This window comes from Vogesella sp. LIG4, from assembly GCF_900090205.1.
In the GTDB taxonomy this organism is placed as follows: Bacteria; Pseudomonadota; Gammaproteobacteria; order Burkholderiales; family Chromobacteriaceae; genus Vogesella.
The window spans coordinates 3,619,379-3,731,606 of sequence record NZ_LT607802.1; the positions used below are offsets into that span (position 1 = coordinate 3,619,379).

The window sequence follows — 112,228 nt, forward strand, 5'->3', positions numbered from 1 at the left end:
TCTTGCTGGCACTGCCATCGGCCTTCTGGAACACACCCTGGTTGGCCCAGTCGTGACGGTATTCCATCTTCACGGTTACCTGATCGGTCGGGTAGAACAGCAGATCCAGCGCGATGTCCTGACGGTTGGCGCCCTTGCAGTCAAAGCCGCTGTTGGCACTGTTGGCCAGGCAGGTCGGGTCGATACCAAAGCCGTTGTAACCATCCATGCCGCTGGTGGAATCAAGCACGATGCCGCCACCGCCGCCACCATTCTTGCTGTTGTTCAGGTAGTCGTAACGCGCGGTCACGCCCATGCGGCCGAACAGCTCGGTGGAGAACTTGCGGTGCGCCAGCAGCGACAGGCCGTACCAGCGCGCATCGCCACCATTCCACGCGGCCTTCTTCTGCACGCCATAATCCAGCTCGGCGTTGTACTGCGTGTCGGCCAGGGTGTAGGTGGCATCCACTTCGGTGAAGTAGTAGTTGCTGTACGGCGAGCTGGCCGTACATTGCGCGCCAAAGCCGGTGTTGCCGGATGCACAGTTAGGTTTGCCGGTGGAAGAGTCGGTCGGGGTCAGCAGGGTCTGGCGGCCGGCGTTGACGGACCAGCCCAGATCCAGCGCGCTGGACCAGGTGTAGTCGGCACGGGCGGTGATGGTCGGGGTCTTGTTGCTGTGCTGGACATCGTTGCTGTCGGTCACGCTGGCACCCTTGGTACGGTACTGTTCGTTACCGACGAAGAAGCGCCAGGCCCAGTTGCCGGTGCTGTAGTTGGCGCCGGCGCCCACGTAGCTGCCCGGGTCGCTGAAGTCGTACAGCAGGTTGTGGGTCAGCGTCAGCATCTGGTTGGATTGCTGGTATTCGTAACCGCCGAAGCTCGGAATCAGACCAGCCACGAAGGTGGTGGATTCGTTCAGCGGCAGGTTGATCTGCGCGGTGTTGATCGGATTGTTGCCGATACTGCCGCCATCGTTGCTCAGCAGGGTGTTGCCGTTGCCGCGGTTGGGCAGCAGGCTGAACTCGATGCTCGGGGCCATCGGGCCGACGCCGAAGGTTTTCTTGATGTCCAGGTACACGTCGCCGAACGAGCTGTTGTCGTAGGCATAGGTGGAGCTGTGGTTGACGAAGTTGAACGACGAGCTGCCGGCGTTGCGGTTGTACATGTACACCGGGTCCAGGTAGCCGGTAATGCTCAGGCCGGCCAGCGGGCCTTCGTCGGACGCCTGCGACAGGGCGTCGACTTTCATCTTGGTGTTGGCCTGGCTCTGCTTCATTTCCTGCAGCTCGCCCTGGGTCAGTCTGGCCGGTGCATTGTCATCGTCTTCGCCAGCGTTGGCGGCCGGGGCCGCTTTGGCCTGTTCCAGCTCGGTGACCTTCTGTTGCAGGGCCTTCAGCTGTTCCTGCAGCAGCTTGATCTGGTCGGCGGTGCTATCCGCAAACGCCGCGGCGGGCAGGCTGGCGATGATGGCCGCGATTAGTGCCTTCTTCATGGTTACTCCCCTGGTTGTCCAAGACTTCTTGGGCGGGGGCGGCAATGGCCGCTCCCAACTTGGTACACCTATCAACCAAAGGTTGGCCGCCTTGCTGTTTGCATTGCACCGCCCTTCCGCGAGGCGCAAGGGCGGTGCAACAGGTTCAGCCTGGCCGCATGCGGCCAACCTTTGACGGTCCTGCTTGTGTTTATTCCTGCACGAACGCCAGGCGCATTTCTTCGGCGCGGCGGCGTTCCTGGGCGCGCATGAACTGGTTGGCCAGCACCACGCCCACCGTCACTACGGTGATGAACAGGGTGGCCAGGGCGTTCATTTCCGGGTTCAGACCCAGACGTACCCGCGAGAAGATCACCATCGGCAGCGTGGTGGAGCCCGGGCCGGACAGGAAGGCCGAGGTCACCAGGTCGTCCAGCGACAGGGTGAACGACAGCAGCCAGCCGGAGACCAGCGCCTGCGAGATCAGCGGCAGGGTGATCACGAAGAAGATCTTCAGCGGGGTGGCGCCCAGGTCCATCGCCGCTTCTTCCAGCGACATGTTCAGCTCGCGTACCCGCGACTGCACCACGATGGCCACGTAGGACACGCACAGCACGGTGTGACCGATCCAGATGGTGGTCAGCCCGCGGCCTTCCGGCCAGCCGAACAGCTGCTCCATGTTGACGAACAGCAGCAGGATGGAGATGCCGATGATCACTTCCGGCATCACCAGCGGCGCGTTGATCATGCCGGCGAACAGGGTGAACAGGCGGAAGCGGCCGAAGCGCGCCAGCACGTAGCCGGCCACGGTGCCGATCACCACCGAGGAGCAGGCGGTGAGGATGGCCACTTTCAGGCTCAGCCAGGCGGCGCTCAGCAGTTCGTCGTCATTGAGCAGCGCGGCGTACCACTTGGTGGAGAAGCCGGACCACACGGTGACCAGTTTCGATTCGTTGAACGAGTACAGCACCAGCAGGACGATGGGCAGATACAGGAATGCGTAGCCCAGCCCGAGCACGGTGTAGGACAGCGGTTTGCTCGGCTTGATCATTGGTGATCCCCTTCCATTTCTTTCACCTGGTAGTGCTGGAACAGTGCCATCGGCAGCAACAGCAGCAGCACCATCGCGCAGGTCACGGCGGACGCCATCGGCCAGTCGACGTTATTGAAGAACTCTTCCCACATCACGCGGCCGATCATCAGCGTGTCGGAGCCGCCCAGCAGTTCCGGAATCACGTACTCACCCACCGACGGGATGAACACCAGCAGGCTGCCGGCGATGATGCCGTTCTTGGACAGCGGCAGGGTTACCTGCAGGAAGGCCTTCCACGGCTTGGCGCCCAGGTCGTAGGCCGCTTCCAGCAGGCGCAGGTCCATTTTCACCAGGTGGGCGTACAGCGGCATGATCATGAACGGCAGGTAGGAGAACACCATGCCGATATACACACCCCAGTTGGTGTGATAGATGCGCAGCGGCTCGTGGATCACCCCCAGCCACATCAGGAACTGGTTGAGGAAGCCGTCGTTCTTCAGGATGCCGATCCAGGCGTAGACGCGGATCAGGTAGGAGGTCCAGAACGGCAGCATCACCATCATCATCAGCGTGTTGCGGTTGGATTCCGAGGCGCGGGCGATGTAGTACGCCATCGGGTAGCCGATCAGCAGGCACAGCAGGGTGGAGACGACGGCCATCTTCACCGACGACAGATAGGTGGCCANGTACAGGTCGTCATGCAGCATGAACAGGTAGTGATCCAGGCTCAGCGTGATCTTGACGATGTTGTCCTGGATGTCCAGCAGGCTGGTATACGGCGGTACCCCCAGGCGCAGCTGGGCAAAGCTGATGGTCAGCACCAGCAGGAACGGCACCAGGAAGAAGATCAGCAGGAAGACAAAGGGGAACGCAACCACCCCCGTGCGGCCCGAAGGCAGCCAGCGTTTGAGCAACTTGTTCATTTTGTCAGCACCACGGAACTGGATTCGGCCCAGCTAACGAACACTTCGTCGCCGTAGGACGGGGCATCGTCGCGCAGCAGCGCCAGGCTAGGCATATTGGCCATCACCACCTTGCCGTTTGCCAGGGTGACGTGGAACAGGGTGTAGCTGCCCATGTAGGCCAGGTTGCTCACCACGCCCTGCGCCCAGTTGTACGGGGTGTCCGGCTTGCTGCGGGCCACCTGGATGCGTTCCGGGCGTACCGACACGCTCACTTCCATGCCCTGCGGGCCGGTGATGCCGTGGTTGATGTACAGGCGGTTGGGCATGTCATCGGTTTCCACGTACACGTGGTCGCGCTCGTCTTCCACCACGCGGCCCTTGAACAGGTTGGTGGAGCCGATGAATTCGGCGGAGAAGCGGCAGTTCGGGTATTCGTACACTTCGTGCGGGGTGCCGATCTGGATGATCTTGCCCTCGTTCATCACCGCCAGGCGGCTGGCCATGGTCATGGCTTCTTCCTGGTCGTGGGTCACCATCACACAGGTCACGTCCACTTGCTCGATGATGTTCACCAGTTCCATCTGGGTGGCCTGGCGGATTTTTTTGTCCAGTGCCGACATCGGTTCGTCCAGCAGCAGCAGCTTGGGACGCTTCACCAGGCTGCGCGCCAGCGCCACGCGCTGTTGCTGGCCGCCGGACAGCTGGTGCGGCTTGCGTTTGGCGAACTTGCGCATCTGCACCAGTTCCAGCGCGTTGTCGACGCGTTCCTGGATTTCGTTCTTCGGTACGCCTTCCTGTTTCAGGCCGAACGCGACGTTGCTTTCCACGCTCATGTGCGGGAACAGCGCGTAGGACTGGAACATCATGTTGACCGGGCGCTTGTAGGGCGGGATCTTGGCCAGATCGTCGCCATCGATCAGCACGCGGCCGGAGGTGGCGGTTTCGAAGCCGGCGAGGATGCGCAGCAGGGTGGATTTACCGCACCCCGAGCTCCCCAGCAGAGCGAACAGCTCGTTCTTGGCCACGCTCAGGCTCACATGATTGACGGCAGTCGCGTCGCCGAACTTCTTAACCACATCGATGACTTCGATAAAACCGGTCTTGGCGCCACGGATGGCATCCTGCTCCAAACGACTCATGGCTTTGCTCATGATTTTCTCTTCCCTACCTCTTTGTATAGAAATAAAGGTACAGCCCTCCCCTTTACGCTTGTCTGAAACAGGCGCAGGGACTGTTGAAATTAGATATTGCAAAAACGACTTGGTGGCCTGTTTTCCAGGCTCAAGATATCGGCTGCTTTCCACCTGATGAGAAGCAGCATCTTCTTCGCCGAAAACTTCCGGAGAAAAAAATCCCTGCATCTGTCACAGTGCAGGGCCAAAGGAGAAATACCGCCTACGGATCAGAATGAATAAATAAAGGAGCTGCCAATCACGTCGTTACTTTTGCTCCAGGATCCATCGCTCTTTTGGAAAACCGGCAAATCTGCCCAGTCGTGCCTGTATTCAAACTTCACGGTAACGTTGGACGTCGGATAAAGCATGAAATCAAGCGCGATGTCCTGGCGCCTGGCGCCACGGCATTCCAGCCCGTTGTTGGGGGAAGACGCCAGACAACTCGGGGCGATGCCAAAGCCGTTCACGCCATCAGTGCCAGCGGACGCCTGCATCCCGTCCAGAGCGCTACCCCCCGTAAACGTGGTGCCTGCGCCGCCACCGTTCCGGCTTGTATCGAGATAGTCAAACCTCAGGGAGCTACCAATGAGGCCGAGCGGCTCGAACCGCCACTTGCGCAAAGCCAGCAGCGAGAAACCCCACCAATCCGCATCTCCACCATTCCACGCGGCTGATTTTTGCCGGCCCAAGTCCAGTTCGGCATTGAACGTAAAATCAGCCGCGACGTAGCTCGCATCGAACTCTGTGTACATATATGGCGTGAACGGGCTATTGCTGAGGCAGTTCAGGCCGAAACTGCCCTCCTGGCAACTGTTCTGCGCATTGCCGGTATAAACTGACTGTTTGCCAACTGCCGCCGACCACCCCCAATCCCACAGACCTTTCACCTTATCGATTCTCCAGGCCAGGGTCGGATTACGGTTGCTATGGGAGCCGCCGTTAGCGTCCAGCACGGAGTTAGGATGAGTGCGGTTCTGCTCGTTTCCAAGCAAAACCTTCCACGAGTAATCTCCGCTAGCGGTCGAGCCGTTATATCCGACGCCAGCAAAATACCCTGGCGCGCTGAAATCGTAGAGCAGGTTATGTGTCAAGGTGGGAAACTGGTTGGATGACTGGTATTCGTAGCCGGAAAGACCAGGCATCAAACCCGCCACAAACTGGTTCGTTTCATCCAGAGGAAATGTAACCTGTGCGGTATTGAATATGCCTCCTCCCGCTGCGCCATCCAGGGTGACGTTCCCTGCACCCCGGTTCGGCTCCAGCTGTATGTCGACGAAAGGTGCCGTCGGCCCGGTGCCAAACGTTTTCTTGATATCCAGGAACACGTCCCCGATGGAGCTGTTGAAGTACGTGTAGTTGTTGGCATGGTTCATGAAGGAGAAACCGCTAGTCTTTGCATTGCGGTTATAGATATAAACCGGATCTATATACCCTGTTACCGACAACCCTGCGATTGGCCCCGTATTGGCGGCGTCGGTCAGCGATTGCACCAGCAGCTCCTGCTTATTCAACCTCTGTTTGATATCCTCAGTCTCGTCATCGCGCGACTGCTGATCGGATGTTGTAATGCCGGTGTTTTTAAGCGCGCTCTCCAACGCGTCTATTTTTCGCTGCATGGCATCCAGTCGTGCCGCCATTTCGTTATCCGTAGCCGCTGCATCTGCTGATGCTATCTGTGGCAGCGCCGCAATAACTGCAATGCTGATCAGTCTTTTCATCTTTTCATCCTTTGTCATTTTCAGGATTTAAGGACGCACGATCCCCACACCCGTTGCACGAAGGCATCGGGCATTTATTTCAGGAAATATCAGGGATTCCGGCTGTTATCGGCCGGCTTTGAATTCGGAGAATTCCCGATTGATCTGGCGGGTGATCGCCGCAGGAACGTCCTGTTCGAGCGTCAGACGGCGGCGGTCCGCGTCGGTGGGGTAAATCATCGAGTCATTGGCAATATCGGGCGAGACCAGGCTACGGGCAGCCTTCACTGCACTCGGGAATTTGATCTCGGAGGTGATTTCTGCCGCGATTTCCGGGCGTAGCAGGAAGTTGATGAACTTCAGTGCATTTTCCATATGCGGCGCATCAGCCGGAATGGCCATCAGGGTCATCCACAAGGGGGCGCCTTCCTTCGGAATCACGAACTTCAGATCGACCGGATGCCCGGCTTCCTTCGACCGCAGTTTCGCGGTCAACACATCACCCGAGAATGCGGTGGAAACGCACAGGCCGCCGCTGGCCATTTCATCGATGTATGTCGTTGCATTGAATTGGGTGACGTACGGGCGAATCTTTTTCAGCTGGGCAAAGGCCGCGTTATAGTCGGCGGGCGATTTGGAGTTGGGGTTCAAGCGGAGCTTGAGCATGACATCGGTTGCGGCCTCGGAGCCACTATCGACCATGGAAACACCACAGCCCTTGAGCTTGCTCACCCACTTGGGATCGAAAATCAGATCCCAGCTGTCGATCGGAGCCTCATTGCCAAGCCGTTTCCTGATTTCCGTGGCGTTGTACGCCACGCCGGTCACGCCGTAGATATACGGCACTTGGTAGGCGCCCTTGGCATCAAGGTTCATCAGCGCAAGAATCTGAGGATCGATATTTTTGGCATTGGGAAGCTTCTTCGGGTCGAGCTTGGCAAATAGTCCGGCCCCCATCTCCTTGAGGAAGTAACTGCTGCTGGGGAAGACCACATCATAATTCGAGTGGCCAACCATCAGCTTGGTCAGCAGCGTATCGTCGGAGTCGTAAATGTCGTAGCGGACCTTGATTCCGGTTTCCTTCTCGAATTTTCGTACAGTGTCGTGGCCGATATTCATCGAGAAGTTGTAGACGTTCAGCGTATTATCGTCCCCGGCACTGGCGCTACCGCTTATGGCGAGAAGAGAAGACAGCATGCTGGTGCAAATCCAGCGGGAGGTAAGGCGTGTTGCGGATTGCTTCATTTGAATTGTCCTTGCTGAGGTGGGTCAAGACAAAACCGCGTATCAGGATTTAGCCGGCAATCAGTTCCGGCTGGCTGGGGCTACCATGGCGTGGAAGAGGCTTGATGAAATCGGCGGCCGGTTTGTAGTCCACGTCGTATCCGAATGCTCCTGGACCGACAACTTCCAGCGCTTGCGGAGTACACAGGAGCGGCGAGGCAGGCAGCACGATGACCGATACCCGGAGGCCAAAGCGGATTTCCTCAGTCGCTATCGGTTGGCCGGATTCGGAATCCAGCACACAGATGAGGTCGGGAACGGTGGCCACGGTTTTGCCGTTGATGCGGGCAATCAGGTTCTCGTTCTGGAAGTCGATTTCCATGCCCAGACCTGCCTGACACTCCAGCCCGTCCAGTTCCACCCGGCCGCGAGCAAAACCACCGCTGGTAGTACGGCTTACATCCGAAATCTTGCCTTTGAAGAGCAGTCGGCCGTTGTTTTCGGCGAGTAGCGCACGGATCGGGTCTTCCTTGTTTGCGCGCGCATCGCTGATCTGTTTACCCAAACGCCAGGCCTGGCTGATGGTGTGATGGACGCCGTGGTGTTTGACTTCGAGCCCGGTTATCGGTGCAAGCGCGAACCCGGCCGAGCAGCCCATTGCCGTTGTGTTGGCACGCGCCAGTTTTTCCAGCCAGTTGAACGAAATGACATTGTGGAATACCACCACATTGCCTTTGTCGTCAGCCAGTGCGAAAGGGGCAACCGGGCAGCCGGCGATTGCCAGGGTGCTCATCTGCATTTCCGGGAAAGCCCGCCCCATTCCATCGGCATCAACCACTGGCAGTCCGGTGAGCGCGGCAACAATCATCGGCTCGAAGCAATTCGACCCGCCGATTTCATCGGTCATCAAGGCCCGGGCCCGGATCTCCGACTCCTTCTCCACTGCCCGGAAGGCACGCAGACATTCCTGCCCTTCCTCGATTTTCTCGAAACCCACCGTCGGCGCCCCAATACCGGCGACACAGATGATGGCATCGTCGTCATTCAACGCTGCCGGCGACATCACCGCTATGGTCCGGCCGGCACGCAGTTGTTCACGTGCACGCAATTTGCCGAGGTAGGAGTTGCCACCGCCGCCAGTGCCCAGGACTGCCGCTCCCAGTGCGATGTAATCCAGGTCTTGTTCGTTCAGAATCCAGTTTTTCATGCCAGCAAGTCTCCGATGGCTTTCACACGAATACGCGTCGCGTTGTTCGGCAGATAGGCCAGGGGCGTCTCATCCACCTCCACAATTTCGACCGTGTCGGGATTGGCTCCAGCCGTAATGGCTTTCCGTTTGGCCTCGCTCTTGGCGGCTTCCAGCGCCAGGTCGCGATGTTCGCGCTCCAGCGCGTAGACCTTGTCGACCTCGCCAGAAACCTGGGCTATGGCAGCACCAACCGCATTAGCTGCAGCGTAATGTGGTGGACGGATTACCCGGCATTCGCCGATCCGCTCACCCTTGACCAGGACCGAGCCTCCGCCAGTAAGGATGATTGGGATCTCCTGCTTGCTTGGCTTCATTCTTTCCACGCCCGACGAGAGCATCTCCTGCATCTTGTCTACGGCACGGCTGACGAACGACTGCTCGAGATCGGCCAGCGCGCTTACATCACCCAACTTGAACAGGCCGTGAGAAACGGCAATATCGGTTGCCGTAAGCGTATCCCCGCCGAATATCCGGGACTTTTTCTTCAGCCGATAACCGACCGAAACAGGGCCAATGACCGGGGTTTCTCCGACCTTATCCACGATTGAGCCGCCGCCCAGACCGATGGAAAAGACATCCGGCATTTTGAAATTTGTCCGGATGCCGGCAACTTCCGCCCCTTGTGTGCTTTCCCTGGGGAAGCCGTCGACCAGGAGGCCGATGTCTGATGTCGTCCCGCCAATATCGATCACGATCGCGTTCTTCAATCCGGACAGGAAGGCCGCCCCACGCATGGAATTGGTCGGGCCGGATGCCATCGTGAAAATAGGAAATTGCGCGGCGTAGGATGCACTCATCAATGTCCCGTCATTCTGGGTCAGAAAGAGCGGGCAGTTCAGCTTGAGCTCCGAGAAGGCACTTTCGAACGCCGAGAAGGTTTTCTTGCCAAGGTTCTGCAGGCAGGCATTGAGAATGCAGGCACTTTCCCGTGCCAATAAACCGAGACGGCCGACCTCGTGCGACATGGTGACCCTTGCGCCGGGGATCTCGGACAGGACGATCTCCTTCGCCAATATCTCATCGTCCGCTTTCACCGGCGCAAATACGGAGCTGATTGCGACGCTGTCCAGGCCGAGCCTTTTTATCTCCTGGCATGCTTCCCGCAAGAGACCAACGTCCAAAGCCGTAATGGGCGACCCGTCATATTCCGCGCCACCAGGCAAGGTGCACACGTAGCCGGATACTGCACCTTTCAACACAGGTGGCCAGTCAACCATTGGTTGCAACGACATTGTGGAATTTCCACAAAGACGAAGCACCGCAACCTTATTGAGGTTGCTCCCTTCTACCAGGGCATTGAGAAAATGCGTGGTGCCAATCATGACGGCCGAAACACTGTCCGCCGACACGTTTGCCTTTCCCATCACAAATTCAAGAGCGGAAGTGACCCCCGTTATGACATCTTCTGTCGTTGAGAGCTTTGCGCTCTCGACAACTCGCTGTCCATCGAGAATGACGGCATCTGTGTTCGTGCCGCCCACGTCGATCCCGATTCTGTACATTTATTCTCCTCCAGTGGTATCGAGTGATGCGACTCGGCTTATTTCTCTTCCCGCAATTTCGCCCTCAGCTTTTCAGCTGACTTCGTCGTCCAGCCGAATGTCTTCAGGATCGAAAGCAGGATGACCACGTTTGTTGCACGCACACCGGGTATTCTCCCGATGACGGTATCAACGAATTCAATCAATTCGAGATTGGTTTTGGCCGACATTGCCAATGCGATGGAATACCCACCGGATGTAATGGCCACATAGTTAATGCATTCATAGTCAACCAAACGGTCAGCTACTTCCGACACCTTTCCTGGTTCAACGTCAACTACCACGTCAGCGAGCACGTTTGAATCAAGTGCGGAGGGATCCGACATCGCTCCGACGTAAATCAGCTTGTTCTCGATCAGGGCGGCAAGACGCGTACGTACGGTCCGCTCGGAAATATCCCCGATCTTCAATGCGATCTCTGAAGGCGAGAGTCTGCCGTTGTCGCCAAGCGCATCTACGATGGCCAGATCCATTTCATCGAGTTTGTATTCTTCTGCCACTTCAGTTTCCCTCTTTCTGTTTCAGGTTGCCGGCAAGCCGGCCATGCCACACATGGGACCATCTGAGGCCAGAGTACATCTGCACCGTTTATCCGTCAAAGAAATATTTCCGAAAACGGAATTTGTGTTGCCAATATGTTCCGAATGCGGAAATTTTTAGAGGGCTCCGTGGCATGCCTTGAGCATGCCACATGCGATTGCAGCAGTGGCAATGGCGATCACGGACGGAAGGAAAGGCGAGGCTTGAGCAGTGAAACTGACTTGGAATCAGCTCTGGCGGGAATGGTGGTACCGCGGGCGATCAAAGATGGGGATTCTTGAAGGGGGATAGCGGCATTGGGCATCTGGCAGATGCAAATGTCCGATCTGTGGCCATGAGTGGACTCTCCCTGCTGAAGGTCCGAAGCTCGGCCTCGGCCGACCAGCAGCCGACCGAGGAGGGTCAGTGGCAGATCGTCGGCATAAGCAGCCATTTTGCCTTAGACGAACAATGACTGCTTCGCACCTGAAAGCAGCCATAGATGCATCTAGCAAACCAGGAGCGACTCACCTGCCACGCCACCCCTTACTGCCGGGCAGCCAGCTGGCCGGCCCAGCTGCGAATCTGGTCGATAGATGCAGTGGCACCGCCACATACCACTACCAGAAGCCGGTGGTAATTCGCCAGCGCCGGATGCCGCTCGTAGACAACGGACAGCGCTGCGCCGCATGCCGGCTCCACCAGCAAACGATGGTCCGCCAGAAAGCGCTCGCAGGCGGCCAGCGCACTGTAATCGGACACCACCAGGCTCTGTATCGGATGCGTATTGGCGCAATGCATGGCCTGCTCGCATACCTGCTTCGCCCCCAGCGAGGTGGCAATGCTGTTGATGCGCTCCAGCTCCACGGTATGCCCGGCCTGCAAGGCTGCATGGAACGAAGCCGCGCCCTCGGTTTCCACCGCCACCACCGGCACATCATGCCAGTGATTGCGCTGCAGGCCGGCCACCACGCCGGAAAGCAAGCCGCCGCCGCCCACTGCCAGCACTACGGCATCCGGCTTGCATTGCGCCTGGGCGATCTCATCGACAAGCGTGGCGTGGCCCTGCCATAGCAGCGGGTTGTCGAACGGATGCAAAAAGGCATCCGTGGCGCCCAGCAGGGTTTGCGCGTGCTGGTTGGCCTCCTGCCAGGAGCTGCCGTGCACGATGACCTCGGCCCCTTCCAGCTGCAGCAGCTCCCTGGCACGCTCGGTAGTCGTTTCCGGCACCACCACCGTTACCGGAATGCCCAGGCAGCGCCCGGCATAGGCAACAGCCAGCCCGGCATTGCCGCCGGAGGAGGAAACAAAGCGCCGCGCGCCCTGCTGCTGGTAGACGCTGCAGGCGTGCCCGATGCCGCGGATCTTGAACGAGCCGGCTGGCTGCAGCGCATCGAGCTTGAGCCAGACGGACTGGCCGGTCAGCACGCTCAGCGGGCGGGATTCCAGCAGCGGGGTGTTGAAGTGCAGATTCATGGCAATGACTTTCTGGGTGGCGACATCAGACCGGGGAGCATGGACATTCATTCACGGCGTGGCAGTGACAGCATCCGGAACAGGGGCCAGCGCCTGCACCTCGATCTCGACATCCAGATCGAATGCCAACCTGGCGCTGACCACCGAACGCACCGGGAAGCCGGCGGGAAAATAAGTGACATAGGCTTGGTTGAACTCGGCAAAGTGCCGCATATCGGACAGCCACACCGTCACCTTCACCACGGCACTCAATTCGGCGCCGCAGGACTGCAAGGTACGCTCGATGGCCGCCATGATGTTGCGGGTCTGGGTGGTGATATCGCCCCGCAGCGGCTCCGCCTGCTCCGACATCGACACCTGGCCGGACAGGAACAGGAAGCCGCCGGCCTGCACGGCACGGGAGAACGGAAAAGGCAGGCTGCTGCTGAAGCGGGTGATGGTCTGGCTCATGTTGCGGGCTCCTTGTCGCTAGGCGCGCTGTGGCTGGTTCCGGAAATATAGACGCTGGCTTGCGCCGGCCCCATCAGCCAGCTGGCGGGGCCATGGCACGGGCTATGCAGCCAGTCGCCGCGCATGCGCCAGCAAGTTGTCGATATCCGCCGCCCGAGTAGCGAAAGAGGTAACGAAGCGCACCACGCCCGGCGCCCAGCGGTCGTGATAGAACACGAAGCCGGCGGCAAGCAGCCCGGCGGTAAGTGCGGCCGGCAGGCGGCAGAACACAATATTGGCCTGGATATCGCCCAGGATTTCCACGCCGGGAATGCGCTGCAGCCCCTGCACCAGCCGTTGCGCCATACCGTTTGCCTGCTGCGCATTGCGCAGCCACAGGTCCTGCTGCAAATAGGCTTCCATCTGCGCCGCAAGAAAGCGCATTTTCGAGAACAGATGGCCGGCACGCTTGCGACGAAAACCCATGCTGGCGCTCAGCTGCCTGTCGAACAGCACGATGGCCTCCACCCCCAGCGCGCCATTCTTGGTAGCACCCAGCGACAGCGCCTGTACCCCCGCTTTCCAGCTCATCTCCGCTGGCGAGCAGCCCAGCGTCACCAGCGCGTTGGCAAAGCGCGAACCATCCATGTGCAGGCCGACCCTGGCCGAGCGACATACCTCGCCAATGGCGCCCAGTTCGTCCAGCGAATAGATGCTGCCCACTTCGGTGGACTGGGTGATGCTGACGCAGGCCGGCTGGGTGGCATGCACGTCACCCACTTTCACGCGAACCGCCCTGGCAAGCTGCTCGACATCGATCTTGGATGAGGGGCCATCCACGGTGACGACCTTGGCGCCATGGCTGAAAAACTCCGGCGCGCCACATTCGTCATTGTTGATATGGCTGCCCGGGTGACAGAACACGCTGCCCCATGGTGGCGACATCGTGCTGAGGCACAGGGCGTTGGCCGCAGTCCCGGTGGGCACCAGGAATACGTCCAGCTCGTGCTCGAACAGCTCGCACAGCTGCTGCCGCACCCGCTGCGTGCCATCGTCACCGCCATAGGGGTTGGCCTGGCCGGCGTTGCAGCCGGCAATGGCCGCAATGATTTCCGGCGCGGCGCCGGCAATGTTGTCGCTGGAAAAACCCAGCTCCGGCCGGGCATCGAAAAGCGCTTGCTGAACGTCCATACACCACTCCTGATCGCAAGGGGACAACACATCCCGCACTGAGGCGCATCCTAGAGAGTGGCAAAAACACTGACTTGTAAAAAATTGACCTGCCCGGCCAGGCAACGAGGCCGCCTGCTCAGTAGCCGGACGGCGCCACACCGAATGCCTGGCGGAAGGCGCGATTGAAATGGCTCTGGTCGTAGAAGCCCACGCCTTGCGCCACATCGGCAATGCTCAGCCTGCCGCGCGCCAGCAAGCCGCAGGCCTGTTCCAGCCGCAGGCGCAGCAACCAGGCATAGGGCGTCATGCCCACGGTGAGTTTGAACTGGCGCAGGAAGTGAAAGCGGCCCAGCCCGCAGAGGGCGGCCAGTTCATCCAGGGTGATTTTTTCGGCCAGGTGGCCGAGACAGTAATCCCTGACCCGTCGCCACTGCAGGGCAGACAGCGCGCCCTTGACCGCCAGAGGCCGGATGGCGCGCGAGCGGGCAAGCAGGAAATACAGCAGCGACAGCCATTCAGACTGCAGCGCCAGGGAGGAAGCATCAGTGCTCAGTTGCAGCGCATCGTGCAGGCGCAGCAGGTGGCCGGCCAGCGCCGGGTCTTCCAGCAGCATGCCGGCCAGCTCCGGCTCGCCATCGGCATCGGTGAGTTCGCCCACCACGCTGTGCAGCAGCTCCCGCGACAGGCGGAAGGTTTTCAGCGTGTAGGCATCACCGCCCTCGCCCACGCCATCATGAATCTCACCAGGCGGCATCAGGGAAATACACCCCGGCCCGAGCAGCACGGTTTTGCCGTTGAAACACTGGCGCTGCACCCCGGCAGTGACCAGCCCGACATGGTAATCAAGGTGGTAATGCCGATCGAAACTGAACGCTTCGAAGTGGCCGACACTCAGCACCAGCCCGGGCAGGTCGGCCAGTCGCTTGTACGCTACGCCATCGCTCATTGCAGATTCTGGTTGCTGGAAATATTGGAACAGGGACAGCTCATCTGGCTTCAGGCAGCCAGAAGCACCCGCCCCCGCTTGGCCCGTCAAGTATATGCCGGCGCCAATGGGGCCGACATCCCTTACACGCTGGTACTTTTCAGTGCCTCAAGGTAGTTGCCGAGAATCAGATTGCCATCGATTTGCGGCTTGGTGATGGCAACATATTCCACCGTAAAACAAAATTCATTCGGCAATATTCTGCGCATGGTGTTTTGCGAAATCCATTGTTCTGCATAGTGCGTCGGCAAAAAACCAATATAGCAGCCTGTCATGATCAAGAAAGCCGTTCCTTCCCTATCGCTGGCCACGGCAGTCGACTTGAACCTGGAAAATTGCTCCTTGATGTCATCCGGCTGGGCATAGGCTGTCGAAATGGCATCTTCACATAAAACCATTTCAGGGCTCATATCCTGGTCCGCAATGGAAAACAGGCTGTGCTCTTCGCCACAGTACAAGCCCCATTGTTCATCGTACATCGGGTGGTAATCCAGGCCGACGCATGTCCGGAACTTGGGCACCATGCCAACGTGAAATACGCCATTAAGCACACCCTTCTCGATTTCATTCGGTGGCAGCATCCGGATATTTATCGTGACATCAGGTGCCTGGCGCTTCAGTGCCTGCAAGGAATGCACAATGCGCATCCGCCGCATGGTGATCAGATTATCGGTAATACCGATTCTAAACTCACCCTTGAGAAGAGAGTGAATGGCATTGATTTGATTCTTGAAAGCATCCAGTGACGACAAAAGTTCAAGCGTGGTTTCATATGTCTGCTTGCCTGCCTCAGTCAGGGAAAAACCCGAGCGCCCTCGATTGCAGAGCTTGAATCCCAAGCGTCTTTCCAGGTCCGACATGCTCTGGCTGATGGCAGAGCCAGTCACATTCAACTCGGCCTCCGCCGCAGCAAAGCCACCGGACTCCACAACTGTCTTGAAGACCCGCAGGTGGCGCAGATCGAGATCGCTTAGCTGACCGGTAAAGTGCATCCGGGAAGTTGCCATACCTTAGAGCTTCCTTAAGTAAATAACACGAAGTTTGTATTTAACTGTGACCATCGGAATCGCAGACTGCAGCTACAGAAGGCCCAGCCCTCACCCTTCATCTGTAGGAGATACCGATGTCTGCACGATATGTCAAACCCCTGAGTACCGATGGTGTGCTTGCCGGCGTGGCCGGTGGTACGCCGCAAGAGATCCTGCTGTCCGGCTCCGGCAGCACCGTGACCTGGCCTTTCCTTAGCGCAGCTAACGGAAGTGTCAGCTGTGGCATCTGGGAGTCGGCCCCCTTCAGCAAATTCAAGACCCACCCCGACGAGATGGAGTTTTGTTATGTCATCGAGGGTACGGTCAAGCTGACTGACAAGGCAGGTAACTGCAGCACTTTCCAGGCCGGTGATGCGTTCATCGTGGAGCCTGGTTTCGATGGCATTTGGGAATCGGTCACTGCGGTCCGCAAATACTTTGTCATCGCCAAATGCGAGCCTGCTGCATAGCTTGCGGCAAACATGTGTTCAAAGGAAATGTCATGAAAATGTACCGGGATACCAGTTTCTGGTTCAGCACAATGGCAGACGAACCTCAACCACGAGCCGCATTGCCCGGCCCGGTTGATGTGGATGTTGCAATTGTAGGGGCTGGTTATACCGGTCTGTGGACCGCGTATTATCTCAAGAAGCTGTCTCCACAACTGAATGTGGCGGTACTGGAAGCGGATATTGCCGGCTATGGTGCATCAGGCCGTAATGGTGGCTGGGTGGCCGGGTATATCACCGGGCTGGAAAAATACATGGCCCCGCTGCCGATGGCAGAGCGCAGGAAATGCTGCAAGCTGCTGTTTGAAAACGTCGACAAAATCGGAGAGACGCTGCAGAAAGAAGGAATTGATGCCGACTTCCATAAAGGTGGCGTGATTTATGCGGCAGCACGTTTTCCCGAGCAGGAATGCATGCAGCGCAACTTGCTGCAGCAGCTTTATGCTGCCGGCCATACCGAAGATGACTGCTGGTGGCTGGATGCCAAAAAACTGGATGAAAAAATCCGCCTGCGCAATGGCTACGGTGCCGTTTTCAAAAAGCACTGTGCAACAGTAAACCCCGCCAAAATGGTAAGGGGCATCGCCGCGACGGTGGAGAAACTCGGCGTAAAAATCTATGAGCAGACCCGGGTAACGTCAATTGCTCCGGGCGTTATTGAAACCGAGCATGGCCGTGTCAAGGCAAACATTGTCGTGCCAGCGCTGGAGGGCTACTCCAGCACTGTGGGCGATTACGGGAGATACATTATCCCGGTGCAGAGCCTGATCATTGCCACCGAGCCATTATCAGACGCCAAATGGCGTGAAATCGGCCTGGATGACAAGCCGGCATTCTGCGACGGCGGACGGATGATCAGCTATGGCCAGAGGTCCAGCGACAACCGCATGATTTTTGGCGCGCGCGGCGGCTATGTCTATGGCGCAAAACCACGGAGTGATTTCCAGCTCAGCGACCCGGAATTCCGCATTCGGGAACAACTGATGTACGACTTATTCCCGATGTTGAAGGGCGTGAGAATCACCCATGGCTGGGGCGGCTCGCTCGGCATGCCGCGCCAGTTTGCACCGCATGCCGTTTTCAACGAGCAAACCGGCATCGCCACCGCCGGCGGCTACGGCGGCCAGGGCGTTGGCCCTTCCCACCTGTTTGGCAGAACGCTTGCCGACCTGATTCTGAAACGGGACACCCCACTTACCCGGATGCCGTGGGTTTTCAACAATCAATCCATCGATACGGCACTGAAATCGTGGGAGCCCGAGCCTTTCAAATGGCTGGCGTCCAGAGCCATTCTCTCCGCGTTTTCCTGGGAAGAAAGCCTCTATCAAAGCCCAAGCTCTTCAGGGGTAAGCCGGTTCCTTGCGGCCAACCTTAGCAAGTCACTGGCGCTGTTGATGCGCTAGGTTTTCTGGACGTTCTACCCATAACAACAACCGGGTCAACCACTTGAGAGGAGAAACTCATGACTACCCAACATCACCTCATCGATAACCAGCTGCAAGATGGCGGCACGCGTAAAACTGCCGTCTTCAACCCCGCAACCGGTGCCGTGATTAAAGAGATCACGCTGGCCGATCGCGCAACCGTGCGCGCCGCCATCGAATCGGCACAACAAGCCTTTCCGGCCTGGCGCAACACCCCGCCGGCCAAGCGCGCGCAGGTAATGTTCCGCTTCAAGCAACTGCTGGAGCAGAACAAGGAACGCATCGTCCAGCTCATCAGCCAGGAGCACGGCAAGACCATCGAAGATGCCGCCGGCGAGCTGCAGCGCGGTATCGAGAACGTGGAATACGCCTGCGGCACACCGGAAATCCTCAAGGGCGAATACAACCGCAACGTCGGCCCCAATATCGATGCCTGGAGCGACTTCCAGCCGCTGGGCGTGGTGGCCGGCATCACCCCGTTCAACTTCCCGGCCATGGTGCCGCTGTGGATGTACCCGCTGGCCATCGCCTGCGGCAACTGCTTCATCCTCAAGCCGTCCGAGCGCGACCCCAGCTCCACCCTGCTGATCGCCCAACTGCTGCATGAAGCCGGCCTGCCCAAGGGCGTGCTGAACGTCATCCAGGGCGACAAGGAAGCGGTGGACGCGCTGATCGAGGCGCCGGAAGTGAAGGCGCTGAGCTTTGTCGGCTCCACCCCGATTGCCGAGTACATCTATGCCGAAGGTACCAAGCGCGGCAAGCGCGTGCAGGCACTGGGCGGCGCCAAGAACCACGCCGTGCTGATGCCGGACGCCGACCTGGACAACGCGGTGAACGCACTGATGGGCGCCGCCTACGGCTCCTGCGGCGAACGCTGCATGGCCATTTCGGTAGCGGTGTGCGTGGGCGACCAGGTGGCCGATGCGCTGATCGCCAAGCTGGAACCGCAAATCCAGGCGCTGAAGATCGGCGCCGGCACCAGCTGCGGCCTGGACATGGGCCCGCTGGTTACCGCCGCCGCCCGCGACAAGGTGGTGGGCTACATCGACGACGGCGTGGCCGCCGGTGCCAGGCTGGTGGTGGATGGCCGCGGCTACCGCGTGGCCGGCCACGACAATGGCTACTTCGTGGGCGGCACCCTGTTCGACCGCGTTACCCCGGACATGCGCATCTACAAGGAAGAGATCTTCGGCCCGGTGCTGTGCGTGGTACGCGTGAACAGCCTGGAAGACGCCATCGCGCTGATCAACGCCCACGAATACGGCAACGGCACCTGCATCTTCACCCGCGACGGTGAATCCGCGCGCCTGTTCGCCGACGAGATCGAAGTGGGCATGGTGGGCATCAACGTGCCGCTACCGGTGCCGGTGGCCTACCACAGCTTTGGCGGCTGGAAGCGTTCGCTGTTCGGCGACCTGCATGCCTACGGCCCGGACGGCGTGCGCTTCTACACCCGCCGCAAGGCCATCACCCAACGTTGGCCGCGGCGCGCCAGCCACGAAGCTTCACAGTTTGCCTTCCCGAGTCTTTGACAGGTCGAAATCGGGTACGGGAGGGTAAAGCACCACCCGCTCGTACCTGCGCAATCTGCCAGCCAGCGCCGCCCGATGCGCTGGCCGGGCAGAAATCATTGGCGGCCCCCTGTGTGCCAATGACCATATCTACAAAGGAGAGAGATGATGGTTCGCAATCGTCAATATGGATCGAAGTTTGCCGTTGCCGTGGCGGTGGGGATGCTGCCGCTGATGAGTTTCGCCGCCGGCGAACTCGATGTGAAGATCGGACTCACCGGGCCGCTGACCGGCTCGCAGGCGGCCATCGGCAAGGACCACGAAAACGGCGTGAAACTGGCGCTGGATCGACTGAATGCACAAGGCATCACCGTCGGCGGCAAGAAGCTGCGCTTTGAACTGCTGTCGGAAGACGATGCGGCAGACCCGCGCACCGGCATGACCGTGGCGCAGCGCCTCATCGACGCCAACGTGAAAGCCGTGCTGGGCCCCTACAACTCCGGCGTGGCGATTCCTACCTCCAAGCTGCTCAACGACGCCGGCATCGTGATGACCACGGTGGCCTCCAACCCCCGGGTAACCATGAATGGCTACCCTTACATCTTCCGCATTGGCGCCAGCGATACCCAGCTGGGCACCCGGATGGGCACTTTTGCCGCACTCAAGCTGAAAGCCAAGACCTTCGCCGTTATCGATGACCGCACGGCCTACGGCCAGGGGGTGGCAGACGAATTCATCAAGGCCGCCCGGGAGAACGGCATTCAGCTGGTCGCCCGCGAGTTCACCAACGACAAGGCCACCGACTTCTCTGCCATTCTGACCAAGATCAAGGCCAGCAAGCCCGACGGGATATTCTACGGTGGCTACTACTCGCAAGGCGGGCCGTTGCGCCGGCAAATGAAAATGCTGGGACTGAAGGGCTATCTGCTGGGCGGCGATGCCATTTGCAACGAGGAATTGGCCAAGCTGGGGGGCGATACGGTAGACGGTAATGTCTATTGCCCGCAGGGCGGCCCTGTGCTTGAGCAGACGGCGGAAGGAAAGCAGTTTGTTACCGACTACAAGCGGCGTTATGGCATTGAACCGCTGACTTATGCGGCCTCGTTTTTCGACGGCATGAACATCATCGCCAAAGCCATGCAGAAGGCCAATTCGGTGGACCCGAAACAGTACCGTGCCGCCCTGGCGGCACTGAACCAGCCGGGTGTGGCCGGCACTTACCAGTTTGATGAAAAACGCGACCTCAAGAACTCTCCGATTACGGTGTATACCTTCAAATCCGGGCAGCCCGTAGCCATCTCCGAGAGCAAATAAGCGTTCGGCTTTTTATCCTGACGGAGCCTGGTAGCTGCGCTGCCAGGCTCCTTTGCTTTCTGTCGTGCAGGCTTTCTGCCCGCTTCCGCTCCAGCCCGGCATGACGCCCCTGGCCTGGCGGCAATCAAGACCGCTTTGCCGCGCAAGCGCAGCCAAGGCAAAGGTAATGTGCATGCCGCTGCCGGTAGCCTGTGGCAGGCCGGCCGATAAGGCGGCAGGTGGCGGCCGGCCGCCGCGTAGCCGATAGTCAATCCAGCAGCAGCCAGCCGCACTTGCACGGCCCGCGCCGCGGAACGACATGAACAGGCGATCGCACCATGCCCGCTAACAAGTTGCCACCCTGGTGGCTGACGCCGCCTGCCGAGCATGCGGCCAACCTTGATGCCGCCAATGGCAGCATGGCCAACGGTCTGTCGGGCAATGAGGCTGCGGCCCGGCTTGCCCGCTTCGGCCCCAACCTGCTGCGGGAGCACCGCAGGCATTCCCTGCTGCGGCAGTACCTATCCCGCTTCAAGAACCCGCTGGTGCTGATCCTGCTGGCCGCCAGCGCCGTCTCCGCCTTCAGCGGCGATGTCACCAATTTTTTCATCATCAGCTGCATCGTGCTGATGAGCGTCACCCTGGATTTCGTTCAGGAATACCGCGCCAATGCGGCCGCCGAGAAGCTGCGCCAGTCGGTGGCGGTAAGGACCACCGTGCTGCGGGATGGCAAGCCGCAACAGGTAGCGATCAGCCAGGTGGTGCCCGGCGACATCGTGCTGCTGTCGGCGGGCGACCTGATTCCGGCCGATGGCCTGGTGCTGGAAGCGCGCGACTTCTTCGTCAAGCAGGCGCTGCTCACCGGCGAGTCGTTTCCGGTGGAGAAGAAACCGGGCGCGCTGCCGGACAGCGCCAGCGACATCCAGGACGCCAGCAACGCGGTGTTCATGGGTACCTCGGTGATCAGCGGCAGCGCGCGGGTAGGCGTTGTCGGCACCGGCGCGAATACGGCGCTGGGAGAAATCGCCGACAGCGTTGCCCGCCCTGCCGAGCCCACCTCTTTCGATATCGGCGCCCGCCACTTTGGCCTGCTGATCATGCGGCTGACCATGCTGATGGTGATGTTCGTGCTGCTGGTGAACGCCTTCTTTCACAAGCCGTGGCTGGAATCCTTCCTGTTCGCGGTCGCTCTTGCCGTGGGGCTGACGCCCGAGCTGCTGCCCATGGTGATCTCGGTCACGCTATCGCGCGGCGCACTGCGCATGGCCAGGCAGCAGATGGTGGTCAAGCGCCTGTCCGCCATCCAGGACCTGGGCTCCATGGATACGCTGTGCACCGACAAGACCGGCACGCTGACCGAGGCGAAGATCCGTCTGGAACAGCATGTGGACGCCGCCGGCCAGCCCAGCGAGCGGGTGCTGCAGCTCGCCTATTGCAACAGCTATTTCGAAACCGGCCTGAAAAGCCCGCTGGACGAGGCGATTCTGGAGCACAGCCACATCGACGTGAGCAGCTGGAACAAGATCGACGAGGTGCCGTTCGACTTCGAGCGCCGCCGGGTCTCGGTGCTCATCGACAATGGCAGCGAACGCTGGCTGGTGGTGAAAGGCTCCCCGGATGAAATCGTGGCGCTGTGCCGCCATTACGAAACCGGCGCCACGCAGCAGCCGCTTGCGGAGGCGGCGACCGTGGCCGGCATCCGCCAGCAGTATCACGGCCTGGAAGAAAACGGCTTCCGGGTGCTGGGCATAGCCTGGCGGCAGGTGCCCCGCGAGCACAACCACGCGGTAGTCAGCGATGAAACCGAGCTGGTGCTGGCCGGCTTCGCCGCCTTTCTCGACCCACCCAAGGCCAGTGCCGCCGCCGCCCTGGCGGCGCTGGCCGATGCCGGCGTCGGCATCAAGATCGTCACCGGCGATAGCGACCTGGTGACGCGGCATGTCTGCGCCCGGCTGGGCACCACCGTCACCGGCGTCATGACCGGCCGGGAAATCGCCGAGCTGGACGACCACGCGCTGCAGGCGCGCGTGGATGCGGCCAACCTTTTCTGCCGGGTGAACCCGGCGCAGAAGGAGCGCGTGATTCGCGCACTCAGGGCCCGCGGCCACGTGGTGGGTTACCTGGGCGACGGCATCAACGATGCGCCATCGCTGCATGCGGCGGATGTCGGCCTGTCGGTAGACTCCGCCGTGGACGTTGCCAAGGAGGCAGCCGACATGGTGCTGCTGCAGCACGATCTGCACGTGCTGCATATTGGCGTGCGCGAGGGGCGCCGCACCTTCGGCAACATCATGAAATACATCATGATGGGAACCAGCTCCAACTTCGGCAATATGTTCAGCATGGCGGGCGCCTCGCTGTTCCTGCCCTTCCTGCCGATGCTGCCCACCCAGATCTTGCTGAACAACATTCTCTACGACATCTCGGAGATTCCGATTCCGTTCGATATGGTGGATGCCGAGGAAACCCGCCACCCGCGCGTGCTCGACATGGCCTTCATCCGCAACTTCATGCTGGTGATCGGGCCGATCAGCTCGGTATTCGACTTCCTGACCTTCTACCTCATGCTGGTGGTGCTGAAGGCCAATGAGCAGCTGTTTCAAACCGGCTGGTTTGTCGAATCGCTGTGCACCCAGATCCTGGTGATCTTCATCATCCGCACCCGCGGCAACCCGCTGCGAAGCCGTGCGCATGCGCTGCTGGCAAGCACCTCGCTGGCCATTGTCGGCATCGCCCTGCTGCTGCCGCTCAGCGCGCTCGGCCAGCACTTCGGCTTTGTGCCGCCACCGGGCAGGTTCTATTTCTTCCTCGGCCTGATGGTGCTTGCCTACCTGCTCATCGTGGAATGGGTAAAACAGGGCTTTTACCGCTGGTACGCGGCAAGAAAACGCTAGCACCGGGCGCACGCTGCGGACCACCGGGAAGCCGCCATCTGCTATTGTCCTATCTATGCAGCCCATCATTTCCATCTCGAATCTCTCCAAGTCCTACGCCTCTGGTTTCCAGGCCCTGAAACAGGTCAACCTGGATATCCAGCGCGGGGAAATTTTCGCCTTGCTGGGCCCGAACGGCGCCGGCAAAACCACGCTGATCAGCACCATCTGCGGCATCGTCAACCCTAGCGGCGGCCGGGTGCTGGTCGATGGCCACGATATCGTGACCGACTACCGCGCCGCCCGTGCCATGATCGGCCTGGTGCCGCAGGAGCTGACCACCGATTCCTTCGAATCGGTGTGGGCCACGGTGTCGTTCAGCCGCGGCCTGTTCGGCAAACCGAAAAACCCGGCCTACGTCGAAGAGATACTGCGGGCGCTGTCGCTGTGGGACAAAAAGGACAACCGCATCATGACGCTGTCCGGCGGCATGAAGCGGCGGGTGCTGATTGCCAAGGCGCTGTCGCACGAGCCGTCCATCCTGTTCCTCGACGAGCCCACTGCCGGGGTGGACGTGGAACTGCGCCGCGACATGTGGCGGCTGGTACGCTCGCTGCAGGCGCGCGGCGTCACCATCATCCTCACCACCCACTACATCGACGAAGCCGAGGAAATGGCCGACCGCATCGGGGTGATCAGCAAGGGCGAGATCATCCTGGTGGAGGAGAAGACCGAGCTGATGCGCAAGCTTGGCAAGAAGCAGCTGACGCTGCAGCTGGAAGCGCCGCTGGCGCAGATTCCGCCCGCGCTTGGCGGCTACGCGCTGGAGCTGGCGACGAGCGGCAGTGAGCTGGTCTACACCTACGACGCGCACGGCGAGCGCTCCGGCATCCTCGCCTTGCTGCAGGCACTGAATGAGGCAGGCATCCGCTTCAAGGATCTGCACACCACGCAAAGCTCGCTGGAAGACATCTTCGTCAGTCTGGTGCGGGGAAAGAAATGAACTTGTACGCGATTCGCGCGATTTACCGCTTCGAAATGGCCCGCACCGGGCGCACGCTGATGCAGAGCATCATCTCGCCGGTGATTTCCACCTCGCTCTACTTTGTGGTGTTCGGCGCCGCCATCGGCTCGCGCATCCCCCAGACCCACGGCATCAGCTACGGCGCCTTCCTGGTGCCTGGGCTGATCATGCTGTCGCTGCTGACACAGAGCATCTCCAATGCCTCGTTCGGCATCTACTTCCCCAGGTTCACCGGCACCATCTACGAGCTGCTATCGGCACCGGTTTCCTACCTGGAGCTGGTAGTGAGCTATGTCGGCGCGGCGGCCACCAAATCGGTGGTGCTTGGCCTGATCATCCTGGCCACTGCCGGGCTGTTCGTGCCGCTGCAGGTAGCCCACCCGCTGTGGATGCTGCTGTTCCTGGTGCTGACAGCCATTACCTTCAGCCTGTTCGGCTTCATCATCGGCATCTGGGCGGACGGCTTCGAAAAACTGCAGGTGATCCCGCTGCTGATCATCACCCCGCTGACCTTCCTGGGCGGCAGCTTTTACTCCATCGATATCCTGCCGCCGTTCTGGCAGACCGTTGCGCTGTTCAACCCGGTGGTCTACCTGATCAGCGGCTTCCGCTGGAGCTTCTACGGCATTGCCGACGTCAGCGTCGGCATCAGCCTTGCCATGACGGTCGGCTTTCTGGCGCTGTTCACCGCCATCGTGGCGTGGATCTTCAAGACCGGCTACCGCATCAAGGCCTAGCAGTTCCCCCTCCCTCTGAAGGCAGCACGCTGCGTGTGCTGCCTTCAGCAGCAACGCCCAACTCCCCTGTCGCCTCCCATGTTGGCCGCACGCCGCTGCGGCCAACATGAAAATCCTGTTTTCTGGAATTTAATTCCTGTATATTGGAAACATGAACCTGGACGACCTTCTCGCCAAACGCATCCGCTCGCTACGCAAGCGCCGCGGCCATGCGCTGGAAAAACTTGCCGAACTCAGTGGCGTCAGCCGCTCGATGATTTCCCTGATCGAGCGCGCGGAAACCAGTGCCACCGCGGCCGTGCTCAACAAGCTTGCCGATGCGCTGGGCGTGAGCCTGGCCTCGCTGTTTTCCGAAGAGGCAGAGCCTGCGGTCACGCCGCTGGCGCGCTTCGAGGAACAGCATGTGTGGCAGGACCCGGCTTCCGGCTACCTGCGCCGCCAGCTGTCGCCGCCCGGCTACGGCTCGCCGCTGGAGCTGGCCGAGGTGATCTTTCTGGCCGGGCAGACGGTGACTTTCGACAATGCAATGCGCAGCATCGTTACCCACCAGCAGATCTGGATGCTGGCTGGCGAAATGGAGATCACGGTCGAGGGGCAGAGCTGGCATCTGTTGCCTGGCGACTGCCTGGCCATGACGCTTGGCCAGCAGATCGTGTTCCACAACCCTACTTCTAGTTCGGCACGTTATCTCATCGCGCTGACCGCACAACCACCCTCGACAGGGAGATAGCAATGAGTGAGCACAAGCTGGTTAATTGCAGTTTTGACCGCCATGCCGCGGCCATCCTGGATATCTTCAATGAAGCCATCCTCAACTCGACCGCGCTGTACGACTACAAGCCGCGCCCGCCCGAAAGCATGGTGACCTGGTTTGACACCAAGCAAAAAGGCGGCTTCCCTGTCATCGGCGTTGAAGACAGCAACGGTACCTTGCTGGCCTTCGGCAGCTACGGCACCTTCCGCGCCTGGCCGGCATTCAAGTACTCGGTGGAGCACTCCATCTACGTACACAAGGATCATCGCGGCAAGGGTCTGGGCAACACGGTGATGCAGGCGCTGATCGCCGCCGCGCGGCAAAACGATGTGCACGCCATGATAGGCGGCATCGATGCCAGCAACACCGGCAGCATCGCCCTGCACGAGCGGCTGGGCTTCAAGCACGTGGCCACCCTGCCCGAGGTGGGCTACAAGTTCGGCCGCTGGCTGGATCTGTCCTTCTACCAGATGCTGCTGGATACGCCGCTGGCCCCGGTGGATGGCTGATAGCCGGCAGCGGGCACAATGAGCAGAGCATGAACGCTTATCTGGTATTCCCCATGTTGGCCGCAGCCGGGGTGGCGCTGGTTATCCAGAACCTGCTGATGGTGCGGATAACCGAGTCGGTCTCCACCGTGATCATTACCCTGGTCATCAACTCCGCCATGGGGCTGGCACTGCTGCTGGCCGCCCTGCTCAGCCGCAACGGGCTGGCGGGCATCAGCGAAACCCTGCTGGCGATCCGCCCCTGGGCAGTGCTGCCCGGCCTGCTGGGTTCGTTCTTCGTGTTTGCCGGGATCATGGGCTACCAGTCGGTGGGGGCGCCGGCCACCATTGCCGTGCTGGTCGCCAGCCAGCTCACCGCCGGCTTGCTGGCGAACGCCTACAAGACCCAGGCGCCGCCCAGTGCACTGTCGCTGCTGGGGGCGGTGCTGCTGATCGCTGGCGCCATCCTGATCCTGCGGGGGCGGGCCTAGTACGCCAGCAGCAGGAACAGGTCATGCATGGCTGCGGCTGACGCTACACCCAGGGCCCACCCGGCCCAGGCGCCAGCCGCAGCAGCATGAAGTGCCTTACATCATGCCGGGCAGCACATAGACCGGGCGCTGCGGAATCGGGGTCGGGGTAAAGCGCGGCGCCTGGATTTCCGGCCACTGGAATGGCTCTACCGGAATGGCCCGCTCTTCGTCGGACGGCTCCTCCGCCTCTGCCACAAACACCACAACATTGTTGCGCATTTTGCAGGAAATTTTCACACTCCGACTATTGTCCCCACAGTCTTTCACCCGCGTTATTTTACCGTTTTCGTACCAGACATCTGCCCATTCATTTTCATTGAAAAATATGGACCCCCAACCTTCCATAACAACCTTAAAATTACCAGACCTTTCAAAATAAAACTCGCCTTTAGCGTCTAACCCGGTCGTCACACCCTCAATTTTAAAATGACCAATCTTCCGCTGCTCCCCAACATAATACTCACCATTTTCGCAATCAGTCGGGCCAGAAAAACTTCTACACACCAGAACCAACTTATCCTTTTGCGGGTCAAATTTTTTATCAAATTCAAGTTGCCTGTAAAGTTTTGCTTTAGTAAAGGCATATTTACCATTACGCAACTCGGCTGAACCGTACCAGTAACCAGAGAAACCAATCCCCATAATTTGGTTATCCCCCTTACAGAGTGACAAGTCCTGGTTACAAGTCATGGGGTTGGCATCGTTGTACGTACCAATAACAACCTTGGCATTATCTCTCACACGCAATGAGGTTTTTACGCCATCTACCGGCAACACATAATTATAACTGGCATTCATTACGCCAAAAATGAAGGGCGTTGTAAAGTCGAATGCAAGTCCTTCATTACAAAGAATCCTGCCCGGCTGGAAACCGAAGTCCTTGCAGCGCAGTTCCACGTATTTAAACTTGTTGCCGGCATCATGACGCTTCAATACGGCACTGGTCGGCACATTGTCCCAGCTATAGATGGAGGCCGACCATCTGGCCGGGTCTCCTTCCAGGAATATGGCGCCATCGACTGGCTTGCCGTCATTCACATATGCCTGGTGCACCAGTGTTTCACCCTTTGCCGACAGTTTCAGCTTTTGCACTGCCGCAGCCACACCGGCAGCCGGGTGCAACTGCGCGTAGATGATGTTACTACCACCCACAAGGTCACCGTTCCTGAACTGCCCCTGCTTGATCCAGGCACTGGGCATGTCCGTTGCCGACCCGCTCCATGCCTGCTCGCCGTCGCCATCCAGTACGCCATTGACGAAATCACCACTCAGCACATAAGTGTCTTCGACAAACTTGCCATTTTCATCGTAAGTCAGGTTGGTTTTTTTACCTTTACCCTGCAAAAGCCCATCCACAAAATTGCCTTGCAGCACCCGAAGTACAATTTGCTTCTTGTCATTCACAATATTACTGTGCCGGATTAATAACTCTCCCTCACCCTGCAACGGTTTGCCATTGCACTTTTCTTTGCCAGCCCACTTAATCTGTACATTATCTATACCATCAGTGGATGGCAAAAAGTATGCCACACAGCCCGCTGTCGATTTATAGGCTGTAGAATAGGAACGATCGGCTTTCTGCAAGCCATCCATAGCCCTGGCGGGAGAAAATCCGGACAACGCAGGCGCCTTGCCGTTGAATCGCATACCCTGCAGCGTGCTCAACAATGCCGGATCGTCAAAATTCGACAAATTGGTCATCGCGCAGGCGGCGGTAGCACCCAGCAAACCGGTAAAAAACAGCAATGCCCTGCCTGTCATTTTCAGCATGAGGAAATCTTTCCCTTTCAATCCATCGGGCCGGACATTTACCGTCTGGCAATTATGATTCTGCGTGCATCACCCATCGAGGCAACCATGCCGGCCTGCAGCGGCAGGCAATTCGATGCTGATGCAAATTGGCAACTTGTCCTGTATTGCCTCGCCATGCTTGACCATGGTCTGGCAAATGCAGTCATTGGCGACATACCGGCCGCAGCCTGCCTGGATGAACGCCTGGTAGTGACTGTACAGATCACGGGTGACCTCGCCGCCCAGCAGCCTGGTTGTCACCATGAAATCCCGGCGCTGCGCCGCCGCTACCGCCAACAGCACCGCGCCATTGTCCAGTGTGATGCGCAGCGACACCGGCACGTGGCCAGCCGGCGGCATGGCAACCCTGCCGCCAGCCAACAGCGCCGCGGTAAGCGCGGCAGCCGCCAGCGCCAGCAGGGCAAGCTGATAGCGCCACGCCCCGTCGCCCACCCCGCTTTTTGCCGCCAATGCGGCCAACAGCAAGGCGCCGCCAGCAGCCAGCACGCCACTGGCTCTAGTCCCCCGCAGCCAGGCAGCCGGCCGGGCAGCATACCGCTTATTCAGCAGTGCCAGCAGCAGGTAGCCATGGCAGATGCTTTGCAGCGCCAACAGACCGTTGCCCACGGCCGCAGCCGCAGGCAGCAAGTCCCAGGGTGACGCGCGGCCCTGCAGCATATCGCCCAGCTCCTGCCACGCCAGCGCATAGAGCGGGCTCAGCAGCAGCCCGCTCAGCAGCAAGACCATGGCCAGCAGTGGCGTGAGTACGCGCCGGCATGCCAGCGGCGGGGGTAAAGGTAAGCGCACGTTGCTCCAGTCGCAGCAAGGCCGGCAGCAATCCATCAATCGTGCTGCTGGACAATGTATTTTGATTTATAGATAGTTTAGCCATTGGCATAACCCGATGCACCTTGCCACCTCATGTTCCCGCCCGCCATGCCGCATGCCCGCAACAATCATCGCCAACTGCCTGGCAGACAGCAGCCGTACCGCCTTGCCCGGCTGGCACTGGCCATCCTGAGCACCGCCGCCATGCTGCCAGCCATGGCCGACGTGGTGCCGCCCTCGGTCTGGGCCGCGCAAAAGCGCATGGATGAACACCCCCGGCTGTACGACCGCGTCGACCAGTTCTGCAAGGGGCGCCAGGTCGGCGCCAGCTGCAGCATGCCCGGCACCCGCGCCGAGGGTGGCGGCAAGGGAATATGCAGCCGGCAGCTGGATGACGACACCATCAACCTGCAGTGCCGGCAGCTGGGCCCGCCGCTGCCGAACCGCATCCCCGATACGCTGTATGCCACCACGCGGCCATTCTGTGCCGAGGGCAACCGCAGCCGCATCAATGCCAACGGTGAAACGGAAGAGATCCCCGACTCCAATGGCAGCTTTACCTGTGGTGCGGTGCCGCTGGCGGTCGACCCCGCCTGCAAGGGCATGCAGGCCGGTGGCAGCTGCCAGATCAGCAGCACTTATGATGGGGTCAGCGAACTCAGTCCGGGCGTGTGCACCAAGAGCACGCAGAGCCGCGGCGTCCGTTATCCGAGCTTCCCGGTGCGCGCCATACGGGAGGTCATCAGCTGCGAACCGCTGCATCAAGTACAACGCAGCTGGTCCAGGCCGTCCTTTTTCGACAAGCTGTTCCAGTGAGCCTGCCTTGAGCCAGTTATCCGCCCTGCTGCTGACGCTGCTGATCGAACTGCCCTGTGTCTGGCTGATCAGCCGGCTGTGGGCGGCATCGGCGCCGCGCACCCTGCCGCGCCTGCTGGCGGTAGCGGCCCTGGCCTCGCTGCTGACTCACCCGTTTGCCTGGCACGGCCATGAATGGCTGGCGTCACGGCTAAGCCAGGAGCAGGCGCTGCAAGGCTGGCTGGTCATCGAATCGCTGGTGGTGCTGGTGGAGGCGATAGTGCTGGCGTGGGGGCTGGGCTGGCGCTGGCAACAGGGGCTGGCGGCCTCGCTGTTTTCCAATGCGGCATCGGCGGCGGCTGGCTATGTACTGCTGGGAGCAAGCCATGCGCTGGCTTGAGCGGCAACACGGGCTGGAGCCCTGCCTGGTGGCGGCGCTGCTGGCGCTGCTCGCCTGCCTCGCCCCGCTGGCACTGTATGCGCTGGCACTGGCGCTGTTCGGCCTGCCGCACGTGCTCAGCGAAGCGGCCTGGATACGCCGCAGCTACCGCCGCCAGCTGCCGGGGCGCTGGTGGGCATTGCTGCTTGCCACGCTGCTGATCCAGGCGCTGGCCCGCCTGGCCGGCTGGCAGGGCAGCCTTTCGCCACGGGATGTTGCCTGGCTGGACCTGGCCACGCTGGCGCTGGCTTTCTGCACCGTGCTGGCCGCCCGCGAGGCGCTTCGTGCGCCCTGGCGTAGCTGTGTGCTGGCGCTGGCAGTGGCCGGCCTGCTGCTTGCGGGGCAGCATAGTGGCTGGCAGCTCGCCTTGCTGGCGGTGCTGTCCATTGCCCACAACTTTACGCCGCTGCTGCTGGCACCGGCACAGAGCCATTGGGGCGGCCGCCCCTTGCGGCCAACCTTGCGCCTGCTGTTCTGCCTGCCGCTGTGTCTGTTACTGCTGCCCTGGCTGGGCTGGCAGCCCTTCGCCGCCAGCGCACAGCTGCCGGCACCGGGCGAGCCGGCCATGCTGGGCCTGCCTTCGCCGCTGGCGTTCGCCCCCGCCCTGGTGCTGGCGCAATGCCTGCATTACTACTCCGTCATCCGCCTGCTGCCCGGCGCCACGCTGGGCGAGCAGGCGCCGCCAGCCCGCAGCTACCGCAAGCTATTGCCCGCGCTGGCTGCCTGTGCCGCGCTGAGCGCCTATTTCGCCTGCGCCTATAGCGATGCACGCGCGCTGTACGCCGTTGCCGCCGGCGCGCATGCCTGGCTGGAGTGGCCACTGATCCTGCTGCTGACCGGCCTGAAACCAGCCGCGCCCGCCGCGCCGCCCCTTGCTTCCCTCAACCTGTCCCGGCCACTGCCATGAATATCCCGCCTACCCTGCTACCACGCCTGGCCCTGTGCGCCATGCCCCTGCTGCAACCCGCGCTGGCCTGCATCAGCGAAACCATGCACCCGCATTTGCTGCTGGACGGCATGTCGGCAAATGTCCGCGCCGCACAGACACCGCCGCAGGAAGTCCAGCTGACGGCCGGCACACTGCTGTCGGTACTGCTGCCGCCCGGGCTGAGTGCCCACAGCGACAGCCCGCTGCTGCTGGCGCTGGACAATGCCCGCTACCGCGAGCTGTCGGCCATGGGCGGTGGCCAGATGCCGCCGCAAACGGCGGACGACGCGCGGATCACCCTGTCCGGCAAGCCGATGAGCTGGGCGCACTTCGGCGCCGCAGCCAGCGGCAGCAGCTGGCTGCGCCTGAGCAGCAAAGGCAAGCCCGATGGCTGGGTGCACCTGCAGATAGATCCGGCGCCGGTAGCAACACGGGGCGTGGAAATCCACCTGAGCGAGGTGGATGACAATCACGACACCACGCTGGGCTACTACGACCGCCTGGTGGTGGAGTTGCCCGGCAGCCCGGGCGATGGCTGGACGGTGAGCGAGGCACCCGGCCTGCGCTTGCTGGCCATCGAGGCACTGCCCGCCCCGCAAGCGCGCGTGCGCCTGCGCTTCGAGAGCAGCAGTGACCAGGGAAAAGGCATATTGCAGTTGCGCAGCAGCGGCAAACGTTACCGCTTCGGCATTGTTCACCAGCCCACGCCGCTGTGCTAGCCGAAGGTTGGCCGCACAACCGCTAGGGCGAAGCGGGCCTGGCGGCTGTGCCCAGCACCGCATCCAGCTCCCGCACATACAGCAAGTGGATGTTGTGGTGGTTGCCCGAGGTCAGCTGCAGCCACAAGGCCTGGCCGCGCGGCACCAGGTTGAGGGTCTGATAGCCGGTCAGCCGTGGCGTATCCACCGGCAGCACCACGCCACGGCCAAGCAGCTTGCCGTCCAGTGATAACACGAAGCATCGCTCGGACAGCCTGCCGCCTTCCGCCGCGGGGAAGCGCTGCGCATCCAGCTGCCACATGGCAGTCTGCGCATCCCAGCGCTCGACATCGCTTTCCGTCAGCACCAGCGCCGTGGGCATGTTGCCGTCCGCCTGCTCGCACTGGCCGCCATCCGACTGGCCAAGCGGCTCACTGCCAATGGCAAGCGTCAGTCGTGAGGCGCTCACCGGCGCGGCCAGCACGGCAGCCAGCAGGCCCGCTCGCCACAGCATGCCCATTTGCCTTGCCCGCTTTTCTGTCGCCGCCATCACGCCCTCACGCCTGTTCATGGTTCAAAGCCGCGCGCCACATCATTGGCTGTAGACATACAGCGCTCGCGCATCATTCCTGATCTGCTGATCCATCTCTTCAAGATCGCTGTCCTTGAAGTCCTTCAGGCCCTCGTCCTTGTCTTCCAGGAACATGACAAACCGGTCGGTAAAGTACTCGTGCTCCAGTACCGACTTCGATTTCGCCAGCAGTTTTGCCTTCCACACGGTTTGCGGCACCGGCGTGGTGAACAGGCTGGGGTCCAGCACATACGGCACCAGCTCATTGCCCTTTTTCACCAGGAGGGTGATGCCCACATAGTAGCGAAAGCCGGCCACACGGCTTTTTCCCGATCGCTCACGACTGTCGCCAAGCTTTTGTGCCGGGTCCAGATAGATCTTGCCCTCCACAAAATCCTTGGCTGCAAATACGCCTAAATCATCCAGCACCAGGGCCATTTTTTCGGCCCGATACTGTGACTCACCATATGTCCAGCCAAACGGGATATCACCCCTGTCCACGATGCGCTGAAACAGCATATTGGCCATGGTTTCGGAAACGGCACCTACCTGTACTTCCTTGTTCGCTCCCGGGAACTTCCAGCTGCTTGTCGAGGATTTTTCAACGCTGTCTACGGAAAAATCTCCGATATATTTATTTTTGGCCAAAGTCCCATGAATACCCCGCCCATCTTTTTCGCCTAACGCACCCATCTTCAGGAAGATCTGATCATGAGCAAACTGCAAGGCAAGATGCGACGGGTCCAGTCTGTCTTCCTGCGCATTTGCCGGCACATACCGCCCATAAGCGTAATCGGTACTTCCATATGGCGCCGCATCAATATAGGCGGAAAGCATGCAATCGGGCTTGATATCCACGGACCAGCGGCCCACCACTTTGTCCTTGCCACTGGCAGCGTCTTGCGGCGCCGCAAAAAATGACCCGCCATACAAGCCGGCAACATTGGCGCAGAGGTTCTCCGCCAGCGCACTCCCGCTCAGCAGCGCGGCCAGCAGCGCCAGACATAACTTCATGCTTTGCTTTTTCATCCAGTCTCCCTGATTCCGGTATCGGCACCGGCCATGCGGCCAACTCTGGCGCAGTCCGATCTTATGGAAAGCACGGAATCAGGTCGATGGCAGCGCGGCTTGCCGCGGCAGAAACAGCCAGCCGGGCACAGGGTTAGCCACGCTTTCTGGCCGGCTCCAGCCGTGTATCGCAATATTGTCGTTCTTCCTGTGCCAGATCACCTTCGAGCGCCAGGCAGGCACCCCCCGGACGCTAGGCCACGAGCGACTGGGCGCTGCTGGATAATGGCTGCGCGGCAGCTGCAGCTGCCGCGCTTCCTCACTTACTTCAGGCTGCCACGCAGGAACTGCTGCAGGCGCTCGCTGGCCGGCTGCTGGAACAGGCGCTGCGGCGGCCCCTGCTCCTCGATGCGTCCCTGGTGCAGGAAGATGACGTGGTTGGACACCTCGCGGGCAAAGCCCATCTCGTGCGTCACCACGATCATGGTGCGCCCCTCCTCCGCCAGCGCCTGCATCACCTTCAGCACTTCGCCCACCAGCTCCGGGTCCAGCGCCGAAGTGGGCTCGTCGAACAGCATCACCTCCGGCTCCATTGCCAGCGCACGGGCAATGGCCACCCGCTGCTGCTGGCCGCCGGACAGCTGCGACGGGTACTTGGCCTCCACCCCCGCGTTCAGCCCTACCTTGGCCAGGTATTTGCGGGCGCGCTGCAGCGCCTCTTCCTTGCTGACGCCCAGCACCGACACCGGCGCCTGGATGATGTTTTCCAGCACAGTCATGTGCGACCACAGGTTGAAGTGCTGGAACACCATGGCCAGCCGGCTGCGCATGGCGGCCAGCTCGCGATGCTGCCGGTTGTCCAGCCGCCCGTTGGCCGGAGCGTGCAGCACCTGGCTGCCCAGCGTGATGCTGCCGGCGCAGGGCGTTTCCAGAAAGTTGATACAGCGCAGGAAGGTGCTCTTGCCGGAGCCGGACGAGCCGATGATGCTGATCACATCGCCTTGCCGGGCCTTGAGCGAGATACCCTTGAGCACCTCGTGCTGGCCGAATTTCTTGTGGATGTCGTCCACGATCAGTGTGTACATATAGTTGTCTCCTAGCCGGGGTCAGCGGCTGCCGGTATGCAGGAAGGCCAGCCAGCGGCGCTCCATCTGCCGGAACAGCCAGACGATGAAGAACGATACGGCGGCATAGATCAGCGCCGCGGTGCCGAATGCCTCGAAGGAGGCATAGGTGGCCGAATTGACGTCGCGCGCCACTTTCAGCAGCTCCGGCACCGTGGCGGTAAAGGCGATGGGCGTGGCATGCAGGATGAGGATCACCTCGTTGCTGTAGTTGGGCAGCGCACGACGCAGCGCCGAGGGCAGGATGATCTTGCGGTACATCGCCCCGCGCGACATGCCGAAGGACTCGGCCGCTTCGATCTCGCCGTGCGGAATGCCACGGATGGCGCCGGCCAGTATCTCGGTGGTGTAGGCACTGGTATTCAGCACAAAGGCCAGCAGCGCGCAGTTGAAGCCGTCCTGGAAGAACTGGTTCAGGCCGGGCTGCTGCTGCACCAGCTGCAGGCTGTATACGCCGGAGTAGAGAATCAGCAGCTGGATGTACAGCGGCGTACCGCGAAAGAAATAGGTGTACAGGTAGACCGGCAGCCGGTAGCAGCGCCTGGCGGACACGCGGGCGATGGCCAGCAGCACCGACAGCGGAAAGCCGATGGCGATGGTGGCCAGCAGCAGCAGCAGGGTCATGCCGAGGCCGGACAGGCGATGGCCATCGGTCCACAGATAGGCCAGCCAGTACTGTTGCAGAATCTCGATCACAGCCGGCTCTCCTTCACACCCAGGTTGTAGCGGCGCTCCAGCCGGTGCAGCAGCACGCTGGATACGGTGGTGATGGCCAGGTAGATGAAGGCGGCCAGGAAGCAGAACTCGAACATCGCCATGGTGCTGCGCCCGGCATCCTGGGTGACCTTGACGATGTCGGCCAGACCGATGATGGACACCAGGGCCGAGGCTTTGATCAGCACCTGCCAGTTGTTGCCAAGGCCGGGCAGCGCAAAGCGCATCATCTGCGGAAACAGCACGCGGCGGAACAGCAGCACCCGGTCCATGCCGTAGGCCACCGCCGCCTCAAGTTGGCCGCGCGGCACCGCCAGAAAGGCGGAGCGGAAGGTTTCGGTGAAGTAGGCGCCGTAGATGAAGCCGATGGTGACAATGCCGGCGGTGAAGGGGTCGATGTCGATCTGCCGCAGCCCCAGCGCATCGGTAAGCTGGTTCAGCGCGATCTGCAGGCTGTAGAACAGCAGCAGCATCAACACCAGGTCCGGCACGCTGCGGATCAGCGTGGAATAGCCCTGCGCCAGCCGGCGCAGCAGTGGCTGCGGCGACAGCTTGCACAGCGCGCCCGCCAGGCCGAACACCACGGCCAGCAACAGCGACAGCAGCGACAGCTTCACCGTCATCCAGGTGCCGGCGATGATCTGGGCCTCATAGCCATAGAAAAGCATCGGTGCTCCTTTCGAAAAAAACCGCCATTGGCGAGAGCGGCCAATGGCGGAAAGCAACTGAACCCCATGCGACTGGGAGTTGGGCTCAGTTGTTGTAGATGTCGAACGAGAAGTACTTGGCAGCCAGCTTCTGGTAGGTGCCGTCCTGCAGCATGGCGGCCAGCGCCTTGTTGATCTGCAGGCGCAGCGCCTCGTCTTCCTTGCGCAGACCGATGCCGGTGCCGATGCCGAAGATTTCCGGGTCTTTCAGCGTGCCGCCGGCAAACTCGAAATTGGCGCCCTTGCTGCCCTTCAGCAGGCCGTACTCGGCTTCCACCGCGTCCTGCAGGCTGGCCTGGATGCGGCCGGAGGTCAGATCCTGGTACACCTGCTCCTGGTTCTGGTACGACACCACCATCACCCCGGCCGACTCCCAGCGCTTCTTGGCAAAGCTCTCCTGCACCGTGCCCTGCTGCACGCCAACGCGCAGGCCCTTCAGCGCTTCCACGCTCGGCTGCAGCTTGCTGCCCTTGCGCGCCACCATGCGGGTGGGCGAGTTATAGGTGCGGTCGCTGAAGGCAATCTGCTTCTTGCGCGCTTCGGTGATGTTCATCGACGCCAGGATGGCGTCGAACTTGCGCGCCTTCAGCGCCGGGATCAGGCCGTCGAAGTCGTTTTCCACCCACACACACTTGGCCTGCAGGCGCTTGCAGATCTCGTTGCCCAGGTCCACGTCGAAGCCGGCCACACCGGTGGCGGTCTTGAATTCGAACGGTGCGTAGGCGGGGCTGGTGCCGAACTTCAGCACATCGCCCGTTGCGGCCAACGTCACCGCAGACAGGCAACCGAGCGAAAGGGCAAACAGGGCTTTCTTCATTTCTCGTTTCTCCTTGCTATACCGGTCTGGCTGACCGGCTTATCTTTTTTCCGGCAGGAAGTTCTCGGCCACCATGCAGCGCGCGCCGCCGCCGCCCAGGTTCTCGATGGTGTCCAGCGGTGCGTGCGCCACGCGGCCGTTGGCCTGCAACTGCGCCTGCTGCGCCGGGGTGAAGCTGTGCCAGGCGCGGCTGGACATGGCGAACACCGCCTTGCCGTCGGCGTCGGCCAGCTCGATGACGTTGCCGCAGAAGCTTTCCATCTGCCGGTAGTCGATATCGATGATTTCCTTGCCCGCCTGCCGCAGGCTGCTGCACAGCACCTCGCGCTGGGCCGCATCGCGGATGGACTCCAGGCACACCACCGCCAGGCGGCTGCCCACCGCCATCATCACGTTGGTGTGGTAGATGGCCGTGCCGTGGCGATCGACGGCATCGAACAGCACCGCCCGGTAGCCCAGCTGCGCCAGCAGCGCTTCCAGCACCGCCGGGTGGCTGCGCGAGGACAGGCAGACATAGGCAACGCGCGCCGGGTGGTCGAACACGATGGAGCCGGTGCCTTCCAGGAACTGCTGCTGCGCCTCGAAATGGCTCAGATCCACCACCGATTCGATGTGGAAATCCTGGCGCAGGCGCTGCAACGTGCTGTCACGGCGCTCGCGACGGCGGTTGGGCGCTTCCATCGGGTACAGGAACACCCGGCCATCGGCGTGCATGCTGATCCAGTTGTTGGGGAAGATGGAGTCCGGGGTATCGCCCGGCTGCAGGTCATCGATCACCAGCACCTGCACCCCGGCGGCGCGCAGCGCCACCACGTAACCATCGAACTCGGCACTGGCCGCGCTCTGCGCGCACGCCGGCCGCTGCTCCGGCTTCTGGAAACGGTTGGAATCACTGGTTTCCGGGTTGGAAAAGAAATTCACCGGACGAACCATCACGATATTGCGGGTAGTCTGTTTCATGCTGCGCTCCCCTCGCCCGCTCAGGCCAGCAAGGCAAAAAGATTCTTCGGGTTTTCCGGGTGCGGAATCAAATCGATGTCCTGACCGATATTCAGATCCGTCGCTTTATCCAGCACATAACGCAGCGCCGAGAAATCCTCCAGTGCAAAACCCACCGAATCAAATACCGTAATATCGCCATCATTTTCCCGGCCGGGTTTCTGGCCATTCAATACCTGCCAGAATTCGGTTACCGGGAAATCCGCCGGCATTTGCTGAATGTCGCCTTCAATGCGCGTCTGCGGCTCGAACTCCACGAACACCCGCGCCATGCGCAAGATGCCGGCGTGCAGCTCGGTCTTGCCCGGGCAGTCGCCGCCCACCGCGTTGATATGCACGCCGGGGCGCACCATGTCGGGGGTGAGGATGGTGGCGTAGTTCTTGTCGGCGGTGACGGTGGTGATGATGTCGGCCTCGCGGCAGGCTTCCTGGCTGCTGGCACAGGCGGTGAGACTCACGCCGGCCAGGCCTTCCAGGTTCTGCTGCAGCTTGCGGGTGGCGGCGGCATCAATGTCGTAGAGGTAGAACTGCGAGATGCCCAGCAGGCGGTTGAAGGCCAGGATCTGGAACTCGCTTTGCGCGCCGTTGCCGATGATGGCCATGCTGCGGCTGTCCGGGCGCGCCAGTACGCTGGCGAACAGCGCGGAGGTGGCGGCGGTGCGTAGCGCGGTGGTAATGGTCAGCTCGCTCAGCAGCAGCGGGCTACCGGTGGACACTTCCGCCAGCGCGCCAAAAGCCATCACGGTAAGCAGATTGTCGCGGGTGTTTTTCGGGTGGCCATTCACGTATTTGAAGCCGTAATATTGCTCGTCCGAGGTGGGCATCAATTCGATTACGCCGTCGCTGGAGTGATTGGCAACACGGGCGCATTTCTCGAAACTTTCCCAGCGGCGATAATCGGATTCGATATAATCGGCCAGCTCGCCAATAAAATTGGCAATGCCGACCCGGTTGACGATACTGCGAATATCACGGGTGTCGATATAACGTGTCATGGCTGCGGCCTTTCGGGAAAACGGTGTCGTGTGTGGTGTTTTTCTGGACGCTATTTTCCCGAGCGCAGCTGCCAATTTGAAGTTTCATAATTGCGCAATTTTTAATATCGGCTTTACAAATTGCCAAGGCAATCCAACAATATGTCAATGAACGATACCGACCGACAACTGCTGGCCCTGCTGCGCGACAACGCGCGCATGTCCGTTACCGAGCTGGCGCAGAAACTGCGCGTCTCGCGCGCCACGGTGCAGAACCGCATCGACAAGCTGGAACAAAGCGGGGTGATCATCGGCTACACCGTGCGGCTGAAGCCGGAGGCGGAGGAACACCGCATCCGTGCCTGGATGGGCATCGCGGTGGAAGGCAACAAGGCGCCGGCGGTGCTGCAGGCGCTGCGCGGCGAGCCCAACGTCTATGCGCTGCACTCCACCAACGGCCGCTGGGACATCGTCACCGAGCTGCGCGCCGATACGCTGGAACAGTTCGACCGGGTGCTGGGACGCATCCGGCTGATACCCGGCATCGCCGCCACCGAGACCAGCATCCTGCTGTCCACGCACAAGGTCTGAGCGGGAGGTAGCTGACGCGCAAAGCGGCCCTGCCCCCTTATGCGCGGGCGCCGGGGCAAGTGTGCCCGCTGCCGCTGGCGGGCGTTTCCGGGCAAAGAGCGATGGTCAGACCGGCCACCCTCTGCTGGCCAGCCGGTCGGCGCAGCGACAATTTGCCAACCAGGCAGCGCGTAATGACACAACAAACGGCGGGCTGCTTCACTCATGAAGCAGCCCGCCGTTTGGCCATGTATTTGCTATGCCCTAGTTGGCCGCATGCAGCGCCGGATAGTCGGTAAAGCCACGCTCGCTGCCGCCAAAGAAGGTATTGCGGTCCGCCTCGTTGAGCGGTGCATTGGCCTGCAGGCGGGCCACAAAATCCGGGTTGGCAAGAATCATCTGGCCGTAGGCTTCCAGATCGGCCAGATCGGCAGCCACGTCATCCCCGATCTGCTCGCGCGGCCGCCCCGGGCGATTCAGGATCAGGCTTTGCTGCCAGAGCCGGCGAATATCCTGCAGCAGCTCGTCATCCCCCAGGTGCATCAGGTGCAGGTAGGCCAGGCCCAGCTTATCGAGTTCGGCTACCAGGTAGCGGTACAGCGCGGGGCCTTCTGCGCCTTCGTCTATGCCCCACAGTGTCGAGCCTGGCGACAGGCGGATGGCGGTGCGGTCGGCGCCGATTTCCTCCGCAATGGCCTGTGCGATCTCGATGGCGAAGCGCGCCCGGTTCTCGATGGAACCGCCATATTCGTCGCTGCGCGTGTTGGCGCTCGGCGCAAGGAACTGCTGGATCAGGTAGGCGTTGGCACCATGGATTTCCACCCCGTCGGCACCGGCTTCCACGGCACGGCGGGCGGCAAGGCGGAAGTCCTGCACGGTCTGGCGTACTTCCCCGGTAGTCAGGGCGCGCGGCAGCGGAATCTCCTGCATGCCTGCCAGGGTGAACATCTGGGTACCGGGGGCGATGGCCGAAGGCGCAACGCCCGGGCGGTGATGCGGAGTATTGTCCGGGTGGGACATGCGGCCGGCGTGCATCAGCTGGATGAAGATGCGACCGCCCTTGTCGTGCACCGCAGCGGTAATTTTCTGCCAGCCGGCAACATGGGCATCGGTATAGATACCGGGCGTCGTGAGGTAGCCCTGGCCATCGTCAGACGGCTGGGTGCCCTCGGTGACGATCAGGCCGACTCCGGCGCGCTGGGCATAGTACTGTGCGGCCAACTCGCCCGGGGTGCCGTCGAATGCGGCACGGCTGCGCGTCATCGGCGCCATCACCAGGCGGTTCTGCAGGGTGTGACGACCAACGGTGATCGGGGTGAATACTTGTTTCATGGTGGTAATCCTTTGCAATGGAGTGCCGGGCGGATTGGCTGCCTGCCATCCCTGCCCTGAATGCCGCTGCGTGCCAGCATTGCCCCGGCGTGGCGCTGGGCTGCCTGCCATGCGGCGTGGTCGAGCCGGGCAAAGGCCGGATGGCCTGCCTCGTTTTCCGATAGGGCAATCATCGCCCCGTTTTAAAACGGGATAAATATGGTATTTTGGAAATTATTGATCCAAAAATGGAGCAATCGAGTGGAGCTGCTCAATGACATGGCGCTGTTCGTCGAAGTGGTGAAAGCCAAGGGTTTTCGTGGTGCGGCAGAAGCCGTCGGCGTGCCCAACTCGACGCTGTCACGCCGCATCAGCGCGCTGGAAAAGGCCATCGGGCTGCGCCTGCTGCACCGGACCACCCGCAAGGTGGAGCTGACCGAGGCAGGCCAGATTTACTACCAGCGCTGCCGGCGCATCGTCGATGAGGCAAGACTGGCCCATGAGCAGCTGGGGGAAATGCTGGCGCAGCCCACCGGGGTGCTGCGGGCGTCGTTGCCGGTGGATTTCTCGGTAACCTACCTGGCGCCGCTGATTGCCGAATTCGCCAATCGCTACCCGGGCCTGACCTTCGATTTCGACCTGACACCACGCCGCTCGGACCTGGTCAGCGAGCCATTCGATGTTGCCATCCGCATGGGGGCGCCGGAAAACTCGCAGCTCATTGCCCGCCATCTCGCATCCTTGCAGGCCCGGCTGTACGCCTCGCCCGGCTATCTGCAACGCGCCGGCGAGCCGCAGACCCCCGCCGAGCTGGCCGGGCATGAATGCCTGAGCATGCTGAAATCCGGCGCCGCCAACTGGGTGCTGAACAAGGGGAGCGAGACGGCACAGGTGGCGGTAAGCGGGCGCTTCACGCTCAACAACGTCGGCATGATCCGGCGCCTGGCCACCCTGGACATGGGCATCATGCTGATGCCGGAAGAAATTGCGGCCGACGATGTGGCCACCGGCAAGCTGCGCCGCATCCTGCCAGAGTGGCATGGCGCCCCGCTCCCGGTTTATGCCATCACCGAAACCCGTCTGATACCGGCAAAAACCCAGCGTTTCATCGAGTTTCTGCGCGAGCGGCTGGGGCAGCGCGGATAAAGCGGGGCAGCCGTGGCCATGTCGCCAGGCAAGGGGGATGGCATGAGCAAACCGGCTCTGGGGTGATGCGCCAGCAAGTCACCATCAGCCGGAGTTCCCCGCCCCGCAGCACGGCCCTGCCTGTTAGCCACCTGCCTGAACATGGCGGGCAAAGCTGTCCAGGATCGCCTGCCAGCCGGCACGTTGCTGCTCTTCGGAATGCGTGGGCTCACTGTCGAAAGTCACCGTCACCGTGACGCCCGCCGCACCTGGCACAAACTCCACCACCGCGCCACGCTCGCCAAAGCTGTATTCCAGCAGCGCTTCCGGCACCACCCTGGTGTACTCGCCGGCGAAATCGAAGCCGAACGAGCCGTCCTTGGCCTCCATGCGCGAAGAAAACTTGCCGCCTACGCGCAGATCCACCGTGGCCGCGGTGGTATGCCAGTCCGGCGACGCGGCATTCCAGGCCTTGATGTCATCCGGCGTGGTATAGGCCCGCCAGACTTCTGCGATGGGCGCGGCAACAACGGTGGAAACGGTGATCTTCATGGCGGCTCCGTAGTGAATGGAAATACAACCCTGCAAGCCTAGCCTATTGGCATGCGTCCCGACAGCCGAAGGCGGTAAGTAAATTCAGATAATGCCGATTTACGATATAAAATCGCCATCAAATTTACTGTTCGCCACCCCACCTCACGCATGAAAAAGCTGTTCACTGCCCTCCCCCTGACACTTGCCCTCGCCTACGCTCTTAGCCAGCATCTCAGCCCGGCCAGCACCACCGCATCGCCTGCCGCCGACGCCGGCGGCACGGTCGCTACCCGTTTCCGTGACTGCAGCACCCTGTTCTACCAGCAACAACCACCGCAGATTCCCGAGTCGGTGCAGGCCGACGGGGTGCGCGAACTGTGCTTTGCCGATTTCGCCGTACTCCACAGCAGCAGCACCCGCAGCCCGGTGTTTGCGGCAGAGAAGCTTTCGGCGCACAGCCTGGGCGATGCCGCGGATGAAAAGCGTACCGACCGCTTTTATGAAGAAGCCCGCTTGCCCGGCGCCGAGCGCGGGCGGTTGGCAGATTACCGTGGCAGCGGCTACGACCGGGGGCATATGGCGGCAGCGGCGCAGCGCACCACGCCGGAAGCCATGGCACAGAGCTTCAGCCTGGCCAATATGGTGCCGCAGGCGGCGGAGAATAACCGCGGAGTGTGGGCACGCGCAGTCGAAGCGGCTACGCGCAAATACGTGAAGCGCGCCAGTGGCGAGGTATACGTGATCACCGGGCCGTATTACGACCCGCAAATCGCCCCCCACTACACCGGCCACGTGCGGGTGCCGGATGCGCTGTACAAACTGGTCTTCGACCCCACGGCCGGTAAATCCTGGGTGTACTGGACGGCCAACGCCAATGTCAGCAAGCCGGATCGGCTGAGCTATGCCGAGCTGGTCAAGCGCACCGGCATTCACTACTTTCCGGCCATGCCTTAAGCGGGATTCACCGCCTGGGCCATGCTCCGCTTGCACACGCGGCAGGCCCAGGCGGCATTCCCATTCCGTCAGCGTCTACTCCAGCCCGGCGCTACGCCCCAGGCCTGGAAGCAATCAAGATCGACCTGGCAGCTACACGGTCTGCATCTGCGGGGCACGGCTGCGCAGCCCCACCAGCAGCGCCAGCACGATCAGCAGTACCGCCACGGCAAAGGTAATGTGCATGCCGCTGCCCGTGGCCTGTGGCTGGCTGGCAGTCAAGGCAACCGCCTTGCTGGCCATGGCGAATACTGCTCCCATGGCGGCAGTACCGGTAATCAGGCCCAGATTGCGTGACAGGTTGAGCAGGCCGGACACGAGGCCGCGCTGTTCGGCGGCAACACCAGCCATGACCTGGGTGTTGTTGGCGGCCTGGAACAATGCATAACCGGCAGTGGTGATCATGATGGCCAGTACATAGCCCGGCACGCCGGACGTGACGGGCTGCAGCGCCAGCCCGCTGCTGCCGGCCAGCATCAGCAGCAAGCCAGACAGCGTCATGGGGCGCGCGCCAAAGCGGTCCACCAGGTGGCCGGCCGGCACGCCGCTGCATGCGGCCACCAGCGGGCCGGCCGACATCACCAGCCCCAGCTGGGTGGTGGATAGCCCCAGCGCGTGCGTCAGATAGAACGGGCCTACTACCAGGGTGGCCATCACCACCGAAGTCACCAGTGCGCTCATCACCAGCGCGGCAACCAGTAGAGGCCTGGCCAGCAGCGACAATTTGATCAGCGGCGCGCTAGCGCGCTGCTGGCTGATGACAAACAGCGCGGCGGCAAGCAGCGCCAGCCCCAGCAAAACGTTATTGCGCAGCCCCCAGTCGCCACGGCCCAGCGTCATGGCCAGCGCATACGCGCCCAGGGTGATGCTCAGCAGTGCAGTGCCGACATAGTCGTAGCCGCTGCGTGCCGCCCGCCGTGGCGTGGCAGGTGCCGGCAGATGGCGTTGCAGCAGGCAAAAAACCGCCAGACCCAGCAGAACGTTGGCCGCAAATATCGCCTGCCAGCCCAGGCTGCCGATCAGCAACCCGCCCAGCGATGGCCCCATTGCCGTACCGATAGCCGAGGCAGTACCTAGCAGGCCCATGGCACGGCCGGTTCTTTCCCTGGGCACGATATCGGCAACATAGGCCATGCTCAACGCCATCATCAGCGCCGCGCCAAGCCCCTGCATGGCTCGGGCGGCTATCAGCAGCGGCAGCGACGGGTAGCTGCACAGCAGCGACGCCAGGGTAAACAGCCCCACCCCGCCCAGCAGCAGCGGGCGGCGGCCGAACATGTCCCCCAGCCGGCCAGCGCTGACGATCAGGGTGGTAATGGCCAGTAGGTAGGACAGCACCACCCATTGCACCTGCTGGAACGAGGCAGAGAACACGGTTATCAGGGTAGGCAGTGCCACATTGGCGATGCTGGTGCCCAGCGACGACAGCAACATGGTCAGCGACAGGCTCAGCAGGGCGCGGCGCTCGCCGGCGCTGGACGCTGGTACGGGGTTATCGGGGGTATGCATTCCTTGGCTCCTGAAGTGGATATCCAGCAGCTTATGCCCGGTGATAGCATGGCGGAAGACGCATTGTTTGCACTTAATACATGCATGAAACGCAACGATCAGCACAGGCTGCTGGAGGGCGCATGAACACACCGGATCTGAACCTGCTGCTGACGCTGGACATATTGCTGAGCGAAGGCAGCGTCGCCCGGGCGGCACGCCGCCTGGGCCTGAGCCCGTCGGCAATGAGCCGCGCACTGCAGCGGCTACGCGACTGCACCGGCGACCCGCTGCTGGTACGTTCCGGTCGCAACCTGGTGCCCACGCCACGGGCGGAGGAATTGCGCGAACAGGTGGGCGGGCTGGTGCAGCAGGCGTTGCAGCTACTCAGCCCCAGCCCGGCGCTCGACCCGGCCAGGGTGGATCGCACCTTCACCCTGCTGTGCAGTGACGGCTTTGTCGAAAACTTCGGACCCAGCCTGCTGACGCGCATCGGCCGCGAGGCGCCCGGCATCCGCCTGAGCTTCCTGCCCAAGACCCGGCGCGACAGCAGCTACCTGCGCGATGGCAGTGTCGACCTGGAAACAGGAGTGATCGGTAAAGGCACGGCGCAGGAGCTGCATGCCCGCGCGCTGTTCCGCGACCATTTCGTAGCCGTGGTGCGCCAGGGGCACCCGCTGCTGGCGGGCGACATCACGCTGGCGCGCTATGCCGGCTGCGGGCATGTGGCCGACTCGCGGCACGGCATTGGCAGCGACCCGATAGACGTGGCGCTGGGTGCCTTGAACATGCAGCGCCAGATAGTGACTTCGGTGGCCGGATTTGCCGCCGCGCTGGCCCTGGCGCGCCATACCGAACTGGTGGCCACCGTGCCGGAGCGGCATACCCGCTACCTGCGCACCGACATGGCCACGTTCCCGCTGCCGGTAGCGGTGGCGGAAATCACACTGTCCATGCTGTGGCACCCCCGGCTCGATGCCGACCCTGCCCACCAGTGGCTACGCAACGTGGTGCGCGAAGTCTGCATGGAATAAGCTTCGCTCGCCGCACAGGCAGAGCCCGCCAGGCGTGGCGCTGCGGTAATCTATTGCCATGCGAAAACTTCCCCCACTCAGCGCACTGCGGGCCTTCGAGGCCGCCGCCCGTCACGGGCACTTCGGCAAAGCGGCAGACGAGCTGTGCGTCACCCACAGCGCCATCAGCCACCAGGTACGCTCGCTGGAAGCCGCGCTGGGCGCCGAGCTGTTCGAAAAACGCGGCCGCATGCAGCACCTCACCGATGCCGGCCTGCGCCTGCTGCATTCGGTACAGCAGGCACTGGACATCATGGCGGAGGCCTGCGGCAATGCGGCGCGGCCGGGCATGAGTGGCGCGCTGAAGATTTCCGCGCCGGCGGAACTGGCGCACCGCTTCTTTCCGCGGCTGATCGGCGAGTTTGCCCAGCGCCACCCCGGCATTACCCTACACCTGCTGGTGCACGACAGCGATTCACGCGAGATCAACCCGGCCGCCGACATCACCATCCTGTACGCCATGGGTGATACCGACTGGACGCGCTACTGGGTGGTACCGTTCCAGGCCATCGACTTCTTCCCGGTATGCCACCCCTCGCTGATAGAAGGCGAAGGCGGCCTGCGCACCCCGGCGGACCTGGCCCGCTTCTGCCTGCTGCACGACGATACCGACGGCAAGACCTGGGCCACCTGGCTGGGCACCTTTGCCGCCAGCCAGCCGGCCCCGGCGCGCAATATCCACTTTGCCCATTCCGGCCTGGCCATCGAAGCCGCGCTGCAGAAAACCGGCGTCTGCCTGGCCGATGTGCTCACCGCCGGCGAGGAGCTGAAAAGCGGGCGGCTGATCCGCCCGTTCCGCGGCGCGGTGCCCTCGCCCGGCAACTACTACCTGGTGGCGGAGCGGCGCAAACGCGACGATGGCCGCCTGGCCAGCTTCATGGGTTTTGCCAGCCTTACCCCGTACTTATGTGAAATTGATTCACCGAACTAAGAAATTTCATCATTAGTCCGCGAGAAAAATTCAAAATACGATGAGTCCATGAATACCGGCAGCCCGCCGGTGTCGCCAGCTACCCTTCAGGAGCGCATTCATGGCACGTACGCTGACTTCCCTTCCCCGTGACGATGGCTTTCGCTGCCCCGGCGAATTCGAACCCAAGGCCGGCTGCTGGCTGGGTTGGCCGCAACGCCCGGACGTATGGCGCAACGGCGGCAAGCCGGCGCAAAAAGTGTGGGTGGACATCTGCACCGCCATTGCCGAGAGCGACCCGGTAACCGTGTGCGTATCGGCGGAACAGTACGCCAATGCGCGCAGCATGCTGCCGGCGCATGTGCGGGTACTGGAAATGACGGTCAACGATTCCTGGTTCCGCGATACCGGCCCGGCCTGGCTGCTGAACGCACAAGGCGAGGTGCGCGGCGTGGACTTCCACTTCAACGCCTACGGCGGCTTCAACGGCGGCATTTACTTCCCGTGGGACAAGGACGACCAGATCGCGCAGAAGATTCTGGAAGCCGAGCGCGCCGACCGCTACCGCGCGCCGTTCATTGCCGAAATGGGCGGCATCCAGTGCGATGGTGAAGGCACGGTGCTGACCACCGAGCAGTGCCTGCTCAACGCCAACCGCAACGCTCACCTGGGCAAGGAAGAAATGACCCGGCAGCTGCTCGACTACCTGGGCGCCAGCAAGGTGATCTGGCTGCCGCGCGGCTGCAAATTCGACGAAACCGACGGCCATATCGACGACCTGGCCTGCTTCGTGCGCCCGGGCGAAGTGGTGATGCAGTGGAGCGACGACCCCAGCGACCCGCAGTATGAAATCTACCAGGAAGCCTACGCCATCCTGGCCGCCACTACCGACGCGCAGGGGCGCAGCCTGAAGATCCACAAGATGCATGCGCCCGCCCCGCTGGTATGGAGCGCGGAAGAAGCCGCCGGGCTGGACCACGGCGATGCCGCCATGGCACGGGTGGCCGGCACCCGCATCTGCGCCTCCTACATCAACTACTACGTCGGCAACAGCGTGGTGGTGGTGCCGGAATTCGGCGACCCCAACGACCTGCCGGCGCAGCAGCTGCTGGCCGACCTGTTCCCGCAGCATCGCGTGATCGGCATTGCCAACACGCGGGAGATCCTGCTGGGCGGCGGCAATATCGCCTGCATCACCTCGCCGCAATACGCCGCGCAGCACCGCTGAGCGCATGGCAGCCGTCGTCATCGGCATTGCCAGCTGCTGCTGGACGCTGGAACGGCAGCAGCACCACCTGGTGGGCGAAGAGTGCATTGCCGCCGTCAGCGCCATGGGCGCGGTGCCGGTGCTGCTGCCGGCCCTGGCCGCGCAGCAGCCGGCAGCCATGCTGCTGTCCGCCATCGACGGCCTGCTGCTGCCGGGCAGCCTGTCCAATATCGACCCGCGGCAGTATGGCGCGCCGGCCGTGCCGGGCGACTTTGCCGACCCGGCGCGCGATGCCACCAACCTGCCGCTGATACGCGCCGCGGTGGCGGCGGGCGTGCCGCTGTTCGGCATCTGCCGCGGCCTGCAGGAAATCAACGTGGCCTTCGGCGGCACGCTGACGCGGGCGGTGCAGGACGAGCCCGGCCGGCTCGACCACCGCGAGCCCGCGGGCGAGCGTGAAGCGCTGTACCAGCCGGCGCACGATATCCGGCTGGTGCCGGGCGGGCTGCTGCATGGCTGGTATGGCGAGCCGGTGGCGCGGGTCAACTCGCTGCATCAGCAAGGCATTGCCCGCCTGGCACCGGCACTGCGCGCCGAAGCGCATGCGCCGGATGGCCTGATCGAGGCCGTGCGGGTGGAAGGCGCCGCCGCCTTCGCCCTGGGGGTGCAGTGGCACCCGGAATGGCGGCCGCAGGAAAACCGCCTGTCGCAAACCCTGTTTTCGGCTTTTCGGGACAGCTGCCTGCTGCGCCGGCAGCTGCGCGCAAAAAACGCAGCGCCTGCCGGCCGGTGAGGCGCCCGCTACAAGGAGAAATGCCATGCTTCCCCGTTGCAGAATCATCACGCTGTGCTGCCTGTCCGCCTGGAGCTGTGCCGCGCTGGCGGCTACGCCACAGCAGCTCAATGTCTACAACTGGTCCGACTACATCGGCGACCAGACCGTGGCGCACTTCGAGCAGGCCACCGGCATCAAGGTGAAGTATGACGTCTACGACAGCAACGACACCCTGCAGGCCAAGCTGCTCACCGGCAAGGCTGGCTACGACATCGTGGTGCCTTCGGCCAACTTCCTGGGCCGCCAGATCGATGCCGGCATCTACCGCAAGCTGGATAAGTCCCGTCTGCCCAACCTCGTCAACCTCGACAAGAACATCATGCGCCTGGCGCAGGAGAACGACCCCGGCGGCAAGTACAGCGTACCGTGGGCCTGGGTCACCATAGGCATGGGCGTGAACCTGGACAAGGTGAAGAGCCGGCTGGGCAGCGAGGCGCCGCTCAACAGCTGGGAGCTGCTGTTCGACCCCGCCCGCCTGGCGGCGCTGAAAGGCTGCGGCGTGTCCGTGCTGGACGAGCCGTCCGACGTGCTGCCGGCGGTGCTGCACTACCTGCACCGCGACCCGGCCAGCACCAACCCGGCGGACTACCAGGCCGCCTTCGAGGTGCTGAAGAAAATCCGGCCGTATATCACCCAGTTCAATTCGTCCGGCTATATCAACGACCTGGCCAATGGCGACATCTGCCTGGCACTGGGCTACTCCGGCGATGTGAATATCGCCAAGCACCGGGCACTGGAAGCGCACAAGAGCTACCGCGTGGAATACATCATCCCCAAGAGCGGCGCGCCGGTAGGCTTCGACATGATGGCCATCCCGCGCGATGCGGCCAACCCCGAGGCGGCGCTGGCCTGGATCAACTTCATCCAGGATCCGGCGATCAACGCCGAAATCACCAACAAGGTCTACTACCCGACGGCAAACCTGGCGGCGCGCAAATACGTGAAGCCGGAGCTGGCCAACGACCCCAGCATCTACCCGTCGGAAGCGGTGATGAAAACCCTGTTCCCGCTCAAGCCATTGCCGCCGGACGTGATGCGGCTGGAACACCGGCTGTGGACGCAGCTGAAAACGGGTATCTGAATGAAAAAGGCGGGATGTGCCGTGGCACATCCCGCCCGCTTTACTCACCGGCTGCAGCCGGCAGCAACTGTTACCAGGGTTAGCCTCAAGGCAGCGGCTCAGTGCCCGGAAGTCCTGGAAAACACCTGCAGCACCACCACCCCGCTCACGATCAGGCCGATGCCGAGATAAGCCGGGCCGTCCAGCACCTGCTTGTATAGGAACTGCCCCACCAGCGCCACCGCCACAATGCCCACGCCGCACCAGATGGCATACACCACGCCCACCGGCAGGCTTTTCATGATCTGCGGCAGCAGATAGAACGAGGTCACATAGCCCAGCACCACCAGCACGCTGGGCAGCAGGCGGGTGAAGCCGCTGCTGGCCTTCAGGCTGCTGGTAGCTACCACCTCGGCCACAATGGCAATGGCAAGCATCAGATAATTGTTCATCAGTCACCCTCCTCTTTCTGGCACATCGAAAAACGCCCGCTTTCGTTGCGATACTGCGTTGCTCACGAAAAACTCCTCCTGACATATCAACCATATGCGGCGTCGGAGTTTTTCATTCGCGCCTTGTCTCGCTTGGAAATCGGGGCTTTTCGAGGCGCCCTTTCATATCCGGCCCGGGCTGGCGCTAAACGCCGGCAGGCAAATCAGGCGCCATCATATATCTGGAATTCCGGCACATTAAAGATAGAATCAATCTGAAATACAGATAGATGAAGAGACCCCCCGGATGAAATGGACCCTGGACCAGCTCGCCACCTTTGTTGCAGCCGCAGAAGCGGCCTCGTTTTCTGCCGCGGCGCGCAAGCTCGGCCGCGCCCAGTCGGCGGTCAGCACCGCCATTGCCATGCTGGAGGCGAGCCTGGACACCGAACTGTTCGACCGCAGCGGCCGCACCCCGAGCCTGACCGAGGCGGGGCGCGCGCTGCTGGATGAAGCCCGCGAACTGATGCGGCAGTGCCGCCATTTCGACAACCGTGCGCTGGCGCTGGCCACCAAGCTGCCGGGCCAGCTCACTCTGGCACTGGACGAAGGCTTGCCCTACCCCGCGGAACTGGCGCTGGTGCAGGCACTGGACCAGGCTTTTCCGCACCTGGAGTTAACGCTGTTTCACGGCTCCGCCGCCAATATCGCCGAATGGCTGCTGGCGGGGAAAGCCGATGTCGGGCTGGCATTCCGCCGCCTGCCGCCCGACGCGGCGCTGGTATCGCAGCCGGTGGGCGCGGTGCCGCGCGTGCTGGTGGTAGGCAGCGAACATGCGCTGGTGCACGAGCCCGGTATCTGCCGGCAGACCCTGGCACGCCACCGCCAGCTGCTGGTCACCCCGCGCTTTGCCCATGACGATGCCGACGAGCGCATCAGCCCGCAGCTGTGGCGCGCCGACAGCCTGTACGTGATTGCCGAGCAGGCCGCCATGGGGCTGGGCTGGGCGGTGCTGCCGCTCAACATCGCGCGCTACCCCACCCAGAACGGCCGGCTGGTGGAGATCCATGCCCAGGACCTGGTATTCGCCGCGCTGGAGGTTCACCTGTACTGGCGTGCCGGCCAGGAGGAAGCCAGCATGCTGCAATGGCTGCGCCGCTATCTGGCCAATGCGGTGTTCGCGCGCGACGTCGGCCGCCCGCCCACCGCGTAAAGGCTATGCTGACACATGCCTGCAGCAATGCCGCGGTAGCGTGGAGGCCATTTACCGGGAGGTCATATGAGAAAGCTGGTCGCCACGTTGGCCGCATGCGCATGCGCCCTGGGCTATGCCCAGGCAGCGCCGCGTCCGCACAATGTCATTCTGTTCGTTGCCGACGGGCTGCGCCCGGGCATGGTCGATGCCCACACCGCCCCCACCATGGCGGCGCTGCTGGAGAGCGGCGTGCGTTTCAGCAATACCCATTCGCTGTTTCCCACCTTCACCACCGCCAACGCTTCCGCCCTGGCCACCGGGCATATGCTTGGCGATACCGGCGACTTCAGCAACACCATCTACACCGGCTTTCCGGTGCCCGGCGCCGGCGACAGCCTGACGCCGTTCCTGGAAAGCGACCCGGTGCTGGGCGATGTCGACGAGCACTTCTCCGGCGACTACCTCAACGAGGAAACCGTGCTGGCGGCCGCGCGCAAGGCTGGCATCTCCACCGCCTCGATCGGCAAGCTGGGGCCGTCGCTGATTCTCGACCACACCGAGCGCAGCGGCCGGCAAACCGTGATCGTCGATGACATGACCGGCCGCAGGGGCGGCATCGCCCTTGACGATGAAATCCGGCAGAAGCTGGCCGAGGCCGGCCTGCCGCTGGAGGCGCCCGGCCGCGGCGCCAACGGCCAGGCGGGCAACAGCCACCAACCCGGCACCCTGAGCGCCAACGTGGCGCAGCAGGCCTACTTCATGGACGTGACCTCCCGCGTGGTGCTGCCACTGTTCAAGGCACGGCAGAAGCCGTTCGCACTGGTGTTCTGGTCCCGCGACCCGGACGGCACCCAGCACAACCAGGGCGACAGCCTTGGGCGCTTGCTGCCGGGCATCAACGGCCCGACCTCGCTGGCCGCCATCAGGAACGCCGACAACAACCTGGCCAGCCTGCTTGCCACGCTGAGAAAACTCGGCCTGGAGCAGGACACCGACGTCATCCTCACCTCCGACCACGGCTTTTCCACCATCAGCAAGGAAAGCGCCAGCAGCTGGTCCGCCAGCAGCAGCTACCCGGACACCGTGCCGGGCCAGCTGCCGCCCGGCTTTCTCGCCGTGGACCTGGCGCATGCGCTGGCGCTGCCGCTGCATGACCCGGACGCCAAATCCGTGTTGCTGAAAGACGGCGAACACCCGTCGCGCGGCAACGGCCTGCTCGGCTCTGATGCGGCCCACCCGGATGTCGTCGTGGCCGCCAACGGTGGTTCCGACCTGGTTTACCTGCCCGCCGGCGACCGGCAACTGGCCCGCCGCGTGGTGGCAACGTTGGCCGCACAGGACTACGTAAGCGGCCTGTTCGTGGATGATGCGCTGGGGCAGATTCCCGGCACCCTGCCGCTGTCCGCCATTGCGCTGAAAGGCTCGGCCATCACCCCGCTGCCGGCCATCGTCGTCAACTTCCGCTCCTTTGCCACCGGCTGCGCCGACCCCAGCAGCTGCGGGGTGGAGATTGCCGACACCGGGCTGCAGCAGGGGCAAGGCATGCACGGCAGCTTCTCGCGTGCCGATACCCGCAACATCATGGGCGCCATCGGCCCCGACTTCCGCCAGCACTTCACCGACCGCGAGCCGGCCAGCAATGCCGACCTCGGCAAGACCATGGCGGCACTGCTGCAGCTGCATATTCCCCAGAAGGGCAAGCTGGTGGGACGCGTGCTGACCGAAGCCCGCCCGGCCGGCGCCAGCCACCCGGTCAAGCACAGCATCGTGAAGTCGCAGCCTGACGCCGACGGCCACGTGACGGTGGTCAGCACGCAAACCGTTGGCAACACCCGCTACTTCGATAGCGCGGGCTACCCCGGCAGAACGCTGGGCCTGCCTGCGGATAGCGCGGCGCAGTAAGCCGCCACGCCACCGGCTGCCCGCAGGCCGCCGGTGGCCTGCCCTGCCTGCTGCCTCAGTCCGCCTTGCCGGCCATGCTGGCCAACGCCGCCAGCCGGGTATCCAGCCAGGCTGGCAGCTGATTGCGATCCTGCGCCTGCTCCACGCGGCGGATGGCGCCGCGCACCAGCATGGCGCCGCACCAGCGCAGCGGTTCCGGCGGAAACTGCGCCAGCGGCCCGCGCAGCAGCGGGCTGTGCTGCCAGGCATGCTCGCCGCCCAGCAGCTGCGACGACAATATCTGCCCGCCCAGATAGCTCTGCACCACGCCATTGCCGGAATAACCCATGCCGTACAGCACCCGCCGGTAGCCAGGCAGCTGGCCGAAGAACGGAAAACCACTGGCCGAGCGGTCGGAAGCGCCGGTCCAGCCCTGCGCCAGCGGCACCCCGGCCAGTGCCGGGAAGAACCGCGCCAGCGCCTGCTGCAGTTGGCCGCGGCAGGCGCCGGGGCCATCGAAATAACCATCCGCGCGGTTGCCGAAGGCAATGTGGTTGCCGCCCTTGCCCAGCATCAGCCGGCCATCCGGCGTGCTGCGCCAGTAGTGCACGAAGGTGCGCAGATCGCACACCGCCTGGCCGCGCTGCAGCCCCAGCCGCTGGATCAGCTCCGGCACCGGCTCGGTGATGATCATGTCGGACGACACCCGCAGCACGCTGCGGCCCAGCTGCGGGCTGTGCACCGGGGTGTCCACATTCAGCGCCAGCACCGCCTGGCTGGCCAGCACGCGGCCGCCGGCGCTGCTCACCACCACCGTGTCGTGCTCCGCCAGCGCAGTCATGGCGCTGTGCTCGTACACCAGTACCCCCATGGCGCGCGCCACCCGCAGCAGGCCGCGCACCAGCCGCGCCGGCTGCAGGCTGCCGGCCAGCGGGCTGTGATAGCCGGCCCGCAGCAGTGCGCTGCCGCTGGCGGCCCGGGTGTCGGCATCGCTCAGCGCCCGCCAGCGGTTGCGGCCAACCTGTTCCAGCGCCGCCAGCACCTGGTTCAGCGCGCCATGCTGCGCCGCGCTGCTGGCGGCATACACCGCACCGCCCAGGCGGATGTCGGCGTCGATGCCGTGGCGGCGGCAGAAGGCGGCGATGTCATGCACCGCCTGCTCGGAAGCGGCCACCAGCCGCTGCGCCTCGTCGGCGCCGTACAGCCGCGCCAGCGACAGGTACTTGGTGGACCAGGTCAGCATGCAGCCGCCGTTGCGGCCGGAGGCGCCGCTGCCGCAGATGTCCTTTTCCAGCACCACGATGCGCCAGTCCGGCCGCGCCTGGCGGCACAGTATCGCCGTCCACAGCCCGGTAAAGCCGCCGCCGACGATGCACACATCGGCGCGGACTTCGCCCTGCAGCGGCGGCTGCGGCGGCGCGGACTCGGCGGCCAGCGCCTGGGCCAGCCAGAACGGCCGCTGCGTCACGGGCGCTCCCCGGCGGCCAGCCGCGCCTCGATGGCGTCCAGCAGCGCCGGCAGTTCGCCGATGGTGTCCACCACGTAGTGGGCGCCGGCAGCCTGCAGCGCCGCCACCGCCGGCGCGCGCAGTTCCGCCTGCTGCGCCGGGCTCAGCGCCGCCCACTCCGCTGCCGTCAGGCCGACGGCATTGCCGCTGGCGGCCAGGCCCACCGTCCACATGCCGGCACGCAGGCCCTCGGCGATGCCGGGCACGGTGTCGTCCACCTTCACGCAGTGGCGCACGTCGCCCACCGCCAGCGCCAGCACATTGGCCAGCGCCATCCACGGGCCGGGGCGGCCGCCGGCCGGCAGGTCGTCGGTGGCCACGGTGTGGTCCGGCGCGTAGCCGGCTGCGGCGGCCAGCGGCAGCAGGCGATCCATCACCACGCGCGGGTAGCCGGAGCAGCTGCCTATCTTCAGGCCGCGCTCGCGCAGCTGGTTCACGGTGTCGATGGCGCCGGCGATCGGCGCCGAGTATTCGCCGACGCGCGCCACCTGCAGCGGCATGAACTGCGCGTACAGCGCATCGACATCGGCATCCGCCATATCGCGGCCAAAGCGCGCGCGCCAGCGTTCGGCTACCGCCGGCAGCCGGCCCAGCGCCTGGATGTGGTCCCACTTGGCCAGCCCCATCGGCACCCGCGCCTCGGCCATGCTCACCGGCACGCCGATGGCGGCGAACACGTCGAGCAGCACCTGGGTGGGCGCGAAGGAGCCGAAGTCCACCACGGTGCCGGCCCAGTCGAAAATCACGGCTTCCAGTTGTTGATAGCGTTGCATATGCGTTCCTCAGGCGAGCCAGCCGAGCTGGCGCAGGGTGGTGATGATGGCGTGGCAGGCCTGCTCGATCTCGGCGGCGTCGATGGCGCCGATGCAGCCGACACGGAAGGTTTCCTGGCTGGTGAGCTTGCCCGGGTACAGCACGAAGCCCTGCTCGCGCACCGCCTCGTAGAACGCCTTGAACTGGTAGTCGGCATGGGCCGGGGCGTGGAAGGTCAGGATGATCGGCGCCTGCAGCCCGGGCGGCAGGAACAGTTGAAGCCCGGCGGCGCACAGCCGCTGCTGCAGCAGCGCAGCGTTGGCCGCATAGCGCGCCAGCCGGGCCGGCTGGCCGCCCTTGGCCAGGTACTGGTCGAGCGCGGCGCGCAGTGCGGCCAGCACGTGGGTGGGCGGGGTGAAGCGCCACTGGCCGGTGCTCTGCAGGTAGTCGTACTGCGCCAGCAGGTCCAGCGCCAGCGAGTGGCTGTTGCCGCGGCTTTGCAGCAGGCTGTTGCGGTTGGCAATGACAAAACCCATGCCCGGCACGCCTTCCAGGCACTTGTTGCTGCTGGCGATCAGCGCGTCGATGTGCAGCGCGGCCACGTCGATGGGCAGCGCGCCGAAGCTGGACATGGCATCGACGATCAGCTTGCACCCGGCGGCGTGCACCACGGCGGCAATGTCGGCCAGCGGGTTGAGGATGCCGGTGCTGGTTTCGCAGTGGATCAGCCCGACATGGCTGATCGCCGGGTCGTCCTGCAGCAGCATGGCCACGGTCTGCGCCGAAGGCGGCGTGTCGTCGGCGGTTTCATACACCGTGCAGTCGCGGCGCAGGTAGTGCGCAATCTGCGCCATGCGCTTGCCGTAGGCGCCGTTCACCAGCACCAGCAGCTTGCCGTCGGGCGGCACCAGGTTGGCTACCGCGGCTTCCACCGCAAAGGTGCCGGAGCCCTGCAGCGGCACGCAGACGTGGCTGTCGGCGCCGCCGGCAATGTGCAGCAGGTCGCGGCAGACGCTGGCGGTCAGCTGGTTGAAGCGGCTGTCCCAGGAGCCCCAGTCGGTGAGCATGGCGGCCTTGGTGGCCAGCGAGGTGGTCAGCGGGCCGGGGGTGAGCAGGATGGGTTCTCGCATGATGTTTCCAGTTATCTAGATGTCTATGAAGGGTCGAATAAACCGGGCCGCAGCCCGGTTGGTGGAATCAGGAGGTTTCGCGCCAGCGCTGGCTGCGGCGCAGCACCCAGTGCGACAGCAGCGCGAACAGCAGGCAGACGGCGGCCGAGCTGGCCACGATCAGCGTTGCCATCGCCGCGGCGGCGGCGGTGTCGCCGGCGTCGTCCATGTTCAGCACCGCCACCGAGGCCAGCACGCTGTCCGGGGTGTACAGGAAGATCACCGCCGATACCGTGGTGAGCGCCGATACAAAAAAGTAGCGCGCAATCTCCAGCACCGCCGGCAGGCAGGCCGGCAGCGTCACCCGCCACAGCGTGATCCACAGCGGCACCTTGAGCGAAGCGGCCACCGCCTCGAATTCCGGGTCCAGCTGCACCAGCGCGGTACGGGCGGTAAGGTGGGCGGTGGTGTAGAAATGCGCCACCGAGCACAGCACCAGGATGGCCAGCGTGCCGTACAGCCCGTGCAAGGGGTTGGCCGCATGGTTGAAGAAGAAGATGTAGCCCAGCCCCAGCACCATGCCCGGCACCGCCATCGGCAGCATGGCAATGGCGTGCAGCAGCTGGCCGGCGCCGCCGGCCGACTTCAGCCGGCTGCTGCACCATGCGCCCAGGAACACCAGCGGCGTGCCGCACAGCGCGGTCCACAGCGCCAGCCGCAGGCTGTTGCCGAACGCCGGCCAGCCACCGCCATCCACCATGTCGAAATCGAAATGCTGCAGGCTGAAACCCAGCTGGTACGGCCATTGCCGCATGAAGGCGGCAGCCACGGCAGTGCCCAGCAAGGCCAGCAGCGCCAGCGCCACCACGCTGCAGAACAGGGTGGCCAGTGCGCGCAGCCACGGCTGGCGCAGCGGCTGCAGCGGCTGGGCGCGGGCGCTCAGCTGCGCACCCTGGCGGCGTTGCAGGCGGCGATCCACGGCGAAGGACAGCAGCGCCGGCAGCAACAGCAGCAGGCCGATGACCGCGCCGCGCGGAAAGTTCTGCTGGCCGATCACCTGCTTGTAGGCTTCCATCGCCAGTACCGGGTAGCGCCCGCCTATCACCTTGGCCACGCCGAAGTCGGTTACCACCAGGGTGAACACCACCAGTGCCGCCGATACCAGGCCGTAGCGGGTGGCCGGCAGGGTGATGGTCAGGAACTGGCGCAGCCGCCCTGCCCCCATGCTGCGCGCCGCCTCGTACAGCCGGGCGTCGCCCACGGCCAGCGCCGCCAGCAGAATCATCAGCGCGTGCGGAAAGGTGTAGAACGCCTCGCCCAGCACGATGCCGGCAAAGCCGTAGATGCCGCCGGCGGGGAACCAGGCTTTCAGCAGCCCCTGGTTGCCGAACAGGTACACCAGCGAGATGCCGGGCAGTAGCGACGGCGCCAGCAGCGGCAGCAGCGCCAGCAGGCGGAACAGCCCGCGCAGCGGCAGCAGCACCCGCGTCAGCGCCGCGGCGTAGCCATAGGCCAGCGGCAGCACCAGCGCGGTAGTGGCCAGCGCCACCTGCAGGCTGCCGGCCAGCGCGGCGACAAAGCCCGGCTGGCGCAGGGTGTCGCCCAGCGGCGCCAGGCTGGCCGGGCTGCCGTCGGCGCCATGGAAGGCCTGGCCGAGAATGGCCGCCAGCGGCAGCAGCACCGCCACCAGCAGCAGCGCCAGCAACAGCCAGTTCAGGCCGAGGGCCAGGCGTTCGTCGCGGCCGCGCTGCAGGCGGCGCGGCAGACTCAGGCTGATCATGCGCTGGCCTCCTGACGCGGGAACAGGCGCAGCCGCGCCGGGTTCAGCGACACCGGCACCCGCTGCTGCGGGGTAATGTCCAGCTGGGTGAGCTGGGCATGGCCCAGGTCGGCCACCACGTTGGCCGCACCCCAGGCCGGCACATGCAGGCTGATGCGGTACACCGCGCCCAGCAGCTCCAGCTTGCGGATCTCGGCCAGCACCGCGTCGCTGCTGGCCGGCCACTGCGGATGCAGCACGATGTCTTCCGGGCGCACGAACAGCTCGGCACCGCTGCCGGCCGGCAAGCCGTGCGCCTGCGGCAGCGCCAGGTACTGCTCGCCCAGTTGCACGCTGCCGCTGCCGCTAACGCTGACCGGCAGCCAGTTGCCCTGGCCGACAAAGCTGGCCACGAAGCGGCTGGCCGGCTCGCGGTAGACCTCGAACGGGCTGCCGCTCTGCTCGATGCGGCCGGCGTTCATCACCACTACGCGGTCGGCCATGGTCAGCGCTTCTTCCTGATCATGGGTCACCATGATGGTGGTGATGCCAAGCTTCTGCTGCAGGGCGCGGATTTCGCGGCGCAGGTGTTCGCGCACGCGGGCATCCAGCGCCGACAGCGGCTCGTCCAGCAGCAGCAGGCCGGGCGAGGTGGCCAGTGCGCGCGCCAGCGCCACGCGCTGCTGCTGGCCGCCGGACAGCTGCGACGGGTATTTGGCGGCAATGCTGTCCAGGCCGATCAGCGTCAGCAGCTCGGCCACGCGGCGGCGCTTGTCCTCGCGGCGGCCGTTCAGCCCGTAGGCGATGTTGTCGGCCACGCTGAGGTTGGGAAACAGCGCATAGCTCTGGAACACGATGCCGTAGTCACGCGCGGCCGGCGGCAGGCGGGTGATGTCGCGGCCCAGCAGCCGGATGCTGCCGCTGTCCGGCATGTCCAGCCCGGCGATCTGGCGCAGCAGCGTGGTCTTGCCGCAGCCGGACGGGCCGAGCAGGCAGACGAATTCGCCCTTGTCCACGTTCAGGTCCAGGCCGTGCAGCACGGTCTGGCTGCCAAAGCGCTTGCCGATGGCGGACAGTTGCAGATACGGCGCGCCCTGCGGGGAGCCGCCGGCGGGCAGCGGGCGCTGCAGCAGGAGTTGGGGGTCTAGCTTCATGGTCGGGATATCACAACGTTGGCCGCAAGGCGGTGGTAATGCGCCAGGGGCGGCGTGGCCAGCCCCGGCACCTTGGCAATGTCGTCGTAGCGGCGCAGCGCCAGTGCCGCGGCCGCGTGCGGGCGGCTGGTGAAGCGCTCGCATTCGGCGCTGCTCATCGCCCCGCCCTGCAGCGCCAGCGACAGGCGCGAAGCCTCGGACAGGCTGGCCAGGTAATCCGGGCGGGTAGCGCACAGATAGCGTTTGGCTGCCACGTGCAGGGCAATCGGCTGCAGCACGGAGGCGTCGAACAGGCCGCAGAGCAGCTGCACCGCCACCGCTTCATGGTGGTCGTTGATGCCTTGCGCCAGCTCGTCATCGGCCTGGCCGCAGGCGATGTGGCCAATATCGTGCAACAGTGCGGCAGTGATCAGCGCCGCGTCGGCGCCGTCCTGCTCGGCAGCAAAGGCGCTTTGCAGCGCATGCTCCAGCTGGCTGACGGCTTCGCCGCCATACAGCGTGCGGCCGCTGCCCGCCAGCAGGGCGAACAGCGCGTCCAGTGTTTCAATACGGGGGTGGTTCATCCGGGGTGCTTCATGTCGGCGTGATTCGTTTCCGGCCCGGCGTGCGCGGGCCTATTGCCCCGCCACCCGCAAGGGCGGCAGGGCCGGCAACTTACTTCGGTTCGGACTTGGCGTCGTAGCGCTTGATCCACTCGGCCAGGATGCGGTCGCGGTTGCTGGCGGACCAGCGCAGATCCTGCTTCACCAGGCGTTTTTCGTAGTCGGCCGGAATGAAGGGATTAGGCTTGGCTACGCCCGGCATCGCCACGATGGCGAAGTTCTTCTCGTACAGCTCGTTGGCAGAGAGCGAGGCGGACCAGTCGGCCAGCTTGCGCGCGGCGTCCAGGTTGCGGGTGCCCTTCATGATGGCGGTGGCTTCCAGATCCCAGCCCAGGCCTTCTTTCGGGAATACCACGTCGATCGGGGCGCCGGTTTCCTTCAGCTTGGCGGCACGGTATTCAAAGGAGATGCCGATGGGGAATTCGCCGGCAGCGGCCTGCTTGCACGGTTTGGAGCCGGAGTGGGTGTACTGCGCGATGTTCTGGTGCAGCTTGTCCATGTAGGACCAGCCTTCCTTCTCGCCGAACAGGCTCAGCCAGGCGGTAACGTCGAAGTAGCCGGTGCCGCTGGAGGCCGGGTTCGGCATCACGATCTTGCCCTTGTATTCCGGCTTCAGCAGGTCTTTCCAGCTTTCCGGCTTTTTCAGGCCCTGCTTGGCGGCTTCCACGGTGTTGAAGCAGATGGCGGCGCCCCACACGTCCATGCCCACCCAGCTTGGCGGGGTGTTGTGGTCAACGTACTGCTTGGCCAGCTTGCCCACGTTCTTGGGGCTGTAGCCCTGCAGCATGCCTTCCTTCTCCAGCACCAGCAGCGAGGAAGCAGCCACGCCCATCACCACGTCGGCCTGCGGGTTGGCTTTCTCGGCCAGCAGCTTGGCGGTGATGATGCCGGTGGAGTCGCGCACCCAGCGCAGCTTCACATCCGGGCTTTCCTGTTCGAATTTCTGCTGGTAGGCCTTGATCTGGTCGGCTTCCAGCGCGGTGTAGACGGTGAGCGTGGTCTCGGCCAGGCTGCTCAGGCTGGTGGCAGCCAGGGCCAGGGCCAGCAGGGTGCGGGTGGTTTGCATGTGGTGCGCCTTGTGTCGGGTTGGGAGACAGGCGCACTGTACGCGGCCAACGTTACAGGCAATTTACATCTAGATGTCTAGATCACTCAAGTGGCGTTTTTGTCAGCGGCTACAGGCTGTCGTCCGGCGTGACTTCGATCTGCACGCTGTCGCCGCCAAAGCGGGTGATGCCGTATTCGATGGGCGCACCGTCTGCATCGGCGTACACGCTTTCCACGTACAGCACCGGCTGCTGCTTGCCCTGCCCCAGCGCTGCCGCCACCTCCGGCCGCGGCAGGCGGGCACTGATGCGGCTGAGCACGCGCTGGAAACCGGCGATGCCGCACTTCTGGAACGCTTCGCTGGTGCTGCGGCTGGCGCGGTAGACATCGATGAAGCCGTCGAAGCGCGGCAGCGGAAAATACTGCGTGCACACGCTGACCACCTTGCCATCGGCCAGGTCCAGCGACTCCACCCGCAGCACGCGGCTGCCGGTGGCAATGCGCAGCAGGCCGGCTACCTGCTCGCCGGCCGGCTCGAAGTGGCAGGACTGGATATCGACATCGCTGACCAGGTGCTGCGCCGACAGGCTGTGGGAAAAGCGGCTGCTCTTGCCCAGCCGGTAGGCGATCATTTCCTCCTGCACGAAGGTGCCGCGGCCGCGCTCGATGCGCAGCAGGCCCTTGTCCTGCAGGTGCTGGATGGCCTGGCGCACGGTGTGCCGGTTCACGCCGAAGCGCTCTGCCAGGGTCTGTTCGTTGGGCAGGCGGCCACTTAGCTGGTGGGACAGGATTTCCTGGCTCAGGGTGGCGGCAATCTGCACCCACAGCGGGGTGCCGGCGGGGCGGGTAATGCGGTCGGTCATGATGGCTGGGGGAAACGGAATTGCGCAGACGATAGCATTTTTAGCGCCCGCCCGCGCCGTGGCGCCGCCATGCGGCCAACCTTCCCGGCGCGTGTTGACGATTTCTCAGGTGAACACCCACATCACCCGCGTGCGCTGCGCCGACAGGTTGGCGTAGCGGATGCGGTTGTTGGCCGCCACCTGGAAGGCGTCGTTCGGCCCCAGCGTCACCGGCTCTTCGCCGGCGGCGAACCAGATGGTCAGCTCGCCCTCCAGGATGAAACCGCCCTGCTCGTCGCGGTCGTGAATCGGGCGCTCCCCGCTGCTGGCGCCCGGCTCCAGAAAGCTTTCCAGCATGGTGAAGCCGGCCGACATGCTGGGCGATACCAGCACGTCGGTCACCCCGTCGGCAAAGTAGACCGTGCGCCGCTCGCCGGGGCGGGTCACGCAAGTCGGCGCCCGCGTCTGGCCCAGGTGGTAGAAGTAGGCCGCCGGGGTGTCCAGCGCCTCGCCTATCGCGGTGAGGTCCGCCACCGTTGGCCGCGACACGCCGCGCTCGACCTGCGACAGAAAGCCCACCGAGCGGTTGATCCTGGCCGCCAGTTCGCTGAGGGTGACTTTCTTGTGCTTGCGCAGGTCGCGGATCAGCGCGGCCAGGTGCTCGGTTTCTTGCTGTGGATTCATGCCCTGTCACTTCACCTCAAATCACATCGCGCAGCCGGTACCACGCCTTGCCGGCTGCCTCCAGCGGCGCGGCCAGGTAGCGGCCACCCGGAAAAGCCGGATTATGAATCCCCTGGTACAGCGACAACAAATCTTCGTCGCCCAGAATGGCATCCGCCACCGCCCGCGCGCCGGCCAGCGTGGGCAGCACGCCGTGGCCGGAGAAGCCCTGCAGCCAGTAGCGCTGCCCGTGGCGGCCGATGTCCGGGGTACGGCGCATGCTCACGTCGATATGCCCGCCCCAGGCGTAATCCAGCCGCACGCCGCGCAGCTGGGTAAAAGCGCGCTCCAGGTAAGGCCGCGTCGCCGCCGCGATATCGTCGGGGATGCCGCCCAGGTAGGTGCAGCCGCCGCCGAACAGCAGGCGGTTGTCAGGCGTGAGGCGGAAGTAATCGGGCACGAACTGGTTGTCGATGACGCAGCTGTTCTGCGGCAGCAGCGAGCGCGCCAGCGCCGGGTCCAGCGGCTCGGTGGCCACCTGGTAGGTGCCCACCGGCAGGATGCGCCGCGACAGCTCGCCATCCAGCCGGTCGATATAGCTGTTGCAGGCCAGCACCAGCACATCGGCCAGCACTTCGCCGCGCTCGGTGCGCACGCTGTAGCCGGCCGGCGTCTGCGCATAGTTCAGCACGCGGCTTTGTTCGAAGATGCGCCCGCCGGCCTGCTCGATGGCCTGCGCCAGGCCCTGCGCCAGCTTGAGCGGGTTCAGGTGCCCGGCTTCCGGGTCGTACAGCGCCGCCAGGTAGCGCTTGCTGCCTATCCACTGCGCCATGTCGGCGCCTTCGATGACGCGCAGGCGGTCGTAACCCCAGTGGCTGGCGGCCTCTTCCTGCGCCGCATGCAGCAACGCCACGCGCCGTGGCTGCACCGCCGCCCACAGGCTGCCGGGGCGGTAGTCGATGTCGAAACCATGCCGCTGCGGCAGCTCCCGCACCTCCTGCGCCGCCCAGCGCATGCTGTCCCACAGCTGGCGCGCGCCATCGCGGCCCAGGGACTTTTCGATCGGCCCCATATCGGACGACCAGCCCAGCAGCGCCTGGCCGCCGTTGCGCCCGGACGCCGCCCAGGCCACGCGGCTGGCTTCCAGCAGCAGCACCTGCTTGCCGGCCGCGGCCAGGCGCAGCGCGGTATGCAGGCCGCTGAAACCGGCGCCGACAATGACGACATCGGCGCGCTGGCGCCCTTCCAGCACCGGTCGCGGTGCAATGGCCTCCGGGTGGCTGGCGGCGTAGTAGCTTTCGATATGGGTGCGGGATTGGGCGAACATGGCGATCCGTGAAAATTATGAAATAAATTTCATGAAAATTTACACATAAATTTTCACAAAAACAAGCACTGGAAGCGCATCGCCACGCCAGCGTGCCCCGCACGCAACACCTGCCGCGCCGCGTCGATCTGGCATACCATGGGCGGCCTGCAACCCCATCGCGCCCCGCAATGACCGTCAAGCAGCTGTTTACCGCCCTCTGCCTCTCCAGCCTGCTGGCCGCCTGCGTGCAGCTGCCAACCATCGAACAACGCAGCCAGCAGGCCGACACGTTGGCCGCAAGCCACGGCTGGGTAGCACAGGCACTGCCGGCCGGCGACTTTACGCTGCAGGCCTATCTGCCACCCAGCCCGGCAGCCGCCGACACGCTGACCATCTACATAGAAGGCGACGGCCTGGCCTGGCTCTCCAGCGACACGCCGTCGTTCGACCCAACCCCGCTGCGCCCGCTGGCCTTGCAACTGGCGCTGCAGGATCCGCAGCCGGCGGCCTACCTGGCCCGCCCCTGCCAATACCTGCTGGCGGCCAACCCGCAATGCAGACAGCAGTACTGGACCAGCCACCGCTTTGCCGCGGAAGTGATAGCCGCCGCCAGCCTGGCGCTGGACAGCCTCAAACAGCGCTTCCAGGCGCGGCAGCTGGTGCTGGTGGGGTATTCCGGCGGTGGCGCGGTGGCAGCGCTGCTAGCGGCAAAGCGCCGCGATGTGAGCGGGCTGATTACCGTTGCGGCCAACCTGGATCACCGCGCCTGGACCGAGCACAACGCGCTGACGCCGCTGGCCGGCTCGCTGAATGCGGCGGATGACTGGCAGGACTTGCTGCCGGTGCGGCAGCTGCATTTTGTCGGTGGCCAGGATGCCCAGGTGGGCATGGCCGCGCTGGCGCCGTTCCTGCAGCGCTTCCCGCCGGCGCAGCAGCCTCCGCTAAGCCTGCAGGCGGATTACGACCACCACTGCTGCTGGGTGGAGCACTGGCCGGCGCTGCTGCAATACGCACGCGGCCACTGGCAGGCGCCGGACGGTGTGCGCCAGGGTGCCTCGAAAAGCCCCGGTTTGTGAGCAACGCAGCATCGCGACGAAAGCGGGGCTTTTCGAGGTACCCGTTAATCGTAATCGGCGGCCTTGAGCCGCAACATGCTTTGCCGCCGCCAGCTGGCCATCAGCTGCGTCAGCGCACCGTTCTGCTGCAGCTGCTGCATGCCCTTTTCAAACAGCCGCAACGCCCGCTCGCCCTGCGGGTTGCGCCGCGAAAAGCCGACATAGCCGGGCATGCTGCCAAAATCGCAGACCTGTTTGAGTTGCCCGGCGCGAATGCCGGCCAGCTTGAACAGCAGGCTTTCGGTCTTGATGTGGTCCAGCGCCAGCACCATGGCATCCACCCGTTGCCGGGTGAGCATCCGCAGCCCTACCGCCTCGGAATTCACTTCAAAGACCTGGGTACGCGGATCGGCGCGCACATCCTCGATGGCGCTGGTGTACTCGTAGTCATGCACCAGCGCCAGGCGCAGGCCGGCCGACCAGTAGATATCGCTGCAATTGACCGGCTCCGCCCGCAGCCGGGTATACAGCAGGAAGTGCGGCTCGATCACCGGCCGCAGCGGAAAGCTGATAGTGCTTTCGGTCGTCGCCGTCTTGCTCATGGAGAAACAGCCGGCGAGCCGGCCTATCGTCACCAGCTGCTTGCAGCGCGCATACGGCATGGTTTTCAGCTCGATCTTGGCGCCCTGGCTGACAAAGGCCAGCTTCACCACATCGTTCACGTAACCGCTGCCGTTGCTGTAGGACCAGGGGGCGGCATCGTCCTCGGCGCCGATGACGATGGGCACGCCCGCCACCTCATCGGCACCGTGGGCAGCGGGTACGGACAGCCCGCTCAACAGGGCTGCTACTGCCAGCGCTTTGCGCATGAGAACCCCGCTGCTTGGTGAGAGAACTGCCGCCATTTTCAAGGCAGGACCGATTGCGCTTTAAATACTAGATTAACAAACCGGCGCGCCCAACCCGCATTGCATGCCAGCCAGCCGGCAGCGATTGCAGTGTCAGCCAACATTCCCTGCGCTGGCGTGCTATCTGCCCACCCTGCCGCTTCCTACGATGGTTGCAGCCAGAAGGCTTACAACCATAAGGGAGAGACATCGTGGCAAACATCATCAATGACGGCGGGGCGCACAGCGACCCGGACTTCACCCGCGGGCCGGTGCCGGCCGAAGCCCGCATGGGGCGACTGGGCCTGAGCATGGCCTGGTGGTCGGTCTGCAGCGCCATGTTCTGGCTGGTGGTATCGGCGACGCTGGCGCTGAACTACGGCACGGTGAACACGCTGATCGGCCTGGCGCTGTCGGCCATCTGCTACAGCATGATCAACGCGGTGATCAGCCGTTATGCCATCAGGAGCGGGCTGTCGGTGGCGCTGTTCTCGCGCACGCTGTTCGGCCAGTCCGGCTCGGCGCTGGCCACGCTGATCTTCTTTGCCACCGCCATGTACTACGCGGTGTTCGAAGGCTCGGTGATCGCGGTGGCGATCCAGAACTACTTCCCCTCGCTCAGCATCGAGCACGCCTACCTGCTGGTGGTGGTGTACAGCGTGCCGCTGGTGTTCGGCTCGGTGCAGCGCTGGCTGGACAAGCTAAACGGCGTGCTGCTGCCCTTCTACCTGCTGGGCTTGGCCGCAGCGGTGATCCTCACCATCAGCCAGTACGGCTACAGCCATGCCTGGCTGCAGCTGGCACCGGCCGGCGGCGCCCCGGCAGGCGGCTGGTGGAGCTGCTTCAGCTACTTCATGGGGGTGTGGATCCTGATGATGTACACCTGGGACTACGCCCGCTTCGGCAAGCCGGAAGACAGCGACTTCCACGCCCGGCTGAACTTCGGCCTGCCGTTCTACCTGTTCACCTTCCTGATCAACGGCACCGCCGGCATTTTCCTGGCCGGCAGCATTCCCACCAGCGGCGGCGTGAGCGAGGTGTCGGTGGTGCTGGCGCTGCTCAAGCTGATGGGCTTTGCCGGCCTGGCCTTCGTGTGGGTGAGCCAGACGCGCATCAACACCGCCAACTTCTACCTGGCCACGGTGAACATGCAGAGCTTCTTCGACCGCGCCTTCGGCCTGCGCCTGCCCAAGGTGGCCTGGGGCGTGGTGGTGGGCGGCATCGTCTACCTGCTGATGCTGGGCAATGTGTTCAGCGTGATCCTGCAGGCGCTGGCCTACCAGGGCATTTTCGTGGTGGCCTGGGTAGGCATTGCGCTGGCGCACATCCAGCTGGGGCTGGGCGCCAGCGTGGATGACAGCGTGCCGGCCATCCGCCGCGCCGGCATCAGCAGCTGGTTCGTGGCCAGCGGTGTCGGCATTGCGCTGATGGAAGTCGGCGGTGCGCTGGCCGGTTTCTCCGCACCGGCTACCTTCGTGGTGTCATTGCTGCTGTACCGCTACCTGCAGCGTGGTGCCCCTGCCGGTGAAACAGCGTTCAACCGGGCACCGTGACGTTGGCTCACTCCTCGTTCGCCCCGCCTTGCGCGGGGCATTTTTTTTGTCCGCCCGCCGCCTGCACCCACAGACCAAGCATCCTGCACTGTGGTGCAAGAGCCGCGCGCGGCAAGGGCATAAGGTACAGACACAGGCCGGTGATTACATCGGTACCAGCCCCTTGCGGCCAACCTTGCAGGCCGCCGGACAAACGGAGACGCACCATGACGCAAGCCCCTCACCACGCCGGCCGGGTCGACCCGATCACCCTGGCCGTGATACGCGGCGCGCTGGAAACCACGCAGCGGGAAATGACGCTGACGCTGGAAAAAACCGGCCGCTCCAGCGTGTTCAACCTGGCGCACGACTACAGCAATGCACTGTTCGACCACCTGCCGGAGATGATCCTGCAGGGCCAGGACATCCCCATTCACCTGGGTTCGCTGATTCCGGCGATGAAAGCCGTGGCCGGCTACTTTGGCGACGACATCCACGAAGGCGATGTGATCTACCACAACGACCCGGCCTACCAGGGCAGCCACATCCTGGACTGCTGCATGTACAAGCCGGTGTTCTACCAGGGCGAGTTGGTGTTCTGGACGGTGTGCAAGGGCCACCTCACCGACATCGGCGGCCCGGTGCCGGCCGGCTACAACCCGGCCGCCAGGGAAATCTACGCCGAGGGCCTGCGCATTCCGCCGGTGAAGCTGTGGGACCAGGGCCGCCGCCGCGACGACGTGGTGAACCTGCTGCTGTCGAACATGCGCGCCCGCCGCGACCAGGAAGGCGACCTGAACGCGCAGTTCGGCGCCTGCCGCGTGGGCGAGCGCAACCTGATTGCGCTGCTGGACAAATACGGCGTGGACACCGTGCGCGCCGCCATTGCCGAACTCAAAGACATGGCCGACCGCCACATGCGCTCGCTGATCCGCTCGATTCCCGACGGCTGCTACCACGGCGAGGCGGTGCTGGAAGACGCCGGCCACGGCCTGGGCGCACTCACCATCCGCGCCAGCGCCACGGTGAAGGACGACACCGTGCACATCAGCGTGCAAAGCCCGCCGCAGGTGCCCTACTTCATCAACTCCTACGCCGGCAATTCCATGTCCGGCATCTATCTGGGGCTGATGATGTTTGCCCAGGTGCCGCCGCCGTACAACGAGGGCCTGTACCGCTGCGTGAGCGTCGATCTGGGGCCGGCCGGCACGCTGTGCAATGCGGTGGAACCGGCTCCGCACGTGAACTGCACCACCACGCCGATGGAAACGCTTACCGACGCGGTGCGCATGGCATTCGAGGCCGCCGCGCCGGAGCGCGTCACCGCCTCCTGGGGCCACGCCAGCGGCATCAACATCGCCGGCGTCAACCCGGCCACCGGCGAGCAATACGTGACCATGGTGCTGGCCTCCATCATCTCCGGCGCCGGCGCCACCCGCTACATGGACGGCTGGCATGCCTGCGGCCCGCTGTGCTGCTTCGGCGCGCTCAGCTCCGGCGACATCGAGCTCCTGGAGTATGCCTACCCCATCATCATCCACCGCTACGGCCTGCAGGAGGACAGCGGCGGCGCCGGGCGCTACCGCGGCGGCAGCGGCACGGTGTGGGAGGTGGAACCCATCGGCCACGAGATGACCATCATCGCCTTCGGCGAAGGCCGCCAGATCGGCACCATGGGCGCCGCCGGCGCGGTGGACGCGCTGCCGCAGCGCAAGCTGGGCCGGCTGGAAATCGACAAGCCGGGCGAGCACATCGTGCACCGCCACAACGTGATCACCACCATCCAGCCGGGCGAGCGCGCCCGCAACGTCAACCCCGGCGGCGGCGGCTACGGCCTGCCGTGGCAGCGCCCGGCCGAGGAAGTGCTGCGCGACGTGCGTAACGGCCTGGTGTCCATCGACGCCGCCGCCGCCGAATACGGCGTGATTTTCGACAGCTGCGGACAACATGTGGATGCCGCCGCCACCGCCGCTGCCCGCCAGCGCATGAACCAACAGGGAGTACAGGCATGAAACAGCGATTCCGACTGGGCGTAGACGCCGGCGGCACCTTTACCGACTTTGTACTGGCGGAAAAAGACGGCCCGCTGCGCCTGTTCAAAAGCCCGTCCACCCCGGACGACGGCACCCGCGCCATTGCCGCCGGCCTGCAGCAGATGGCCGAGGCGCTGGATATGCCTGCCAGCCAGATCGTGCAGAACTGCGACCTGTGCATCAACGGCACCACCGTGGCGCTGAACGCGCTGATCGAACTCAAGGGCGTAAAAGTGGGCCTGCTGTGCAGCGCCGGCCACGAGGACAGCATCGAAATCCGCCTGGGGCACAAGGAGGAAGGCTACCGCTACGACGCCAGCTACCCGCCGGCACCGCAGCTGGTGCCGCGCCAACTGCGCCGCGCGGTGCGTGGCCGCCTGCTGGCCGACGGCAGCGAATACGCGCCGCTGAACGAGGACGACATCCTGGCCGCCATCGAGGTATTCCGCGCCGAACAGGTGCAGAGCGTGGCGATCAGCTTCGTGTGGTCGGTGCGCAACCCGGCGCACGAACAGCGTGCCCGCCAGCTGGTGGAACAGCACCTGCCCGGCGTGTTCGTATGCTGTGGCAGCGAAGTCTACCCGCAGGTGCGCGAGTACACCCGCACCTCCACCACGGTGGTGAACGCCTACCTCAGCCCGGTGATGGGTCGCTACGTGCAGCGCATCGACCAGTTCTTTGCCGAGCACGGCGCCCGCGCCCCGGTGCGCTACTACCAGAGCAACGGCGGCCTGGCGCTGGGTACGGTGATGCGCGAGCGCGCGGTGAACGCCATCAACTCCGGCCCGGCCTCGGCGCCGCAGGCCGGGCTGTACATCGCCCGCCCCTTCGGCATCGACAACGTGATCACCGTGGACATGGGCGGCACATCGTTCGACATTACCCTGGCCAGGGGCGGCCAGACACAGCTGAACCGCAATTTCGACTTCCTGCGCCACCGCATCGGCGTGCCGATGATCCACGTGGAAACCCTGGGCGCCGGCGGCGGCTCCATCGCCCACATCAACCCCTTCGGCATGCTGGAAGTGGGCCCGCACAGCGCCGGCGCCACCCCAGGCCCGGCCTGCTACGGCAAGGGCGGCGAGCAGGCCACCGTTACCGACGGCAACCTGGCGCTGGGCTATCTGCGCCCCGGCGCGGTACTGGGCGGCAGCATCCGCCTCGACCAGCACAAGGCGCGGCAGGCGATTGCGGCCAACGTTGCCACGCCGCTGGATATCAGCGTGGAAAAGGCCGCCTTCGGCATCAACACCCTGGTGAACATGAATATGGCCAACGGCATCCGCCGCATCTCCATCGAACAGGGCTACGACCCGCGCGACTTCGCGCTGATCTGCGCCGGCGGCGCCACCGGCATGCACATCACCGCGCTGGCCGAGGAGCTGGGCGTGGAAACCGTGCTGGTGCCCAAGTCGGCCTCCTGCCTGTGCGCCTTCGGCCAGGTGATCTCCGACGTGAAATACAACTTCCTGGCCAGCGCGCCGATGCGCCTGCACCGCGAAGCGGACCTGGCCGAGCTGAACCGGCTGTTCGCCGACATGGAGCAGCGCGGCCGCCAGCTGTTGCTGGACGACGGCTTTGACGCCGCCGACATCCGCGTGCACCGCAGCGTGGAGATGCGCTACATGGGGCAGATCCACGAATGCACGGTGGACATCGCCGCCGGCGAACTTGGCGCCGCCAGCGTGGACGCCATCCTCGCCGCCTTCCATGCCCGCCACGAGGCACTGTTCACCTACAGCGAGCCGCACAACCCTGTGGAGCTGGTGAACCTGGAATGCACCCTCACCGGCCTGGTGGACAAGCCGGCGCTGCCCGATCTGGCGCACGACGCCGACAGCATCCGCGAGGCGCACGACGGCTTCCGCCCGATGTTGTTCGACGACAGCGGCCGCTGGGTGGAAACCCCGGTGTACCGCGGCGACAAGCTGCTGGCCGGCAGCCGCATCGTCGGCCCCGCCGCCATCGAGGAGCCCACCACCACTGTGGTGATTCGCCCCGGCTGGCAGGCGGAACTGCACGCCTCCGGCAGCTATCGCCTGACACGCTGGCAGGAATAGCCGATGATAAGTTGAGCAGCAAGACCGCAGCCGGCCCCGTGCCGGCTGCCGCGTTGCAGAACCCGTTGCAAAGACGGCGGGCGGAGCGATCCACAACGCGCACCAAGAGGAGAGACACATGAAACAGCACTACAGCACGGCCGGCGCCGGGCCCGTCGAGCGCATGCGCAGCTGGCAGGATGTGATCCGCAGCACCTACTTCGACCTGCAGCTGGATTTTCGCGATGCGGCCAACTTTGAAGCCTGCCTCACCCGCTGGAGCCTGGGCGAGCTGTCGCTGTCTCGACTCAGCTCCAGCCCGCTGCGCTACCGCCGCACCAGCGGCGAAAGCGCCGACAGCCGCGACGAGCAGTTTTTGGTGTCGCTGCCGCGCCAGAGCGACATCCGCTTCAGCCAGATGGGGCGCGACGCGCTGTGCCCGCCCGGCCACTTCCTGCTGGAGCGCAGCCTGGACCCGTACGAGTTCAGCCACAGCCGCGACAACAATCTGTGGGTGCTGAAGATACCCGGCGCGCTGCTGCGCCACCGCCTGCGTCACCCGGAGCGCTTCTGCGCGCTGACCTTCGACGGCGGCAGCGGCATCGGCGCGCTGTTCAGCAGCTACGTCAACGCGGTGGGCAGCCAGCTGGAACAGGGCCAGGAAGTGCTGCACCCGCTGATCGGCCAGCAGCTGCTGGAGCTGTTCGTGGCCTGCACCGAAAACAGCCCGGCGGTGCTGGATTCGCAGGGCTCTGGCGTGCGCGCCGCCCACCTGCAGCGCATCGAACAGCATGTGCGCCGCAACCTGGCCGACACCGCGCTGAGCCCGGAGCAGATCGCCCAGGCCTGCCGCATCTCCACCCGCTACCTGCACGACCTGTTCCGCGACACCGGCCAGACTTTCAGCCAGTGGCTGCGCGAACAGCGGCTGGAAGGCGCACGCCAGGCGCTGGTGCGCCAACCGCGACTGAGCCTGGCGCAAATCGCCTACCAGTGGGGATTTACCGACCAGTCGCACTTCTGCCGGGTTTTCAAGCAGCGTTACGGCCATACCCCCAGCGAGGAACGCGGGCAGCAATTGCGACTGCAGCATTGAATCATTTTAAAAATCAGTCACTTGGCGGATGCACTTTGAAAATTGCAGAAAAATCGTAAAAAGATTGCAAAGAAACGCTTGACGACAATTATCTCGCACGTTAAAGTGCGCACCTCTTCGCGATGCAGCGATGCAAAACGAAGAACCTGTGGGGGTATAGCTCAGCTGGGAGAGCGCTTGCATGGCATGCAAGAGGTCATCGGTTCGATCCCGTTTACCTCCACCACAGTCCCCATCGTCTAGAGGCCTAGGACACCGCCCTTTCACGGCGATAACCGGGGTTCGACTCCCCGTGGGGACGCCAATCTGGGGGTATAGCTCAGCTGGGAGAGCGCTTGCATGGCATGCAAGAGGTCATCGGTTCGATCCCGTTTACCTCCACCAGATTAAAGAAAAAACCGACCCTTGTGGTCGGTTTTTTCCATTTCTGCCGCCGAAAATATTGCAGGGCCGCGCCCCTACCCATCCACAGCTTGCGGCCCGGCGCAGCGAAGCCCAACGTTCACCGCGTCAAGCACCACATGGCGGGCAAAGGTTACAGGCCGTGCCCACCATCCAGGCATCAGCGATGGGCAGGCTACGCTTTGCCCACCCTACACCAAGCCATCTACAACAATTCAAGCCAGCAGCTGCTGCTCACTGGTTGCCAGGCTGTCCGCCAGCTGTCGCCAGTTGCCCGGCTCCGCACTGTGCTGCAAGGCGCGCAGCAGGAAGTGACAGCTGACGAACAGCGGCCGCAACCTGAGCTGCGCCTGTTGCAGCTGCTGCGGCAGGTTCTGCGCCAGCCGCGGCCACAGGTTCACCAGCCGCGCCAGCACTTCCGCCACCTGCTCCAGCTCGGCAAACAGGCCGTGCGCCGGTTTGCCGCCAGCCAGCAGCACCCGCTCCTTCAGATCATCGATACGTTCCTGCAGCAGGCCAAGCAGCTGCGCCAGCGCGGCCGCCAGTTGCTCCGGCGTGGCCGCCTGCTGGCCCTGGCCGCCATCCGGGTCCAGCTGCAGCGCATGCTGCGCCAGAAGGGTGGCATGGAATTCGGCAGTTGCCTCGGCAGCGGCGGCAGGCGCCGCCGGCTGTCGCGGCAAGGGCGGATGGGGCAGCTTCGGGTTGATGGACTCGGACCCGCCCACCGGGTTGACGGGGTTCATGCCTTGCTCCTGTACGCAGGCCGGCACAGCAAACAGCTCAGAAGCCGAACAGATGCCCCAGCTTGGCCTGCTTGGTATTCAGGTAATGATCGTTGTACTCGTTGCGGCCAACCTGCAGCGGCACGCGCTCCAGCACATTGATGCCGGCCTGCTGCAGCGTGGCCACCTTGCGCGGGTTGTTTGTCATGATGCGCACCGCCGGCACGTTCAGCAGCGCCAGCATTTCGCGCGCAATGCGGAAGTCGCGCATATCGGCCGGAAAGCCCAGCTGCTCGTTGGCTTCCACCGTATCGGCGCCGCCATCCTGCAGTTTGTAGGCGCGAATCTTGTTCAGCAGACCGATACCGCGCCCTTCCTGGCGCAGGTACAGCAATACGCCACGCCCTTCGCGGGCAATCGCCTCCAGCGCCGCCTCCAGCTGGAAGCCGCAGTCGCAGCGCAGCGAAAACAGCGCATCGCCGGTAAGGCATTCGGAATGGATGCGCGCCAGCGGCGCATCGCCCTGCAGCTCGCCCAGGGTCAGCGCCACATGCTCGCGACCACCCTCTTCCTCAAAGCCATGCATGTCGAACACGCCGAACGGGGTCGGCAACCGGCAGCTGGCAACCAGCGCAACGCGCGGTGCCTTTTCGGTTTGACTCAAAATCTACTCCGCTTATCCATATCAATGACAGCTACTGCATGGTAGCCAGCGCTGCCGCACCTACAAAGCGCAAAGATTTGCAGGTTTTATCAGAAATTTTCAACAGGGTTGGCCGCAAGCTCGGCAAAGGGTTGCACCAGCGCCAATGCCAGCGCGGCCAGTACCGTCTGCTTGTATTCATCAAAAAATCCGGCCCTGGCGTCTTCGGCATCCAGAATGCCCAGCACGCGGCCATCCGCCGCCAGCACCGGCAGGCATACTTCGCTCTGCACCCTGGGGTCGCACTCATAGTAGGCGCCACCGGCCTGCTGCCAGGCGCCCACGTCGGCGATCACCGCACCCTTGCCGCTCAAGCCTACGCGGCTATTGTTACTGAACTGCGCAAACGCCTCGTCGAGCGGAAACTCCGCCCGGCTCGGCAGGCCGCGATAAGCCAGCTTCACCAGCCGAGCCGCGCCATCGCGCTCGAAACGGCAATACACGCCCAGCCAGTCGGCCGGCACCAGCCGCAGCGCGGCCTGCACCAGCGCATCCAGCTGCCGCAGCCTGGCGCTGGCATCGGCCGTGCGGCCACCCAGCCAGGGCGACAACTCGTACGGCGCCTCTTCCAGCTCGTCCACCAGCGAACAGCTGCCACCCTCGCCCAGCTTGGGCACCCGGTAGCTGAACAGCTCGTCCTCGCTGCGCGCCGCCGGCGGCTGTGCCAGCGAGGCTTCCAGTACGGCAACGGCCTGTTGCAGACTGGCAGCGGAAAGGTCCAGCTGAGCTTGTTGCAGGTAGCTTGCGGCACGAGACATAGGGGGTGACTCCGGCAAAGTAATTTAGTCGGGTATTATCGCCCGTTTTGCCTGCCGGACTCCAGCCATATGCCCGCATACGGCGGAAAAACAAGGGAAGCGCCGCTGGCCAGGCCGGCCGCGGCAGATAGTGCCAAAAGCGCTCCGGCGCCAGAAGGCGCCGGATAGAGAGGAAAAGGCAGCCCGCGCAGGCGGTGCGCCGTCAGGCAGCGACCCGCTGCAGCCAGTCGCGATGCTCCACGTCACGCCCCACCAGGCGGTTGCGGCCATTCTGCTTGGCCTGGTACATGCGCATGTCGGCCAGCTTGAGCAGTTGCCGCCAGTCATAGCTGCCATCCTCGAACCATTCGGCAATGCCGATGCTGGCGGTGATCGGCTCGCCATCCGGCCGCATGCCAAGGCCGCTGCGGCGCAGCCGTGCCAGCGCCTGCATCGCCTGGGCGGTAGTGGTATTGGGGAACAGCAGCAGAAACTCCTCGCCCCCCCAGCGCACCAGCACATCGCCCTTGCGCAGCTCGCCCCCCACCCGCTCGGCCAGACCTTTCAGCGCCTGGTCGCCAACGTGGTGACCGAACTTGTCGTTGATGGCCTTGAAATGATCGATATCGATGAAGGCCACGCACAGCGGGCTCTGGCAGCGCAGCGCCAGCGTGGCCTGCAGGTCCAGCACCTCTTCACCGCTGCGGCGCGAGAAGGCGCCGGTAAGCGGATCGCGCACCGCCTGCTGCACCAGCGCGATCATGAACGCCAGCTGGCTGATGCAGGCCAGCGCCGCCACGCCGGCAATCAGCACCTGCAGCCAGAAGCTGCCCCAGAACGACGGCCAGTCCACCGTCATCCACTCCAGCATGCCGCCCAGCAGGTGCGCCGACAGTGCCGGCAAGGCAAAGCCCATGCACTCGCTCAGCGACAGCGGAAAGATCGCCAGCCCCGCCAGCAGCACGAAGGGCAGGAAGGCGTAGCCGGTACCGATGGCAGCCGAGACCCCTTCCAGGTGATAGTTCAGCAGCAGCAGGTGCGATACCACGTAGAACAGCGACGGAATGGCGAACAGGCATGCCATGCCACCCCAGGCCTGCACCAGCGTCGCACTGGCGCGGTAGTGGCGGTAGAGCAGGAAGAAGGCCGCCGACGCCAGCAGGCGCAGCAATGCCAGCTTCAGGCTCAGCCCCCAGGGCAAGGTGGCCAGATCGACCACGATCCACAGCGGGGTGAGGATGCCGAACAGGCAGGCCACCAGCCGCACGCGATTGACGATGATGCGCGCACGGCGGCCACTCATCAGCGGCATGTGCCCCTGCGGTGTCAGCAACCAGCCCGCCTCGCTGTCATTGATCTCGCCAGGCAACAGCCCTACCAACTTGTGCCACAACTGGCTGGACAAACTGCTCATCGGCCATTCCTCATTAAGTGGCCGAAATTATCGACACTGTTGCCCGCCCAAGGGTTTGCCTCAGATCAACATCACCGCAATACAGCACAAACAAAAACGGCACCACCGCAGGTGATGCCGTTTTGATGACGAAAATGTTGCGTCAAGCGTACACAAAATGCGCGCGTTTTACATTGCACAGCAGTTCGTAGCTGATGGTCCCGGCCTTGGCGGCCACGTCGTTCACGCTGATGCTGTCACCCCACAGCTCCACTTCGCTGCCCACGCCGGCCTGCGGCAGGTCGGTCAGATCAACGGTCATCATGTCCATGGACACACGGCCGATCACCTGGCTCTTCACACCGTCGATCAGCACCGGGCTGCCGGTGGATGCCAGCCGCGGGTAGCCGTCGGCATAGCCGCAGGCCATCAGGCCGACACGGGTTGGCCGCACGGTGACGAAGCTGGCGCCATAGCCTACCGGCTCGCCCACACCCAGCTCGCGCACGCCGAAGATACGGGTGGAAAGCCGCATCACCGGCTTGAGCCCGGCGGCGGACGGGTGGCCGTCCGGCAGCGGCGAGGAGCCGTACAGCATGATGCCCGGGCGGCCCCAGTCGCGGTGCGCGCGCTCGTGGATCATGATGCCGGCGGAGTTGGCCACACTCACGTCGCCCTCCAGGCCGGCGGTGGCGGCATCGAAGGTGGCGATCTGCGCCGCGGTGGCGTCGCAGCCCGGCTCATCGGCGCGGGCGAAGTGAGTCATCTTCACGATGGCATCCACCTTGCCGCTGGCCAGCAGGCGCTGGTGGGCGGCGGCGTAGTCGGCCGGGAAGAAGCCGGCGCGGTGCATGCCGGAATCCATCTTCAGCCACACGCGATACGGCTTGTCGGCCGGTGCGGCCAACAGCATTTCCATCTGCTCGCGGCTTTGCACCACCAGCCACAGGTCGTGCGCCTGCACCTCGGCCAGTTCGGCCTGCTCGAACACGCCTTCCAGCAGCAGGATCGGGCCGGTGATGCCGCCGGCGCGCAGCTGCAGCGCTTCTTCCAGGCAGGCCACGGCAAAGCCGTCGGCCACGTCAGCCACCGCCTGGGCGCAGCGCACCGCGCCGTGGCCGTAGGCATTGGCCTTCACCACGGCCAGCGCGCGGCCGCCGTGGCGCTGGCGGGCCAGCAGATAGTTATGACGGAAATGATCCAGACGAACGTGGGCAATCAGGGGACGCATATCGGGCTTCTTGGAATCTGATGGTGACGGACAAGAAAAATCCCGCCGCGCGCGGCGGGCCACCAAGGCTGCCGGTGCGCTGGCAGCAATGAACTTGTGACCGTACTGCGGGGCAGGAATTCACACCCGTTCACGGTTCGCAGAACCGGGAACGGGCGCTCGGGCAGTGATCAGGCCTTGGCCAGTACCGGGGTCTGCATCGGTACCACCAGGGTCTGGCCGGACTTGGCGTAACGCTGCATGGACAGGCCATCCACGCTGATTTCCGGCTTGGCGCCAACAATCTGGTCGGCCAGCACTTTGCCGGAACCGGCACACATGGTCCAGCCCAGCGTGCCGTGGCCGGTGTTCAGCGACAGGTTGCCAAAACGGGTGCCGCCGATGATCGGGGTGCCGTCCGGCGTCATCGGGCGCAGGCCGGTCCAGAACTCGGCGCGGGACACATCGCCGCCGTCCGGGTACAGATCGGTAACCACCATTTCCAGGGTGGCGCGGCGCTTCGGGTTCAGGCTCAGGTCGAAACCGGCCAGCTCGGCCATGCCGCCCACGCGGATACGGTTGTCAAAGCGGGTGATGGCGATCTTGTAGGTTTCGTCCAGCACGGTGGATACCGGCGCGCCCTTGGCATTGGTGATGGGCACGGTCAGCGAGTAGCCCTTCACCGGGTAAACCGGGATGTCGATGCCCAGCGCCTTCACCATGTCGCGCGAGTAGCTGCCGGTGGCCACTACGTAGTGGTCGGCGGTCAGCACTTCGCCATCCACGCGCACGCCGGTCACCTTGTCGCCATAGGTGTTGATGCCGTCGATGCTCTTGCCCCACAGGAACTTCACGCCCTGCTGCTCGCACATCTCGGCCAGCAGGGTGGTGAACAGCTGGCAGTCACCGGTATCGTCGTTGGGCAGGCGCAGGCCGCCCTTGAGCTTGTGCTTGGTCTTGGCCAGCGCCGGCTCGATGCGGGCACAGCCGTCGGCGTCCAGCACCTGGTATTCCACGCCGCACTCTTTCAGCACTTCGATGTCCTTGCCCATGGCGTCCACCTGCTGCTGGCTGCGGAACAGCTGCAGAGTGCCGCCGCTGCGGCCTTCGAAGTTGATGCCGGTTTCGGCCTTCAGTTCGCGGATCTTGTCGCGGCTGTACTCCGCCAGGCGCATCATGCGGCCCTTGTTGACGTTGTAAGCCTCGTAGTTGCAGTTGGCGAACATGCGCGCCATCCACTCCCACTGGTAGGTGCTGCCGTCCACGCGGATAGCCAGCGGGGCGTGCTTCTGGAACAGCCACTTCAGCGCTTTCATCGGGATGCCCGGCGCCGCCCACGGTGCAGCGTAGCCCGGGGAAATCTGGCCGGCGTTACCGAAGCTGGTTTCCAGCGCCGGGCCCGGCTGACGTTCGATCACGGTCACATCCACACCAGCCTTGGCCAGATACCATGCGGTGGAAATACCAACGACACCACCACCCAATACGATGACTTTCATGCGCTTCTCCGTAACCTTTCCCCGCGGGAAACCCCGCTTGCTTGCTGTGTATTTTGCCGCCTGGACGACGTTCAGTGATTTTGCGTAGTATATTGAGAGAAACGCAGTTTTTTTCACTTAGTTTCACTATACATGTAGTGAAATTTCTTCTGAAAATCGGTATTCATAGTGAAATCGCAACGCACAATTGGCACAAGCCAGCGCCAGCTTGACCGCACCGACCTGAAGATCCTGCAGCACCTGCAGGCCAATGCCCGCATATCGATGACCGAGCTGGCCGACAAGGTGGGCCTGTCCACCACACCGTGCACCGAACGGGTGCGCCGGCTGGAACGCGACGGCGTGATCGAGGGCTACCATGCGCGCCTCAACCCGCAGGCACTGGGCGCCAGCCTGCTGGTATTCGTGGAGATCAAGCTGTCCGCCAAATCCGGCGACATCTTCGACGCCTTCCGCCGCGAGGTGCAGAAGCTGCCGGACGTGCTGGAATGCCACCTGGTCTCCGGCGAGTACGACTACCTGCTCAAGGTGCGGCTGCCGGACATGTCGATGTATCGCCAGGTGCTGGGCGACATCCTGCTCAAGCTGCCGCAGGCCAACGAGTCGCGCAGCTACGTGGTAATGGAGGAAGTGAAGGAAACCGCCATCCTGCCGCTGGGCAACTAGCGCGCACCAAAGCGGCGCAAGCGCCTGATTACGCACCGCTTTAACACACTACAGGCACCAAAATGGCACCTCATCCGGCATAAACCGCAGGCAGGCGCCATTTTGGTGAGCTGGCACCGAAATTGCTCATAGACGCCCCAATATCATGCATAACAACGGGACGCCCTGATGACCGCCATTTCTCCGAATGACGTGCTGTTTCTGCTGCTTGGCGCGGTAATGATCCTGGCCATGCACGCCGGCTTTGCCTTTCTGGAACTGGGCACGGTGCGCAAGAAGAACCAGGTCAATGCGCTGGTGAAAATCCTCACCGACTTTGCCGTTTCCGCCATCGCCTACTTCTTCGTAGGCTACAGCGTGGCCTACGGCGTGAATTTCCTGGGCGACGTGAACCACATCAGCCAGCACAGCGGTTACGAGCTGGTGAAATTCTTCTTCCTGCTCACCTTCGCCGCTGCCATTCCCGCCATCGTCTCCGGCGGCATTGCCGAGCGCGCCAAATTCCACCCGCAATCCGCCGCCACCTTCCTGCTGGTGGGCCTGGTGTACCCGTTCTTCGAAGGCATTGCCTGGAACGGCCACTACGGCGTGCAGGGCTGGCTTGCGGCCAACCTTGGCGCCCCGTTCCACGACTTTGCCGGCTCGGTGGTGGTGCATGCGGTGGGCGGCTGGATCGGTCTCGCCGCCGTGCTGCACCTGGGCGCGCGCCGTGGCCGCTACAGCAAGGAAGGCCGCATTGCCGCACATCCGCCCTCTTCCATCCCCTTCCTGGCGCTGGGCGCGTGGATCCTGATCGTGGGCTGGTTCGGCTTCAACGTGATGAGCGCGCAGAAGATCGCCGGCATCTCCGGCCTGGTGGCCATCAACTCGCTGATGGCCATGGTGGGCGGCACGCTGACCGCGATGTGGCTGGGCAAGAACGACCCGGGCTTCATCCACAACGGCCCGCTGGCCGGCCTGGTGGCGGTATGCGCCGGCTCCGACATCATGCATCCGGTGGGTGCGCTGGTAGTGGGCGGCGTGGCCGGCGCCATGTTCGTGTGGCTGTTCACCCTGACGCAGAACCGCTGGAAGATCGACGACGTGCTGGGCGTATGGCCGCTGCACGGCCTGTGCGGCGCCTGGGGCGGCGTGGCCGCCGGCATCTTCGGCCAGCACTTGCTGGGCGGCGCCGGTGGCGTGAGCCTCTTCTCGCAGCTTGCCGGCACCCTGGGCGGCATCGCCGTGGGCTTTGGCGGCGGCTACCTGGTGTACGGCCTGCTCAAGCACAGCGTGGGCATCCGCCTGAGCGACGAGGAGGAATTCAACGGTGCCGACCTGTCCATCCATCAGATCACCGCCACCCCGGAGCGGGAGAGCAACTGGTAACAGCACTGCCGGCACGCCACGACCTCAACGCAAAACCGCCACACTCCAGACCGGAGGTGGCGGTTTTTGCATGCAGCCAACGTTGGCCGCAAGCCCTGGCACAAAAAAACACGGCCCATAGCGGGCCGTGTTTTTGGCAGTACATAGCGCGCCGCGCTACACCGCATCCACATTGTTCTGCACGTCGCTGTCCTTGAGCACTTCCTGCGCCCACACCACGGCATCCATGTACAGGCGGGTCACCTGCTCCAGGCTCACCCGCTGCGCTGCGCCAAGGCTGGCGATGGCGTCGCTGTCGTCCTTCTCGCAGGCTTGCGCCAGCTGCAGCTGGCCGGCGAACAGGCCGCGGCCGTGCAACAGCGCATCGGCAATCGTCACCGGCAGCCCCAGCGGCGCCAGCGCCTCGGCCAGCGAGGTGCCCAGCAGCGCGCCCAGCATGGAGAACGTGCCGGTCAGAAACAGGTGTTCAGCTTCCAGGCGGTTGCCGTGCAGCAGGCCCAGCTCTTCCATGAAGCGGCCGCGAATCAGCGATTTTTCCATCAGCGTCAGTGCGGCGCCGGTGTCGCCATCCGAGGTGAACAGCATCAGCGACAGCCACTTGAACAGGTTGTCGCGCCCCAGCAGCAGGATGCTTTCCTCGATGGTCTGGATCTTGCGGCTGAGGCCGTTCACCGGCGCATTCACGTAGCGCATCAGCTTGAACAGCAGCAGCGAATCCAGCTTGAACTGCGCCTCGATGGCAGCAATCGGCGCTTCGGCGCGCAGCAGGCGCATCACTTCCAGGATGCGGCCCTGGTTCGGCGCTTCCTTGCGCCCTGTCGCCCTGGGCTGTGCCACGCTCAGGTAGGAGCCGTGAAACAGCGCAAAGCGCTGGCTGGCCGGCGAATGCAGGCACAGGTCCAGCTCTTCCGCGGAGTTGATGTTGCGGGCGAGCCAGCGCACGTGCTGCAGCCGCTGCGGCAGTTGCTCCAGCAGCGGGAACAGCGCGCGCGTGTTGGGCGCGGCGAAGTCCAGCACCAGGTAATCCAGCCGCTGGTAGAAGTCCAGCGCCGCCGGCTCGCTGCCGTAGCGCGCCGGTTCGGCGGCAAAACGCCAGCCGGCCTGGCGCAGCGCATCCAGCCGTGCCAGCAGCGCCGCATCCAGCACATCCCCCGGCAGGGCTTCCAGCACGAAGATGCAGCTGGCCAGCGGCAGGTTCTGCGCCGGCAAGTCGTCCAGCGAAGCCAGCGACAGGTGGATGAAGGCGCGGCGGTAGGCCAGCAGGCGGAACACGTTCATATTGCGCAGCGTGGTGAGCAGCAGCTGGTCGAAGGTGCGCTGGTGCGCCGGGCTGTTGGCCCGCCCCAGGCTGCCCTTGACCACGAACTCGTAGGCCACCACGCGCTGGTTGCGATCCTGCAGCGGCTGGTGGGCAACAAAGCCCAGCGACTGCACCTGGTCCAGCGGCGCGGCGCTGTCGTCGACGGCTGGCGCAGCCATGGCAGCGGCGGCTGCAGGCGCGGCCACGGCCACTTGCGGCTCGGCCACCGGGCTGGCCGCTTTGTCCCTGCCCAACAGGCCGCCAATCAGTTTTTTCAGCATTGCTTGCTCTCTGCAGAAGCTTGATGGGTGGATGCGGCGGGCAAGCCAGGCTTGCCGCTGCCGCACACGCCGGCTACGCCCAATAGCGGCGCAGCACGGCATGCATCCAATAACAATAAATTGTGCACCGGCACTGCGCCAGCCTTGCGGCCAACTATCAAGGCTGGTCGCAAGGCGGCGGAACGCCCCGGCGGGGCTTCCGCCCTACCCCGACGTTGGCCGCAGGCCAAAGAAAATGCCGTTCACCGGCAAGCAGTGAACGGCATTGCAGCAGCAGCGTCGGCTAGCGGCTTACATGGTTTCCAGTACCGCGATACCCAGCAGGCCGAGGCCAGTCTGCAGCGTTTTGGCGGTAGCAGCGGCCAGCTGCAGGCGGCTGGCGCGTACGGCGCCTTCGCTCTTCAGGATCGGGCAGGCTTCGTAGAAGCGCGAGAACAGCGTGGCCACGTTGTACAGGTAGCTGCACAGGTGGTGCGGCTGGCTGCTGTCGGCTACCGCGAACAGCACGTCCTCGAACTGCGCCAGCGCCACCGCCAGCTGCTTCTCCGCCGGCTCTTCGATGACCACCTTGGCGGCAGGATCAAAGTCCTCGGCCTTGCGGAACACGCTCTGCACGCGGGTGTAGGCGTACTGCAGGTAGGGGGCGGTGTTGCCTTCGAAGCTGAGCATGGAATCCCAGTCGAAGATGTAGTCGGTGTTGCGGCTCTTGCTGAGGTCGGCGTACTTCAGCGCGCCGATGCCCACGGCAGCGGCGATCTGGCGGCGCTCCGCCTCCGGCAGCTCGGCATTCTTGCTGCTCACCAGCTGGAAGGCGCGCTCGATAGCCTCGTCCAGCAGTTCCACCAGCTTGATGTTCTCGCCGGAGCGGGTTTTCAGCGGCTTGCCGTCCGGGCCCATGATGGTGCCGTGGCCGATGTGCTGGAAGTCGGCGCTCGCCGGCAGCCAGCCCGCCTTGCGCGCGGTGGTGAACAGCTGCTGGAAGTGCAGGCTCTGGCGCGAGTCCACCACGTACAGGCAGCGATCCAGGCCCAGCTTGCCGATACGGAAGCGGATGGCGCCCAGGTCGGTGGTGGCGTACAGGTAGCCGCCGCCCTGCTTCTGCACGATGAAGGCCGCCGGCTCGCCTTCCTTGTTCTTGAATTCGTCGAGGAACACTACCTGCGCGCCCTGGTCCTCGGTGAGCAGGCCCTGCTGACGCAGCTCGGCCACCAGCACCGGCAGGTCGTCGTTATAGAAGCTCTCGCCACGTACGTCGCCGTCGTCCAGCAGCAGGCCCAGCTTCTGGTAGATGGCGTTGCAGTGGGTGAGCGACAGCGCAACGAACTGGTGCCACTGTTCCAGCACCTCGGCATCGCCGGACTGCAGGCGCACCACGTAATCGCGGGCGGTGTCGGCGAAGGCTGCGTCTTCGTCGAAGCGCTTCTTGGAGTGCTTGTAGAAGGTGTCCAGATCCTTCAGCTCCAGGTCGGCCTCGCCGCTCTTGCGGGCCTCCACCATGTAGGCCACCAGCATGCCGAACTGGGTACCCCAGTCGCCCACGTGGTTCTGGCGCACTACGTCGTGGCCGATGAAGCTGTTCACCCGTACCAGCGCGTCGCCGATGATGCCGCCGCGCAGGTGGCCGATGTGCATTTCCTTGGCCAGGTTCACCGAGGAGTACTCCACCATCACCTTCTGCGGTGCCACCTTGGCGATGCCCAGCGCCTCGTCGGCCAGTGCGGCCTCGACGCGGGTGGCAAGGAAGGCCGGGTCAAGATGGATGTTGATGAAGCCGGGGCCGGCGATTTCCACCTTGTTGGCGATGCCGGCCAGGTCCAGCTTGGCGATCACCTGCTCGGCCAGCACGCGCGGGTTCATTTTCAGAGCCTTGGCCGCGCCCATCACGCCGTTGGCCTGATAGTCGCCGAATTCCGGCTTGGAAGCGGGTTGCACCACGGCCGGGGCGTCCGGCGCACCGGCGGCGGCCAGGGCGGCGACGACGCGGTCGTTGATCAGTTGCTGGATGGTCATGCGGGCCTCTGGAAATCAAAACCGGACGCGATGGCGTCCGGTGTAAATGCAATGCAGCAATTTTACGGCCAAAGCAGGCTTGCGGCCAACCTTGAATGTTGGCCGCAAGCTGCCGGCTGTTTTACAGCAGGCGCGCCAGCAGCGCCTTTTCCATGCCGGCCATGTCCGGAATCCGTACCTTGAAGCCGTTGCCGGAAGCCACCTCGATGGCGGCGCCGTCGCGGGTCATCTGGCCCAGTTCCACGATGCGGTTGCCGCTGGGGTGGATGATTTCCAGCTTGTCGCCCACCGCGAAGCGGTTCTTCACGTCGATCAGCGCCCAGCCGTCGGCGTCCACTTCCATCACGTCGCCCACGTACTGGCTCTGCTTGGCCTTGGAGTGGCCGCTGAGGTAGTTCTGGTAGTCCTGGCTCTGGTGGCGTTCCAGGAAACCCGGGGTGTAGCCGCGGTTGGCCAGGCCATCCAGCTCGGCCAGCAGGCCGAGGTCGAACGGACGGCCGGCCACGGCGTCGTCGATGGCCTTGCGGTATACCTGGGCGGTACGCGCCACGTAGTACAGGCTTTTGGTACGGCCTTCCACTTTCAGCGAATCCACGCCGATCTTCACCAGCTTTTCCACCTGCTCCACGGCACGCAGGTCCTTGGAGTTCATGATGTAGGTGCCGTGCTCGTCTTCCATGATCGGCATCAGTTCGCCCGGGCGGTTGCCCTCTTCGATCAGGTACACCTTGTCGGCCAGCGGGTGGCGCTGCTGGCTGCCGCAGGAGGAGAAGCCCTGGTTGGCGTCTTCCAGTGCCTTGCCGAAGTCGAAGTCGATCTTCTGCGGCTTGACGTCGCCGGCATCGTCACCCTGGGTGTCGTGCACCTTGTAGTCCCAGCGGCAGGCGTTGGTACAGGTGCCCTGGTTGGGGTCGCGGTGGTTGAAGTAGCCGGACAGCAGGCAGCGGCCGGAGTAGGCAATGCACAGCGCGCCGTGCACGAACACTTCCAGCTCCATGTCCGGGCATTCCTGGCGGATCTCGGCGATCTCGTCCAGGCTCAGCTCGCGCGACAGGATGATGCGGCTCACGCCCAGCTTCTGCCAGAACTTCACCCCCATGTAGTTGGTGGTGTTGGCCTGCACCGACAGGTGAATCGGTACCTCCGGCCATTTCTCGCGCACCATCATGATCAGGCCGGGGTCGGCCATGATCAGCGCGTCCGGCTTCATGGCGATCACCGGCTCCATGTCGGCGAGGTAGGTCTTGATCTTGCTGTTGTGCGGCAGCAGGTTACTGGCCACGAAGAACTGCTTGCCGCGCGCGTGCGCTTCCTCGATGCCGGTACGCAGCTCTTCCAGCTTGAATTCGTTGTTGCGCGCACGCAGGCTGTAGCGCGGCTGGCCGGCGTAGACGGCATCGGCGCCAAAGTCGTAGGCGGCGCGCATCTTGTCCAGCGAGCCGGCAGGCAGCAGAAGTTCCGGGGCTTTCATCGGTGGGTGGTCTTTCGCGTATTCAGTGGGTGAGGCAGGACAGCGGCAGCGGCGCCAGGTCGGGCTCGACAAAGCGGCGGCGGGCGTTGTCGTCCTGCAGTTTCTGTTCGGAATAATAGTGGCCGATCAGCGCCTGCGCATCGTGCAGCAGGTCGTGGTTGGCGGCCAGGAAGGCAGGCCAGTCCGCCACCTGCGCCGGCGCTTGTTCCAGCCGGCTGTAGATGATGGTGATGAAGGCCAGCGTCAGCGTGTGGTGATACTTGTGTGGCGCGCCCTTGGCCATGGCAAAGCGCGACAGCGCTCGCGCGCAGCGCGCCGCCGCCTCGCGGGCGGTGTAGCTGCGGCGATAGGCCCAGGCCGCCCGCAGGTGGGCCTGGTGGTCGAACTGTTCGGCAGGCAGCGCGTGACTCTCCAGCTCGCGCAGGAATGCCTGATGCTCCATGATGTCTCCGGGTACAAGACGCAAAACATAAAAGGCCCCGGTAGGGAGCCTTTTATCAAGATTTTGTTGCGGTGCGATTATGCTCGCCGCCCGGTGGAGCGTCAAGGTTGGCCGCAGTCGGCAATGCGACATTAAACCGCTGTTTTTTCTACCATAAATCCCCTTCAGCGCCGCGGGCCTTTCAGCAACGCGGCCAGCCCCAGGAACTGCATGACCACGCCCACCACCATGCACAGGCTGGAGAACAGCTCCACCAGCGCGGAGCCGCCGGCGCCCTGCCGGCTGGCGCTGGCCAGCATGAACAACAGGGTGCCGGCCACGATCACGGCAATGGCCAGGCGGCGGTTGGCCTTCATTTTTTCAAACAGTGCTTGCATCGGCTTGCTTCTCCCGGGCTTCGCGGCACACCGCGAAGTCCTGCAACATGGTCAGTTCGAAGGCGCTGAAACCGGCATCCAGCCGCGCCTCCAGGTTATAGGCACCGCGCAGCTCGCCCACGTGGTAGTCGCGCAGCAGCTGGCGGAAGGTGTCCAGCGGGTCCAGGCCGCGCGCATCGCACAGCATGGTGAACCAGTAATTGCCCACCCGCACATGACCGATCTCGTCGCGCAGCACGATGTCCAGCACCGCCACGGTGTCCACGTCGCCCATGCTGCGCAGCTTGTGCTGGATCGGTGGCGTGGCATCCAGCCCGCGCGCTTCCATTACCCGCGGCACCAGCGCCATGCGCACCAGCACATCGTGATCGGTCTTTTGCGCCATTTCCCACAGCGAGTTGTGGGCAGGGAAGTCGCCGTAGTCGTAGCCCAGCACCTGCAGGCGCTGGCGCAGCAGCTGGAAGTGCCCGGCCTCCTCGGCGGCGATGCGCAGCCAGTCGTCCACGTAGGCGTGCGGCATGTCGCGAAAGCGCCAGGCGGCATCCAGCGCCAGGTTGATGGCGTTGAACTCGATATGGGCGATGGCGTGGATCAGCGCGGCGTGGCCTTCGCGCGTGCCGACGCCACGACGCGACACCTCGGCAGGCGCCACCAGGGTTGGCCGCAACGGGCGGCCGGGCGCCGGCACCGGGTACAGCGGCGCCGCGGCATCGCGCGGCAGCGATTGCCAGCGCGCGTACAGCGCCTGCACCGCCGCCGGCTTGTCATCGATATCCGCCGCCAGCAACAGCTGTTCGATGGCGGGGTACAGTGAAACGTCTGGCTTCATGGGCCGGCATTGTACTGTGCTGCCGCGCCGTGGCCCAGCGCCCGGCAATGCTTGCGAAATGTCAGTTGCCTGCAGCCAAGCGTGAGGCATAATTCAGGCACCATGGACCCGAGGAGAACATCATGCTGTTCAATACCAGCCTGCTGGGCGAGGTGGATGTAGACGAACACAGCATCATCACCTTTGCCGAAGGCTTGCCGGCATTCGAGCACTGCAAGCGCTTCAAGCTGTTTCACGACGCCGGCTGCGAAAGCCCGCGCGTGCACTGGCTACAGTCGCTGGACGACCCGGACGTGCTGTTCAGCGTGACCGACCCGGGCAATCTGCGCATCCGCTACGAAGTGCAGCTGAATGACGCCGAAGTGGCCGCACTGCAGCTTGCCCGCCCGGAAGACGTGGGCGTGCTGCTGATCATCTATCGCGAAGACGAGGAAGATCGCAAGCAGCCACTGCTGTCGCACCTGCGCGCCAATGTGCGCAACCCGCTGATCATCAATTTCGCCAATCAGCGCGGCCTGCAAAAAGGCAACCTCGACTGCGATATCGTGTTCCATAACCGCGTCGATTAAGGCCGGATCAGCCTGCTGCGCCTGCCCAAACAGCGCCCGCCTACGCGGGCGCTGTTTCGTTTACGCCGAAAAGGTGCAGGCGGCAAGCCAGACCACCGAGGGCATCCGCAGCCTGCCGGATCACGGCCGGCACAGCACCGGGCAGACCGCCGCCTCCAGCCAGCGCCCGGCGGCGCTGATGACGCAGCTCCAGGTGGACTGAGCCCCCGCCTGCGGCCAACCCTGCCCTGCCGCCCGCCCCGGGCGGCAAGACCCTACCTGCCGAACAGTTGCCATTCCCCCTCTTCGCGGCTATCTTCCAGACGCTTGATTACTACAAACCCGAGGCCAGCCCACCCGGCCGGCCCAGGAGATTCATCGCGTGAGCCAACAGAGTTCCAAACAGCAACCCGACTACCGGGTGCCGGTATCCACCCGCATCCGCGAGCGACTGAAAGGCGCACAACGCCGTTTTCACGCCAACGACAATATTGCCGACTTCATCGAGCCGGGCGAACTGGACGAGCTGCTGGACGAGGTCGAGGGCAAGATGCGCGAGGTGCTGCAAAGCCTGGTGATCGACACCGACAGCGATCACAACACCCAGGACACTGCGCGCCGCGTAGCCAAGATGTACCTGAACGAAGTGTTCCGCGGCCGCTACGTAGCACAGCCGGCGGTAACCGAGTTCCCCAATGCCGAGCGCCTGAACGAGCTGATGATCGTCGGCCCCATCACCGTGCGCAGCGCCTGCTCGCACCACCTGTGCCCCATCATCGGCCGGCTGTGGATCGGCGTGATGCCCAACGAACACTCCAACCTGATCGGCCTGTCCAAGTACGCACGCATCGCCGAGTGGGTCATGAACCGGCCGCAGATCCAGGAAGAAGCGGTGATCCAGCTGGCCAATACGCTGCAGGAAAAGATGAGCCCGGATGGCCTCGCCATCGTGATGGAGGCCGATCATTTCTGCATGCACTGGCGCGGCGTCAAGGACAGCAACTCGCAGATGGTGAACAGTGTGATGCGCGGCGTATTCCTGACCAACCCGGACCTGCGCCGCGAGTTCCTGTCCCTGCTGCCGAAAAAGTAAGGAGGCTGCGAAAAATTACGGTTTCCAGGCTGAAACAAGCCGGGCGAGACAAGTCACGCACGAAAAATCCCGACGCCGCATATATGTTGATAGCTAAGAAGGGATTTTCGTGAGCGATGCCGCATCGCAACGAAAGCGGGAATTTTTCGAGGTGCCACAAGCCGGAGAAACACCATGCTCGTTCGTCTACTCTATGCCAGCCGCAGTACCCAACCTCGCGGCCAGGAGCTGCTGGAGGCCATCCTCAACCAGTCGCAACAGTACAACCCCGCGCATGGCATCACCGGCGTGCTGTGCTACAGCGGCGACATCTTCGTGCAGGTGCTGGAAGGCGGCCGCAGCGAAGTCTCGGCGCTGTACAACCACATTGCCGCCGACACCCGGCACCAGAACGTGGAGCTGCTGAGTTTCGAGGAGATTACCGAACGCCGCTTTGCCGGCTGGACCATGGGCCAGGTCAACCTGGCCAAGGTCAACCCCGGCCTGCTGCTGCGCTACTCGGAAAAGCCGCAGCTGGACCCGTTCAGCATGGGCGGCAGCAGTGCGCTGGCGCTGCTGGAGGAGCTGATCGCCACCGCCTCCATCGTTGGCCGCAGCAGCCACTAGCACACGACGAGATGCCCATGCACGCGGCCCGACAGCCACAAACTGTCGGGCCGCCGTGTTTTCATACCCCAGCATCTTGTAGTTTGCGGCTTTGCCGCCACAACTGTGGCAGAAAATGGCAAGCGCATCATGGGCGAGGTGTCACGGATCAAACGGCTGTAATACAGTAGCAATGTGCATGGCGTTGAATGTGCCCTGCCACAACTTCTGGTCGTTGAACGGAGAAGCCTCATGCGTCGCTTTAACCCCAACCCCGAATATCTGCAGGTCCGCGCCGAAGTGCGCAGCAATGAACTGGCCGGCAAGCCGATGCCGCGCACCACGCCCAAGGACGTGCGCAACGCCAATGCCCGGCGCGAGATAGAACGGCGACGAATGGAGCGTGACGCACGCGAATGACACCGACAAAGGCACCCCGCGGGGTGCCTTTCGCTTTGCCGCCGCTCAGGGGCGCAAGCGGCTGGCCAGCGCCGGGTCCAGCCCGGCCATGAAGGCCTCCACCGCGCGGGTGTAGCCATCGTCGCTGCCCAGCGTGGCATTGATGTCGCGGTGTGAACGGGCCACCGGCAACAGCTCTGCCCGGCCACCCAGCTGGCGAGCACGGGCCACGAAGCGCGATGCCTCGTCACAGGGTTTGTCCGGCCGCTGTTGCGAGCACACCGCCAGCAGTGGCGGCATCGGCTGCTGCAGCTGCGCCAGCGGCGACACCGCCGGCCAGCCCGCCGGGTCGGCACCGAAAGCCTGATCGTAGAAACGGAAATGCCGCCGCTGCATCAGTGCCGGCACATCGTAGGCGGCGCTGTCCAGCGCCACCGTGCCCAGCCACGGCTGCAGCCCTGCCGCCTGCTGCAGCGGGCGCGACGCCGTGAGCAGCGCCACCAGGTGGGCGCCGGCGGAATGTCCCATCAACACCACCTTGCGGCCGTCACCACCCCAGCGCGGCGCCTGTTGCTGCACCCAGGCCAGTGCCGCCGCCACGTCCTGCGCCTGCTGCAGCGGTGCCGCCTGCGGCAGCAGCCGGTAATCCAGCGACACCAGCACCATGTGCTGCGGCACCCAGCGGCCAACCTTGGCGGCCACCACCGCTGCCGACTGCCGGCTGCCGGTACGCCACGCACCGCCGTGCACCATGACGATCACCGGCATGCCCTGCACGCCGGCCTGCGGCCAGTACGCATCCATCTGCTGGCGCGCATCGGCGCCGTAGGCCAGCCCGGCCTGCGTGGCGATGCCTGGCTGGCGCAGCCGCCACGGCACCGCGTCCTGCTCCTGCATCTGCGCTTCCAGCCGTGCGGCCAACCTTTCCGTCAGCCAGCCGGCGTGCGCAGGGGCAGCGGCAAGCAAGCACATCAAAAGCAGGTAACGGCGCATGGGCAAACCTCCAATAAAAATGCCCCGTCAGGGACGGGGCATGGGTCGGCGATTCTTCAGCTTCAGCCTTTGAGCACGGCGGCAAAGGCGTCGGCCACGTACTCGACGTTGCGGCTGTTGAGGCCGGCTACGCACATGCGGCCGGAGCGCACCAGGTACACCGCAAACTCCTCGCGCAGGCGATCCACCTGCTGCGGGCTCAGGCCGGTGTAGCTGAACATGCCGCGCTGCTTCACGAAGTAGCTGAAGTCGCGACCCGGCACCTTGGCGGAGATCACGTCGAACAGCTTCTGGCGCATGGCCTTGATGCGCACGCGCATGGCGGTGACTTCCTGCTCCCACTCGCTACGCAGCGCCGGGTCGGTCATCACCAGCGCAGCCACCTGGCCGCCGTGGGTGGGCGGGCTGGAGTAGTTGCGGCGCACGGTGGCCTTCATCTGGCCCAGCACGCGGCCGGCTTCCTCGCTGTCGCCACATACCACCGACAGGCCGCCACAGCGCTCGCCGTAGAACGACAGGTTCTTGGAGAAGGAGTTGCTCACCAGGAAGCTGACGCCGGCGGCGGTCATGGCGCGAATGGCGAAGGCATCGGCATCCAGGCTGTCGCCAAAACCCTGGTAGGCGATGTCAAGGAAGGGCAGCAGGCCACGCTGCTTCACCACTTCGATCACCTGCAGCCACTGCTCGTTGTTCAGATCCACGCCGGTGGGGTTGTGGCAGCACGGATGCAGCAGTACCACGCTCTTGGCCGGCAGCGTGCCAAGGCAGGCCAGCATCTCGTCGAACTTCACGCCGCAGGTGGCAGCGTCGTAGTACGGGTATTCGTGCACCACGAAGCCGGCGCCTTCGAACATGGCGCGGTGGTTGTCCCAGGTCGGGCTGCTTACCCACACTTCGCTGGCTGGGAAGTAGCGCTTGAGCAGGTCGGCGCCGATCTTCAGCGCGCCGGAGCCGCCAATGGTCTGGATGGTGGCGATACGGCCGGCCTTCACGGCCTCGTGCTCGGCACCCCACAGCAGCGCCTGCACTGCGGCGCGATAGTTGGCCGCACCTTCGATAGGCAGATAGGAACGGGTACCGGCGGTAGCCACATGGCGGGCCTCGGCCTGCTGTACCGACGGCAGCAGCGGAATGCGGCCTTCCTCGTCGTAGTACAGGCCAATGCCCAGGTTCACTTTCGGATTGCGCGGGTCCTTGTTGAAGGTTTCAACCAGGGTCAGGATCGGGTCGCCGGCGTAGGCTTCGACATGAGCAAACATGATCTTGTGGTTTCTCTCTCGGTAGCGAGCGCTGCGGCCAACACCGCAACGCGTGGGAATTCAAGCCATATAAAACTACCACAATCTCGCCAAAACATCAGAGCCACGCAGCAATCGGCAATAATGCACAATTTATCGCCAATATCACCAACTGGCGTGGATTTATATTTCCCGGCAAAGTAATTGCCGCAGCTATCATGCCAGCCCGCCGCGGCGGCAAACGGCATGCGCAATCCACACCATCAAATAAAAAAACGCCAGCGCACAGGCGCTGGCGTAAGGAACACATGAAGTTTAAGGCTGGAGGTGCTTAGAAGCTTACCTTCATGCCAGCGCCTACGCCGGTCGGGTTGGAACCAGCGGCGATACCGGACAGACCGGCGTTGCCGAAGGTACGGGTAGCGTTGTCCTGGTTGTCGATGCGGGTGTAGTACGCGTAAACCTGGGTGCGCTTGGACAGGTCGTAGGTGGAGCCCAGGGTCCACTGGGTAGCGCCGTCCTTGGCGCCGCCTTTGGACTCATCCAGCTTGGAGTAGGCCAGGTTCACGCCGAAGTTGCCGAACTTCTGCTCGGCGCTGATCTGCCAGGCGTTCTGCTTCTTGTCGGAAGCGTTGTGTACCTGATCTTTTTCCTGCTCGAAGCCGATACCTACCTTGGTGTTGGTTTCGAACAGGTAGCTAGCCATGGCCTTCAGGAAGGACTGGTCCAGTTGCAGGTCGCCGGCAACAGCCTTGGCCTGGGTGCGGTAGTCGTAGCCGAGGCCAGCGTTGAACGCGCCGTAGTTGTAGGCAACGGCGTAGCTCCAGATGCTCTTGTCGGTAGCGGAAGTGGAGCCGCTCGGCGCAGCGCGCAGTTCATCGAAGCCGTAGGAAACGCCAGCCTGCAGGCCTGCGAATACCGGGGATACGTAGTGAACCGAGTTCTGCAGACGGGCATCGCCGCGGCAGAATACGGCAGCGGAGGTGCACACGTCGGCGATGGAGTCACCCATCGGGTTTACTGCGGCTGCTTTTACCAGGGACTTGTAAACGGTGTCGTTGTTACCCATCAGGAAGGTACCGAACTGACCGTTCAGGCCAACGAAGCTGTTGCGGCTGGCGAACACGCCTTTACGGGAGCCGCCGTCGTCAACGGAGACTTCCTGCTCGATCTGCCAGATGCCTTTCAGGCCGTTACCCAGATCGTCGGTACCCTTGAAGCCCAGCTTGGACACGTTGGAGCTTACGCGACCGATGGTGCCCAGGTTCTTGCCAGCGCCAGCTGCGCCGTTGGCCTGAACCGATTCGATGGATTCATTGATGGTGCCGTAGATGGTCACGTCAGCCAGGGCGTACGGAGCAATCGCGGAAGCAGCCACAGCAACAGCAAGCAGTTTTTTATTCAGCATGATTATTTCTCAAGCGTGGTTAAAATTCGGGGGGTTCGGTTAAAACGTTGCGGCGCAATATAAACAGCCAATGTTTAGCTTTGGTTACAGCATGGTTAAGATTTGGTTGGATGCCACACTACACGGCGGTCCTTCAGATGAGAACAATTCTCCAGCGCATATTGATAGATCGTTGATTCAACTCAACTAAGCCTTTATTGCGTGGCAATTACGCCACTCACGCCACACGACAGACACCTGCTTGCACTGACAAATTTACAACACTGGCGTGATTTACCACTTCGCCCAGCACAATCACCGCCGGGCTGGCCAGGCCGCTGGCGGCCACATCGGCAGCCAGCCGCTGCAGGGTGCTGATCACATGGCGCTGCTCGGTACAGCCGGCGCGATGCACCACCGCTACCGGCAGATCGGGGGCAAACCCCGCCGTCTGCAGCTCCGCCACCAGCTCCGGCAGGCTGCTCATGCCCATGTAACAGACCACGGTAAGGTTGGCCGCAGCCAGGCCCTGCCAGTCCGGGCGCGAACCGTCCATGGTATGGGCGGTCACCAGCGCCACGCCGCGCGCCACGCCACGGTGGGTCAGCGGCAACCCCAGGTCGGTACCGGCGGCAAAGGCGGCGGTAATGCCACCCACTGCTTCCACCTCGATGCCGCGCTCGGCCAGCCACGCCCATTCCTCGCCACCACGGCCGAAGATGAACGGATCGCCACCTTTCAGCCGCGCCACCTGCCGGCCCTGACGGGCGTAGCGCGCCATCAGGCGCAGGATGAAATCCTGCGGCGTGGACTTGCAGCCACCGCGCTTGCCTACCTCGACGATACGGGTGCCGGGGCGGGCGAATGCCAGGATGTCGCGGCCAACCAGGTCGTCCACCAGCCACACATCGCAAGACTGGATCACCCGCAGCGCCTTCAGCGTCAGCAGCTCTGCATCACCGGGACCGGCACCAACCAACCATACCTTGCCATTCATGCTGCTTCCTTTGCCTGTGCTGGCGGCAGTGCCTGTGCAACTGTCTGTCAGCATATCTAAATCAGAAAATCCGGCTATCATCGTTTTCCCTAACCAAATCACTTTTCCAGCTATGCCGCGCACAGCCGCTTCAGCTCCGGCACGCAGGAGCCGCAGCCGGTACCGCAGCGCAGCTCGCGCTTGAGCCCTTCCACGTCCAGCCCGCGGCGGATGCCGGCGCAGATCGCGTCCTCGCGCACCCCCTCGCAGGCGCACACCACGCGGGCGCGGCTGGCACCGGCGGCCTGCCCCGACAGCAGCGCCGCCAGGCTGGCCGGCGCCTCGCCACCATCCAGCCAGGCAGTCAGCGCGGCATCGGCGCGCACGTCGCCGGCCAGCACGAAGCCCAGCGGCTCCCTGCCCTGCAGCCACACCCGGCGCAGGATGCCGCGCGCCGCGTCGTCGAAGGCGGCCAACATGGCGTCGGCCGGCAGCAGCCGGGTGGCCAGCTCGGCCAGCAGTTCGCTGGAAGGTGCCGTGGCGGCGGCCAGCCGCAGCCGCAGATGTTCGCGGCCGTTCAGGCTCACCGGCACCGCCACCGCGTAGGGGAAGGCGGCGCGCAGCGCATCCAGCTGCGGGCGCAGCGTCGGCACCTCGCCGCGCAGCAGCAGCGTGGCGCGCCACGGCAGTTTGGCCGGCTCCACGCTGACCGCCGCCAGCTTCAGCTCCGGCTGTTTCGATTGCGGGTCCAGCGCGCGGCTGGTCAGCGCGTTGACGCCCTGCCAGCCCAGTGCCGCCGCGCCCCAGTGCATGGGGATGAAGGCCACGCCGGCGCGCAGGCTGTCATCGGCCTGCACCGGCAGCCAGATGGCGCCGCGCTTGTTGCGCACCTTCACCAGCTCGCCTGTTTGCAGGCGGTGGCGCTGCATGTCGCGCGGGTGCATGGCCAGCTGCGGCTCCTCCACGTGGCGGGTCAGCCCCGGCACCAGCGCGGTGCGGCTCATGCTGTGCCAGTGGTCGCGCAGGCGGCCGGTGGTGAGGCGGATGGGAAAATGCGCCGACACCTTGTCCGCCGGCGGGCGCCAGCCCAGGTCGAGAAACTGCGCCCGGCCGCTGGCGGTGGGGAACACGCCGTCGCCATACAACCTCGTGCGGCCAACCTTGCCGTCGAACGGCCACTGCTGCGGGCCCTGCGCATCGAGAATGGCGTAGCTGAGCCGGCTGTAATCTAGGTCGCGCCCGGCGGTGGTGGCGGCATGCTCGGCGAACACTGCGGCGGCATCGGCAAACTCGAACAACCGCCCCCGCTCCGGTGCGATGTCGGCCGCCAGCCAGCGCGCCACGCCGGCGACGATGCGCCAGTCCTCGCGCGCCAGCCTTGGCGGCGGCAGCGCGGCACGCACCCGGCTGATGCGCCGCTCGCTATTGGTAACGCTGCCGTCCTTCTCCGGCCAGGTGGCAGCCGGCAGCACGATGTCGGCAAACGCCAGCGTTTCAGTGCCGGCAAAGGCTTCCTGCACGATCACGCAGTCCACCTTTTCCAGCGCCTTGCGCACCAGCGCCTGGTCCGGCAGCGAATGCGCCGGGTTGGTACAGGCGATCCACAGCACCTTGATCTTGCCTTCCGCCGCCGCCTCGAACATTTCGATGGCCGACAGCCCCGGCCGCGCCGGCAGCTGCGGCACGCCCCACAGCGCCGCCACTTCGGCGCGATGCGCGGCATCGGCCGGGTCGCGGTGGCCGGGCAGCACGGTGGCGAGGCCGCCCACCTCGCGCCCGCCCATGGCATTGGGCTGGCCGGTGAGCGAGAACGGCCCGGCGCCCGGCTTGCCGATGTGGCCGGTGGCCAGGTGCAGATGTATCAGCGCCGCGTTCTTGTCGCTGCCGTTGCTGTACTGGTTCAGGCCCATGGTGTAGCAGGACAGCGTGGCCGGGCTGCCGGCAAACCAGCGCGCGGCGGTAACGATATCGTCCTCGTGCACGCCGCACAGCTCGCTGGCGGCGCGCGGGGTGAATTCGCGCAGCCGCGCGCGCAGCGCGGCAAAGCCTTCGGTGTGCTGCTCGATGTAATCGCGGTCGATCAGCTCTTCCCAGATCATCACGTTGAGCATGGCGTGGAACAGCGCCACGTCGCTGCCCGGCAGCACCGGCAAGTACAGGTCGGCAATGCTGGCAGTATCGGTGCGGCGCGGGTCGGCGACGATGATCTTCAGCGCCGGGTTGGCCGCCTTGGCCGCCTCCAGCCGGCGGAACAGCACCGGGTGGGCATAAGCCATATTGGCGCCGGCGATGAACACGCAGCCGGCGTGGTCGAAGTCCTCGTAGCAGGCCGGCGGTGCATCCGCGCCCAGCGTCTGCTTGTAGCCGCTTACTGCGCTGGACATGCACAGCCGCGAGTTGGTGTCGATGTTGTTGCTGCCCACCAGGCCGCGCGCCAGCTTGTTGAACAGGTAGTAGTCCTCGGTCAGCAGCTGGCCGGAAAGATAGAACGCCACCGAGTCCGGGCCGTGTTCGCGGATGGCGGCGGCCAGCTTGCCGCCCACCGTGCGCAGCGCGTCGTCCCAGCTCACCGGCTGCGGCAGCGCGTCCTTGCCGTGACGCAGGGTTGGCCGCAGCAGCCGCAACGCAGCCTTGCCGGTGGTCTCGCCCAGGGTGCGCCCCTTGCTGCACAGGCGGCCGAAGTTGGCCGGGTGCTGCTCGTCGCCGCTCACCGTCACCGTGCCGTTTGCCTGCGGCGTCACCCGCACGCCGCAGCCGGTGCCGCAGTAGCAGCAGATGGAGGAGACCGTGCCTTTGTGTCCCGTTGCTGTAGTCATGTGTTGTCTCCTTAGAGCCTGTTCACGCGCTGCTGCGCGTGAGCAGACTCTAGCGGCCAAGCCCGCGCCGGCTCTAGTCCAGTGCCAGGTACACGGTGCCGGCTTCCTGCTTCAGCGCGATGTGCCCGGCGCAGCCCTCGTCCGGCGCACAGGCTTCGCCGGTGGCCAGGTCGATGTTCCAGTTGTGCAGCGGGCAGGTCACGCTGCGGCCCGAGACGATGCCCTGCGACAGCGGCCCGCCCTTGTGCGGGCACTTGTCGTGCAGGGCGAACAGCTGGTCGTCGGCGGTGCGGAAGATGGCAATGTCCACCTTGCCTTCGCGCTTGAGCACGCGGGCGCCCTGCGCCGGGATGTCCGCCAACTGGCAGACGGCTTTCCAGTTACTCATGCTTGCTTCCTTTCCAGTGAGCCCCCGGTCGCGCCGGGGGCGGCGGTGTTACACGGTGAGCGGCGCGAACTCGTGCTGCGCCACACCCTTGCCGTAGCGCTCCGCCCACGGGTCCTGCTCGAAGGACAGCGCGAACTTCAGCCGCGCGTACAGCTCGTTGCGGCCAACCTCGTCCTGCAGCACGCGCTGCTTGAGGTAGTCCATGCCCACGCGCTGCAGGAAGTGCACGGTGCGCTCCAGGTAGAACGCCTCCTCGCGGTACAGCTGCAGGAAGGCGCCGCTGTACTCCATCACCTCCTCGCGCGTCTTCACCTTGCAGAAGAACTCCGCCACCTCGGTCTTGATGCCGCCGTTGCCGCCGACATACAGCTCCCAGCCGGAATCCACGCCGATGATGCCCACGTCCTTGATGCCGGATTCGGCGCAGTTGCGCGGGCAGCCGGACACCGCCAGCTTCACCTTGGCCGGGCTCCACATGCCGAACAGGTCTTTTTCCAGGTCGATGCCCATCTGGGTGGAATCCTGGGTGCCGAAGCGGCAAAACTCACTGCCGACGCAGGTTTTCACCGTACGCAGGCTCTTGCCATAGGCGTGGCCGGACGGCATGTCCAGCTCCTGCCACACCTTGGGCAGGTCTTCCTTCTTCACGCCCAGCAGGTCGATACGCTGGCCGCCGGTCACCTTCACCATCGGAATCTGGTACTTGTCGGCCACGTCGGCGATGCGGCGCAGCTCGGACGGGTTGGTCACCCCGCCCCACATGCGCGGCACCACCGAGTAGGTGCCGTCCTTCTGGATGTTGGCGTGCACGCGCTCATTGATGAAACGCGACTGCGGGTCGTCCTTCGCCTCGCCCGGCCAGGTGGAGATCAGGTAATAGTTCACCGCCGGACGGCAGCTGGCACAGCCATCCGGGCTGCGCCAGGCAAGCTCGCGGAAGGTGTCGGCCAGGGTGATGAGGTGCTTGTCGCGGATCGCCTGGCGCAGCTGGCCATGGGTCATGTCGCTGCAGCCGCAGACGGCTTTTTCCGCCTTGGGCTTCACGTCGGCGGCACCGCCCACGCAGTTGATCAGGATCTGCTCCACCAGCCCGGTGCAGGAGCCGCAGGAGCTGGCTGCCTTGGTGTGCTTCTTCACGTCGTCCACCGTGAACAGGCCCTTCTCCTGGATGGCCTTGACGATGCTGCCCTTGCACACGCCGTTGCAGCCGCATACCTCGGCATCGTCCGGCATGCTCATGGCGCGGTTCTGGCCGGCATGGCCGGTGTCGCCGGTGGCGCCCTCGCCCAGCATCAGCTGGTCGCGAATCTCGTGCACCGCATGGCCTTCGCGGATCAGGCGGAAGTACCAGCCGCCGTCGGCGGTGTCGCCGTACAGGCAGGCGCCCACCAGCTTGTCTTCCTTCACGATCAGCTTCTTGTACACGCCGCCCATCGGGTCGGACAGCATGATCTCCTCGCAACCGTCGCCGCCCATGAACTCGCCGGCGGAGAACACATCGATGCCGGTGACCTTGAGCTTGGTGGAGGTAGCCGCCGGCACGTAGCGGGCAATGCCGTAGCTGGCCAGATGGTTGGCCGCAACCTTGGCCATGTCGAACAGCGGCGCCACCAGGCCGTAGCTGACGCCACGGTGGCTGACGCACTCGCCTACCGCGTAGACGCGCGGGTCGAAAGTCTGCAGGAAGTCATTCACCACCACGCCGCGGTCGCAGTACAGGCCGGACTGCTCGGCCAGGCTGTAGTTGGGGCGGATGCCCACTGCCATCACCACCAGGTCGGCCGGCACCGCATCGCCATCCTTGAAGCGCACCGCGCACACGCGGCCGCTCTCGCCCTGCACCAGCTCGGCGGTCTGCTTCTGCAGCAGGAACTTCAGCCCCTTGGCTTCCAGGCTCTGCTGCAGCAGGCGCGCCGCGGTCTTGTCCAGCTGGCGGTCCAGCAGCCATTCGCCCAGGTGCACCACGGTCACGTCCATGCCGCGCGCCAGCAGGCCGTTGGCCGCCTCCAGCCCCAGCAGGCCGCCGCCGATCACCACCGCGTGACGGTGGCTGCTGGCGGCGCTGATCATCGCCTCCACATCGGCCACGTCGCGGAAGGTCACCACCCCCGGCAGCGCCTTGCCCGGCACCGGCAGGATGAAGGGGCTGGAGCCGGTGGCCAGCAGCAGGCGGTCATATGGCACGCTGGTGCCGTCGGCGGCGCGCACCACGCGGCGGCCGCGATCGATATCCACCACCGGCTTGCCCAGGTGCAGGGTGATGCCGTTGTCGGCATACCAGTCCACGTCGTTGAGCATGATTTCCGGCAGCGTCTGCTCGCCGGTAAGCACCGGCGACAGCATGATGCGGTTGTAGTTGGCGTGCGGCTCGGCGCCGAACACGGTGATGTCGTAGGCATCCGGCGCCAGCTTCATCAGCTCCTCCAGCGTGCGCACCCCGGCCATGCCATTGCCCACCATGACCAGTTTCTGTTTGTCCATCGTGTTGCCTTCCTTTCCTGCCGGCTGCGCCACCGCGGCCTTGCTGCGGCACAGTCCAAAAGAAAAAGGCCCGCTGCCGGAGCGGAATGCTCCGTGGCAGCGGACCTCTTTGTCCCTGCTCCCGCACCGCCATTGGCGCGGGAGACCTTTGCGTAGCACTGTTCAGCAAGCGGCGTGCCAGCTTTGGCGGGCGGACCTGAAGTCAGATCACGATCTCGCGAGCTAGGGCGAGACAAGGCGAAAACGGCTGAGGAAGCGGAATTTACAAATAGTAAATGAGCAATCCGAAGCCGTTTTTAACGCGGTATCGCCGACGCGCAGCAGATCGTGCACCGGCTATTAGCAGCCATGCGGCCAACCTCTGCCTTGGCTTGGTGCAGTGCGGCACGAAAACGGGGAACACGCACCATGCCGGCTCCTGCAGGCAAAAAAATCCCCGGCAAGCCGGGGCGAAAGGGGAAGTGAACGCGGATCAGTGCTGCAACAGCAGCACATACAGCAACAGCAGGTTGATCAGCAGCGACACCAGCGCCAGCCGGCGCCACAGCCGCAGCGACAGCCTCTCCGCCCACGGCACGTGCTGGCGGGCGGTGACCGGCTGGCTGTCGCCACGCTCCAGCGCCAGGCGGAATTCCTCGGCGGTTTCGAAGCGCCTCGCCGCGTCCGGGTCCACCGCCTTGGCCAGCAGCTTTTCCAGCCACACCGGCACGTCAGGCCGGTGGCGGCTTACCGGTTGCGGGCTGCCGAACTGCGGCCGCTGGAATGCCTCGATCTCGCCATACGGATAGCGGCCGCACAGCAGCCAGTACAGGGTGACGCCCAGCGCGTACAGGTCGCTGCCGGCATCCGGCGCAGCGCCATCGAACAGCTGCGGCGCCAGGAAGGACGGCGTGCCCGCCAGCGTGGCGGCCTCCTCGCTGATGCCGGCACACCAGGCCACGCCCAGGTCCAGCAGGCGCAACTGGCCGTCGCGCCCCAGGTGCACATTGTCCGGCTTCACGTCGCGGTGCACGATGCCCAGCCGGTGCAGCGCCGCCAGTGCGCGGCACAGCGCCAGCCCGGTCAGCACCACCTCGGCCACGCCCAGCGGGCCACTGCCGGCGCGTGCGGCCAACGTTGCGCCGTCATACCAGCGCAGCAGGTAGTACAGGTGGCTGCGCGCCGCCTGCGGCGCCACCTCGGCAAAATATGGCGAGCTGACGCGGCGCTGCAGCCACTCCTCGGCCAGCAGCGCCTGCGCCGCCTCGCGGTCGCCCGCCAGCGTGGCCGGCAGCGTCTTGAGCACCCAGCGCCGGCCGGCGGCATCGCACACCCGGTAAGCCAGACCGGACGGCGAGGCATGCAGCCTGTCCTCCACCGTCAGCCCTTCGAACTGCTGGCCGGGTTTGAGCGGCGGTGGCGGCAACAGCGCCTCGCCGCGCGAGAAGGCATCATCCAGGTTGGCCGCAGGCAGCTCGTCCACCCGCAGCACCAGCGCCGACACGTTGTCCTGGCTGCCGGCGGCCAGCGCCGCCTCCACCAGCACCGCCGCTGCCCGTTGCGGGTCGGTATGCAGGCGCAGGGTTTCGTCGATGCGCAGATCGCCCAGCGCGTTCCACACCCCGTCGCACAGCAGCGCGTACACCTCGCCCGCCGCCAGGTCGCCGTCGCAGAAATCCGCCACCAGGTGCGCATCCAGCCCCAGCGCGCGCTTGAGCACGTGCCGCAGCGACGGCTCCTCCCACACGTGGTCCTGGGTCAGGCAGCGCAGGCCGTCGCGCCCCAGCTTGTAGACGCGGCAGTCGCCGACGTGGGCGACGGTGAAACGCCGCCCGCGCAGCACCAGCACCGACAGTGCCGCCACCAGCGAGCGCCCCTGGCTACGCAGCCAGCGGTTGTGCGCGCCCAGCAGCCGGTCCAGCGCCGCGGCCACCTCCCAGGTTTCCGGCGTGGCGTAGTAGTCGGCGCACACCGCGCGCACGCTGGAGCTGGCGGCCAGCTTGCCGTCGGCGCAGCCGGACACGCCGTCCGCCAGCGCGAACAGCGCGCCCTTGCCGGCCAGCTGCTCGCCGTCCGGCAGGCACCAGCCCAGCGCGTCCTCGTTGCGTTCGCGGCGGCCGGGCTGCGACGCCTGGCCGATGGCCAGCTTCAGCGGCATGTCACACCCGCGCCGCGGTGATGCTGGACGAGCCCCAGGTGGTGCGCCAGCGCAGTTTCACCGCGTACAGGCCCACCCAGGCCACCAGGCCCAGGCTGGCGAACAGCCACAGCCCCAGCTGGTAGTTGCCCAGCTGTTGCTTGACCAGGCCCAGCCCTGCGGCCAACAGGAAGCCGCCGATGCCGCCGGCCATGCCGATCAGCCCGGTCATCACGCCGATCTCCTTGCGAAAGCGCTGCGGCACCAGCTGGAACACCGCACCGTTACCGCAGCCCAGCGCCAGCATGGCACCCACGAACAGCGCCAGCGCCAGCTGCACCTGCGGCAGGTTGAAGCCGACGGTGGCGATCAGCAGCGCCGCCACGGTGTACACCACCAGCAGGGTGCGGATGCCGCCGATGCGGTCGGCCAGCGCGCCGCCCAGCGGGCGCATCAGCGAGCCGGCGAACACGCAGGCCGCGGTGTAGTAGCCGGCGGTGACCGCGCCCAGGCCGTACTGGTCGTGGAAGTAGCCGGGCAAGGCGCTGGCCAGGCCGGAGAAGCCGCCGAAGGTCACGCAGTAGAAGAACATGAACCACCAGCTGTCCTTGTCGCCCAGCACGCGCAGATAGTCGGCCAGGGCCTTGGGCGCCGGGCGCTGCGGCGCATTTTTGGCGAGCAGGCAGAACAGCACGAACACCACGCCCAGCGGCAGGATCGCCATGCCGAACACGTTCACCCAGCCAAAGGCTGCGGCCAACCCTGGCGCCAGCAGCGCCGCCAGCACGGTGCCGGAGTTGCCGGCGCCGGCGATGCCCATCGCCTTGCCCTGGTGCTCGGGCGGGTACCACTGCGAAGCGAGCGGCAGCGCCACGGCAAAGGCCGCGCCGGCCACGCCGAGGAACACGCCCAGCAGCAGCGCCTGCTGCAGGCTGTGGATGCCATGCAGCCAGGCCACGCCCAGTGCCGCCATCACCACCAGCTGGCCGATGATGCCGGCGGTGCGCGCCGACAGGCGGTCCACCACCAGGCCCATGCCGAAGCGCAGGATGGCGCCGGCCAGAATCGGCGTGGCCACCATCAGGCCGCGCTGCTGCGCGGAAAGATGCAGCGCGTCGGCGATCTGGATCCCCAGCGGCCCCAGGATGTACCACACCATGAAACTGAGATCGAAATACAGAAACGCCATCAGCAGCGTGGGGGTATGCCCCGCTTTCCAGAAGTCCTTGCTCATCGTTTGTTGCTCCCTTGCCATCGCCACAAAAAAGCAAAAAGGCCCGCGACGCAGCGTATGCGCTGCGCGGCGGACCTCTTTGTCCTGCCCCGGTTGCCGCCATTGGCCGCCGGAACCTTGTTGCAGTACAGCAAACGGCGTGCCTGCCTGCACGGGCAGCAAATCCCTGTTCTGGCGGCGTTTTTACCGCTTTGCCGCCAGCATCTGGTGCATGTACGCACCGAAGCGGGTCTGCCACGGCCCGGAATGGGCCGCTTTGTAACAAAACGATATCAAGAGTGATTCTCGTTGATGTTTGCGATACAATCCCGCCACAACAACCAACCAAGCAACGTTTTCACGGAGTCTTCCATGCGCAAGATCATCGCTGCCGTCGCCCTGTCCACCCTGGCCCTGTCCGCTTTCGCCGCCGACAACATCGTCAAGCTGAGCGTTGATGAAAACGGCTTCAACCCGAAGCAGCTGAACGTTACCGCCGGTCAGGACTTCGTGATCGAAGTACAGAACGGCAGCAAGAAAGCCATCGAGTTCGAAAGCAAGCCGCTGCGCGTGGAAAAAGTGATCGCCGCCGGCAAGACCGTGCAGCTGAAAGTGAAAGCGCTGAAGGCCGGCAGCTACAAGTTCGTCAACGAATTCAACGAAGACAAGGTCAAGGGCGAGATCGTCGCCAAGTAATCCACGCCACAGTCGCAAGCAAAACGGGCACGCAATATGGGTAACGCTCTGTTCATCGTCTGGCGGGAAACCGTCGAAGCCATGCTGGTGGTAGGCATTCTGCACAGCTGGCTGAAACAACACGGCCACCGCACCGGCATGCGCTACCTGTGGGGTGGCGTGGCGGCCGGCGTGGGTCTGGCCATCCTGCTGGCCTTCGCCATCGTCGGCGTGGCCGATGTGCTCAGCGACACCGGCCTGGAATACTTCCAGCTGGGCATGGTGAGCGTGGCCGCCGCACTGATCGTGCAGATGGTGTTCTGGATGCGCGCCCACGGCCGCAAGCTCAAACGCGAGCTGGAAAGCAGCCTGGCCGACGCGCAGCAGAACGCCAACTGGTGGGGCATGCTCATCGTGGTGGCGCTGGCGGTATCGCGCGAAAGCTCGGAGGCGGTGGTGTTCCTCTACGGCCTGGGCTCCGGCGAAGGCGGCAACCCGCTGTTCTGGCTGATGCTGCCGCTGGGCGTACTGCTGGCCTGGGGCACCTTCTGGCTGTTGCAGCAGAGCAGCCGCTTCCTCACCTGGCAGCGCTTCTTCCGCATCAGCGAAGTATTGCTGCTGCTGTTGGCCGCATCGCTGCTGGTGAACGCCAGCGAGCGGGCGATCAACCTGAACCTGCTGCCGACCCTGCTGGACCCGGTGTGGGACAGCAGCCGCCTGTTGAGCGACAGCGGCAGCCTGGGTGGCTTCATCGCCAACTTCACCGGCTATCGCGCCCAGCCGTCGCTGAGCCTGGTCCTGGTCTACGCGCTGTTCTGGCTGGCGGTAGTCGTCGGCCTGCGCCACCAGGCGCGCAAGGCAGCCTGACAGCCACTGCCCGGCCCGAACAAAAACGCCGCGCCCTCGTTACGAGGCGCGGCGTTTTTCATGCCGGGCCGCCCGGCTTTTTATTGCCTGGCCACAGCGGCAGCGCCCTGCACGGCGAAGCCGGCTGCGTAGCCGGCCGGGTCGCGCCCGTCCCACACCACGCCGTCCATCAGCCGGCTGCTGCGCATGCTGCTGGCCGGCAGCGGCACCCCGGCCAGCGCCGCGCCCTGCTGGTACAGCGCCACATGGTTGATGCTGCGCGCCAGTGCCAGGTAGTCCGGCTCCTGCGGCAACAGCCCCCAGCGGCGGTACTGGGTAAGAAACCACATGCCGTCGGACAGGTAGGGGTAGTTCACCCGCCCGTCGTCGAAACACTTCAGCCCGCCCGCCACGCAGGTGCCGGACAGCCCGGCATTGAGCACCGCGGCCGGCAGCGGCAGGCCGCCCTTTTCTTCCAGCAATGCGGCCACCTGCTCGCGGTTGCGTACGTCGTCGACAAAGCGCGAGGCGTCCAGCAGCGCGGCAATCAGCGCACTGGCGGTGCCAGGGTTGGCCGCAGCCCAGTCGGCAGTGGCGCCCAGCACCTTTTCCGGGTGATCCGGCCAGATGTCGCCACTGCTGGCGATGGTGAAGCCGACGCCTTCGGCGGCCCCCAGGCTGTGCCATGGTTCGCCGGCGCAGTAGCCGTCCATCTGCCCGGCACGCAGCGCCGCCACCATCAGCGGCGGTGGCACCACGATGCTTTTCACGTCGCGCAGCGGGTGGATGCCAAGCGCGGCCAGCCAGTAGTACAGCCACATGGCGTGGGTGCCGGTGGGAAAGGTCTGCGCAAAGGTGAACCGGCGCGCATCGCGCCGGATGCGCCGCGCCAGGTCGTCGCCGCTTTTCACGCCTTCCGCCGCCAGCTGCGCCGCCAGGGTGATGCCCTGCCCGTTCTGGTTCAACGTCATCAGCACCGCCATATCGCGCTGCATGCCGCCCAGCCCCAGGTGCACGCCGTACATCAGGCCGTACAAGGCATGCGCGGCGTCCAGCTCGCCGGTGAGCAGCCCGTCGCGCACCGCGGCCCAGCTGCCCGCACGCGCGGGCAGGATGCGGATGCCGTAGCGCTGGTCGAAGCCAAGTTCGGCGGCCACGATCACCGCGGCGCAATCGGTCAGCGGCAGGTAGCCCACCCTGACTTCGGTTTTCTCCGGCTTGCCGGCCGGCAGCGTGTTGCCTGCATTCAACGGCTGTACTCCTTGTTCGCTCTGGTTCGGCGGCCCGCGCCGCGCACCGTGATGGCGCGGTGACGCACCATGGCGTGGCATGGCGGCATCATGACTGCAGCCACTCGGCCAGGCTGATGATCTCCTGCGCCACGTCCGCCAGTTTCTTCTGCTGTTTCATGGCGCGTTCGCGCAGCTGCTTGTAGGCGCTGGCTTCGTCCAGGCCCTTCATCTGCATCAGCAGGCCCTTGGCTTTTTCGATGAGTTTGCGCTCCGCCAGCTGGCGCTGGGCGTCGGCCAGCTCGGCACGGCGCGTCTGTTCGATATGGTTGCGTTCGATGGCCACTTCCAGCACGGTCTGGATGCGGCTGCTTTCCACCTGCCCCACCACATAGGCGGCCACGCCGGCCTGCAAGGCGGCGCGCATGGTTTCGCGGCTGTCGTCGCCGGTGAACATCACCACCGGCTGGCCATGGCTGGCGCCCATCACGCACACCTGTTCCAGCATGTCGCGCGCGGGCGCATCGCTGTCGATCAGCACCACGTCCGGCCGGGCGGCGGCCAGCACGTCCGCCAGCTGCGGGGTGGCCTCCACCTCCGCCACCACGCGCACGCCGGCCGCGGCCAGCGCCTCCCGCAACGCTGTCACCCTGCCTGATCCGTCATTGACCAACATCACCGTCAGCACCGCCGTGATCCTTGTCTGCCTGTAGTCATGCTTCAGCAGCAGCAAGCGGCATGCCAACAAGGCGCCGGCATGCGCCGCCGGCTAGTCTGGTCACCGCCGACCGTCGAAAACGGCAAAGCCCTTGCGCGCTGCGCAAGGGCTTTGTCAGTACGCCGGGTGGCATGTCGCCTGGAACCCGGTTCGTTGGCTTATGGCTCAGGCCGCCTGGATCACACGATTGCGCCCCTGCCGTTTTGCCTGGTACAGCGCTTCGTCGGCGCGGCGCAGCCAGTGTTCGGCATCGCTGTCATCGCGCTGCGCCATCGCCACGCCTATGCTCACCGTCACCCGCAGCGACGGGTCGTGCTCGCCGTCGATGATGGCCTGCTCCACCCGCTGGCGTATCCGCTCCGCCACTTCCAGCGCGGTACTCAGCTCGCAGCGGCGCAGCAGCAGCACGAATTCCTCGCCGCCGAAGCGCCCGGCCAGGTCGCTGCTGCGTACCTCGTGCCGCAGCAGGGCCGCCACGGTGCGAATCGCCCGATCACCGGCCACGTGGCCGTAGTCGTCGTTGATGCGCTTGAACAGATCGATATCCAGCATCAGCAGCGCCGCCCGCTCGCCGCGCAAGCGGCTGTTGTGCCAGCAGTCGGCCAGCGCGCGGTTGGTACTCTGGCGGTTGGCAAGCCCGGTCAGGCCGTCAGTGCGCGCCTGCTCTGCCAGGTCTGCATTGGCCTGCCCCAGCTGTTCCAGCAGCGCAGTATTGGTACGGTGCCAGTGCAGGAACATCTGGTAGCCGAACATGCCCATGAACAGCGCAATGAAGGCGATCACCCAGAAGAACGCCCAGATCATGCCGGAGAGACGGTCGGCGGCATGACTGAGCTTGTCAATCTGGCCGCTGTGCAGCTGCGCCTGCACGCTTTCGGTACCCAGCCAGATGGTAGTGAAGGCGTAGATCAGCACACTGATGATCAGCACGCCCATCAGCCGCAGCACCAGCTTGCGCGACTCGGTGGGCTGCACCGACAACAGCTGCTGGTGACACTCCAGCCAGGCTTCCACCCGTGGCCAGGTCAGCGCCATTATCGGCACCACCAGGAAGATGTTCTGCAGGAAGTTGCCCAGCCACCAGCCCTGCCAGATGGCGAACAGCGCCACCTGGTCCACCTTATTGGTGTAACACCACACCAGCGCGGCGGAGGAGCTGAACATGCAGCCCACGAAGGCCATTTGCAGGAAGAACACCAGTGCGCGCCAGGAATACAGCGAACAGGGCATGGCGATGGCGCGGTAGCCCAGCACCATCACCCCCAGCCCCACCGGGTTGCCGCAGGCGAACAGCAGCGCCCAGTACCAGGGCATGCCGGCGTACAGCGCCAGGCTCAGGGTGGAAAGATAGGCCGGCAGCGCGCCCCAGAACCAGCCGAAGCACAGTGCCCACCAGGTACAGATCAGTATCGGGGGGTAGATGGAGATATACAGTTCCACGCCGCCGTAGCTCAGCGGCAGCCCGGACCAGGCGTGGATGACCGAGGCTAGCCCCAGCCCGACGCTGAGCGAGGTGCAGACCAGCCAGGCCAGCAGAAAGGTGCTCTGCTGCAGCCTGGTGCCGTTGCGCCAGAGGCGCCGAAAGCTGACGCTGTGGTAGGCATCAGCCATTTCCGGCACTACAGGCAACGACAGGTCTTCAGACAACGTCATTTCTCGGCTTCCGCATGGTAGGCGTATGCTGGCGCTCTCTCCGCCATGCAAATGGCACTTGATAGAATCACCATATCAGTAAAGCTTGGTGCTTGTAAGATAAAACTGCATTTGCTTAAAGAAAAACCTATTGTCATTAAGCACGCTTCCGCCACCGGCAGAAAGGCATCCCGATGAATGCATTGCAACGCTGTGGCTGGTGCAACGACGACCCGCTGTACATCGCCTACCACGACCTGGAGTGGGGCCGCCCGGTGCACAACGATGACAAGCTGTTTGAAATGCTGGTGCTGGAAGGCGCCCAGGCCGGGCTGTCGTGGATCACCATCCTGAAAAAGCGCGACAACTACCGCCGGCTGTTTCACGGTTTCGAGCCGGCCAGGGTTGCCGCCATGACCGGGGACGACGTGGAGCGGCTGCTGCAGGATGCCGGCATCGTGCGCAACCGGCTGAAGGTGAACAGCGCCATCCGCAATGCCCGCGTGTTCCTGGCCATGCAGCAGCAGTACGGCAGCTTTGCCAGCTGGCTGTGGCAGCATGTCGATGGCCAGCCGGTGGTCAACCACTGGGCCAGCCTGGCCGAGTGCCCGGCCAGCACGCCGCTGTCGGACCGCATCAGCAAGGCGCTGAAAAAACACGGCATGAATTTCGTCGGCAGCACGGTGATCTACGCCTTCCTGCAGGCCACCGGGGTAGTGAACGACCACCTCACCAACTGCCCCTGCCACCCGCGCCATCAACAGGACTGAGCCGCCATGCATCGCAAACAGCTACCCGCCCTGCGCGTACTGGCTGCCAGCCGCAACCTGTGCCTGCCGGAAGTCGGCCCCGAGGCTGCCCTGCTCTGCCCGCAGCTGGAAACGGCCGCACGGCAACTGGGCCTGCAGCCAGACGGGCCGTGGATCTTCGTGCACCACGACTTGCCGCACGACGCCAGCAGCCTGCACCGGGTGGATTTCTGCCTGCCGGTCAGCGGCGAGGCAGCGGGCGACGGGCCGTTCGCCCTGCTTGCCCTGCCGCCGCTGCACTGCGCCAGCCACGACTACCACGGCCCGCTGCACGGGCTGTTCAGCCATGGCTATGCACCGCTGCTGGCCGCCATTGCCGCTGCCGGCGCCATGCCGGGGCAGCAGTGCCGCGAGGTCTACCACCGCTGGCTGGGGCCGGAAGACAGCGGCAACCACGTCGAGCTGCAGTTCGCGCTGGCCTGAAGCAGCGGCCTCAGGCCAGTTCCAGCAGGTGCACTTCCAGCGCGGCGTTGTCGTCGGCCACTTCCTGGCCGAACTCCATGATGGTGTCGTCGTCCGGGTCGCTGTACCAGTTCACCGTGACATAGTTGCCGGCCACTGCGGCGCCGTTCAGGCGCTCGAAGATGGCCAGGATCGCCTTGGTGCTGGCGCTGTTGAAATAGGCCAGCTGCACGTCAAAGGTGATCTGGGTCTGGCTCAGCGCGGCCAGGTAGCCATGCAGCGCGTTCATCAGCGGCTCGAAGAACACCGCGGCGTTTTCCGGGTAGCACTCACCCTTCAGCGACAAGCGGTGGCTGGCAAAGTCGAAGTTCACTTCCGGGCTGAAACTGGTGGCGGCAAGATGGATGTTTTGCATGATTCAGATTGTGGCTTTCAGATAGAACAGAGTGGTCGGGCTGTCCGGGCCGTGCTCGTCGGCGAAGTCGAACTCCACCGGGCCGCTGGCATCGCGCGCCACCGTCAGGAACCCCAGGCCGGCGCCCTTGCTTTCAGCGTCGTTCTCGGCGCGCAGCTTCTGCTTGTACAGCTGCTTGATGTCGTCATTGCTCATGCCCAAGAGCGGCGCCAGCTTGTCGCGGATGCGGCCAACCTGGTTGCGGTCCACCGGATTGGCGCACACCACGTAGAACTGCCCCTGGTGCTCGCCCACCCACAGCGCGCCACGGCGGATTTCCTGGTCGTCGCTGTCGATGGCGGTAAGGTGCTCGGCGGAGTAATGCACCACGTTCTGCGCCATCTCGATGAATACCGAGAACAGCTTGCGGCGCTGCACATTGCTGGCGTCGGTCTGG

At 64.2% G+C, this 112,228-nt stretch carries 105 protein-coding genes and 3 tRNA genes (1 of these 108 only partly in view); 43 read left to right on the forward strand and 65 right to left on the reverse strand.

What is annotated here, in order from left to right:
• From PSELUDRAFT_RS16800 to PSELUDRAFT_RS16865, 14 genes are all read right to left on the reverse strand, one after another.
• The coding region (locus tag PSELUDRAFT_RS16800; protein ID WP_088967921.1) for a DUF3138 family protein at positions 1–1,471 on the reverse strand (1,471 nt) is incomplete at its 3' end.
• A gap of 190 nt (positions 1,472–1,661) precedes the next feature.
• Positions 1,662–2,501: an ABC transporter permease subunit gene (locus PSELUDRAFT_RS16805; protein WP_088967922.1), complete on the reverse strand. Its 840-nt coding sequence runs from the start codon at positions 2,499–2,501 to the stop codon at positions 1,662–1,664.
• Positions 2,498–3,406, reverse strand: a complete 909-nt coding sequence (locus tag PSELUDRAFT_RS16810; protein ID WP_088967923.1) for an ABC transporter permease subunit — start codon at positions 3,404–3,406, stop codon at positions 2,498–2,500. The genes PSELUDRAFT_RS16805 and PSELUDRAFT_RS16810 overlap by 4 nt, the downstream gene beginning before the upstream one ends.
• Complete coding sequence (locus PSELUDRAFT_RS16815; protein ID WP_088967924.1) at positions 3,403–4,539, reverse strand: ABC transporter ATP-binding protein; 1,137 nt, start codon at positions 4,537–4,539, stop codon at positions 3,403–3,405. Before PSELUDRAFT_RS16815 ends, PSELUDRAFT_RS16810 begins: the two co-directional genes overlap by 4 nt.
• 251 nt (positions 4,540–4,790) lie before the next feature.
• Positions 4,791–6,281, reverse strand: coding sequence for a DUF3138 family protein (locus tag PSELUDRAFT_RS16820; RefSeq protein WP_088968551.1), 1,491 nt, complete (start codon positions 6,279–6,281; stop codon positions 4,791–4,793).
• A 105-nt stretch (positions 6,282–6,386) separates the two neighbouring features.
• Entirely contained in the window at positions 6,387–7,505 is a 1,119-nt protein-coding gene (locus PSELUDRAFT_RS16825; RefSeq protein WP_088967925.1) for an extracellular solute-binding protein, read from the reverse strand.
• Positions 7,506–7,554: 49 nt separating this feature from the next.
• Complete coding sequence (locus PSELUDRAFT_RS16830) at positions 7,555–8,691, reverse strand: DUF917 domain-containing protein (RefSeq protein ID WP_088967926.1); 1,137 nt, start codon at positions 8,689–8,691, stop codon at positions 7,555–7,557.
• Complete coding sequence (locus PSELUDRAFT_RS16835) at positions 8,688–10,235, reverse strand: hydantoinase/oxoprolinase N-terminal domain-containing protein (RefSeq protein WP_088967927.1); 1,548 nt, start codon at positions 10,233–10,235, stop codon at positions 8,688–8,690. The genes PSELUDRAFT_RS16830 and PSELUDRAFT_RS16835 overlap by 4 nt, the downstream gene beginning before the upstream one ends.
• A gap of 38 nt (positions 10,236–10,273) precedes the next feature.
• Positions 10,274–10,774, reverse strand: coding sequence for an Lrp/AsnC family transcriptional regulator (locus tag PSELUDRAFT_RS16840; protein WP_157725167.1), 501 nt, complete (start codon positions 10,772–10,774; stop codon positions 10,274–10,276).
• A 565-nt stretch (positions 10,775–11,339) separates the two neighbouring features.
• The gene (locus tag PSELUDRAFT_RS16845; RefSeq protein ID WP_088967929.1) at positions 11,340–12,269 is read right to left on the reverse strand and encodes a pyridoxal-phosphate dependent enzyme; all 930 of its coding nucleotides are present in this window, start codon (positions 12,267–12,269) and stop codon (positions 11,340–11,342) included.
• Between the two features lie 51 nt (positions 12,270–12,320).
• Positions 12,321–12,719: a RidA family protein gene (locus PSELUDRAFT_RS16850; protein ID WP_088967930.1), complete on the reverse strand. Its 399-nt coding sequence runs from the start codon at positions 12,717–12,719 to the stop codon at positions 12,321–12,323.
• 102 nt (positions 12,720–12,821) lie between these two features.
• A complete protein-coding gene (locus PSELUDRAFT_RS16855; RefSeq protein WP_088967931.1) occupies positions 12,822–13,889 on the reverse strand; it encodes a low specificity L-threonine aldolase in 1,068 nt (355 codons plus the stop codon).
• A gap of 118 nt (positions 13,890–14,007) precedes the next feature.
• Positions 14,008–14,817, reverse strand: a complete 810-nt coding sequence (locus PSELUDRAFT_RS16860; RefSeq protein ID WP_088967932.1) for an AraC family transcriptional regulator — start codon at positions 14,815–14,817, stop codon at positions 14,008–14,010.
• Between the two features lie 122 nt (positions 14,818–14,939).
• Positions 14,940–15,863, reverse strand: coding sequence for a LysR family transcriptional regulator (locus PSELUDRAFT_RS16865; protein ID WP_088967933.1), 924 nt, complete (start codon positions 15,861–15,863; stop codon positions 14,940–14,942).
• Positions 15,864–15,979: 116 nt separating this feature from the next.
• Here PSELUDRAFT_RS16865 and PSELUDRAFT_RS16870 point away from each other — a divergent pair, with 116 nt between their 5' ends.
• The 10 genes from PSELUDRAFT_RS16870 (at position 15,980) to PSELUDRAFT_RS16915 (ending at position 26,988) form a co-directional block, all read left to right on the forward strand.
• The gene (locus tag PSELUDRAFT_RS16870) at positions 15,980–16,354 is read left to right on the forward strand and encodes a cupin domain-containing protein (protein WP_088967934.1); all 375 of its coding nucleotides are present in this window, start codon (positions 15,980–15,982) and stop codon (positions 16,352–16,354) included.
• Between the two features lie 32 nt (positions 16,355–16,386).
• The gene (locus PSELUDRAFT_RS16875; protein ID WP_088967935.1) at positions 16,387–17,796 is read left to right on the forward strand and encodes an FAD-binding oxidoreductase; all 1,410 of its coding nucleotides are present in this window, start codon (positions 16,387–16,389) and stop codon (positions 17,794–17,796) included.
• A gap of 59 nt (positions 17,797–17,855) precedes the next feature.
• Entirely contained in the window at positions 17,856–19,349 is a 1,494-nt protein-coding gene (locus PSELUDRAFT_RS16880; protein WP_088967936.1) for a CoA-acylating methylmalonate-semialdehyde dehydrogenase, read from the forward strand.
• Between the two features lie 144 nt (positions 19,350–19,493).
• Complete coding sequence (locus tag PSELUDRAFT_RS16885) at positions 19,494–20,642, forward strand: branched-chain amino acid ABC transporter substrate-binding protein (RefSeq protein WP_088967937.1); 1,149 nt, start codon at positions 19,494–19,496, stop codon at positions 20,640–20,642.
• A gap of 317 nt (positions 20,643–20,959) precedes the next feature.
• On the forward strand, positions 20,960–23,515 hold the full coding sequence (mgtA, locus tag PSELUDRAFT_RS16890; RefSeq protein WP_088967938.1) for a magnesium-translocating P-type ATPase: 2,556 nt from the start codon (positions 20,960–20,962) through the stop codon (positions 23,513–23,515).
• Between the two features lie 55 nt (positions 23,516–23,570).
• A complete protein-coding gene (locus PSELUDRAFT_RS16895; protein WP_088967939.1) occupies positions 23,571–24,497 on the forward strand; it encodes an ABC transporter ATP-binding protein in 927 nt (308 codons plus the stop codon).
• Positions 24,494–25,255 (forward strand): ABC transporter permease, encoded by a 762-nt coding sequence (locus PSELUDRAFT_RS16900; protein ID WP_088967940.1) that lies wholly within the window; start codon positions 24,494–24,496, stop codon positions 25,253–25,255. The genes PSELUDRAFT_RS16895 and PSELUDRAFT_RS16900 overlap by 4 nt, the downstream gene beginning before the upstream one ends.
• Before the next feature lie 151 nt (positions 25,256–25,406).
• Entirely contained in the window at positions 25,407–25,985 is a 579-nt protein-coding gene (locus PSELUDRAFT_RS16905; protein WP_088967941.1) for a helix-turn-helix transcriptional regulator, read from the forward strand.
• A 2-nt stretch (positions 25,986–25,987) separates the two neighbouring features.
• Positions 25,988–26,518, forward strand: coding sequence for a GNAT family N-acetyltransferase (locus PSELUDRAFT_RS16910; protein WP_088967942.1), 531 nt, complete (start codon positions 25,988–25,990; stop codon positions 26,516–26,518).
• A 29-nt stretch (positions 26,519–26,547) separates the two neighbouring features.
• Positions 26,548–26,988 (forward strand): DMT family transporter, encoded by a 441-nt coding sequence (locus PSELUDRAFT_RS16915; protein WP_088967943.1) that lies wholly within the window; start codon positions 26,548–26,550, stop codon positions 26,986–26,988.
• 96 nt (positions 26,989–27,084) lie between these two features.
• On the opposite strand, the gene PSELUDRAFT_RS16920 is transcribed toward PSELUDRAFT_RS16915, so the two are convergent.
• Complete coding sequence (locus tag PSELUDRAFT_RS16920; protein WP_088967944.1) at positions 27,085–28,800, reverse strand: hypothetical protein; 1,716 nt, start codon at positions 28,798–28,800, stop codon at positions 27,085–27,087.
• A 69-nt stretch (positions 28,801–28,869) separates the two neighbouring features.
• Positions 28,870–29,562 (reverse strand): hypothetical protein, encoded by a 693-nt coding sequence (locus PSELUDRAFT_RS16925; protein WP_231895250.1) that lies wholly within the window; start codon positions 29,560–29,562, stop codon positions 28,870–28,872.
• Between the two features lie 180 nt (positions 29,563–29,742).
• Between PSELUDRAFT_RS16925 and PSELUDRAFT_RS16930 the strand changes: the two genes are divergently transcribed.
• Genes PSELUDRAFT_RS16930 through PSELUDRAFT_RS16945 form a run of 4 tightly spaced genes read left to right on the forward strand, consistent with a single transcriptional unit; the run spans position 29,743 to position 32,530 of the window.
• Complete coding sequence (locus PSELUDRAFT_RS16930) at positions 29,743–30,465, forward strand: hypothetical protein (protein ID WP_088967946.1); 723 nt, start codon at positions 29,743–29,745, stop codon at positions 30,463–30,465.
• 7 nt (positions 30,466–30,472) lie between these two features.
• Positions 30,473–30,844 carry a hypothetical protein gene (locus PSELUDRAFT_RS16935; RefSeq protein ID WP_088967947.1) on the forward strand — a complete coding sequence of 124 codons (372 nt, stop codon included), beginning with the start codon at positions 30,473–30,475 and terminating at the stop codon, positions 30,842–30,844.
• Positions 30,831–31,790, forward strand: coding sequence for a hypothetical protein (locus PSELUDRAFT_RS16940; RefSeq protein ID WP_088967948.1), 960 nt, complete (start codon positions 30,831–30,833; stop codon positions 31,788–31,790). The genes PSELUDRAFT_RS16935 and PSELUDRAFT_RS16940 overlap by 14 nt, the downstream gene beginning before the upstream one ends.
• Positions 31,787–32,530, forward strand: coding sequence for a hypothetical protein (locus PSELUDRAFT_RS16945; protein ID WP_088967949.1), 744 nt, complete (start codon positions 31,787–31,789; stop codon positions 32,528–32,530). Before PSELUDRAFT_RS16940 ends, PSELUDRAFT_RS16945 begins: the two co-directional genes overlap by 4 nt.
• Before the next feature lie 22 nt (positions 32,531–32,552).
• Here the strand turns inward: PSELUDRAFT_RS16945 and PSELUDRAFT_RS16950 are convergent, their stop codons facing one another.
• From PSELUDRAFT_RS16950 to PSELUDRAFT_RS16985, 8 genes are all read right to left on the reverse strand, one after another.
• Positions 32,553–33,023, reverse strand: coding sequence for a hypothetical protein (locus PSELUDRAFT_RS16950; protein WP_157725169.1), 471 nt, complete (start codon positions 33,021–33,023; stop codon positions 32,553–32,555).
• Positions 33,024–33,101: 78 nt separating this feature from the next.
• A complete protein-coding gene (locus PSELUDRAFT_RS16955) occupies positions 33,102–34,109 on the reverse strand; it encodes a protein-glutamine glutaminase family protein (protein WP_088967951.1) in 1,008 nt (335 codons plus the stop codon).
• A 302-nt stretch (positions 34,110–34,411) separates the two neighbouring features.
• On the reverse strand, positions 34,412–35,173 hold the full coding sequence (locus PSELUDRAFT_RS16960; protein ID WP_088967952.1) for an ABC transporter ATP-binding protein: 762 nt from the start codon (positions 35,171–35,173) through the stop codon (positions 34,412–34,414).
• 21 nt (positions 35,174–35,194) lie between these two features.
• Positions 35,195–35,908: a histidine ABC transporter permease HisM gene (gene hisM, locus PSELUDRAFT_RS16965; RefSeq protein WP_088967953.1), complete on the reverse strand. Its 714-nt coding sequence runs from the start codon at positions 35,906–35,908 to the stop codon at positions 35,195–35,197.
• A complete protein-coding gene (locus PSELUDRAFT_RS16970; RefSeq protein ID WP_088967954.1) occupies positions 35,905–36,594 on the reverse strand; it encodes an ABC transporter permease in 690 nt (229 codons plus the stop codon). Before PSELUDRAFT_RS16970 ends, hisM begins: the two co-directional genes overlap by 4 nt.
• A gap of 85 nt (positions 36,595–36,679) precedes the next feature.
• Complete coding sequence (locus PSELUDRAFT_RS16975) at positions 36,680–37,450, reverse strand: ABC transporter substrate-binding protein (RefSeq protein WP_088967955.1); 771 nt, start codon at positions 37,448–37,450, stop codon at positions 36,680–36,682.
• Positions 37,451–37,489: 39 nt separating this feature from the next.
• On the reverse strand, positions 37,490–38,410 hold the full coding sequence (ctlX, locus tag PSELUDRAFT_RS16980) for a citrulline utilization hydrolase CtlX (RefSeq protein ID WP_088967956.1): 921 nt from the start codon (positions 38,408–38,410) through the stop codon (positions 37,490–37,492).
• A 20-nt stretch (positions 38,411–38,430) separates the two neighbouring features.
• Positions 38,431–39,444 (reverse strand): ornithine cyclodeaminase, encoded by a 1,014-nt coding sequence (locus tag PSELUDRAFT_RS16985; protein WP_088967957.1) that lies wholly within the window; start codon positions 39,442–39,444, stop codon positions 38,431–38,433.
• 147 nt (positions 39,445–39,591) lie between these two features.
• Between PSELUDRAFT_RS16985 and PSELUDRAFT_RS16990 the strand changes: the two genes are divergently transcribed.
• A complete protein-coding gene (locus tag PSELUDRAFT_RS16990) occupies positions 39,592–40,014 on the forward strand; it encodes an Lrp/AsnC family transcriptional regulator (RefSeq protein ID WP_088967958.1) in 423 nt (140 codons plus the stop codon).
• A 243-nt stretch (positions 40,015–40,257) separates the two neighbouring features.
• On the opposite strand, the gene PSELUDRAFT_RS16995 is transcribed toward PSELUDRAFT_RS16990, so the two are convergent.
• A complete protein-coding gene (locus PSELUDRAFT_RS16995; RefSeq protein ID WP_088967959.1) occupies positions 40,258–41,325 on the reverse strand; it encodes an alkene reductase in 1,068 nt (355 codons plus the stop codon).
• 240 nt (positions 41,326–41,565) lie between these two features.
• Here PSELUDRAFT_RS16995 and PSELUDRAFT_RS17000 point away from each other — a divergent pair, with 240 nt between their 5' ends.
• The gene (locus tag PSELUDRAFT_RS17000) at positions 41,566–42,450 is read left to right on the forward strand and encodes a LysR family transcriptional regulator (RefSeq protein ID WP_179947557.1); all 885 of its coding nucleotides are present in this window, start codon (positions 41,566–41,568) and stop codon (positions 42,448–42,450) included.
• A gap of 123 nt (positions 42,451–42,573) precedes the next feature.
• On the opposite strand, the gene PSELUDRAFT_RS17005 is transcribed toward PSELUDRAFT_RS17000, so the two are convergent.
• Positions 42,574–42,981 carry an SRPBCC domain-containing protein gene (locus tag PSELUDRAFT_RS17005; RefSeq protein WP_088967961.1) on the reverse strand — a complete coding sequence of 136 codons (408 nt, stop codon included), beginning with the start codon at positions 42,979–42,981 and terminating at the stop codon, positions 42,574–42,576.
• A 150-nt stretch (positions 42,982–43,131) separates the two neighbouring features.
• Here PSELUDRAFT_RS17005 and PSELUDRAFT_RS17010 point away from each other — a divergent pair, with 150 nt between their 5' ends.
• Positions 43,132–43,917, forward strand: coding sequence for a DNA/RNA non-specific endonuclease (locus PSELUDRAFT_RS17010; RefSeq protein ID WP_088967962.1), 786 nt, complete (start codon positions 43,132–43,134; stop codon positions 43,915–43,917).
• A 132-nt stretch (positions 43,918–44,049) separates the two neighbouring features.
• Here the strand turns inward: PSELUDRAFT_RS17010 and PSELUDRAFT_RS17015 are convergent, their stop codons facing one another.
• Positions 44,050–45,465: an MFS transporter gene (locus PSELUDRAFT_RS17015; protein ID WP_197693899.1), complete on the reverse strand. Its 1,416-nt coding sequence runs from the start codon at positions 45,463–45,465 to the stop codon at positions 44,050–44,052.
• A gap of 122 nt (positions 45,466–45,587) precedes the next feature.
• Between PSELUDRAFT_RS17015 and PSELUDRAFT_RS17020 the strand changes: the two genes are divergently transcribed.
• From PSELUDRAFT_RS17020 to PSELUDRAFT_RS17040, 5 genes are all read left to right on the forward strand, one after another.
• Positions 45,588–46,478 (forward strand): LysR family transcriptional regulator, encoded by an 891-nt coding sequence (locus PSELUDRAFT_RS17020; RefSeq protein WP_088967963.1) that lies wholly within the window; start codon positions 45,588–45,590, stop codon positions 46,476–46,478.
• A 58-nt stretch (positions 46,479–46,536) separates the two neighbouring features.
• On the forward strand, positions 46,537–47,448 hold the full coding sequence (locus tag PSELUDRAFT_RS17025; RefSeq protein ID WP_088967964.1) for a LysR substrate-binding domain-containing protein: 912 nt from the start codon (positions 46,537–46,539) through the stop codon (positions 47,446–47,448).
• A gap of 100 nt (positions 47,449–47,548) precedes the next feature.
• Positions 47,549–48,655: an agmatine deiminase gene (gene aguA, locus PSELUDRAFT_RS17030; RefSeq protein ID WP_088967965.1), complete on the forward strand. Its 1,107-nt coding sequence runs from the start codon at positions 47,549–47,551 to the stop codon at positions 48,653–48,655.
• Between the two features lie 4 nt (positions 48,656–48,659).
• Complete coding sequence (locus PSELUDRAFT_RS17035; protein WP_088967966.1) at positions 48,660–49,427, forward strand: gamma-glutamyl-gamma-aminobutyrate hydrolase family protein; 768 nt, start codon at positions 48,660–48,662, stop codon at positions 49,425–49,427.
• A 25-nt stretch (positions 49,428–49,452) separates the two neighbouring features.
• Entirely contained in the window at positions 49,453–50,550 is a 1,098-nt protein-coding gene (locus PSELUDRAFT_RS17040) for a polyamine ABC transporter substrate-binding protein (RefSeq protein WP_088967967.1), read from the forward strand.
• Between the two features lie 98 nt (positions 50,551–50,648).
• Here the strand turns inward: PSELUDRAFT_RS17040 and PSELUDRAFT_RS17045 are convergent, their stop codons facing one another.
• Positions 50,649–50,981, reverse strand: a complete 333-nt coding sequence (locus PSELUDRAFT_RS17045; protein ID WP_088967968.1) for a multidrug efflux SMR transporter — start codon at positions 50,979–50,981, stop codon at positions 50,649–50,651.
• Positions 50,982–51,267: 286 nt separating this feature from the next.
• Between PSELUDRAFT_RS17045 and PSELUDRAFT_RS17050 the strand changes: the two genes are divergently transcribed.
• Both PSELUDRAFT_RS17050 and PSELUDRAFT_RS17055 read left to right on the forward strand, forming a co-directional pair.
• Complete coding sequence (locus PSELUDRAFT_RS17050) at positions 51,268–52,173, forward strand: LysR family transcriptional regulator (protein WP_088967969.1); 906 nt, start codon at positions 51,268–51,270, stop codon at positions 52,171–52,173.
• A gap of 66 nt (positions 52,174–52,239) precedes the next feature.
• A complete protein-coding gene (locus PSELUDRAFT_RS17055; RefSeq protein ID WP_088967970.1) occupies positions 52,240–54,057 on the forward strand; it encodes an alkaline phosphatase family protein in 1,818 nt (605 codons plus the stop codon).
• Between the two features lie 55 nt (positions 54,058–54,112).
• On the opposite strand, the gene PSELUDRAFT_RS17060 is transcribed toward PSELUDRAFT_RS17055, so the two are convergent.
• From PSELUDRAFT_RS17060 to PSELUDRAFT_RS17105, 10 genes are all read right to left on the reverse strand, one after another.
• Positions 54,113–55,504 (reverse strand): FAD-dependent oxidoreductase, encoded by a 1,392-nt coding sequence (locus PSELUDRAFT_RS17060; RefSeq protein ID WP_088967971.1) that lies wholly within the window; start codon positions 55,502–55,504, stop codon positions 54,113–54,115.
• Positions 55,501–56,316 carry a phosphonoacetaldehyde hydrolase gene (gene phnX / locus PSELUDRAFT_RS17065; protein ID WP_088967972.1) on the reverse strand — a complete coding sequence of 272 codons (816 nt, stop codon included), beginning with the start codon at positions 56,314–56,316 and terminating at the stop codon, positions 55,501–55,503. The genes PSELUDRAFT_RS17060 and phnX overlap by 4 nt, the downstream gene beginning before the upstream one ends.
• Positions 56,317–56,325: 9 nt before the next feature.
• Positions 56,326–57,426: a 2-aminoethylphosphonate--pyruvate transaminase gene (locus tag PSELUDRAFT_RS17070; protein ID WP_088967973.1), complete on the reverse strand. Its 1,101-nt coding sequence runs from the start codon at positions 57,424–57,426 to the stop codon at positions 56,326–56,328.
• 67 nt (positions 57,427–57,493) lie between these two features.
• On the reverse strand, positions 57,494–59,185 hold the full coding sequence (locus PSELUDRAFT_RS17075; RefSeq protein WP_088967974.1) for a putative 2-aminoethylphosphonate ABC transporter permease subunit: 1,692 nt from the start codon (positions 59,183–59,185) through the stop codon (positions 57,494–57,496).
• Positions 59,182–60,318 carry a putative 2-aminoethylphosphonate ABC transporter ATP-binding protein gene (locus PSELUDRAFT_RS17080; protein WP_088967975.1) on the reverse strand — a complete coding sequence of 379 codons (1,137 nt, stop codon included), beginning with the start codon at positions 60,316–60,318 and terminating at the stop codon, positions 59,182–59,184. The genes PSELUDRAFT_RS17075 and PSELUDRAFT_RS17080 overlap by 4 nt, the downstream gene beginning before the upstream one ends.
• Positions 60,315–60,881, reverse strand: coding sequence for a phosphonate degradation HD-domain oxygenase (locus tag PSELUDRAFT_RS17085; RefSeq protein ID WP_088967976.1), 567 nt, complete (start codon positions 60,879–60,881; stop codon positions 60,315–60,317). Before PSELUDRAFT_RS17085 ends, PSELUDRAFT_RS17080 begins: the two co-directional genes overlap by 4 nt.
• 91 nt (positions 60,882–60,972) lie before the next feature.
• Positions 60,973–61,986: a putative 2-aminoethylphosphonate ABC transporter substrate-binding protein gene (locus PSELUDRAFT_RS17090; protein WP_088967977.1), complete on the reverse strand. Its 1,014-nt coding sequence runs from the start codon at positions 61,984–61,986 to the stop codon at positions 60,973–60,975.
• A gap of 109 nt (positions 61,987–62,095) precedes the next feature.
• Entirely contained in the window at positions 62,096–62,830 is a 735-nt protein-coding gene (gene phnF / locus PSELUDRAFT_RS17095) for a phosphonate metabolism transcriptional regulator PhnF (protein WP_088967978.1), read from the reverse strand.
• Between the two features lie 105 nt (positions 62,831–62,935).
• Positions 62,936–63,493 (reverse strand): helix-turn-helix domain-containing protein, encoded by a 558-nt coding sequence (locus tag PSELUDRAFT_RS17100; RefSeq protein WP_088967979.1) that lies wholly within the window; start codon positions 63,491–63,493, stop codon positions 62,936–62,938.
• Between the two features lie 16 nt (positions 63,494–63,509).
• Entirely contained in the window at positions 63,510–64,799 is a 1,290-nt protein-coding gene (locus PSELUDRAFT_RS17105) for an FAD-binding oxidoreductase (RefSeq protein WP_088967980.1), read from the reverse strand.
• A 170-nt stretch (positions 64,800–64,969) separates the two neighbouring features.
• Here PSELUDRAFT_RS17105 and PSELUDRAFT_RS17110 point away from each other — a divergent pair, with 170 nt between their 5' ends.
• A complete protein-coding gene (locus PSELUDRAFT_RS17110; RefSeq protein WP_179947558.1) occupies positions 64,970–65,857 on the forward strand; it encodes an alpha/beta hydrolase in 888 nt (295 codons plus the stop codon).
• A 44-nt stretch (positions 65,858–65,901) separates the two neighbouring features.
• On the opposite strand, the gene PSELUDRAFT_RS17115 is transcribed toward PSELUDRAFT_RS17110, so the two are convergent.
• Positions 65,902–66,705, reverse strand: a complete 804-nt coding sequence (locus PSELUDRAFT_RS17115) for an ABC transporter substrate-binding protein (RefSeq protein ID WP_088967981.1) — start codon at positions 66,703–66,705, stop codon at positions 65,902–65,904.
• A 230-nt stretch (positions 66,706–66,935) separates the two neighbouring features.
• Between PSELUDRAFT_RS17115 and PSELUDRAFT_RS17120 the strand changes: the two genes are divergently transcribed.
• The 7 genes from PSELUDRAFT_RS17120 to PSELUDRAFT_RS17150 all read left to right on the forward strand — a co-directional run bounded on the left by PSELUDRAFT_RS17120 (position 66,936) and on the right by PSELUDRAFT_RS17150 (position 73,807).
• On the forward strand, positions 66,936–68,276 hold the full coding sequence (locus tag PSELUDRAFT_RS17120; protein ID WP_179947559.1) for a cytosine permease: 1,341 nt from the start codon (positions 66,936–66,938) through the stop codon (positions 68,274–68,276).
• A 206-nt stretch (positions 68,277–68,482) separates the two neighbouring features.
• The gene (locus PSELUDRAFT_RS17125) at positions 68,483–70,267 is read left to right on the forward strand and encodes a hydantoinase B/oxoprolinase family protein (protein WP_088967982.1); all 1,785 of its coding nucleotides are present in this window, start codon (positions 68,483–68,485) and stop codon (positions 70,265–70,267) included.
• Positions 70,264–72,348 (forward strand): hydantoinase/oxoprolinase family protein, encoded by a 2,085-nt coding sequence (locus PSELUDRAFT_RS17130; protein WP_088967983.1) that lies wholly within the window; start codon positions 70,264–70,266, stop codon positions 72,346–72,348. Before PSELUDRAFT_RS17125 ends, PSELUDRAFT_RS17130 begins: the two co-directional genes overlap by 4 nt.
• 118 nt (positions 72,349–72,466) lie before the next feature.
• Positions 72,467–73,423: an AraC family transcriptional regulator gene (locus tag PSELUDRAFT_RS17135; protein ID WP_088967984.1), complete on the forward strand. Its 957-nt coding sequence runs from the start codon at positions 72,467–72,469 to the stop codon at positions 73,421–73,423.
• 150 nt (positions 73,424–73,573) lie between these two features.
• Positions 73,574–73,649 (forward strand) — tRNA-Ala (locus tag PSELUDRAFT_RS17140).
• Between the two features lie 2 nt (positions 73,650–73,651).
• Positions 73,652–73,727, forward strand: a tRNA-Glu gene (locus tag PSELUDRAFT_RS17145).
• A gap of 4 nt (positions 73,728–73,731) precedes the next feature.
• Positions 73,732–73,807, forward strand: a tRNA-Ala gene (locus PSELUDRAFT_RS17150).
• Between the two features lie 233 nt (positions 73,808–74,040).
• Here PSELUDRAFT_RS17150 and PSELUDRAFT_RS17155 read toward each other — a convergent pair.
• The 6 genes from PSELUDRAFT_RS17155 to PSELUDRAFT_RS17180 form a co-directional block, all read right to left on the reverse strand.
• A complete protein-coding gene (locus PSELUDRAFT_RS17155) occupies positions 74,041–74,568 on the reverse strand; it encodes a hypothetical protein (RefSeq protein ID WP_088967985.1) in 528 nt (175 codons plus the stop codon).
• 37 nt (positions 74,569–74,605) lie between these two features.
• Positions 74,606–75,211 (reverse strand): GTP cyclohydrolase II, encoded by a 606-nt coding sequence (gene ribA / locus PSELUDRAFT_RS17160; protein WP_088967986.1) that lies wholly within the window; start codon positions 75,209–75,211, stop codon positions 74,606–74,608.
• Positions 75,212–75,300: 89 nt separating this feature from the next.
• Positions 75,301–76,008, reverse strand: coding sequence for a GAF domain-containing protein (locus tag PSELUDRAFT_RS17165; protein ID WP_088967987.1), 708 nt, complete (start codon positions 76,006–76,008; stop codon positions 75,301–75,303).
• Between the two features lie 202 nt (positions 76,009–76,210).
• Positions 76,211–77,401 carry a diguanylate cyclase gene (locus tag PSELUDRAFT_RS17170; RefSeq protein ID WP_088967988.1) on the reverse strand — a complete coding sequence of 397 codons (1,191 nt, stop codon included), beginning with the start codon at positions 77,399–77,401 and terminating at the stop codon, positions 76,211–76,213.
• Positions 77,402–77,543: 142 nt separating this feature from the next.
• Positions 77,544–78,611, reverse strand: a complete 1,068-nt coding sequence (gene alr / locus PSELUDRAFT_RS17175; RefSeq protein WP_088967989.1) for an alanine racemase — start codon at positions 78,609–78,611, stop codon at positions 77,544–77,546.
• A gap of 170 nt (positions 78,612–78,781) precedes the next feature.
• The gene (locus PSELUDRAFT_RS17180) at positions 78,782–80,206 is read right to left on the reverse strand and encodes a D-amino acid dehydrogenase (RefSeq protein WP_369800069.1); all 1,425 of its coding nucleotides are present in this window, start codon (positions 80,204–80,206) and stop codon (positions 78,782–78,784) included.
• A gap of 51 nt (positions 80,207–80,257) precedes the next feature.
• Between PSELUDRAFT_RS17180 and PSELUDRAFT_RS17185 the strand changes: the two genes are divergently transcribed.
• Both PSELUDRAFT_RS17185 and PSELUDRAFT_RS17190 read left to right on the forward strand, forming a co-directional pair.
• A complete protein-coding gene (locus tag PSELUDRAFT_RS17185; RefSeq protein WP_231895251.1) occupies positions 80,258–80,755 on the forward strand; it encodes a winged helix-turn-helix transcriptional regulator in 498 nt (165 codons plus the stop codon).
• A 168-nt stretch (positions 80,756–80,923) separates the two neighbouring features.
• A complete protein-coding gene (locus tag PSELUDRAFT_RS17190) occupies positions 80,924–82,123 on the forward strand; it encodes an ammonium transporter (protein WP_088967991.1) in 1,200 nt (399 codons plus the stop codon).
• A 156-nt stretch (positions 82,124–82,279) separates the two neighbouring features.
• On the opposite strand, the gene PSELUDRAFT_RS17195 is transcribed toward PSELUDRAFT_RS17190, so the two are convergent.
• The 6 genes from PSELUDRAFT_RS17195 to PSELUDRAFT_RS17220 all read right to left on the reverse strand — a co-directional run bounded on the left by PSELUDRAFT_RS17195 (position 82,280) and on the right by PSELUDRAFT_RS17220 (position 88,833).
• The gene (locus tag PSELUDRAFT_RS17195) at positions 82,280–83,704 is read right to left on the reverse strand and encodes an EAL and HDOD domain-containing protein (protein WP_088967992.1); all 1,425 of its coding nucleotides are present in this window, start codon (positions 83,702–83,704) and stop codon (positions 82,280–82,282) included.
• Between the two features lie 291 nt (positions 83,705–83,995).
• Entirely contained in the window at positions 83,996–85,714 is a 1,719-nt protein-coding gene (argS, locus tag PSELUDRAFT_RS17200) for an arginine--tRNA ligase (protein ID WP_088967993.1), read from the reverse strand.
• A gap of 121 nt (positions 85,715–85,835) precedes the next feature.
• Positions 85,836–87,185 carry a tRNA 5-hydroxyuridine modification protein YegQ gene (gene yegQ, locus PSELUDRAFT_RS17205; RefSeq protein WP_088967994.1) on the reverse strand — a complete coding sequence of 450 codons (1,350 nt, stop codon included), beginning with the start codon at positions 87,183–87,185 and terminating at the stop codon, positions 85,836–85,838.
• A 22-nt stretch (positions 87,186–87,207) separates the two neighbouring features.
• Entirely contained in the window at positions 87,208–87,627 is a 420-nt protein-coding gene (locus PSELUDRAFT_RS17210) for a hypothetical protein (protein WP_088967995.1), read from the reverse strand.
• A gap of 164 nt (positions 87,628–87,791) precedes the next feature.
• Positions 87,792–88,004, reverse strand: coding sequence for a hypothetical protein (locus PSELUDRAFT_RS17215; RefSeq protein ID WP_088967996.1), 213 nt, complete (start codon positions 88,002–88,004; stop codon positions 87,792–87,794).
• Positions 87,988–88,833, reverse strand: a complete 846-nt coding sequence (locus PSELUDRAFT_RS17220) for a ferritin-like domain-containing protein (RefSeq protein WP_088967997.1) — start codon at positions 88,831–88,833, stop codon at positions 87,988–87,990. The genes PSELUDRAFT_RS17215 and PSELUDRAFT_RS17220 overlap by 17 nt, the downstream gene beginning before the upstream one ends.
• A 122-nt stretch (positions 88,834–88,955) precedes the next feature.
• Between PSELUDRAFT_RS17220 and fliW the strand changes: the two genes are divergently transcribed.
• The 5 genes from fliW (at position 88,956) to PSELUDRAFT_RS19625 (ending at position 91,479) form a co-directional block, all read left to right on the forward strand.
• Positions 88,956–89,402 (forward strand): flagellar assembly protein FliW, encoded by a 447-nt coding sequence (gene fliW / locus PSELUDRAFT_RS17225; RefSeq protein ID WP_088967998.1) that lies wholly within the window; start codon positions 88,956–88,958, stop codon positions 89,400–89,402.
• A gap of 73 nt (positions 89,403–89,475) precedes the next feature.
• Positions 89,476–89,604, forward strand: coding sequence for a hypothetical protein (locus PSELUDRAFT_RS19960; RefSeq protein WP_255374059.1), 129 nt, complete (start codon positions 89,476–89,478; stop codon positions 89,602–89,604).
• Between the two features lie 159 nt (positions 89,605–89,763).
• Positions 89,764–90,474, forward strand: a complete 711-nt coding sequence (gene folE / locus PSELUDRAFT_RS17230) for a GTP cyclohydrolase I (protein ID WP_197693900.1) — start codon at positions 89,764–89,766, stop codon at positions 90,472–90,474.
• A 174-nt stretch (positions 90,475–90,648) separates the two neighbouring features.
• On the forward strand, positions 90,649–91,080 hold the full coding sequence (locus PSELUDRAFT_RS17235; protein WP_088968000.1) for a BLUF domain-containing protein: 432 nt from the start codon (positions 90,649–90,651) through the stop codon (positions 91,078–91,080).
• A 231-nt stretch (positions 91,081–91,311) separates the two neighbouring features.
• Positions 91,312–91,479 carry a hypothetical protein gene (locus PSELUDRAFT_RS19625; RefSeq protein WP_164497435.1) on the forward strand — a complete coding sequence of 56 codons (168 nt, stop codon included), beginning with the start codon at positions 91,312–91,314 and terminating at the stop codon, positions 91,477–91,479.
• 45 nt (positions 91,480–91,524) lie between these two features.
• On the opposite strand, the gene PSELUDRAFT_RS17240 is transcribed toward PSELUDRAFT_RS19625, so the two are convergent.
• The 9 genes from PSELUDRAFT_RS17240 to PSELUDRAFT_RS17280 all read right to left on the reverse strand — a co-directional run bounded on the left by PSELUDRAFT_RS17240 (position 91,525) and on the right by PSELUDRAFT_RS17280 (position 105,087).
• Positions 91,525–92,451 (reverse strand): alpha/beta hydrolase, encoded by a 927-nt coding sequence (locus PSELUDRAFT_RS17240; protein ID WP_197693901.1) that lies wholly within the window; start codon positions 92,449–92,451, stop codon positions 91,525–91,527.
• A gap of 62 nt (positions 92,452–92,513) precedes the next feature.
• On the reverse strand, positions 92,514–93,710 hold the full coding sequence (locus PSELUDRAFT_RS17245; RefSeq protein ID WP_088968001.1) for an amino acid aminotransferase: 1,197 nt from the start codon (positions 93,708–93,710) through the stop codon (positions 92,514–92,516).
• Between the two features lie 310 nt (positions 93,711–94,020).
• A complete protein-coding gene (locus PSELUDRAFT_RS17250; RefSeq protein ID WP_231895252.1) occupies positions 94,021–95,097 on the reverse strand; it encodes a porin in 1,077 nt (358 codons plus the stop codon).
• 217 nt (positions 95,098–95,314) lie between these two features.
• Positions 95,315–96,073 carry a uroporphyrinogen-III C-methyltransferase gene (gene cobA / locus PSELUDRAFT_RS17255; protein ID WP_088968002.1) on the reverse strand — a complete coding sequence of 253 codons (759 nt, stop codon included), beginning with the start codon at positions 96,071–96,073 and terminating at the stop codon, positions 95,315–95,317.
• A gap of 110 nt (positions 96,074–96,183) precedes the next feature.
• Positions 96,184–98,868 carry a nitrate reductase gene (locus PSELUDRAFT_RS17260; protein ID WP_088968003.1) on the reverse strand — a complete coding sequence of 895 codons (2,685 nt, stop codon included), beginning with the start codon at positions 98,866–98,868 and terminating at the stop codon, positions 96,184–96,186.
• A gap of 73 nt (positions 98,869–98,941) precedes the next feature.
• The gene (nirD, locus tag PSELUDRAFT_RS17265) at positions 98,942–99,256 is read right to left on the reverse strand and encodes a nitrite reductase small subunit NirD (protein WP_088968004.1); all 315 of its coding nucleotides are present in this window, start codon (positions 99,254–99,256) and stop codon (positions 98,942–98,944) included.
• 48 nt (positions 99,257–99,304) lie between these two features.
• Positions 99,305–101,737 carry a nitrite reductase large subunit NirB gene (gene nirB, locus PSELUDRAFT_RS17270; protein ID WP_088968005.1) on the reverse strand — a complete coding sequence of 811 codons (2,433 nt, stop codon included), beginning with the start codon at positions 101,735–101,737 and terminating at the stop codon, positions 99,305–99,307.
• A 472-nt stretch (positions 101,738–102,209) separates the two neighbouring features.
• The gene (locus PSELUDRAFT_RS17275; RefSeq protein ID WP_088968006.1) at positions 102,210–103,874 is read right to left on the reverse strand and encodes a bifunctional protein-serine/threonine kinase/phosphatase; all 1,665 of its coding nucleotides are present in this window, start codon (positions 103,872–103,874) and stop codon (positions 102,210–102,212) included.
• Position 103,875: 1 nt separating this feature from the next.
• On the reverse strand, positions 103,876–105,087 hold the full coding sequence (locus tag PSELUDRAFT_RS17280) for a NarK/NasA family nitrate transporter (RefSeq protein WP_088968007.1): 1,212 nt from the start codon (positions 105,085–105,087) through the stop codon (positions 103,876–103,878).
• Between the two features lie 351 nt (positions 105,088–105,438).
• On the opposite strand from PSELUDRAFT_RS17280, the gene PSELUDRAFT_RS17285 reads away from it, so the two are divergent.
• Both PSELUDRAFT_RS17285 and PSELUDRAFT_RS17290 read left to right on the forward strand, forming a co-directional pair.
• Complete coding sequence (locus PSELUDRAFT_RS17285) at positions 105,439–105,762, forward strand: cupredoxin domain-containing protein (RefSeq protein ID WP_088968008.1); 324 nt, start codon at positions 105,439–105,441, stop codon at positions 105,760–105,762.
• Between the two features lie 36 nt (positions 105,763–105,798).
• Positions 105,799–106,608 carry an FTR1 family protein gene (locus PSELUDRAFT_RS17290; protein ID WP_088968009.1) on the forward strand — a complete coding sequence of 270 codons (810 nt, stop codon included), beginning with the start codon at positions 105,799–105,801 and terminating at the stop codon, positions 106,606–106,608.
• An 80-nt stretch (positions 106,609–106,688) separates the two neighbouring features.
• On the opposite strand, the gene PSELUDRAFT_RS17295 is transcribed toward PSELUDRAFT_RS17290, so the two are convergent.
• The 3 genes from PSELUDRAFT_RS17295 to PSELUDRAFT_RS17305 form a co-directional block, all read right to left on the reverse strand.
• Positions 106,689–107,837 carry a CmpA/NrtA family ABC transporter substrate-binding protein gene (locus PSELUDRAFT_RS17295; protein ID WP_231895253.1) on the reverse strand — a complete coding sequence of 383 codons (1,149 nt, stop codon included), beginning with the start codon at positions 107,835–107,837 and terminating at the stop codon, positions 106,689–106,691.
• An 88-nt stretch (positions 107,838–107,925) separates the two neighbouring features.
• Positions 107,926–108,492: an ANTAR domain-containing response regulator gene (locus PSELUDRAFT_RS17300; protein WP_197693902.1), complete on the reverse strand. Its 567-nt coding sequence runs from the start codon at positions 108,490–108,492 to the stop codon at positions 107,926–107,928.
• A gap of 207 nt (positions 108,493–108,699) precedes the next feature.
• Positions 108,700–110,187: a diguanylate cyclase gene (locus PSELUDRAFT_RS17305; RefSeq protein WP_088968011.1), complete on the reverse strand. Its 1,488-nt coding sequence runs from the start codon at positions 110,185–110,187 to the stop codon at positions 108,700–108,702.
• 173 nt (positions 110,188–110,360) lie between these two features.
• On the opposite strand from PSELUDRAFT_RS17305, the gene PSELUDRAFT_RS17310 reads away from it, so the two are divergent.
• Together PSELUDRAFT_RS17310 and PSELUDRAFT_RS17315 are read left to right on the forward strand one after the other, a co-directional pair.
• Complete coding sequence (locus PSELUDRAFT_RS17310; RefSeq protein WP_088968012.1) at positions 110,361–110,936, forward strand: DNA-3-methyladenine glycosylase I; 576 nt, start codon at positions 110,361–110,363, stop codon at positions 110,934–110,936.
• 6 nt (positions 110,937–110,942) lie between these two features.
• Positions 110,943–111,398, forward strand: coding sequence for a GyrI-like domain-containing protein (locus PSELUDRAFT_RS17315; RefSeq protein ID WP_088968013.1), 456 nt, complete (start codon positions 110,943–110,945; stop codon positions 111,396–111,398).
• Between the two features lie 10 nt (positions 111,399–111,408).
• On the opposite strand, the gene PSELUDRAFT_RS17320 is transcribed toward PSELUDRAFT_RS17315, so the two are convergent.
• Together PSELUDRAFT_RS17320 and PSELUDRAFT_RS17325 are read right to left on the reverse strand one after the other, a co-directional pair.
• Positions 111,409–111,792, reverse strand: coding sequence for a DUF1987 domain-containing protein (locus PSELUDRAFT_RS17320; RefSeq protein ID WP_088968014.1), 384 nt, complete (start codon positions 111,790–111,792; stop codon positions 111,409–111,411).
• 3 nt (positions 111,793–111,795) lie between these two features.
• A protein-coding gene (locus PSELUDRAFT_RS17325; RefSeq protein ID WP_088968015.1) for a SiaB family protein kinase crosses the window boundary here: on the reverse strand, positions 111,796–112,228 show its 3' portion. The gene runs 128 nt beyond the window's last position; 433 of the gene's 561 nt are visible here — the last part of the coding sequence; its start codon lies off the right edge, out of view; the stop codon is at positions 111,796–111,798.

Excerpts from the sequence above, each read along its gene's own strand:
- PSELUDRAFT_RS16805 (WP_088967922.1), bottom strand. The coding sequence starts at position 2,501 with ATGATCAAGCCGAGCAAACCGCTGTCCTACACCGTGCTCGGGCTGGGC.
- PSELUDRAFT_RS16815 (WP_088967924.1), bottom strand. The coding sequence starts at position 4,539 with ATGAGCAAAGCCATGAGTCGTTTGGAGCAGGATGCCATCCGTGGCGCC.
- PSELUDRAFT_RS16820 (WP_088968551.1), bottom strand. The coding sequence starts at position 6,281 with ATGAAAAGACTGATCAGCATTGCAGTTATTGCGGCGCTGCCACAGATA.
- PSELUDRAFT_RS16825 (WP_088967925.1), bottom strand. The coding sequence starts at position 7,505 with ATGAAGCAATCCGCAACACGCCTTACCTCCCGCTGGATTTGCACCAGC.
- PSELUDRAFT_RS16830 (WP_088967926.1), bottom strand. The coding sequence starts at position 8,691 with ATGAAAAACTGGATTCTGAACGAACAAGACCTGGATTACATCGCACTG.
- PSELUDRAFT_RS16835 (WP_088967927.1), bottom strand. The coding sequence starts at position 10,235 with ATGTACAGAATCGGGATCGACGTGGGCGGCACGAACACAGATGCCGTC.
- PSELUDRAFT_RS16845 (WP_088967929.1), bottom strand. The coding sequence starts at position 12,269 with ATGAATCTGCACTTCAACACCCCGCTGCTGGAATCCCGCCCGCTGAGC.
- PSELUDRAFT_RS16850 (WP_088967930.1), bottom strand. The coding sequence starts at position 12,719 with ATGAGCCAGACCATCACCCGCTTCAGCAGCAGCCTGCCTTTTCCGTTC.
- PSELUDRAFT_RS16855 (WP_088967931.1), bottom strand. The coding sequence starts at position 13,889 with ATGGACGTTCAGCAAGCGCTTTTCGATGCCCGGCCGGAGCTGGGTTTT.
- PSELUDRAFT_RS16860 (WP_088967932.1), bottom strand. The coding sequence starts at position 14,817 with ATGAGCGATGGCGTAGCGTACAAGCGACTGGCCGACCTGCCCGGGCTG.
- PSELUDRAFT_RS16865 (WP_088967933.1), bottom strand. The coding sequence starts at position 15,863 with ATGGCAACTTCCCGGATGCACTTTACCGGTCAGCTAAGCGATCTCGAT.
- PSELUDRAFT_RS16870 (WP_088967934.1), top strand. The coding sequence starts at position 15,980 with ATGTCTGCACGATATGTCAAACCCCTGAGTACCGATGGTGTGCTTGCC.
- PSELUDRAFT_RS16875 (WP_088967935.1), top strand. The coding sequence starts at position 16,387 with ATGAAAATGTACCGGGATACCAGTTTCTGGTTCAGCACAATGGCAGAC.
- PSELUDRAFT_RS16880 (WP_088967936.1), top strand. The coding sequence starts at position 17,856 with ATGACTACCCAACATCACCTCATCGATAACCAGCTGCAAGATGGCGGC.
- PSELUDRAFT_RS16885 (WP_088967937.1), top strand. The coding sequence starts at position 19,494 with ATGATGGTTCGCAATCGTCAATATGGATCGAAGTTTGCCGTTGCCGTG.
- mgtA (WP_088967938.1), top strand. The coding sequence starts at position 20,960 with ATGCCCGCTAACAAGTTGCCACCCTGGTGGCTGACGCCGCCTGCCGAG.
- PSELUDRAFT_RS16895 (WP_088967939.1), top strand. The coding sequence starts at position 23,571 with ATGCAGCCCATCATTTCCATCTCGAATCTCTCCAAGTCCTACGCCTCT.
- PSELUDRAFT_RS16900 (WP_088967940.1), top strand. The coding sequence starts at position 24,494 with ATGAACTTGTACGCGATTCGCGCGATTTACCGCTTCGAAATGGCCCGC.
- PSELUDRAFT_RS16905 (WP_088967941.1), top strand. The coding sequence starts at position 25,407 with ATGAACCTGGACGACCTTCTCGCCAAACGCATCCGCTCGCTACGCAAG.
- PSELUDRAFT_RS16910 (WP_088967942.1), top strand. The coding sequence starts at position 25,988 with ATGAGTGAGCACAAGCTGGTTAATTGCAGTTTTGACCGCCATGCCGCG.
- PSELUDRAFT_RS16915 (WP_088967943.1), top strand. The coding sequence starts at position 26,548 with ATGAACGCTTATCTGGTATTCCCCATGTTGGCCGCAGCCGGGGTGGCG.
- PSELUDRAFT_RS16920 (WP_088967944.1), bottom strand. The coding sequence starts at position 28,800 with ATGCTGAAAATGACAGGCAGGGCATTGCTGTTTTTTACCGGTTTGCTG.
- PSELUDRAFT_RS16930 (WP_088967946.1), top strand. The coding sequence starts at position 29,743 with ATGTTCCCGCCCGCCATGCCGCATGCCCGCAACAATCATCGCCAACTG.
- PSELUDRAFT_RS16940 (WP_088967948.1), top strand. The coding sequence starts at position 30,831 with ATGCGCTGGCTTGAGCGGCAACACGGGCTGGAGCCCTGCCTGGTGGCG.
- PSELUDRAFT_RS16945 (WP_088967949.1), top strand. The coding sequence starts at position 31,787 with ATGAATATCCCGCCTACCCTGCTACCACGCCTGGCCCTGTGCGCCATG.
- PSELUDRAFT_RS16950 (WP_157725169.1), bottom strand. The coding sequence starts at position 33,023 with ATGCTGTGGCGAGCGGGCCTGCTGGCTGCCGTGCTGGCCGCGCCGGTG.
- PSELUDRAFT_RS16955 (WP_088967951.1), bottom strand. The coding sequence starts at position 34,109 with ATGAAAAAGCAAAGCATGAAGTTATGTCTGGCGCTGCTGGCCGCGCTG.
- PSELUDRAFT_RS16960 (WP_088967952.1), bottom strand. The coding sequence starts at position 35,173 with ATGTACACACTGATCGTGGACGACATCCACAAGAAATTCGGCCAGCAC.
- PSELUDRAFT_RS16970 (WP_088967954.1), bottom strand. The coding sequence starts at position 36,594 with ATGCTTTTCTATGGCTATGAGGCCCAGATCATCGCCGGCACCTGGATG.
- PSELUDRAFT_RS16975 (WP_088967955.1), bottom strand. The coding sequence starts at position 37,450 with ATGAAGAAAGCCCTGTTTGCCCTTTCGCTCGGTTGCCTGTCTGCGGTG.
- ctlX (WP_088967956.1), bottom strand. The coding sequence starts at position 38,410 with ATGAAACAGACTACCCGCAATATCGTGATGGTTCGTCCGGTGAATTTC.
- PSELUDRAFT_RS16985 (WP_088967957.1), bottom strand. The coding sequence starts at position 39,444 with ATGACACGTTATATCGACACCCGTGATATTCGCAGTATCGTCAACCGG.
- PSELUDRAFT_RS16990 (WP_088967958.1), top strand. The coding sequence starts at position 39,592 with ATGAACGATACCGACCGACAACTGCTGGCCCTGCTGCGCGACAACGCG.
- PSELUDRAFT_RS16995 (WP_088967959.1), bottom strand. The coding sequence starts at position 41,325 with ATGAAACAAGTATTCACCCCGATCACCGTTGGTCGTCACACCCTGCAG.
- PSELUDRAFT_RS17005 (WP_088967961.1), bottom strand. The coding sequence starts at position 42,981 with ATGAAGATCACCGTTTCCACCGTTGTTGCCGCGCCCATCGCAGAAGTC.
- PSELUDRAFT_RS17010 (WP_088967962.1), top strand. The coding sequence starts at position 43,132 with ATGAAAAAGCTGTTCACTGCCCTCCCCCTGACACTTGCCCTCGCCTAC.
- PSELUDRAFT_RS17015 (WP_197693899.1), bottom strand. The coding sequence starts at position 45,465 with ATGCATACCCCCGATAACCCCGTACCAGCGTCCAGCGCCGGCGAGCGC.
- PSELUDRAFT_RS17020 (WP_088967963.1), top strand. The coding sequence starts at position 45,588 with ATGAACACACCGGATCTGAACCTGCTGCTGACGCTGGACATATTGCTG.
- PSELUDRAFT_RS17025 (WP_088967964.1), top strand. The coding sequence starts at position 46,537 with ATGCGAAAACTTCCCCCACTCAGCGCACTGCGGGCCTTCGAGGCCGCC.
- aguA (WP_088967965.1), top strand. The coding sequence starts at position 47,549 with ATGGCACGTACGCTGACTTCCCTTCCCCGTGACGATGGCTTTCGCTGC.
- PSELUDRAFT_RS17035 (WP_088967966.1), top strand. The coding sequence starts at position 48,660 with ATGGCAGCCGTCGTCATCGGCATTGCCAGCTGCTGCTGGACGCTGGAA.
- PSELUDRAFT_RS17040 (WP_088967967.1), top strand. The coding sequence starts at position 49,453 with ATGCTTCCCCGTTGCAGAATCATCACGCTGTGCTGCCTGTCCGCCTGG.
- PSELUDRAFT_RS17045 (WP_088967968.1), bottom strand. The coding sequence starts at position 50,981 with ATGAACAATTATCTGATGCTTGCCATTGCCATTGTGGCCGAGGTGGTA.
- PSELUDRAFT_RS17050 (WP_088967969.1), top strand. The coding sequence starts at position 51,268 with ATGAAATGGACCCTGGACCAGCTCGCCACCTTTGTTGCAGCCGCAGAA.
- PSELUDRAFT_RS17055 (WP_088967970.1), top strand. The coding sequence starts at position 52,240 with ATGAGAAAGCTGGTCGCCACGTTGGCCGCATGCGCATGCGCCCTGGGC.
- phnX (WP_088967972.1), bottom strand. The coding sequence starts at position 56,316 with ATGCAACGCTATCAACAACTGGAAGCCGTGATTTTCGACTGGGCCGGC.
- PSELUDRAFT_RS17070 (WP_088967973.1), bottom strand. The coding sequence starts at position 57,426 with ATGCGAGAACCCATCCTGCTCACCCCCGGCCCGCTGACCACCTCGCTG.
- PSELUDRAFT_RS17075 (WP_088967974.1), bottom strand. The coding sequence starts at position 59,185 with ATGATCAGCCTGAGTCTGCCGCGCCGCCTGCAGCGCGGCCGCGACGAA.
- PSELUDRAFT_RS17080 (WP_088967975.1), bottom strand. The coding sequence starts at position 60,318 with ATGAAGCTAGACCCCCAACTCCTGCTGCAGCGCCCGCTGCCCGCCGGC.
- PSELUDRAFT_RS17085 (WP_088967976.1), bottom strand. The coding sequence starts at position 60,881 with ATGAACCACCCCCGTATTGAAACACTGGACGCGCTGTTCGCCCTGCTG.
- PSELUDRAFT_RS17090 (WP_088967977.1), bottom strand. The coding sequence starts at position 61,986 with ATGCAAACCACCCGCACCCTGCTGGCCCTGGCCCTGGCTGCCACCAGC.
- phnF (WP_088967978.1), bottom strand. The coding sequence starts at position 62,830 with ATGACCGACCGCATTACCCGCCCCGCCGGCACCCCGCTGTGGGTGCAG.
- PSELUDRAFT_RS17100 (WP_088967979.1), bottom strand. The coding sequence starts at position 63,493 with ATGAATCCACAGCAAGAAACCGAGCACCTGGCCGCGCTGATCCGCGAC.
- PSELUDRAFT_RS17105 (WP_088967980.1), bottom strand. The coding sequence starts at position 64,799 with ATGTTCGCCCAATCCCGCACCCATATCGAAAGCTACTACGCCGCCAGC.
- PSELUDRAFT_RS17110 (WP_179947558.1), top strand. The coding sequence starts at position 64,970 with ATGACCGTCAAGCAGCTGTTTACCGCCCTCTGCCTCTCCAGCCTGCTG.
- PSELUDRAFT_RS17115 (WP_088967981.1), bottom strand. The coding sequence starts at position 66,705 with ATGCGCAAAGCGCTGGCAGTAGCAGCCCTGTTGAGCGGGCTGTCCGTA.
- PSELUDRAFT_RS17125 (WP_088967982.1), top strand. The coding sequence starts at position 68,483 with ATGACGCAAGCCCCTCACCACGCCGGCCGGGTCGACCCGATCACCCTG.
- PSELUDRAFT_RS17130 (WP_088967983.1), top strand. The coding sequence starts at position 70,264 with ATGAAACAGCGATTCCGACTGGGCGTAGACGCCGGCGGCACCTTTACC.
- PSELUDRAFT_RS17135 (WP_088967984.1), top strand. The coding sequence starts at position 72,467 with ATGAAACAGCACTACAGCACGGCCGGCGCCGGGCCCGTCGAGCGCATG.
- PSELUDRAFT_RS17155 (WP_088967985.1), bottom strand. The coding sequence starts at position 74,568 with ATGAACCCCGTCAACCCGGTGGGCGGGTCCGAGTCCATCAACCCGAAG.
- PSELUDRAFT_RS17165 (WP_088967987.1), bottom strand. The coding sequence starts at position 76,008 with ATGTCTCGTGCCGCAAGCTACCTGCAACAAGCTCAGCTGGACCTTTCC.
- PSELUDRAFT_RS17170 (WP_088967988.1), bottom strand. The coding sequence starts at position 77,401 with ATGAGCAGTTTGTCCAGCCAGTTGTGGCACAAGTTGGTAGGGCTGTTG.
- alr (WP_088967989.1), bottom strand. The coding sequence starts at position 78,611 with ATGCGTCCCCTGATTGCCCACGTTCGTCTGGATCATTTCCGTCATAAC.
- PSELUDRAFT_RS17190 (WP_088967991.1), top strand. The coding sequence starts at position 80,924 with ATGACCGCCATTTCTCCGAATGACGTGCTGTTTCTGCTGCTTGGCGCG.
- PSELUDRAFT_RS17195 (WP_088967992.1), bottom strand. The coding sequence starts at position 83,704 with ATGCTGAAAAAACTGATTGGCGGCCTGTTGGGCAGGGACAAAGCGGCC.
- argS (WP_088967993.1), bottom strand. The coding sequence starts at position 85,714 with ATGACCATCCAGCAACTGATCAACGACCGCGTCGTCGCCGCCCTGGCC.
- yegQ (WP_088967994.1), bottom strand. The coding sequence starts at position 87,185 with ATGAAAGCCCCGGAACTTCTGCTGCCTGCCGGCTCGCTGGACAAGATG.
- PSELUDRAFT_RS17210 (WP_088967995.1), bottom strand. The coding sequence starts at position 87,627 with ATGGAGCATCAGGCATTCCTGCGCGAGCTGGAGAGTCACGCGCTGCCT.
- PSELUDRAFT_RS17215 (WP_088967996.1), bottom strand. The coding sequence starts at position 88,004 with ATGCAAGCACTGTTTGAAAAAATGAAGGCCAACCGCCGCCTGGCCATT.
- PSELUDRAFT_RS17220 (WP_088967997.1), bottom strand. The coding sequence starts at position 88,833 with ATGAAGCCAGACGTTTCACTGTACCCCGCCATCGAACAGCTGTTGCTG.
- fliW (WP_088967998.1), top strand. The coding sequence starts at position 88,956 with ATGCTGTTCAATACCAGCCTGCTGGGCGAGGTGGATGTAGACGAACAC.
- PSELUDRAFT_RS17235 (WP_088968000.1), top strand. The coding sequence starts at position 90,649 with ATGCTCGTTCGTCTACTCTATGCCAGCCGCAGTACCCAACCTCGCGGC.
- PSELUDRAFT_RS19625 (WP_164497435.1), top strand. The coding sequence starts at position 91,312 with ATGCGTCGCTTTAACCCCAACCCCGAATATCTGCAGGTCCGCGCCGAA.
- PSELUDRAFT_RS17240 (WP_197693901.1), bottom strand. The coding sequence starts at position 92,451 with ATGCGCCGTTACCTGCTTTTGATGTGCTTGCTTGCCGCTGCCCCTGCG.
- PSELUDRAFT_RS17245 (WP_088968001.1), bottom strand. The coding sequence starts at position 93,710 with ATGTTTGCTCATGTCGAAGCCTACGCCGGCGACCCGATCCTGACCCTG.
- PSELUDRAFT_RS17250 (WP_231895252.1), bottom strand. The coding sequence starts at position 95,097 with ATGCTGAATAAAAAACTGCTTGCTGTTGCTGTGGCTGCTTCCGCGATT.
- cobA (WP_088968002.1), bottom strand. The coding sequence starts at position 96,073 with ATGAATGGCAAGGTATGGTTGGTTGGTGCCGGTCCCGGTGATGCAGAG.
- PSELUDRAFT_RS17260 (WP_088968003.1), bottom strand. The coding sequence starts at position 98,868 with ATGACTACAGCAACGGGACACAAAGGCACGGTCTCCTCCATCTGCTGC.
- nirD (WP_088968004.1), bottom strand. The coding sequence starts at position 99,256 with ATGAGTAACTGGAAAGCCGTCTGCCAGTTGGCGGACATCCCGGCGCAG.
- nirB (WP_088968005.1), bottom strand. The coding sequence starts at position 101,737 with ATGGACAAACAGAAACTGGTCATGGTGGGCAATGGCATGGCCGGGGTG.
- PSELUDRAFT_RS17275 (WP_088968006.1), bottom strand. The coding sequence starts at position 103,874 with ATGCCGCTGAAGCTGGCCATCGGCCAGGCGTCGCAGCCCGGCCGCCGC.
- PSELUDRAFT_RS17280 (WP_088968007.1), bottom strand. The coding sequence starts at position 105,087 with ATGAGCAAGGACTTCTGGAAAGCGGGGCATACCCCCACGCTGCTGATG.
- PSELUDRAFT_RS17285 (WP_088968008.1), top strand. The coding sequence starts at position 105,439 with ATGCGCAAGATCATCGCTGCCGTCGCCCTGTCCACCCTGGCCCTGTCC.
- PSELUDRAFT_RS17290 (WP_088968009.1), top strand. The coding sequence starts at position 105,799 with ATGGGTAACGCTCTGTTCATCGTCTGGCGGGAAACCGTCGAAGCCATG.
- PSELUDRAFT_RS17300 (WP_197693902.1), bottom strand. The coding sequence starts at position 108,492 with ATGTTGGTCAATGACGGATCAGGCAGGGTGACAGCGTTGCGGGAGGCG.
- PSELUDRAFT_RS17305 (WP_088968011.1), bottom strand. The coding sequence starts at position 110,187 with ATGACGTTGTCTGAAGACCTGTCGTTGCCTGTAGTGCCGGAAATGGCT.
- PSELUDRAFT_RS17310 (WP_088968012.1), top strand. The coding sequence starts at position 110,361 with ATGAATGCATTGCAACGCTGTGGCTGGTGCAACGACGACCCGCTGTAC.
- PSELUDRAFT_RS17315 (WP_088968013.1), top strand. The coding sequence starts at position 110,943 with ATGCATCGCAAACAGCTACCCGCCCTGCGCGTACTGGCTGCCAGCCGC.
- PSELUDRAFT_RS17320 (WP_088968014.1), bottom strand. The coding sequence starts at position 111,792 with ATGCAAAACATCCATCTTGCCGCCACCAGTTTCAGCCCGGAAGTGAAC.